Below are 115,343 nucleotides of genomic sequence, written 5' to 3'. Positions count from 1 at the left end.
GGCGCTGGTGGTGTTCGCCGCCGGCGCCGCGGTGTCCCAGGAATGGGCGCCGCGCGCGGTGGATGCCGGAGCCATGGTCCTGGACCTGTCACCGGCGTTCCGTTACGAGCCGGACGTGCCGTTGCTGGTGGCCGGGGTCAACGACGAGCAGATTCCCGCCGCCCGCGAGCGCAATCTGGCCGCCGCCGCCGATGCCGCCACCGTGCAACTGATGCTGGCCTTGAAGCCGCTGATGGCGATCTCCGAATTGCAGCGGGTCACCGTGACCCAGTTGCAGGCCGCCTCCTCCTCGGGGCGCAATGGCGTGGAACGTCTGGCCCGCCAGAGCGCGCGTTTGCTCAATGGCATGGACGCCAGCGAAGGCGCGGAACCGCAATACGCCTTCAACCTCGTGCCCACCGTCGGGCGTCTGCAGGACAACGGCTATACCAGCGAGGAATTGAAATTGATGCTGGAAGCCCGGCGGGTGCTCGGGCGTCCGGACCTGGCCGTGGATGTGAGCTGTGTGCAGGTGCCGGTGTTCCATGGCCTTTCCCAGGTGGTGGTGGTGCGTGGCGGTCTGCCCATCGGTCTGGCTCAGGCGCAGGCCTGCTGGGACGAGGCGCCGGGTCTGGCCCAGGACGAAGGCGGAGAGGGGGACGGCGCGTCCCCGGTACGGCAGGTGAAAGAGGAGCCGCTGGTGCGGCTGGCCCGTGCCCGGGAAGACGTGGACGGGCAGGGCGAACTGAGCTTCTGGACCGTGGCCGATAACATCAAGGCCGGCGCCGCCCGCAATGCCGTCCTGCTGGTGGAGCAACTGCTCGCCGGGGCGTGATCCTGCTCTCAACCGTCCGATTCCAATTCCCCCGGCCACGAAGCCGCTGTGGGAGCTTGTAGCGACGTGTATGCGGGCCAGGAGGCCAGCGCCCCGCCAGCCGCGTGCCCGCAAATCGTGGGCAAAGGAAGTGCTTACCCCCTCGACAACCCCCATCCCGCCAGAATAAAGTCGTAGCTCTCGGGCCGCCCTGGCGGCTCGGGACGGGGGCGTCTCAATCCACGGTTGCGCGCGCATTTTTTCGAAAAAACCATGAAAAATGCGCACTTACTAGCAATATGTGACGCAGTTTCTAGGTTTATACCCCGTCGTCGGGCACAATCGAATGCGGACTTTCTGACCAGAGCGTCTCAGAATAAGGTTTGTTTTCTCTGGATTGTTCCAGACCTTATTCCGAGACTCGCGGAAAGAAATCCGCAGCGTGCCTGCCGGCTCAGAGGGCGGGGAATACAGAATAAGTAACTGGGGTTCAACCACATGCTCCGAAAATTTGGCATAGGGTTTGTCGCGCTGGCGGCGATGACGCCGGGGCTTGCGGCTGCTCTGGGGGTGGGGGAATACGAGCTTAACTCCTATCTGAACCAGCCGCTGGAGATGGACGTCGTCCTGCACGAAACCGGACGGCTGTCGACAGAGGAAATCGTGGTCAATCTGGCCCCGCAAGCGGAATTCGACTCCGCCGGGGTGGAGCGCGGCTACTTCCTCAATGATTTGACGTTCGAGGTGACCTTCACCGGCGAGGGCGACGGGGTTCTGCACATCCGTTCCCGCCAGCCGGTGCGTGAGCCCTATCTCAACTTCCTGGTGGAGATTCTCTGGCCCACCGGCCGTCTGGTGCGCGAATACACCGTATTGCTGGATCCGCCCAGCTACGACGCCGGCGGTGAGGCGGTCAGTGCCGCCCAGGTTCAACCGGCGCCGGTGCCGGTCGTGCCGCAAGCGCAGCCGAAGACCGAACCGGCGCCGCCCGCGCCGGAGCCCGAACCACGGGCACCCGCCGTCAGCGACGCGGCGACGGAGGGCGAACCGCGAGAAGAACCCCAAGAGGAAACAGCAAACACCGTTGAGCCGGAGGACGATGCTGGAACGGTGGCCGAATCCGCGGAACCGAAGCCGGAACCGGAGCAAGCGGACTCGGACCAGGGTGGCACCGCCAGCAGCGCGACGCCGGGGCGTGGCACTCTGAACGAAAACAATGACCGCTACCGGGTGCGCTCGTCCGATACCCTGTGGCGCATCGCCGCCGAGCATCGCCCTGGCGGCGGGGTCTCCGTCCAACAAATGATGATGGCGATTCAGGAAATGAATCCGGAAGCCTTCATCGACGGCAACATCAATCTGGTGCGGGAAGGCGCGGTGCTGCGGCTGCCCAGCGAACGTCAGGCGGCGGCGATCGCCAGCAGCGAAGCAATGCGGCGAGTGGCCGATCAAACCAGCGAATGGCGCCAGCGGCGTGCGGCCAGCACCAATGCGGAGGAAACGCTGGCGGCGGCGCAACTGGATGCCACCGAGCAAAGCGAGGCCGCGCCAGTGGAACAGGAAGGCGATGGCGGCCGGGTTACGCTGGTGGCGCCGGATGCCTCCGACGCCGCCCGTGACGGTGATGGCACCGGTACCGGCGGTGGCGGTGAAGCGGCCACCGCCGCGCTGCAGAACGAACTGGCTATTCGCGATGAGAATCTGGACCGGCTGAGCCGGGAGAACGATGAGCTGCGCAGCCGTATCGATGAGCTCGGCGAGCAGTTGGATACCAGTGGCGAAATGCTGCGCTTGCAGAATGAGAAGATCGCGGCCCTTCAAGAGGCACTGCGGCAGCTGCGGGAGGGCGAGGGCGATGGCAAGGTGGATGAGGCCTTGCTTGCACCTGCTCGGATTACCCCAGCGGAGATGACCCCCGAGCAACAGGCCCCGGGGGAGCCGGTGCCCGCGGAGACGACGGATCCGGCGGCCAGCACCTCGCCGCCGGCCGACTCCGCCGCCATGGGGGGTTCCACCATTGACTCTTCGACCACGGATACGGAGAGGCCCGACGGCGCCGCCAAGGCCGCGCCGAAATCCCCGTCCCAACCGGCAAGCGGCGCTGACAGTGCCGCTTCCGTGCGTCCGCTGCCGCCGGCGGCCGAGCCGGCTGCCCCGGCGCCCGCTGGCTGGCTGGACTGGGTAATGCGCAACCTGCTGTATCTGGGAGCCGCCGTGGCGGCACTGTTGCTGCTTCTGCTGTTGGCGTTGCGCCGCCGTCAGAGCGGCAAGGATGACCCGGAGGAAGACGCTTTGCCGCCCTTGATGCCGCTGGCGGACGACGGTGACAACGAAGACGAAGGGCGGTCCGGGCAGGACCCGGCGGCGGCGCGGACCGGTGCCGGCGGCGCCGATGACGAGGATGGATCCCGTGCTGCCGCCGCCGCCAGTCAGGATCCGCTGGAAGAGGTGGAGGTCTATGTGGCCTATGGCCGCTACCCGCAGGCGGCGGATTTCCTCCGTAATGAAATCAACCAGGCGCCGGGCCGTAACGATTTGAAAGTGCGGCTGCTGGAAGTGCTGAACGAAATGGGCGATCAGGCGGCGTTCCGGCAACAGGCGGCGCTGTACGCCGGTACCGCGGAGGAACTGGACCGGGCCATCGAACGGCTGGGCGGAGGCGGGCAGGCCGGCACGGACGAGTCCGCTCCGCTATCCCTGGACGATCTGGAACTGGATCTGGCTGGTGATCCCGGCGGGCCGGTCCCGTCGGAGCACGATCAGCAAGGGGAAACGGGGGAGGACCCGCTCAACCTGGATGACTTCGAGTTCAGTCTGGACGATGACAAGGCGCCGCCGAGCGAGGCCGATGACGACGAACCGGTGCTGATCGACGACGATCCGGAAGAGGCCCTGGCTCTGGACGAGGAGCCGTTGACTCACGCCACGCTGACGGTCCGGGACGATACCCCGGTAAGTTCGGATGGCCTGGATCTGGATGATCTGGATTTTTCTTCCGACTTTTCTTCCGACACGGGCGACACCGATGACATTGACGGCCTGGAGCTGGACTCGACGCCGGTGGAAGCCCCGCGGGAGGAGCCTGTAACCGGGACGACGCCGCCGGGATCGGAGTCGCTGGAGTTCCAACTGGACGACCTGGAACTGGAGTGGGAGGGCGACAAGGCCGAGCCCGCTGCCGAGCCGGTCTCCGAACCGGAGAGCGACGACCACGGCGAAGAGGGGACGGAGGATCAGGGTGACGACACCTTCGAGTTTTCCCTGGACGGCCTGGATCTGGACGATGCCGGTGCCGATGAAACCCCGGAGGCGGCGATCGAACTGCCCGAGCCGGTGGCCGCCGATGCCGGTACGGAAGCTTTCGGGGACCCGGCCTTCGAGGCTCCGGCGCCCGCCGAGCCGCCGGCCAGCGAGGTTCAGGAACCGGCCGCGCCGGTACCGGTGTCCGCTGACGAGGATGATGAATTCGACTTCCTGGCGGAAACCGATGAGAACGCCACCAAACTGGACCTGGCTCGCGCCTACATCGAAATGGGGGATATGGAAGGCGCCCGGGATATCCTCAACGAGGTGATCAGCGAAGGCAGTGACAGCCAGCGGGACGATGCCCGCCAGTTGCTGGAGCGCGTCGAGTAAGGCGTATTACGTGTAAGCGAAAACGCCGTTCTGTAAAAAAAGGGGGCGATGCCGTAAGGTATCGCCCCTTCCTTTTGGCGTGAAAAAAACAGGCCCATCATGACCCGGATCGCGTTGGCGGTGGAATACGATGGCAGCCGCTTCCATGGGTGGCAGACCCAGGAGGATGGCGTTCGCACGGTGCAGTGGCACCTGGAGCAGGCCCTGTCGCGAGTGGCGGACCACCCGGTGACGCTGATCTGCGCCGGCCGCACCGATACCGGCGTGCATGCCACCGGCCAGGTGTGCCATTTCGATTCAAACGCCAATCGCGACATGAAAGCCTGGGTCATGGGCGGCAACCGTTTTTTACCCGACGACGTGGCGGTTCGCTGGGCGGTGCCGGTGAGCGACGACTTTCACGCCCGTTTCAGTGCTTTCCGGCGCTGCTATCGTTACGTGATCTACAATGCCGGCGCGCCGCCGGCGTTGTTCCGCCGCCAGGTCACCTGGAACCACCGGCCGCTGGATGTACAGCGGATGGCCGACGCCGCCCGGGCGCTGGTGGGCACCCATGACTTCACGTCCTACCGTTGTGTGCATTGCCAGGCCAAGTCGCCGGTGAAGACGCTGCACCGGCTGGACATTCGGCAGCGCGGCCGGATGATCATCCTGGAAGTGGAGGCCAATGCCTTCCTGATGCATATGGTGCGCAACATCGCCGGCGTGCTGATGGCCATTGGCGCCGGTCATCAACCGGTGGAATGGGCCGCCGAGGTGCTGGCTGCCCGTGACCGCCGCGAAGGCGGTGTCACCGCGCCGCCCTATGGACTGTATCTGGTGGATATCGGTTACCCGGATCAGTTTGAATTGCCGCGGGAGCCGTTGGGGCCGCTCTGGTTGGAGTAGGTTGAAAAGTGGCCGAAGCCACTGTGGGGGCTTGCCTGCAAGCGAATGCGCCGACGCCGGAGGGCCTGAATTCGCCAGCAGGCTGACTCCCACAGGTCGTGCTACGAAGCCGCTGTGGGAGCTTGCCTGCAAGCGAATGGGCAGACGCCGGAGGCCCGGAATTCGCCGGCAGGCCAACTCCTGCAGCGGCTTCGTGGTCTGGGAGTATTGAATGGCATGTTCGCGTGCCAGACCCTCGCCGCTTTGCTAACATGGACGGTCCCCGCGGGGCAGGTGGCGCCGCCTGTGGCGCTGTCCTTCGGCCCGCGTTTCCTGATAGGATTTCGATGAGCACACCCCGGGTTAAAATCTGCGGCATTACCCGTCCGGAAGACGCGGTACAGGCCGCCCGCGCCGGCGCCGATGCCATCGGCCTGGTGTTTTATCCATCCAGTCCCCGCTACGTGGATCCGCGACGTGCCGCGCGCATTCTCGCCGCGCTGCCGCCGTTCGTGACCACGGTGGGCTTGTTCGTCAACGCCGACGCGGGACTGGTGCGCGAGTACCTGCGTGAGCTGCCCCTGGACATGCTGCAGTTCCACGGTGACGAAACGCCGGAGTACGGCGCCGCTTTCCAGCGTCCCTGGATCAAGGCCCTGCGCATGCGTGACGGCGCCGACCCGGCCAGGGTGGCGCGCGAGTACGCCGCCGCCGGCGCCCGCGGGTTATTGGTGGACAGCTATGTGCCGGGCACCCCCGGCGGTACCGGCGAACGCTTCGACTGGGGCCTGCTGCCCCGGGAATCGGCGTTGCCGTTGATCCTGGCCGGTGGTTTGACGCCGGCCAACGTGGCCGAGGCCGTGCGCCAGGTGCGCCCCTGGGGGGTGGACGTGAGCGGCGGCGTGGAGGTGCGGGCGGTGACCGGCGCCACCCTCGGCGGTATCAAGGACCGCCACGCAGTGCGGGCCTTTTTGCGCGCGGCCAAGGCCTGACCCTAGGATCGGACCCTTCGGGCCCGGCGCGACAATCCTGACAGTACGCTATCCCAGACGAGGAGCATGAGGTGACTGAACGTCCTGATTACAAGGCATTCCCCGACCAGCGGGGCCACTTCGGGCAATTCGGCGGACGATTCGTCTCCGAAACCCTGATGGCCGCTTTGGACGAACTGGAAACCATGTACCGGCGTCTCAAGGATGACCCCCAATTCCAGGCCGATTTCGATTACGACCTGGCCCACTACGTGGGGCGTCCTTCGCCGTTGTATCTGGCGGAACGCTGGAGCGAACAGCTCGGCGGCGCCCGCGTCTGGCTCAAGCGTGAGGATCTCAACCATACCGGCGCGCACAAGGTGAACAACACCATCGGCCAGGCCTTGCTGGCCAAGCACATGGGCAAGAAGCGGGTGATCGCGGAAACCGGCGCCGGCCAGCACGGGGTTGCCTCCGCCACCGTGGCCGCCCGATTGGGGCTGGAGTGTCACGTGTTCATGGGCGAGGAAGACATTCGCCGGCAGCGGCTCAACGTCTACCGCATGAAACTGCTCGGCGCCGAGGTGATTCCGGTGACCTCCGGCTCACGCACCCTCAAGGACGCCATGAACGAAGCCATGCGTGACTGGGTCACCAACGTGGACGACACCTTCTACATCATCGGCACCGTGGCCGGGCCGCACCCGTACCCGATGCTGGTGCGGGACTTCCAGTCGGTGATCGGCCGCGAGGCCCGGGAGCAGAGTCTGAAGCAGGCCGGCAAACTGCCGGACGCGCTGGTCGCCTGTGTCGGTGGCGGTTCCAATGCCATTGGCCTGTTTCACCCGTTCCTGGAGGACGAGGGCGTGGCCATGTACGGCGTGGAAGCCGCCGGTGATGGCGTCGACACCGGCCGCCACGCGGCGCCGCTGACCGCCGGGCGTCCCGGTGTGCTGCACGGCAACCGCACCTATTTGATGGAAGACGAGAACGGCCAGATCATCGAGACCCACTCGGTGTCCGCCGGTCTGGATTATCCGGGGGTCGGTCCCGAGCACTCCTGGCTCAAGGACATCGGCCGGGTCAATTACGTGGCCGCCGATGACCAGGAAGCGCTGGCCGCGTTCCGGGAACTGACCCGGGTGGAGGGCATCATGCCGGCGCTGGAATCCGCCCACGCGCTGGCCTATGCGCGCAAGCTGGCGCCCACCATGAGCGCGGATCAGAATCTCATCGTCAATCTGTCCGGACGGGGTGACAAGGATATCCTGACCGTGGCCGATATCGACGGCATCGAGTTTTGAGGGGGAATGCCATGAGCCGTATTCAAGCCTGTTTCGAACAACTGAACACGAGCGGCCGCAAGGCGCTGATTCCCTATGTCACCGCCGGTGATCCCAACCGGGAAGTGACCGTGCCGGTGATGCACGCGATGGTGGAGGCGGGAGCCGACATCATCGAACTCGGGGTGCCGTTCTCCGATCCCATGGCCGATGGTCCGGTGATCCAGAAAGCCTGTGAGCGGGCTCTGGAATCCGGCACCAGCCTGCGCGACGTGCTCGCCATGGTCGCCGAGTTCCGGCGTCGGGATGATCGTACTCCGGTGGTACTGATGGGTTATCTGAACCCGGTGGAAGCCATGGGGTACGAAACCTTCGCCGATGCCTGCGTCAGTGCCGGCGTGGACGGGGTGCTGCTGGTGGATCTGCCGCCGGAGGAATGCGAGGACATCGTGCCGCGATTCCGCCAGCGCGGTGTCGATCTGATTTTCCTGGTGGCGCCGACCACCACCGATGAGCGTATTCGCCGCATCGGCGAGGCGGCCAGCGGTTATCTTTACTATGTCTCCCTGAAGGGCGTCACCGGCGCCGCCACCCTCAATGTGGAGGAAGTGGCGTCGCGGGTTGAAACAATTCGCAACCTTGCCCAATTGCCCATTGGGGTAGGCTTTGGTATCAAAGACGCGGCATCGGCCCGGGCCGTCAGCCGGGTCGCCGATGGCGTGGTGGTGGGCAGCGCGCTGGTCAACCAGATCGCCGCCAACGCGCAGCGCACCGAGGCCATCGCACCGGCGGTGGCCGCCGTGCTTGCCGACATGCGCTCCGCCATGGACGAATAAGCCGATGCCGTGCTCGCTTGGCGATAAGCGGGTCCCATAAAGCGGGTCAAATACAAGGGTCTAGGTAATGAGCAACAACTGGCTGGAAAAGATTTTGCCCGCGGTTCGCCGGCCGCAGGAAAACCGTCGCAACAGCGTACCGGAAGGTCTGTGGCGCAAGTGCCCACGCTGTGACAGTGCTTTGTACCGGCCGGAGCTGGAGCGCAACCTGGATGTGTGCCCCAAGTGCGAACACCATATGCGCATCGGGGCCCGCAAACGCCTGAAGCTGTTCCTGGATGAAGGCGTCACCTCCGAGATTGGTGCCGAGCTGGCGCCGGAGGATCGGCTCAAGTTCAAGGATTCCAAGAAGTACAAGGACCGCCTCACTGGCGCGCAGAAGGACACCGGCGAGAAAGACGCGCTGGTGGTGCTGAAAGGCAAACTGCATGGCCTGCCGCTGGTGGCCTGTGCCTTTGAGTTCCGTTTCATGGGCGGCTCCATGGGTTCGGTGGTTGGCGAGCGTTTCGTGCGCGCGGTGGAAGTGTGCCTGGAACAGCGACTGCCGCTGGTGTGTTTCTCCGCCAGTGGCGGCGCGCGCATGCAGGAAGGTCTGTTTTCCCTGATGCAGATGGCCAAGACCTCCGCTGCCCTGGAGCGCTTGCGCGAAGCCGGGCTGCCTTTCATCTCGGTACTCACCGATCCGGTCTATGGCGGCGTGTCCGCGTCGCTGGCCATGCTGGGCGACATTAACGTGGCTGAACCCAACGCCCTGATCGGCTTCGCCGGTCCGCGGGTGATCGAGCAGACCGTGCGGCAAAAGCTGCCGGAAGGTTTCCAGCGCAGTGAATTCCTGCTTGAGCACGGCGCCATCGACATGATCGTGCCGCGTCTGCAAATGCGTGACACTCTGCATCGTCTTCTCGCCAACATGACCCGGGCGCCGCTGTCCACTCAATGAGCGACCTCCAACACTGGCTCGAACGCATCGAGCGGCTCCACCCCAGCGAAATCGAGCTGGGGCTGGAGCGTTTGCGCCGCGTCGCCGGAGATCTGGGCGTGCGCACCCTGCCGATGCCGGTGATCACCGTGGCCGGCACCAACGGCAAGGGCTCGGTGGTGCGCCTGCTTACCGCCATGGCGGAGGCCGCCGGGCTGCGCTGCTGCGTTTATACCTCACCTCATTTGCTGCGTTTCAATGAGCGTATCCGGCTGCCCGATGGCCCCGCCTCGGACCAGGCGCTGTGCCAGGCTTTCGCGGCGGTGGAGCAGGGGCGCGGCGACACCGCGCTGACCTATTTCGAGTTCACCACTCTGGCCGGACTGTGGCTGTTCCAGCGCAGTGACGCGGACCTGTGCATCCTTGAAGTGGGCCTGGGCGGGCGGTTGGACGCGGTCAACCTGATCGACGCCGATGTGGCGGTGGTCACCTCGGTGGGGCTGGATCATCTGGACTGGCTCGGCGACAGCCGCGAAGCGATTCTGCGGGAAAAAATCGGCATCGGCAGGGCCGGCCGGCCGCTGGTCTACGGTGAGTTGGCGGCGCCGTCGAATCTGGACTCGGAACTGGCGGCGCTGGCGGCCTTGCCGCTAAGGGCAGGGCGGGAGTTCACGCTGGGCGACGGGGAAGTGACCGTGCGTGACGGCGATGAGGAACGTCGCTACCGGATACCGGAGCCGGCGCGTCTGGGCGATGACAATCTGGCCACCGCGGTCCAGGCCCTGGCCGCGGCGGGTTTGGCGCCGGCCCCTCATATTCCCGGCCAGGTGGTGGATACCGGCCTGACTGGCCGTTGCGACCGGCGCCGTTTCAAAGGCATCGATTGCATCCTTGACGTCGGTCATAACCTGGAAGCGTTGACCCGGCTGCGGCATCGCTTGCCGGCCTGTGCCGGCCGCCGCCGGCTGGTGCTGGGCATGATGGCGGACAAACCGGTGGAGCAGGTGGTGGCGCTGTTCGCCGGCGAGCCGCTGGAGTGGTATCCGTGCCGGCCGGATCTGCCCCGCGCCGCCACCGTGGAAAGGCTGGTGGCGGCGTTGCCGGAGACAGTCCGGAAGGCGGCGGTCCATCCTTGTGGCAGTGTTGCCGAAGCGTTGGAAGCGGCGGTGAACGACAGCGATACTGGCGATCAGGTGGTGATCGTGGGATCCTTCTACACTGTGGCCGAAGCCCTGACGGTGATTGAGGCGGTTCCGCCGCCGGCGCGCTAGAATCCCGCTAGCGCCAGGCCGAATCGTCTCGGAGATGATCGGCCTGGGTCCGTGCCCCTCCCGTTGTTGGACCTTTTATTCGCAAGGAGCCTTCGTTCGTGCAGTCCCGCACCCGTCACCGCTTGATTGGCCTGTTGCTGCTGCTTCTGCTGGCGGCGATTCTTGCCCCTCTGGTTTTGCGCTCTCCGGATCAGGTCCGGGTGGCGTTGGATATGACCTTGCCGGAAGCACCGGCGCTGGAAACCACCGAGGTGGAGCCGGTCATCGACGAACAGGAGCAGGAAAGCCTGGAACGGGAGATCGAAGCGGACCAGCAGGCGGTGGCCGAAGCCGGCCAGGCGGAACTGCAAGAGCCATTGCCCGAAGAGCAGGGGGGCAAGGACGAGGCGGCTCCGGCCCCGGAGGAGCAGACCGAGCCCGAGCCGGAATCCCAGGCGCAACCGGATCCCGAGCCGGAATCCGAGCCCGCCCCGGCACGGAACGGCACCCTGCCGACTTCGGGCTTCACCGTGCAAGTGGCCAGTTTCAGTGATCAGGCCAATGCCGAGGCCCTGGTGGAACGGCTGCGCGAGGCGGGCTACAACGCCTATTTCCGCGCCCAGGAACAGGACGGCAACCGATGGCAGCGGGTGTTCGTGGGGCCGGAAATCCAGCGTAAGGACGCCGAGGCGATGAAACAGCGCCTGCGCGATGACAAGCGCTTCGCTCTCGACGGCCTGGTGCGCACCTTCGTGCCTTAGTGATCTCTATGGGAGCTTGTGGGACCTTGCCTGCAAGCGAATGTGCCAACACCGCAGGCCCGATTCGCCAGCAGGCTGGCTCCCACAGTTCGTACCACAAAGCCGCTGTGGGAAGCTGGCTTGCCAGCGAATATGCCCCTATACACATAGGCTCCGACGATGACGTTCATTCAAGTTCATCCATGGGCAAGCGCGGGACGCTCTGGTAAACTTTGCCGCCTGTTCCGCCCACGCCCCATCTCATGACTCTGAATCTGGCAGACGGCATCATCCTGTTCATCATCGCTGTGTCGGCCCTGATCAGCCTCCGCCGCGGTTTCACCCGGGAAGCCTTTTCTCTGCTGACGTGGGTGGCCGCCTTCGTGGTGGCGCGGCTGTTCAGCCCAGCGCTGGATGCGCTGCTGGTGGATCAGATCGAGACCCCCAGTCTGCGTTTGGCCGTGGCGTTTGGTGTGCTGTTCGTCCTGACACTGGTGATCGGCGCGCTCATCAATCATTTGCTCGGCGAGTTGGTCCGGGTCACCGGCCTGAGCGGGACCGACCGGCTACTGGGCATGGTATTCGGCGCCATTCGCGGCGTCCTGCTGGTGGTGGTGCTGGTCGCACTGGGCCGCCAGCTTTTCATCGAGGATCCCTGGTGGCAGGCGTCGGTACTGGTACCGCATTTCGTCATGCTGGAGAACTGGACCCGCCAGGTGGCCGGGGATCTGCTCACTTATCTCATCAACATCAGCGCAAGCTCCAGCTAGCTCGAGGATAAGCAAATGTGCGGCATTGTTGGCATCGTGGGCCACTCCCATGTGAACCAGGCGATCTACGACGCCTTGACGGTCCTGCAACACCGTGGACAGGATGCCGCGGGCATCGTTACCTGTGACGGCGACCGGCTGTTTCTGCGCAAGGACAACGGCATGGTGCGGGACGTGTTCCGTAACCGCCATATGCGCCGGCTGGTCGGCAACATGGGCATCGGCCATGTGCGTTACCCCACCGCCGGCAGCTCCAGTTCCGCCGAGGCGCAGCCGTTTTATGTGAACTCGCCTTATGGCATCACGTTGGCGCATAACGGCAACCTGACCAACTCCGAGGCGCTGGCTGAACACATCTTCCGTGCTGATCTGCGCCACATTAACACCACCTCCGATTCCGAAGTGCTGCTCAACGTGTTCGCCCACGAGCTGCAACTGCGCGGCAAGCTGCAGCCGGAGCCGGACGACATCTTCGACGCGGTGGCGGCGGTGCATCGCCGGGTGGAGGGTGCCTACGCGGTGGTCGCCATGATTACCGGCTACGGCATTCTCGCGTTCCGCGACCCGCACGGTATCCGCCCGGTGTGCTTCGGCAAGAAGGACACCGAGCAAGGGCCGGAATACATGGTGGCTTCCGAGTCGGTGGCGCTGTCTTCCCTGGGCTTCCATCTGGAACGGGACCTGGAACCCGGTGAAGCGGTTTACATTACCGCCGACGGCCAGATGCACACCCGCCAGTGCGCCGACAATCCGCAGCTGAGCCCGTGTATTTTCGAACATGTTTATCTGGCCCGTCCGGATTCCATCATGGACGACATTTCCGTGTACAAGGCGCGCCTGCGCATGGGCGAAAAGCTGGCGGAGAAAGTCGAGCGGGAATGGCCGGATCATGACATCGACGTGGTCATTCCGATTCCCGACACCAGCCGCACTTCCGCCTTGCAAATGGCCAACCGGCTCAACGTGAAGTACCGGGAAGGCTTCATCAAGAACCGCTACATTGGCCGCACCTTCATCATGCCCGGCCAGCAGATGCGGCGAAAATCCGTGCGCCAGAAACTGAACGCCATCGAGCTGGAATTTTCCGGCAAGAACGTGCTGCTGGTGGACGATTCCATCGTGCGTGGCACCACCTGCCACGAGATTATCCAGATGGCGCGTGAAGCCGGTGCCCGCAAGGTCTACTTCGCCTCCGCCGCGCCGGCGGTGCAGTACCCGAATGTGTACGGCATCGACATGCCCGCCGCCGATGAACTGATCGCCCACGACCGCAGTGTCGAGGAAGTCTGCCGGATCATCGGCGCCGACCGCCTGATCTATCAGGATCTGGAGGACCTGGTGTCCGCCTGCAAGGAAGGCAATTCGCGGATCACGGAATTCGATTGTTCCGTGTTCAACGGCGTCTATTTAGCCGGTAACATCGATCAGGACTATCTCCAGAATCTGGAGCAGCGCCGCAACGACTTGGCCAAATCCGCTCGCGAGCAGGCCCGGGCCCTGGCGGAAAACGAAGTCATCGACCTGCACAACTCCAACTGAGGTGAACCGAGAACATCATGAGTGACTTTTCTGATCCGAACGAACTGCATACCGATACGCTGGCGATTCGCTGGGCGCAGTTGCGTACCGATCAGATGTCGCACTCCGAGCCGCTGTTCCTGACTTCCAGCTTTGTCTATGACAGTGCCGCCCAGGCGGCGGCGCGGTTCTCCGGCGAGGAACCGGGCAACGTCTATTCCCGTTTCACCAATCCCACGGTGGCGGCGTTCGAACAGCGTCTGGCCGCCATGGAAGGGGCGGAAAAGGGCGTGGCCCTGGCCTCCGGCATGGCCGCCATCAGCAGCACTTTCCTGGCGTTGCTGGCTCCCGGTGATCATATCGTCAGCTCCCGCAGTGTGTTCGGCACCACCAACGTGGTGTTCGATCGCTATCTGAAGAAATTCCAGGTCGAGACCACCATGGTGGACCTGGCGGACCTGGAGCAGTGGCGCGCCGCGATCCGGCCGGAAACCAAGGTGCTGTTCCTGGAAACGCCGTCCAATCCGCTCTCCGAAGTCGGCGACATTCCGGCCCTGGCGAAACTGGCCCATGACAACGGCGCCATTCTTATCGTCGACAACTGCTTCTGTACGCCCGCTTTGCAGAAGCCGCTGGCGCTCGGCGCGGATCTGGTGATCCACAGCGCCACCAAATACCTGGATGGACAGGGACGCTGCCTGGGCGGCGCCGTGGTGGGCCCGGCCATGCTGGTGGATGAAGTGCACGGTTTCGTCCGTTCCGCCGGTCCGAGCATGAGCCCGTTCAATGCCTGGGTATTTCTCAAGGGGTTGGAGACCCTCGGTATCCGCATGGAAGCCCATTCCCGCAACACACTGGCGCTGGCCGAATGGCTGGAACAGCAGCCGGGCATCGCGCGGGTGCATTACGCCGGACTCAAATCCCATCCGCAGCATGAACTGGCGGCGCGTCAGCAAAGCGGATTCGGCGCGGTACTGGCGATCGAAGTGGAAGACAGCGATGGTAACCGGGACCGCCAGGCCGCCTGGCGTTTCATCGATGGCACCCGGCTGATCTCGATCACCGCCAATCTTGGCGATACCAAATCCACCATCACCCATCCGGGCAGTACCACCCATGGCCGGGTGGCGGAAGAAGACAAACAACGGGCCGGCATCACGGAAAACCTGATCCGTATTGCGGTAGGCTTGGAAGACTTGGCGGACCTGAAAGCGGATCTGTCCCTGGGGCTGAAAACGCTGGGGTTTTGAGAGAAGAGATCCGACATCGGGTGTAGCCAGCCTCTTTTGGGCTCCTGAATTGGGGGGAGCGCCGTTTTAAAAAACGACGACAAGGCCGTACCCATGCAGGCACTGGAAAAAGCCCTGGCCCAGGTGGGCCGGGTGGTATTGGGGAAACCGGAACAAATCAAACTGGCCTTGGCCTGCATGCTCGCCGGCGGCCATTTGCTGATCGAAGACCTGCCCGGCATGGGCAAGACCACTCTGGCTCAGGCCCTGGCGCGGGTATTCCGGCTCGATTACCGGCGGGTTCAGTTCACCAGCGACATGTTGCCGGCGGACATTCTCGGGGTCTCCGTATTCGACCCGGACAGCCGTGAATTCACCCTCCGGGAAGGGCCGGTATTCACGCAATTGCTGCTGGCCGACGAGATCAACCGCGCCACGCCCAAAACCCAGGGGGCGTTACTGGAGGCCATGGAAGAGCAGCAAGTATCGCTGGATGGCCTGACCCGGCCGCTGCCCGAACCCTTCTTCGTGGTGGCCACGCAAAACCCGGTGACCCAGGCCGGCACCTTCGTCTTGCCGGAATCCCAACTGGACCGCTTTTTGATGCGCATTTCGCTCGGCTATCCGTCGCCGGAAGTGGAGCGGGATCTGCTTGCCGGCGGCGACCAGCGTGATCGGGTACGGCAACTGGAAGCGGCGATTGAGCCTTCGGGGCTGCGGAAACTTTGCCGCTTCGTCGATCAACTGCGTGCCACCCGGGAGCTGATCGACTACGTACAGCGTTTGCTGGACGCCACCCGTGCCGACAGCCGTTTCGTCGCCGGTCTTTCGCCCCGTGCCGGCCTGGGACTGCTGCGCGCCGCCCGTGCCTGGGCGTTGCTGCACGGTCGCGACTATGTGCTGCCGGAAGATGTGCAGTCGGTCTGGGCGGCGGTGGCGGAACACCGGCTGCAGCCCCGCGAAGGCGGCAACGTGGCGGCGATGACCCAATCCCTGTTGCAGACCGTGCCGGTGGTGCGCTGACCGGCGCGAGCGAAGGAGGGCGGCCATGGTAAAACGCGCCTGGCAAAACTGGTTGGCCCGACGTCTGCCGCGTGACCATCAGGTGCAGTTGAATCAGCGTCGTATCTTCATTCTGCCCAGCGGCTATGGTGTGCTGTATCTGGTGGTGGCGCTGCTGTTGTTTCTCGGTGGTGTCAATTACGAGAACAATCTGATTCTGGCACTGTGTTTCCTGATGGTGTCCTTGTTTGTGATGGGCATCCTGCACACTTTCCGCAATCTTTCCGCTCTGACCCTGCGCGCCGGCGCCGCTCGCAACGGTTTTGTCGGCGGGCACGGTGGTCTGGCGGTGGTGCTGGTGTCGCGGGGACAGCCGCACCGCAGTGTGTGGTTGAGCTGGCCGGGGCAGGATGCCCAGGAAGTCAGTTTGGAAACCGGAGAAGAAAAAACCGTGTGGCTGAATCTGGCGCTGCCTCGGCGCGGCCCGGTCCGGCCCCAGCGGTTACGGGTGGAAAGCCGCTATCCCTTGGGCCTGCTGCGGGCCTGGTCATTGGTGGCGCTGGAACATCATTGTCTGGCCTGGCCCCGGCCCCGGGAGGACGCCCCTTCGCCCTGGGAGGGCCGCGGCGGTTCCGGTGGCACCGGCCGCCACGGCAGTGAAGCTCTCCAGGGGCTGCGCGCTTACGTGCTGGGGGATTCCCTTCGCCAGGTGGACTGGAAAGGTTATGCGCGCGGTCGCGGCATGAACACCAAACTGTTCGACGCCGAGGAGGGCGAACGGCTCTGGCTTGGCTACGACCGTCTGGAAGGCCTGCCCGAGGAGCAACGCCTGGCGTTGCTATGCCATTGGGTGTTGCTGCTGAGCGAGGCCGGACAACCCTTTGGTTTGCGCTTGCCCGCCATGGAACTGGCGCCGGGCAGCGGTGATGAACATCGCCTGCGGGCTCTGGATCTGCTCGCGCTGCACGGCAACGAGGGAGGGCAGCGCTGATGGCCCGCCTTTATCAGGTACCCAGTCACGCCCGGCCCTGGCTGACCGCCGCCATTCTCGCCATTTCCCTGCCGCAACTGCTGCGTGGACCGTTCTGGCAGGTGCTGTTGTTGCTGGCGATCCTGTTGTGGCGGGCACTGATGGATCGTCAGCGGGCGCCGCTGCCGGGCCGATGGATACGGGTGTTGCTGTTACTCGGCACCGTCGGCGGCATTTATCTGAGCTTCGGCCGTCTGATCGGGCCGGAAGCGGGCACCGCTCTGATTACCAGCCTGTTCGCCCTGAAGTATCTGGAGCTGGTGGGGCGCCGCGACGCCTATGTGCTGATCATCATCGGCTATTTCGTCTGCGCCACCATCCTGCTGTTCCAGCAGGGATTCTTCGTTTTTCTTTATGTCTGCCTGTGTCTGTTGCTGCTTACCGCCAGTCTGGTGGGGATTCACTACAATGATTCCCAGGCGCGCTCGCGCCAGCATCTGGGCAAGGCGGCGGTGCTATTACTGCAGGCGGTGCCGTTGGCGGTGGTGTTGTTCGTACTGGTGCCGCGGCTGCCGCCATTGTGGAACGTGCATACTGATCAGGGCCAGGCGCGAACCGGCATGAGCGACACGATGGCGCCCGGGCAGGTCAGCAATCTGGCCGAGTCCAGCGCGATCGCCTTCCGCGTGCAGTTCGATGGCGAGGTGCCGCCTTACCGGCAGCGCTATTGGCGTGGCCTGACCTACAGCTGGTTCGATGGCCGTACCTGGAGCCAGGCGCGGCCGGACGATTGGGGTGATGAACTGACCTTCTACAGCGGCCGGGGGACGCCGCCACTGTGGTACCGGGACCTGCTGCGGCGGGCCGCGGACCGCCCTTACTGGGACTATCAGGTGATCATGGCGCCGAGCCAGAGGCGCTGGCTGTACGCGCTCAATACTCCGGTGCCGGAGTTCGATGGTCTGGTGCTGGCCCGTGACCGGCACCTGGTGGCCACCGAACCGGTCACCGGTAATTTCCGCTATCGGGTGCGCAGTTACACCGGGGTGCCAATGACCGAACCGCTGGCGCCGGATCAGCGTGCGTTGATGTTGAGTTTGCCGGAACAGGGTTTCCCGCGCGCCCGTGAGCTGGCCAGCCAATGGCGCCGGCAATATCGGGACGATAGCGCCCTGGTGAGCGCCGCCTTGCACTGGTTCCGCGACGAGCCGTTTCATTACACCCTCAGCCCGCCCGCCGTTGGCCCGGATGTGGTGGACGGTTTTTTGTTCAATACCCGCCGGGGATTTTGCGAGCATTACGCCAGCAGCTTCGTGGTGCTGATGCGCGCCGCCGGTATTCCTTCCCGGGTTGTGGGGGGCTATCAGGGCGGCGAAGCCAATCCCATGGGCCGGCACCTGTTGATCCGTCAGTACGATGCCCACGCCTGGGCCGAGGTGTGGCTGCCCGGGCGCGGCTGGGTGGAAGTGGACCCGACCGCGGCGGTGGCGCCGGAAAGGGTGGAACTGGGCTTGCGCGGCTCCCTCAGCCAGGCCGGCGAGGTCCGGCTTCCCGGCGATGGTATCGGGCGTTTGCCGGTGCTGTTTCAATTGCGGCAATGGGCGGACCTGCTCGAATTCCGCTGGCAGAGCTGGGTGCTGGGTTATGACCTGGAGCGCCAGAACCAGTGGCTGTCCCGCTGGCTTGGCGCGGCGACGCCCTGGCGGCTCGCGTTGCTGTTGCTGACCCTGGCGGCACTGTTGGTGCTGGCCACGGCGCTGATCATGTTCCGGGGGCGCGGTCCCCGCTCCGCCACGCCGCTGACCCGTGAATACCGGCGGCTGGCCCGGGGGCTGAGCAAACGCGGAGTACGGGGGGCGGAGCGCCTGTCCGCCGCCCAACTGTGCGAGCGGATCGCGCGCCGCTGGCCGGCGGCGGAACCGGCGGCGCTGAGCTGGCGGGAGACCTTCGAACGGCTGGCCTATCAACAGGACACGTCGCCGTCCATCGGCGCGTTGCGAGCTTTGCGCCGGCAACGACGGCGCTTGATGAAGGCGTGTCGTTGACTCTTATCGGGCATCCAAGGGCATTCGCTTGCAGCGGCCCGCCGCCCGGACAAAGCTCCCGCAGCGGCTTTGTAGGGTAATCTGTGGGAGCCAGCCTGCTGGCGAATGCGGTCTCTGGTGTGAGGTATTCGCCTGCAGCGGCCCGCCGCCCGGACAAAGCTCCCACAGCGACCTTGTAGCAACCTTCTGAATTCATCTCTCCGGGATCCCGGCATCCCCTGGCGCAAGCAACAAGAGCACAGTAGTCTTTATGCCTTGATGATCATGGGAAAGGATCAGACAAAAAGGGGAGACCATGTCCGTCGCGCGCTATAAGGAAGCTCTGCAACTCACCGATCACGACCCCTGGGCGCAACACTTTTGGCAGGCGCTGGTGCCGTACAAGGACCAGGTGGTTGAGCATCCGTTGTTCGTGGAAATGGGTGAGGGGACTTTGGCGCCAGAGCGGTTTCGCGACGCGTTGCTGCACTTCTATCCCTTGGTGGAAAATTTTCCCAAATACATGGGCCTGGCATTGGCCAAAACCCGGCCGGGCATTTTCCCCGGTCACGAGGAAAGCAAGAACTGGCTGATCGGTAACATCAAGGTGGAGCAGCGGCACGCCTATTGGTATCAGGACTGGGCCGCCGGCTTCGGTATCGATCAATCCATCCTGGAGAACACCGTGCCGCCCGCCGCCATGGACGCGGTGAACCATTACCTCTGGTCCATCGGCGAGCGCGGCACTCTGGAGGAAAGCATCGCCGCCACCAACCTGGCCATCGAATGGGCCACCGGCGAATGGAGCCAGCGCGTGGTGAAAGGCATGACCCATTACGCGGAGCAGGGAGTGGCGGAGATCAACCGGCATACCATGGCCTGGTTACGCGCCCATGCCAGTTACGACGACGCCCATCCCCATGAGGCCATGGAGCTGATCAAACGTGTGGCGATGGAACCGGAATCCCGCCGCCGCGCCTTTACCGCCGCCCGCCGCGGGCTGGAATACTACCTGCTGGCGCTGGACGATTGTTATCGGATGGGCGGGGAAAGAGAGGAAGAGCAGACACCGGAGTTCAATGAATAGTTAACAGCGAAAAAAGAGATGATCTTTAGCCGCTGTGGGAAGCTTGCTTGCAAGCGAATATTGCCAAACGCCTGAGCGATACCATTCGCTTGCAAGCAAGCTTCCCACAGCAATTCAAAGTCATCTGTTTTTATTTTTCCGCTGTCAGCTGTCCACTATCAACTGTCAACTATCTTTTCCATCCGCGCCATGAAAGTGCAGCACCAGTTCTTCCAGCAGGTCCGGCAGGCCGGCGGCCATTTGTCGGACCACGGCGGAGTTTTCCCACAGCTCGTCCAGGGACGGGTCCTCGTCCACGCCGGAGATCAACACCACCGGCAGCAGCCAGTTGGCCATGGTGTCTTCGTGATCCTGATACCAGTCTTCCTCGCGCAGGAACACGCCGGCGAGGAAGCCCGCGCACCAACTGGCCAGATCATTGCCGTCCTCTTCCCGATAGGGATCCAGCAGGCACGGCAGGGTGGTGCGTTCACCATTGTACAGGCCGGTCAGCAGACGGCCGCGCAGCGACACCAAGGCATCCAGCACCGGCTCGGGCAGCTCGCTTTCCAGAGCGGTGTTGAAATCCTCCGGGCCCCCGTAGGGCCCCACCGCCAGGGCGCAGGTCAGGCCATGAATTTCCACCCAGGTAGGGGCGTCCTCGCCCTCACTGGCGAAATGCCCTTCGATGGTTTGCTTGAGACTCGGGTTGCTGACATCGCTCATAGATTCCTCCACATGCGGGCAAGGATACCGGTTTGCGCGGAGGAAGGCAGTATTCCCGTCATGATGGCAGGACTGAGGTCTCGTTCTCGGTCAATATGTGAGGCAGTGCGGCTTTCCCTGGTATCGGAAGGGGGACGGGGAAACCGATGCCGATGCGCGCACTCGAAGCGGATAGGAGGCCAGGGATTCGAGTATGACGAGGAAGAGAAGAGAGCAAGCGGTGATCGCCGTCAATCGATTCGGCCTGGGTGCGCGGCCTGGAGAGCTGGAGGAGGTCGCCAGGGATCCGCGCGAGTGGGTGCTGGCGCAATTGGAGAAACCGGCGTCCGCCGGTAAGGCGCTGGATAGGCTGCCGGATAGTCAGGACTATCAGAAGAGGTTTACCGAATGGCGTCAGCGCTTTTATGCGGCACGCAGAGCCGCAGAAAAGAATAATGGGGAGGCGGACGAACCCGGCTTTGGCCAGACCTTTCGCCAGGAGCTGCTTGACGAGGTCAATCTGCGCGCCGCCTGGCAGTGCGAGACGCCGTCGCCGGTGATGGAACGGCTGGTGATGTTCTGGAGCAACCACTTCACGGTGTCGGCGGAAAAGCAGATGTTACGTTTGCTGGCCGGCTCAATGGAACGGGAAGTGATCCGTCCCGGAATGAGTGGCGATTTCGCCAGTATGCTGCTGGCGGTGGAGCAGCATCCGGCGATGCTGTTGTATCTTGACAATATACAATCCATTGGCCCGGATTCTCCGGCGGGCCGGCGGCAAAATCAGATGGCGGAGAAAAAGGGCAAGCCCAAACGCGGGCTCAATGAAAACCTGGGACGCGAGATCCTTGAGTTGCATACCCTCGGCGTCGATGGCGGGTATCAGCAGCAGGATGTGGAGGAACTGGCGCGCGGCATCACCGGCTGGCGGCCCTGGTTCGCATCACGCAAAGCGCCGAAGCTGGGCGAGCACGGCAGTGTCTTCGTGAACAGCCTGCATCAGCCGGGCGAACGGGTTTTGTTGGGGCGGAACTTCGAGCAAAAGGGAGCTGTTCAGGGGCGGTCCATGTTGCGGCATCTGGCTTCCCGGCCGGAGACCGCTGGTTTCGTTGCCCACAAACTGGCGCGGCACTTTGTCGCCGATGAGCCTCCCAAAGCATTGGTGAAAAAGCTCGCATCCATTTACCAGAGCCATCAGGGCAAGTTGCTGCCGGTGTACCGGGCGCTGTTTACCTCGGAAGAAGCCTGGCAACCCGGCGCGCCCAAGTTTCGCCGGCCGGATGAATACCTGATCGCCGTGCATCGGGCTCTGAATCATCAGCCCGACGTGAAACGAGGACGTTGGCGCGCGGAGATGAAGCTGCTGGGGCAACTGCCTTTCCAGCCTGGCGCACCCGCCGGTTGGGGTGACCGGGCCGGCGACTGGATCGGTGCCGACGGATTATGGAAACGGGTGTGGATGGCGCTGCGCTACGGGCGTTATCTGGACAAGGACATCGATCCCATGGAGCTGGCGCTGGCCAGCATCGGGCCCGCTCTCAGTGAGGAAACCTCCCTGGCCATCAGTACCGCCGCCAATCATCGTCAGGGCGCGGCCCTGGTGCTGGCCAGTCCGGAATTTCAATGGAGATGACATGGCAGTAACCCGGCGACAACTTCTTGGTGCCGCGCTGGCCGGCTCCGCCAGTCTGATGGTGTGGCCTTCCCTGACTCTGGCGGCCTCACCGGCGCCGCCGCAACGTCTGGTGGTGGTGCTGTTGCGAGGCGCGGTGGATGGGTTATCCGCAGTGCCGGCTCCCGGCGAGAAACGTTTCGCGGAATTGCGTGGCAGCCTGGACCTGGGGGCGCCGGGCGGCAAGGACGCACCTTTGCCAATGAGTGAAGGCTTTGCCTTGCATCCCAGCCTTGGTTTTGCTCACGGCCTGTTCAAGCAGCGCCAGTTCGCAGTGGTTCACGCCTGCGCTTTGCCCTATCGGGGGCGCTCCCATTTCGACGCTCAGGATTGTCTGGAAAACGGCAGTGACAAACCCCATGGCAGCCGCTCGGGTTGGCTCAATCGGGTAGTGGAGCAATGGCATCAAGGCCAGGGCCTGGCGATAGCCTCCGCGCAACCTCTGCTGGTGCGCGGCCCGGCGCCGTTCATGACCTGGTCGCCGACGCCGGGAAAACTGTCGCCCGCTAATCTGGCACAACGGCTGGCTGACAGCTATGGCCGTGACAAGCGGCTCAGCGGTGCCTTCGAGCAGGCCCTGGAAGCGCAAAACGTGGCGCCGGAGAAGCAGGGTGGCGCCGGTAATCTGGTCGCCATGATGAAGGCGGCCGGTAACTTTCTGGTGAAGCCGGACGGCCCCCGGGTGGCCATGGTGCAAGACACCGGTTGGGACACGCACGCCAATCAAAACGCCGTGCTGGCGCGTAAACTGCGGCTGCTGGATAACGGCCTGAAAGCGCTGCGGGACAGTCTTGGCAAGCAATGGAATCATACTGTGGTGCTGGTGGCCACGGAGTTTGGCCGTACCGTGGCGGTGAATGGCACAAGGGGTACCGACCACGGTACCGGTAGCACGGTAATGCTGGCCGGCGGCGGCCTTAAAAGCGCCGGCGTGGTGGGTGACTGGCCGGGACTGAACAAGCTGCGTGACGACCGTGACCTGATGCCCGCCAATGACACCCGGGCGGTGTTCAAGGGTGTACTACGTGATCACCTTGGATTGGACAAGAAAGCGCTGGATAACGATATCTTTCCGGGCAGCGCCCGGGTGGCGGCTTTGTCCGGGCTGGTTTAAGACCTTATCGCCGTCATCATCCCCATGACGATGTAGGAGCCAGCCTTGCAGGCGAATCTTTTGGTCCAGGCCCATTCGCCTGCAGGGCAGGCTCCTACAAGCGTTGGTATGCCTACCCGCTGACCCTGTTGCGGCCTTCGGACTTGGCCCGGTACAGGGCCTGGTCGGCCCGTTCCAGCAAGGTGCGGGCGGTGTCGCCGGGTTGGTAGGCGGCGAGGCCGCAGGAGAGGGTCACCCGCAGGTCCGGTGCGAAGGCGTAGCGCGCCTCGGCGAACCGTTCGCGTAATCGGGTGATGGCCGCCAGGCAGGCCTCATGGTGGCTGCGTGGAAACAGAATGGCGAATTCCTCGCCACCATAACGAGCCAGCACATCGGTGCGTCGCAGACAGTGGCTGGCGACGTTGGCGAAGCGCTGCAGCACCGCGTCGCCGGCCTGATGCCCGTAGGTATCGTTGACCGGCTTGAAATGGTCCAGATCCACCAGTGCCAGATACATCGGTGCTGGCTCCCGGCTGATCCGGCTCAGTTCTTCATCAAACCGTTCGAGAAAGTGGCGGCGGTTATACAGGCCGGTGAGCTCGTCGCGCACGGCGATGCGCGCGAGCCGGTCATGGGCTTGCAGCAGTGATTCGCGCTGGGCGCGGAAACGCTGTTGCAGGCTTTGAATGTGGCCGCCCATGGAAACGAACCAGGTCAGGGTGAGCGCCAGAATACCCCAGTGACTGAACATCAGAGTGAACTGCCGTTGAGCCGGCAGCAGCAGCCATTCGTAGATCAGCAGCAAGGTGAAGGCGCTTTGCGCCACCAACGCCATGGCGATCTGCCGGCGCCGGTGAATCGAGAACACACCGAAGGTCATCAGCATCAGGTACAGGCACAGCAGGGCGCCGCGCAGCTCCCGTGCATAGTGCAGAATCAGCGTGATCACGGCGATGCCCACCAGCATTTGCGCCACGGTCAGGCTGGGGTCCTTGAAACGCTCGCTGTAGCCGCTGCGGATCATCACGAAAAACACCGCGTTGATCGCCAGCAGTATCAGTAATAAAGGAAGATGGGGCAGATCCGGCGCCACCGCGCCCAGTCGGGTGCCGATCGCCAGCCCGCCCCACATCAGCAAATAGGAATACACCGCCATCAGCAGGCGGCGCAGGCGCAGGGCCCGATCCGGGTGATCCCGGGGCAGCAAACGAAAACCGGGTTCCAATGAATGTCGACTCAAAGACAGCGGCCAACGGTCACCCGGGGGCGGTGAGGCCGGGGTGCCTGGGCATGTTAGTAGTTATATAAGCGTCACCCTACACGGAGCGGGGCAGGCGGGGAAGCGGAAAAGGAGGGGGGAGGTATGTGCTATTCGCCGGCAAGCCGGCTTCCCACAGCGGCTTTGTTGCCCTTCTGTGGGAAGCTGGCTTGCCAGCGAATGATGTGTCGGTAAAGACTGCTTTAACCGTAGCGCTTGTCGCTCAGCGCCTGGATCCGATCATCCAGCGGCGGGTGCGAGCGGAACAGGGCGGAGAGTCCCCGGCGCACGCCGCTGTTGATACCGAACGCCACCAGGCTGTCGGGCATCTGGTTCGGCACTTCGGATTCCGCTTTCAGCCGTTGCAGCGCGGCGATCATGTCGCGGCGGTCCGCCAACTGGGCACCGGAGGCATCGGCGCGGTACTCACGGAAGCGGGAGAACCACATGACGATGACGCTGGCGGCGATACCGAAGATGATTTCCGCCACGAACACCACGATGTAGTAGCCGAAGCCCAGGCCGCCCTGGCCGTCGCGGCGCAGGAAGCTGTCGATCACGTAGCCCACCACCCGGGCGGCGAAGATGACGAAGGTGTTGACCACGCCCTGGATCAGGCTGAGGGTGATCATGTCGCCATTGGCCACGTGGCCGATTTCATGGGCCAGCACCGCGCGGGCTTCCTCGGGACGGAAGCGCTGCAGCAGCCCCTGAGACACCGCCACCAGAGCGGCGTTCTTGTTCCAGCCAGTGGCGAAGGCGTTGGATTGCTGGGCGGGAAAGATACCCACTTCCGGCATCTTGATGCCCGCTTTCCGGGACAGCTCATCGACGGTGGCCAGCAGCCAGCGCTCGGCTTCGTTGCTGGGCTGCTCAATCACTTGCACCTTGGCGGACCATTTCGCCATTGGCTTGGAAATGAGCAGGGAAATGAGTGAGCCGGCGAAGCCAAAGACAGCACTGAAAATCAGCAAATTGGTCAGATCCAACCCGGTGCCACTTTGTGCCAGGTAGGAATTCACCCCCAACAGGCTCAAAGTAATGCTGGCGACCACGATAACCGCCAGGTTAGTGAGCAGGAAAAGCGCAATGCGCATCATCGGTATGTTTCTCCACTGACTGATGTTGTTGGCCCTGATGGGTCCGATGTCCGGACACCAGCGTACCCGACGTGGAGGGCCCCCACATCGAGCAAACTTCAATGGAAAATGGGGGCAGGGCGGTTGCCTTCAAGGTCCGGCAGCGGAATACTCCCGCTTTTCCCGGCGTGACTGCGAATGCCCAGGCTATGACCCACTCCTTTTCCATTGACCAGCTCGATCCCTATTTGGTTCCCCCGAAGGACCACCGGCACCGCCTCTTTCATGGGCGGGGCAAAACCCTGCCTGGCTGGGAGGGACTGACTCTCGACCGCTTCCCGCCGGTGTTGATGGCGACCCTGTTCGACGATTACGACGCCGCCACTCTGGAGGCGCTGGAACAGCGGCTGCGGGCGGCCCTGCCGGAACTGGATTGTGACACCCTGGTGTTTCAGCATCGTCATCGCCGGCCGGCCCTGACCCGGGTGATCACCGGCGCTGTGCCGGAACCGCACTGGGCCCATGAAGGGGGCCTGCGTTACCGATTGGATTTCGAACGGGGCCAGAATCTGGGGTTCTTCGCCGATATGGCGCCCGGGCGGAGCTGGCTGTGGGAGCGGGCGGCGGGCAAGAAAGTGCTGAATCTGTTCAGTTTTACCTGCGCTTTCTCACTGGCGGCGCTGGCCGGCGGCGCCGAATCGGTGGTGAACATCGATCTGTCCGCGCCGGCGCTGGCCCTGGGGCGGGAGAATCAGGTCGCCAACGGCTTCGCCGACGCCCGGGTGCACTATCTGCCGCACAATATCTTCCGTAGTTGGAAAAAGCTGCATAGCCTGGGCCGCTATGACCTGATCGTGGTGGACCCGCCCAGCGCCCAGCGCGGCAGCTTCATGGTGGAGAAGGACTACCCCAAGGTGCTGGAGCGGCTGTCCAAGCTGCTGGCGCCGGAGGCGGAACTGCTGGTGTGTCTGAACGCGCCCTGGCTGGGGCGGGACTGGATCGAGGCGCGGGTGGCGGAGCGATTGCCGGGCGCCGTTCTGGAGGCGGTACTGCCGGGAGCGCCGGGCTTCGATGAAGCCGCGGAGCCGGCATTGAAAGTGCTGCATTATCGTTATCGGCGGCCGGCGGTGGAGTGAGCGGCTGGCGGGGCCGAATTCGCTGGCGAGCCAGCTTCCCACAGCGGGGGGCCACGAAGCCGCTGTGGGAAGCTGCCTTGGCAGCGAATGCGTTGTAAGAAAGAACCTACTTCTTGCGAATGCGATCCAGATAACGGGCGATGCGGCCGATGGAGTCTTCGAGGTCGTCCACCCGGGGCAGGAACACCACCCGGAAGTGGTCCGGGTCCGGCCAGTTGAAGGCCGTGCCTTGAACGATCAGGACGTGTTCCTCGCGCAGCAGATCCAGGGCAAAGGCCTCGTCATCCTGGAACGGGAACACTTTCGGATCCAGCCGCGGGAACAGATACAGGGCGGATTTGGGCTTGACGCAACTGACCCCGGGAATGGCACTGAGCATTTCCCAGGCAATATCCCGCTGCCGGCACAGCCGCCCGCCCGGCGCCACCAGATCATCGATGCTCTGGTATCCGCCCAGCGCCGCCTGGATCGCGTTCTGGCTGGGCACATTGGCGCACAGGCGCATGCTGGCCAGCATCTCCAGACCCTCGATGTAGCTCTCCGCCAGATGCTTGGCGCCGGAGATGATCATCCAGCCGGAGCGGAAGCCGGCGGCGCGGTAATTCTTGGACAGGCCGTTGAAGGTAATGAACAGCAGGTCGTCCGCCAGGGAAGCGATGGAAGTGTGTTTCTCTTCGTCGTAGAGGATCTTGTCGTAGATCTCGTCGGCGAACACGATCAGGTTGTGTTCGCGGGCGATCTGCAGCATGTCTTCCAGCAGGGCGCGGTCGTAGTTGGCACCGGTGGGATTGTTCGGATTGATGATCACCAGGGCACGGGTGCGGTCGGTGATTTTCGAGCGCAGATCGTCCAGGGCCGGGTGCCAGTCCTGCTTTTCGTCGCACAGGTAATGCACCGGGTTGCCGCCGGAGAGGCGCACCGCGGCGGTCCACAGCGGATAGTCCGGCGCCGGCAGCAGTACCTCGTCGCCGTTATTGAGCAGGGCCTGCATGGCCATCACGATCAGCTCGGAGACCCCATTACCGATAATGATGTCGTCCACCGAGACGTCCTGAATGCCTTTGGTCTGGCTGTACTGCATCACCGCCTTGCGGGCCGGGAACAGGCCCTTGGAGTGGCAATAGCCGGTGGCGTCGGGCAGATTATGGATCACATCCTGGAGCAGTTCTTCCGGTGCCTCGAAACTGAACGGCGCGGGGTTGCCGATATTCAGTTTGATCACCCGGTGGCCTTCATCCTCGAGCCGATGCGCCTCACGCAGCACCGGACCGCGAATGTCATAGCAAACACCTTTGAGTTTGTCCGACTTACCGATCCTGAAAGGATAACCGCTCATGGAGATCTCTCGCCCTGATCCGCGAAACAGAAGAATGGGAACCGATTCTACATGGGCGCGGAAATGCTGTATATGAAGGGGCGGCCCCAATAGAGGAGAAGCAATACCATGATCAAGTTCGAGGAACTGATGGCCCTGGCGGTCAACCGCAAGGGCGGCCTCAAAGCGGTGGAGGCGGCGCTGCCGGAAGTGAAAACGCCGGCGCAATTGCGTAAACCGGACGATGCCTTTTACTTCTCCGCCATGACCCGTCGTGTGTTCCGGGCCGGTCTTACGCACAGTCTGGTGGACGCCAAGTGGCCAGCGTTCGAACAGGCGTTCTTCGGTTTCGATCCGGAGAAACTGGTGCTGATGCCCGACACCATGCTGGAAGAGCGCATGCAGGACACCCGCCTGATCCGGCACTGGGGCAAGATGAAAGCGATTCGCCATAACGCGCAACTGGTGCTGGACCTGCGCAAGGAATACGGCGGAGTAGGGCGCTGGCTGGCCGGCTGGCCCGAGGAGGACACCGTCGGCATGTGGCAGTTGCTGAAGAAGCGCGGCAAACAGCTCGGTGGTAATTCCGGCGCCGCCTTTCTGCGCATGGTCGGCCGCGATACCTGGTACCCCACCAACGATGTCATCGCCGTGCTCAAGTCCCATCGCATCATCGACAAGCCGCCGGTCAGCCAGCGCGATCAGGCCGCCGCCCAGGCCGCGTTCAACCAATGGCAAAAGGAATCCGGCCGTCCCCAGGCGCACATCAGCAAGATTCTGGCCTTCACCGTGGGATAAGCCAAAGTAAAGATCGCAAAGCAGAGAAGAACACTTTGACTTTTGCGCATCGGAGCGCGACCATAAATGAGAATAATTCTGCTTTCTTTCGGGCTCCTTATCTCATGACCAGAACCCTTCAGCGCTGGCTGAGCGCTTTCGTTGTACTGTTTTTGCTGTCATCCCTGGCTCAGGCCGCCTCCCAGACCGCTTTGGTGCAATTGGTGGAGTACGTCGGCGCCGACTACATCAATGCGGTGCAGGACGGCACCATCGTCAGCGACGAAGAATACGCGGAGATGGAAGAGTTCTCCCGACTGCTGCATGAAGGGATCGGTCAACTGGACGACGTGGAAGGCCGGGACACCCTGCTGGAGCAGGCCGCCGCACTGCAACAGGCGGTGGCGGGCAAAGCGCCGGAAGCCGAGGTGAAAGCCCTGGCCCAGTCCATACGCGGTACCCTGGTGGACGTCTACGGCATCCCGGTGATGCCCAAGGCGGCGCCGGATATGGCGCGGGCCGCGGAGGTTTATCAAAGCACCTGTGCCCTGTGTCACGGCCCGGATGGGCGCGGTGATGGCCCCGCTGGTGCCGCGCTGGAGCCGGCGCCCACCGATTTCCATGAACTGGCCCGTTATGAAGGCCGTTCCCTGCTGGGTCTGTACACCACCATCACCGGCGGTGTGGAAGGCACCGGCATGGCCGCCTATGAAGAGACCCTGAGTGAAGCCGACCGCTGGGCGTTGGCCTTCTATGTCGGCAGCATGGCGGTGACCCCGGACATGGCCGCCAGCGGCAAGACCGCCATCAATAACGAGCAGGAGTTGAAAACCGCTCTGACCCTGGACGCGGTGATCGCCAAGGCGCCGGAAGACGTGCGCAATCAGCTGGGTGACCAGGCCTATGACGCCGCCGGTTACCTGCGCACCGAGCCCCAGGCGCTGTTCAGCCAGAACCGCTTCATCGAGATCAGTGACGGTAAATTGTCGGAAGCCGAGCAGGCCTACGCCGCCGGCGATACCGGTGCCGCCCGCGCCGCCGCGTTGTCCGCCTACCTGGACGGCTTCGAAATGATCGAGCAGCAGCTCTCCGCCGTGGATCCGGCCGTCATGCGGGGCATCGAACGCCGCTTCATGGCCGTGCGCGAAGGCATCGAGCGTGGCTTGCCGGAAGCGGAAGTCAGTGACCGGGTGGCCCAGGCCCGCGCTGGTCTGCAGGAAGCGGAGGGCATCCTCAGTGGTGATGGCCTGAGCGCCGCCGCTACTTTCTCCGCCAGCTTCTTCATCCTGTTCAGGGAAGGGCTGGAAGCGCTGCTGATCATCGCCGCTTTGCTGACCTTCACCCGCAAAGCCGACGCCAAGACCGCCACCCGTTACATTCATTACGGCTGGGTGCTGGCTCTGGCGGCCGGTATCGCCACCTGGTACGTGGCTTCCACTCTGATCAACCTGAGTGGCGCCACCCGGGAAATCACCGAGGGCGTGGCCGGTATCGCCGCCGCCGTGATTCTGTTCTACGTCGGTTTCTGGATGCACAACAACAGCCAGAGCCAGAAGTGGCTGGGTTACATCAAGAACAAAGTCGACAGTGCTCTGGATGGCGGCACGGTATGGGCCCTGGCGGTGGTGTCGTTCATCTCCGTGTACCGCGAGATGTTCGAAACCATCCTGTTCTACCAGGCGCTGTGGACCCAGGTGACCGCGGCGACCCAGTCCTACCTGTTCTATGGTTTCGGTGCCGCCGTGGTGGCCCTGGCCGTGGTCTGTGTGTTGATCTTCCGCATCGGCATGAAGCTGCCGCTGGGGCTGTTCTTCAAGGCCACCAGTGTGGTGCTGCTGGTATTGTCGGTGATTCTGCTCGGCAAGGGCGTGGCCGCGCTGCAGGAAGCCGGCATCCTGAACGCCCGCTATCTGCCGTTGCCCACCATTGAATGGCTGGGCTTCTTCCCCACTATTCAGGGGGCATTGGCTCAGGCCGCGGCGATCGTACTGGCGGTGCTGATGTGGCTGCGTAGCCGGGGGCAGGCGAAAAGCAGCTAGAAGAGCAGTTGATAGTTGACAGTGGACAGTTGACAGCGAAAAACAAAAAGACAAAAGGCCTGATCTTTAGCCGCTGTGGGAGCTTGCTTGCAAGCGAATGGGATTCTCTCAAGCGCTTGGCAATATTCGCTTGAAAGCAAGCTTCCCACAGAAGTCCGGTCCACACGGGCCGCGATTTGTTTGTGCGGCGGAACGGATCGAGCCGCTGTGGGAAGCTGGCTTGCCAGCGAATCGGCGTGCAAGCGGGTGGTTCAACAACTGAGGGGCGCGATTGTATTTTAGGCCCGGAACGGATCGGGTAACCTATGGCGGCGCTTTGGTCTGGGAATTCCCGCATGCCCCGTTTCGCCGCCAATCTGACCCTGCTATTCACTGAATACCCCTTTATGGAGCGCTACGGTGCCGCCGCCCGGGCCGGCTTCAAGGGCGTGGAGTGTCTGTTTCCCTATGAATGGGCGCCGACGGTGCTGGCGGAGTGTCTGCGCGAGCACGATCTGCGGCAGGTGCTGTTCAATTTGCCGGCGGGGGACTGGGGCGCTGGCGACCGTGGTCTGGCCGCCTTGCCCGGCCGGGAAGCGGAATTCCGCGATGGCGTGGAGCGGGCCCTGGCTTATACCGAAGCGTTGGACTGTCCACGGGTCAATTGTCTGGCCGGCATCCCTTCCCCGGACGCCGATCCGGAACACTGCTTCGAAACGCTGGTCCACAATCTGCGTTACGCCGCTGATCAACTGGCGGAGCAGGGCAGGGAAGTGACCGTGGAGCCGATCAACACCCGGGTGGACATGCCGGGTTTCTTTCTTGCCACCAGCGACCAGGCGCTGGCCGCGATCACGGCGGCGGACCGGCCCAATCTGCGTTTGCAGTACGATCTTTACCACGCCTGGGTGATGGGCGAGGCGGTGGCGGCTTCCCTTTCCCGCCTGCGGCCCCATATAGGGCATGTACAGTTCGCCGATGCCCCCGGCCGCCATCAGCCGGGCAGCGGCGAAATGCCGCTGGCGGAGTTGTTCGCGCGGTTGGACCAGATTGGTTATCAGGGTTGGGTCAGCGCCGAATACCGGCCCCTGGGGCACACCCGGGACAGCCTAGGCTGGCTGCAGGTTTAACCCGCGGGCACAACTAAGGACAGGAGCAAGCGAGTCTTTATGAGAAGTTGGGGTGGCAAGATCATTGTCGGTCTGCTCGGTATGCTGGTGGGCGGCCCCATCGGTCTGGCGGTGGGAGTGTTGATCGGACACTTCCTGGATCGCGGCGTGGAACGGGTGCAGTCGTTCAACCCATTCCGGCCGTACCGGCCCGGTGAGAAGGAAGAGGTGCAGGATGCGCTGATGTCGGCGGTGTTCTCGATCATGGGGCATCTGGCCAAGGCCGATGGCCAGGTCAGCCGCACCGAGATCCAGCACGCCGAGGCGGTGATGGCGCGCATGCAACTGAATCCGGAACAGCGCCGTCACGCCATCGACTGCTTCAACCGGGGCAAGGCGCCGGACTTTCCCCTGGACGCCACCGTGGCGGAGTTCCGGCAGCGCATTCGTCACCGCCGCCATCTGGTGCTGGTGTTCCTGGAAATCCTGCTCCAGACCTGTCTGGCGGACGGAGAACTGAAACCGGAGGAAGAACGGATTCTGATCCGGGTGGCCAACGGGCTCGGGGTGCCGCCGGACCAGTTCCGTCAGATCCTCAACATGCTGTTGGCCCAGGCCCGCTTCGCCGGAGCCGGCGGCGGCGCTGGTGGTGCCGGGAGCGGCCAGCCCGGCGCCAGCCGCCCCTCCATCAATGAGGCCTACGGCGTGCTGGGGGTGGAACCTTCCGCCTCCAATCAGGAAATCAAACGGGCCTACCGCAAGCTGATGAGCCAGCATCACCCGGATAAGCTGGCGGCTCGCGGCGTGCCGGAGGAAATGATCCGCATGGCCACGGAAAAAACCGCGGAAATCAGCAAGGCCTACGAAATGATCAAGACCGCCCGGGGGTTCTAGCGAGCCTCTGGAGAATACCGCGTCATCCCGGGCTTGACCCGGGATCTCCCTCCGGAGGGGGGCATTTAGTAACGGGGGATGCCGGATCAAGTCCGGCATGACGTTTCTCAGGGGCTTCTGGACCTCTCGACAGGCTCCGGGCCCTGGGTTAGCGTTGGAGAGACCCGCCCGTCCTTGCGACCGCCCGTTGATGAGGGACCGACATGCTTGGCGAGATACACAGCATTCACCACGAATTTCCTGAACACCACGCCCGGATCGACGACCTGGCCCGCGGCGATCCGGGGTTCCGCTCCCAAATCCAGGAACACGATAAACTCGATAAACAGATTCGTGGCCTGGAACTGCGCGAAAGCCCCATCGGCGACGACGAAATGGAAGCGCTGAAACGCCATCGGCTGCACCTCAAGGACCAGATCCTGAAACGCTTGCTTAACGGCGCCTGACGCCGGTCCGCGATCCGCCAGCGGGCTGACTTCCATGGATTGCGCTACGAAGCCGCCGTGGGAGCGGCCTTGGCCGCGAATGGCTTGCCCCGCTGTTGGCAATTCGCTGGCAAGCCAGCTTCCCACGGCCGCTCCGCCGTCTTTTCCGTGGCGAGGCGGCTTGCGGCTCCCCGCTCATTCGCTCCCGCGTTGGCTGTTCTCCCCAACGGCGCGGGTTCTGCGACCTGTTTCCGCTACTCCCGCATTCACTTTCCCGTGCCGAACTCCGTGGCTAAGTGAATGGACTTGACTTATTTTGTATTTTCTATAAAAAATAGAAAATGTTCTTTGATGTAAAAAAGACGGATAAGACAAACAACAACCGACACAACAACGAAGGAGCGGGCGATGCAGCCGGATCTTGCATTCTCACGTCTGTTGGCGGAAGGCGACATGGTGTTGGACAGGCTGGACGCCTGTGTCGAGAGGCATCCGGAGAAGACCTTTATTTATTACGGCGAGGACGATGTCTCGCTGTCGTTCAAGGCGTTCAAGGAAAAGAGCGATGCCCTGGCCGCGGGGCTGGCGGGCCTGGGTGTGACCGCCGACGACCGGGTGTCGGTATTGACGCGCAATTCCCTGATGGCGGCTCTGAGCATGTTCGCCATCTGGCGCGCCGGAGCGGTCTATGCTCCGGTGAACTTCAACTATAAAGGGCGGCTGCTCAGCTATCAGTTACGGGACACCGCCCCCAAGGTCCTCATCGTTGATGTCAATCTGGCCCCGGCGGTGGACGAGGTGCTCGCTGATATCACCATTCCCCATTATGTGGTCTATCACCCCGAAGCCGGTGATCACGATGATCAGGGCGCGAGCCTGCCGGCCGGGTTGTCGCGGGAAAGCGTGCGGGATTTTCATGCCTTGATATCGTCCCCCATGGAGCCGGTGGCCGTGTCGCGGGGTTATGACGACGTGGCCAACATCATCTATACCTCCGGCACAACCGGGCCGTCGAAAGGGGTGGTGCAAAGCTTCCGCTGGATGAATCAGTACAACTTCCTGCCGCGCGCCTTCAACAACGCCGACGACGTGCTGTACTGCGACCTGCCGCTTTATCATGTCGGCGGCGCCTTTTCCCAGTTCGTCCGGGCGGTTTGGCACGGCAACACCGTCGGGCTGTGGGATCGATTCAGTCCCTCCCAATTCTGGCAGCGGATCGAACGCTGCCAGGCCACCGCATGTGTCCTGCTGGATGTCATGGTGCCCTGGCTTATGAGCGCCCCCGAGCGGTCCGATGACCGCCACAACACGCTCAACAAAGTCCATATGCAACCGTTGCCCCCCTCCAACCGTGAGGTGGCGAGACGCTTTGGTTTCGATTTCGTCACCGCCGGCTTTGGCCAGACCGAAACCGGCGCCGGATTTCTGGTGGTGATCGATCAGTTTGGTGACCAGGCCGGTACGCCCGAGCCACTCTACAAAGGGCTATCCAAGCAAGACGTCAGAGCCGCCGCTGCTGAACTGGACGCGCTGATTGTCGATGGCACCAAGGATATCCCCAAAGGGCTAATGGGGCGCCCGTCTCCTTTGCTGGAAGCCTCCATCCTGGACGAAAACGACCAGCCTTGTGCGCCGGGCCAGGTTGGGCAGTTGTCATTTCGGCCGCGATTTCCCTCGCTGATCATCCGCGAGTACTTCAACAAACCGGAGAAAACCCTGGAGGCGTTCCGCAACCTTTGGTTTCACACCGGAGACGCCTGCTATCGGGATGAACAGGGTTGTTATTTCTTCGTGGATCGCATGGGAGGGTACCTGCGCGTGCGGGGAGAAAACGTCTCCTCCTATGAAGTGGAGGACCTGATCAACACCCACCCGGCAATTCAAGTATCCGCGGCCATTCCGGTGCCGGCCAGGGAGGGCCATGAGGAGGATATCGGTGTGTTCATAGAAGCGGTCGAAGGCCTGGCTCTGGAAGTCGATTCGATACGGGAACATTGCCACGAGGTCATGCCGAAATACATGGTCCCCCGGCATATCCGTATCGTGCCGAGCATGCCGTTGACGCCCACGGGCAAGATCGAGAAATACAAGTTGCGCCAGCAATTGTTGGAGGAACTGAACCGAAAAAATCACCCCCACTGATACGCACTTTCCGTATCGCGGGTACCCGATAAGGAGAACAGAAATGGGTATAAAAAGACGTCAGTTGTTAGCCGGCGCGACAGGCCTCGGCGCCTTGGCCGCGCTCCATCCTTCACTGGTATGGGCCAAGGACAGCAAACCAATACGTATTGGGGCCATCTTCCCGATGTCCGGCATCGGCGCGGAAGCCGGCGCCGCCTGGCTGCAGGGCTCCCGCCTGGCGGTGGAACACTGGAACCGTAATGGCGGTGTGCTTGGGCGACCGATTGAACTGGTGGTCCGGGATGACAAGTACTCCAGCAGTGGCGCTGTTACCGCGGGCAGGGAATTGGCCACCAGCGGCGTCAATCTCATCGTCGGTGCCTGTCAGTCGCCGATGGCGTTGGGGCTGGCGCCTTTGCTGGAAGAGTTGAACGCCTTGTGCGTGGCGCCCACGCCGGCGGCCATGTCGCTGACCCACGAGAACTACAGCCGCAATCTGTTTCGCCTTTGCCCCAACGCTTACATGCTCTACGCGGGACTGGGCCGCATGCTCGCGCAAAAACACCCGGACATTGATCACTGGGCCACCATTGTTTTTGACAGCGAATATGGCCATGACGCCATCCGCTACTTTGAGTATGGCGTGCGCAGTGTGTCTGGAGACAGGGAGGTAACGTTTGATCGGCCTATCTACACACCGGTTCAGAAAACGGATTTCCAGGTGGAGATCAACCAGTTGATGAACTCGCCGGCGAAAGGCCTGTTCTGTGGTTTGATCGCCGCGCCCATCATCAGTTTCCTGCAGCAGGGGCGGAGTATCGGGCTGGATAGGAAGTTCGAAGTGATGGGCGAGTCGGGTACCGACCTGTTGATCGCCAAAGCGTTGAAGACCGCCATGCCCGACAACCTCTGGTCGGTCAGCTATTGGCATCCGGAGAACTCTTTCTTTGCGAAAAACACCCTCAGCCAGCAACTATTCAAGGATTATGTCGAAGCCACTGATGATCGCTATCCGGTCGGGCTGTTAACCAGCAGTCATCGAGCCACCCAAGCTCTGCTCAGCGGCATCGAAAAGGCGGGTGACACCGACACCCAGACCGTGGTGGAGGCGATGGAAGGGCTCACCTTCGACACCATCACCGGCCCCTATCATATCCGCAAGGAAGACCACCAAGGCTATGGCACCAGTGTTTACGCCCGGGTCGGACCCAAAGAAGACGAGCCGTACTACGGACTGAATGACCTGGAAGTGGTGAACGACGAACAGACCATGGAGCCGCCGTCCCCGGGCGAGGCCTTCACATTGCCGGCATGAACGGCGCCATGCCCCGGCGGTTTGGCGCGCCGTTCCGTTCCGGGGCCGTGGACTAACGCATCTCTATGCAGGAGGTCGCAGTGGCTACGCAGATGATTTTGGCGGTATTGAATGCCCTTTCCATGGGTATGGCGATCTTTCTGGTCGCCGCGGGTATCACTCTGATTTTTGGTCTGCTCAAGATTCTCAACATGGCACAAGGCGCCTTCTTCATGATCGGCGCCTACCTGGCCTTCAGTATTATCGGACATCAACAGCTTTCGCTGCCGGCCTTCATCGGCGTGGCCCTGTTGGCGGGACTGGCGGTGGGGCTCTTGGGTCTGCTCACGGACCGGTTAATTTTGTCCAGACTGCGGCATGTGGATTACCACTACATGTTGATCGCCACTTTCGCGCTGATGATGGTCTGCCATGGTGTGGTCAAAGTAATCTGGGGCGTGAATTTCTTTTCGGTATTGCCGCCGAAAGGGTTGGATCAGCCCCTTCAGATAGGCACGATTTTTTTATCGCGCTATTCCGTTTTCGTGATTGCCGCGGGCCTGGTGACCTACGCGATTCTGGAAATCGCCATTCACCGGTTGTGGGTGGGCAAACTGATGCAGTCCCTGGCCAGCAAGCCGTGGATGTGCGCGCTATTGGGAATCAATGTGTCGCTGGGGTTAACGCTCAGCGTGATGTTCGCCTTTTTCCTGGCCGGCTTTGCCGGCGGCCTGATGCTGCCATTGCAGAGTCTCTCACCGCAGTTGGGTGATGCTTATCTGCTGTATGGTTTTTTCGCCATCATCATTGGCGGTCTGGGCAACATCCGGGGGGCCATGCTGGGAGCCATTCTGCTGGGGCTGGTCAACAGCCTGAACACCATACTGTTACCGCAGTGGCCGGGCATCGCCATTTACGTGGTGCTGGCGGTTTTCCTGTTCTTCCGCCCGGAAGGGTTGTTTCCCAGTCTCGCCGCCCAGCCGGAGGACAGCAGCGATCAGAACGAAGCCGCCATGTCCGGTCCGGTATCCCATCGCAAGAACTGGTTTCGGGTCGGCTCGCTGCTCTTCGTGGCGGCACTCAGCTTACCTTTCTGGGCCGATGGCGGGCTGCTGTACATCGCCGGCAGCGCGGTGATCTATGCGCTGTTCGCGTTGTCCTGGAACATTTTGTTCGGCTACACCGGGCTCGCGTCTTTCGGCCACGCGGCGTTCTTCGCCATCGGAGCTTATTTTACCGGCGTGATGTTGCGCGATTGGCCGCAGGTGCCATTCCTGCTGATCCTACTGGGCTGTGGTGTGGCCGGAGCGCTGGTCGCCGGCTTGCTGGGTGCTCTGGCGCTGCGTCGTTTGGCCGGCATTTTTCTGGCGGTGTTGACCATCGCTTTGGCCGAGGTAACCCGTTTGCTGATCAGCTACAGCGATTTCCTTGGCCGGGAAGATGGACTGGTGGGTATTCCGCGACCAGTACTGGACGGTCTGGGCATCGACCTGAGTCGATCCTCCTCCTACTACTGGTTCCTGCTGGTGGCCGTGGCCCTGCTTATCGGCATGTTGTGGTGGATCCTGCATGGCCGATTCGGCCGTTTGCTGCTGATTACTCGTCAGGATCCCGATCGCGCCGCTTTTCTGGGCGTGAATGTGATCCGGGTGCGCACTATGTCTTTCATGCTGTCCGGGGCGGTGGCCGCCATCGCCGGCGGCCTGTACGCGCCCTGGGCGCGCATCGTGACACTGGAGCAGGTGAGCTTCCTGGCCTCCACGCAACCGGTGCTGAACGCCATGCTCGGTGGTGTCCATTCGTTTTGGGGGCCGTTGATCGGTGCTGGCATTTTTGCCGCCCTGGAGTATGGGACCCGCACTTTTGTCGGCCTTTCCGAAATGATGATGGGCGCGCTGCTGCTGTTGATCATTCTTGCCGCGCCTAACGGCGTGATCGGACTGTGGCGTGCCTATACCACGGCCAAACGAGCCGGCACCACGGACAGGAAAGAGGGCAGTGTGACGCCGGAGGAAAAATCACCGAGGAGACTGGCGGATGGACATTCTCAAAGTTGATCAGGTTTGTAAAAGCTATGGGGCTTTGGAAGTACTCAAGCAGGTCTCCCTGGCGGTTTCTCAAGGCAGCATCTTCGCCATCATCGGTCCCAATGGTGCCGGTAAGACCACGTTGTTCAAGGTCATGACCGGCGAGAGTCCCGCTAATGGCGGTTCGGTCTGGTTTCATGGCGACGATGTGACGTCCGCGCCGGCCCACCGCCGCGCCCGCGCGGGTATTGGACGAACCTTCCAGGTGGCCAGGGTGTTCAACGACTTTTCCGTACGTGAGAACGTAATCGCGGCGGTGGAAGCCCGGCGCCGTAATCAGCGTCAATCCCTGGGTCGTTGGTGGGCGATCAAACCGGATTCGGCGGTGGTGTCGGAAGCGGAGGCGTTGATCGATGAAATTGGTCTGGACGGATCGGAGGATGTGGCCGCGCGTTTTCTATCCCATGGGGACCGAAAACGTCTCGAGTTCGTCATCGCCCTGGCTTTGCAGCCCAGGCTGTTGATGCTGGATGAACCCACCGCCGGCATGTCTCCCGCCGACCGGCTGGGAATCGCCGAGCTGATTGTACGGATTCGCGATCGCCTGGGCGTCACCGTGGTGATGACCGAGCACGACATGGACATTGTTTTCAAGTTGGCCGACCGCGTGCTGGTGCTCAATTACGGTGAAGTGGTGGTAACCGGCACGGTCGAGGAAATCCGGGGCAATCCCGCGGTTCAGGAAGTCTATCTCGGCAAGGAGGTGCTGCATGCTTGAAGTGCGAGATCTGAACGCTTTCTACGGCGATGCGCACATTCTTCACAATGTTGCTCTGCAAGTGGAAGCCGGGCAGCGCGTGGCGTTGTTGGGGCGTAACGGCGCGGGTAAGTCCACTTTCCTCAAGAGTGTCATGAACGCCGGGCCCGGCGTGAACGGTTCAGTCCGGTTTGAAGGAAAAAACCTGGGCAATCTGCCGTCGTATCAGCGCGCCCGGCTGGGTATTGCTCTGGTACCGGAGGATCGTCAGATCATTCCCCATCTCAGTGTGCTGGAAAACATCGCCATGGCCGGTCACGCCCGGTCCGGCCGCCCGGCGCTGACACCAGGCCAGATCGCCGAGCACTTTTCCATGCTGGAGCCCTTGGTGAAACGTTACGGAGGTCAGCTTAGCGGCGGCCAGCAGCAGCTGTTGGCCATCGCCCGTGCCTTTGCCGGGGCGCCGAAACTGTTGTTTCTGGACGAGCCCACGGAGGGCCTGGCGCCAATCATCGTGCAAGGCATGGTGGATGAGATCCTGGACATCTGCGCCAACAATGGCACGGCCTTGTTGTTGTGTGAGCAGAACATCTGGTTTTCCAGAGCCTGCACCGATTATGTCTACATCATTGATACCGGCAAACTGGTGTTTCACGGTGACTGGCGGGCTTTCGACGCCAATCCCGAGATTACCCAACGGTATCTTTCGGTATGACCGGCCAACGGTATCGGAGGAGAGTAGCACCATGAAAGGCGCTTTGAACGGTATACGAGTGCTTGATCTGTCCCGGTTCGTGGCCGGTCCCTATTGCGCGATGATGCTAGCGGACATGGGCGCGGAGGTGATCAAGATCGAACGGCCGGGCCCTGGCGAGGTGGCGAGGGGCATTGAGCCGGGAGTGGATGGTCAGAGTTATTACTCCTTTGTCGTCAATCGCAACAAACTCGGCCTCACTCTGGACTACCGGCAACCCGCCGGCCGTGATCTGTTGCGTGAGCTGGTGGCCGAAGCGGATGTATTGGTGGAGAACTTCCGCCCCGGTGTGATGGAAGCCATGGGGTGTGGCTGGGATGTGCTCAGTGCCATCAACCCGCGCCTGGTGATGGCGCGCATCTCCGGCTTTGGTCAAAGTGGACCGCTGGCCAACAAACAGTGTTTCGATGCCGTGGCTCAGGCAATGAGCGGGCTGATGGACATGACCGGCGATCCCGCCGGTCCACCCATGCTCACTGGAACCACGGTGATTGATTACACCACCGGCATGTACGCCGCCATGGGCGTCCTCGCCGCCATTAATGCCCGCCATCAAACCGGGCAGGGGCAGGTGGTGGACGTCGCCTTGCTCGACAGCGCCGTATCCCTGCTGCTCAGTGCCATACCCGAGCGCGCCCACGGTGATACAGCGATTACTCGTCGAGGGAATCGGGATCGCTTCTGCGCGCCTTCCAATACCTTCCAGACCCGGGACCGGCGCTGGGTGCTGATCAACTGCGCCGATGATCCCATGTTCGAGCGCCTTGCCGCCGCCATGGGGCGGCCGGAACTGATCTCGGATCCCTGCTTTGAAAGCCGCCCCCGCCGCGTGGAGAACCGCGACCGGATCGAGGCGATGACCGGAACATGGGTGGCCGGTCTGAGCGCCCGGGAAGTGGAGGCGCAATTGGAGCAGGCCAATGTGCCCTGTGCCGTGGTGGCCACCATCGATGATGTTCTGGACAACGAGCAGCTGCGGCACCGGGGACAGATCACCGAAGTCGCTCATCAGAGCGGCAAGAAAGTCATCACCCAGGGAGTGACGATGCAACTGTCGGACACGCCGTTGAGCATTCGCTCGGCATTGCCCTACGTGGGTGAACATTCCGGCCAGGTGCTGTCCTCCTGGCTGGGCTATTCGGAGCAGCGCATTGGCGCGCTGGCCGAACAAGGCATCATTTCCGTGACTCGTTCGGAGAAACATTATGCGTCTTAGATTACGACAACTGTGCCTGGTGGCGGACAAACTCGAGCCCGTGGTGGAGGATCTGAAAGCGGTATTCGGCCTTGATGTCTGTTTCAGGGATCCTGGTGTCGGCAAATTCGGGCTGCACAATGCCCTGCTGGCAGTGGGGCCGACTTTCATCGAGATCGTGGCGCCGGTTCAGGAAAACACCACCGCCGGTCGCTACCTGCAAAAGCGCGGCGGCGATGGCGGCTACATGGTGATCCATGACACCGATGATCTGGAGGGGTGGGCGGCGCATCTGTCCGAGTTAAATATCCGCATCGCCGCGGCCCTGGAACACGGCGATTACCGGGGCTTGCAACTGCACCCCGGCGACACCGGCGGCGCCTTGTTGGAGATCAACACCACCAAGGGCGGTGATCAACTCGATGACGCTTACGGTCCCGCCGGTCCGGATTGGCAGTCCCACGTCCGGCAGGAACGGGTTAAGGGCATTGCCGCCGCCGAATTACAGAGCGCGGACCCGGAACGACTGGCCCGCCGGTGGTCGGAAGTGCTGCGGCGGCCCTGTGAGGCGGTGCCGGCTGGGTTTGAGGTGACACTGGATCACGGCCGTCTCCGGTTCGTGCAAGCCCGCGACGGTCGGGGTGAAGGTCTGGGTGGTCTGGACATTCAGGTGCAGGACGCGAAGGCAGTGCAGGCACAGGCCCGCGCCCGTGATTTGCCGGTCAGCGACGACACCGTGGTGATTGGCGGCATGCGCTTTTATCTCGTTTCCCCCTGACCACGGACAGGCGCAATTGCCGGGAGGCTTTGTATGGATCTGAATTACAGTGAAGAACAAAACATGCTGCGGGAAAGCGTGGCCCGCTTCGTTCGTGACCGTTACGACTTCGCCCAGCGGCAGCAATGTCTGAGCGCGGGGGAGGGTGCCGCGTTCTGGTCACGGTTCGCTGAGCTGGGCTGGCTGGCGATACCATTCAGCGAGGATCAGGGCGGCATTGGCGGTGGCGCCGTGGAGGTGGGCATCGTCATGGAAGGCCTGGGACGGGCCCTGGCCCTGGAGCCCTATCTGGCGCATATGGTGGCCACCCAATTGCTCGCCAGGGTGGCGAAGGAGTCGGTGAACGCACGCCATTTACCGGCGGCGCTGGCCGGCGAAAGCCGTCTTGCGCTGGCCTTTTCCGAAGCGGGAGGCCGCTACCATCCCGCCTTTTGTACCACCAGCGCTTCCCCTCTGGGGGACCGCTATGTGATTCAAGGGGCCAAAAGCGTGGTCCCGGGCGGACAGCATGCGGACCTTTACCTGGTGGTGGCGCGCACCGCCGGCCAAGCCAGGGATGAACACGGCCTGACGTTCTTTTTGCTGGAGCGCGATCATCCCGCTCTGCGGGTGCGTGAGTATCAGACTAACGATGGCACCGGTGCCGCGGACCTGACTTTCGAACAGCTTGAGGTGAGCGGCGACGCTCGCATTGGTGAGCTCCATGGTGCCTATGCCGAACTGGAATGGGCGTTGGACCTGGGGGTGGCCTATCAGGGTTGGGAAGCCGTGGGTGCCATGTCGGCGCTGTCCGACGCCACTCTGGAATACCTCAACACCCGCAAGCAATTCGGTAAACCCCTGGGTGCCAATCAAGCGTTGACGCATCGCATGGTGGATCTGTTCATCGCCGTGGAGGAAAGCCGCTCCAGCGTGCTGCGCGCCGCCCTGGCGATGGACGCGGAATCGCCGACCCGGCGGCGGCGCGAGTTGTCGCTGAGCAAAATCGCCGTTGATCGTTGTGCCCGCTTCGTCGGCCAGACCGCGGTTCAGTTGCACGGTGCCATGGGGGTCACCAACGAATTGCCGGTGGGGCATTACTTCAAACGTCTCACCGCCATCACCGCCACCTTCGGTGACAGCGAATGGCACGCCCGGCGCATCCACCGGTTGGATAGTGCCTCCTCCCGTGAAGCAGGAGTGGAACATGGACATTAATCTTTCCCCGGAACAGCAGCGATTCGCTGAGCAGGTGCGGGAATTCATCAGTCGCAACCTGCCTCGGGATATTGCTGAAAAAGTCCGCCGCGACCAACATCTGGACCGGGAGGATCATATGCGTTGGCAGCGGATCCTCGGCAAACAGGGTTGGCATGCTTTTACCTGGCCGGAGCAATACGGCGGTCCGGGCTGGTCGGTGATACAGCGGTATTTGTTTGAGGTGATCAGCGCGGAAATGGACTGTCCGATTATCCAGCCCTTCGGTCCGCGCATGGCCGGTCCGGTGATCTATACCTTTGGCACGGAACAGCAAAAAGAGCGGTTTTTGCCAGGGATTCGCGATTCCAGTGTCTGGTGGTGCCAAGGGTATTCCGAACCCCAGGCCGGTTCCGACCTGGCCTCACTGTCCACCTGGGCGGAGGACAAAGGCGATCATTACCTGGTGAACGGTCAGAAAATCTGGACCTCCTATGCCCACCACGCGGACTGGATGTTCTGCCTGGTGCGCACCTCGAAAGGAGAACGACCGCAGCAGGGCATCTCCTTTGTGTTGATCGACATGCGCACCCCCGGCGTGGAGGTACAACCCATTCTGATGCTCGAAGGCACCCACTCGTTCAACACCGTGTTCCTGGAAAACGTCAGGGTGCCCAAGGAAAATCTCATCGGCGAGCAGGACAAGGGCTGGACCTACGCCAAATTCCTGCTCGAACACGAGCGGGTGGACAATGCCGCCATCGGTGTGACCAAAGCGGCGTTGCGCCGGCTCAAACGTATCGCCAGGGAAGAGGTTGCCGACGACGGCGGCCCGCTGATCCAGGATCCGTTGTTTCACCGGAAACTGGTGGAGGTGGAAGCGCAATTGCAGTCTCTCGAGGTCACCGCGTTGAGAGTTCTGTCCCAGGTAGCCAGTGGTGAGGCGCCGGGGCCGGTGGCGTCGCTGTTGAAGATTCGCGGTACGGAGATCGCCCAGCGTATCAGTGAGCTGGCTTCCGAGGCGGTGGGCGTATTCTGTCTGCCTTACCAACCGGACTATCTTCATGATGCCGGCGCGGAGCAGCCGGTGGGCCCGGAGCACGCCGCCACGGCCGCCAACAACTATCTGTGGCGTCGCTGCATGTCCATCTATGGCGGCACCAATGAGATTCAGAGAGAGATCATCGCCAAGCGGGTGCTGGAATTATAGGCAACGTGAGGGCCGGGTGACCTGGTGTGGCTCAGTCGCGCCCCTGTTCCTTGGAGAGACGTTCTTCCAGATAGCTCAGGATGAGGTTGGAACTGGCGAGAATATCTTCCTGGATACTGCTCCTGGCCTGTTCGCCGTCGCGTTTACGCAGGGCCTGGAGCACAGCAAGGTGAGGGTGAGTTTCGCGGGGTTCGCAGGGCGGATGGGCGGTGAAGGCATTGACGGTCGGACCACATTGCAACCAGAGATTGCGGACAATGCGGGAGAGAAACGGCATGTCCGCCAGGTCGCACAGGCTTTGATGAAAATGCACGTTTTCGCTCATCATCGCCAGATAATCCTTTGCTTCCTTGGCGTTGCACAACTGGTTATGAATTTGTTCCAACTGATCGATATCCGTGCCTCTGGCCAATTGGGCGGCACGCCAGGCCGCTTCGCCTTCCAGCATGACGCGCAGGTCGCGGATTTCCTTGTAGCGTTCCGGCGGCAGGATCGCCACCCGCACGGAACGTCTGTCTACTTGTGAGAGCACTCCCGAAGACACCAGCCGGGCCAGTGCTTCGCGCACCGGTGTCTGGCTGATACCCAGTTCCTCGGAAATTTCCTTCAACTTGATCTTCTCGCCGGGCTGAAAGCGCCCGCTCATCAGCGCCTGCCGAAGATATCGGTGTGCCTGGGCACTGAGACTGTCCTTGGTCAGGCCCACCGGGGCCTCGGGCGGGCGAGGCGTCTGTGAAGACATGAAGGCACTCACTTTTATATTTGACAGAAAATTAAAGGCGCGAATCTAGTATGGCGCCCCTGATCCGTCAAGGCGGAAACCGGAAAGAGCAGGGCTTGACGGTCAGAAATCGTTGGTTTTATATTTTGTATAAAATATACAAAATTATCCAGCAATACGCTTCACCCAACGCGGATACCAACAACAAACCCGGCTCCATAACCGAGCCGCTGGCAACAAGCGAGTACAACAATGAGTGATCCCCAACTTCTTGAACGGCTCGAGCAGGGCATCCTGTGGCTGACCCTGAATCGTCCGGAGAGCCGTAATGCCCTGACACCGGAGATGATCGGTCAGCTGCGCGAAACCCTGGAAAAGGCGGCGGTGGATCCGGCGGTGCGCGTGGTGGTTCTGGGCGGCGCGGGCAAGGGTTTTTGCGCCGGCGGTGACGTCAAGGCCATGGCGGACCGGGGCGACCCTGGGCCGATGGAACAGCGCGTGACCGAACTGCGCCAGTCCATGGAAAGCGCGCGGCTGCTCCACGAAATGCCCAAACCCACCATCGCCATGGCCCGCGGTGCGGTGGCTGGAGCCGGCCTGTCGCTGGCGTTGGCGTGTGACTTCCTGATCGTTTCCGACCGTCTCAAACTGACGTCCGCCTTTGTTAACGTCGGGCTTTCCGGTGACTTTGGCAGCACCTACTTCCTGACCCACCGGCTCGGGCATCGCGCTCGGGAATTGGCGCTGCTGTCTCCGCTGCTGGACGCCGCCGAAGCGGAACGCCTGGGTCTGGTGAACCGGGTCGTGGCCGATGCCGAGCTGGAAAACGTCACCGCCGATCTGGCCGCCCGCTTGGCTGCCGGACCGGGACTCACCCAGGGCCATATCAAAGCCAACCTCAACGCCGCCGAGCAGGGCGCCACTTTGGCACAGCTGCTGGACCAGGAAGCCTGGCGGCACATTCGCTGCAGCCTGACCGAGGATCATCAGGAGGCGGCCAGCGCCTTCGTGGAAAAACGCACGCCCCAATTCCGCAATCGCTGAAAACGCCGCATTGCAGCCCGCCCAAAGCGGGTACCCGCACTGAACAGGAGAGCACCATGTCTTATCAGGACATCGAATACAGCGTGAGCGGTCATATCGCCACCATTACCCTGAACCGCCCGGAGCGCTTGAACGCCTGGACCCATTTGATGGAAAACGAGATGCGTTCCGCCCTCGCGGTGGCCGAGGCGGACGATCAGGTGCGCGCGGTGGTCATCACTGGCGCCGGGCGGGGGTTTTGCGCGGGCGCTGACATGAGCCTGCTCAACAGCGCCGCCAGCGGTGAGCGTGACAGCAACGATAAAGAAGAGGGACAACAAAAGGCGGCCGACGATCCGGAGGGCAACTTCAGCCGTAAGTTCAGCTATCTGCTGCGGGTGTCGAAGCCGATCATCGCCGCCATCAATGGACCGGTGGCGGGCATCGGTCTGTGCATGACCCTGTTTTGTGATTTCCGCTTCATGGCCGACAACGCCAAGCTCACCACCGCTTTTTCCCGTCGTGGTCTGATCGCCGAGCACGGCGCCTCCTGGATGCTGCCCCGGCTGGTGGGCACCATGAACGCCCTGGACCTGCTTTATTCCGGGCGCCTGGTACAAGCGGACGAAGCACAGAGCATGGGGCTGGTGAAGACCTTTCCGGCGGAAGGCTTTCTGGCGACGGTGGAGAGCATCGTGGAGGAAATGGTGACACTGTCGTCGCCGCGTTCCATCGGGGTGATGAAACGCCAGGTCTTCGACGGTCTGTTCCAGTCCTTGTCGCAGGCCTGGGACGTGGCGGATCGGGAGATGGTGGCCTCCTTCGACAGTAACGATTTCAAGGAAGGCGTCGCTCATTTCATGGAAAAGCGCGCGCCGAACTTCACCGGCTCCTGAATCGCGCCCTTCGACCATGAGGACCCTGCATTATGGATACTCTCGATTCCACGGAGATGCGCGCTTTTCGCCGGGAAGTGCGTGATTTCGTCACTGCGAATCTGCCCAAGCCGCTGGAACAACGATGTCGGCAGGGCTTCCACCCCAGCAAGGAGGACATGCGCGAGTGGACCGCCATTCTCCATGGCAAGGGGTGGTCGGCGCCGCACTGGCCGACCCGCTACGGCGGCACTGGCTGGTCACCGCTCAAGCGGATGGTATTCGATATCGAGCTGGCGGAAGCCTGGGCGCCGGCGCCGAGCCCGTTCGGCTTGCATTTGATCGGGCCGGTGATCTACACCTTTGGCACCGATCAGCAAAAAGAGCGCTATTTGCCGCGCATCCTGGACGGCTCCGAATTCTGGTGTCAGGGCTATTCCGAACCCAACGCCGGCTCCGACCTGGCTTCGCTGCGCACCGCCGCGAAAAGAGAAGGGGATTACTATCGGGTCAACGGTCAGAAGATCTGGACCAGCCAAGCACAATTCGCCGACTGGATCTTCTGCCTGGTGCGTACCGATAACAGCGGCAAAAAGCAAAACGGCATCAGCATGCTGCTGATCGACATGCACAGCCCAGGCGTGACGGTGAAACCCATCATCACCCAGGACATGGATCATTACGTCAATGAAGTGTTCTTCGAGGATGTGCGGGTGCCGGCGGAAAACCTCATCGGCGAGGAAAACGCTGGCTGGCGTTACGCCAAATTCCTGCTGGAAAACGAACGCACCAGCAGTGCCTACCTGCCGCAGGCGAAACAGGATATGAAGCGGCTGCGCGAACTTATCGATCGCATGCGTGATGAGCACAGCGAGGGCATCGACGACGAGGCGCTGGATACGGAATGCGCGGCTCTGGAAATCGAAGTCGCCGCCCACGAGCTGGCCATTTATCGCATCCTCACCGACAACGCCAGCAGCCAGGCCGATACCGCCGCTTCCATGGTCAAGATCCAGGGGGCGCGGCTGCAACAACGTATCAGCGCCTTGTGGGTGGAGGTCCTGGGCATGCACGGACTCCCTCTTTTCCAGCCGCATCGGGAGCACGACTTCGGTGACCCGGCGGCGATGGGGGCCATGTCCCAGTTCCTGATTCGCCGGGCGGTGTCCATCTATGGCGGCACCAATGAAATCCAGCACGGCATCATCGCCAAACGGGGACTGCATCTATGAGGGACGCAACGTTACAACGGCGGCCGTTGGCCCTGGGGCTCAGCGAGGATGAACGCCAGCTCCAGGACAGTATCGAGCGTTTCATCGACCACGAATACGACCTGACGCGCCGTCGCGCGGCGCTCGCCGAAGGCGGTGACGATCCCGCCTTATGGCGGCAGATCGCCGAACTGGGGTGGCTGGGTGCCTGCCTGCCGGAAACCGACGGCGGCTACGCTCAGTCCCCCAAGGAGGCCCTGATCCTGCTGGAGCAATTTGGCCGAGGTCTGGTGCTGGCGCCCGTGTTGGATGCCATGCTGGTGCCATCGGCGATTATACGGGCGGCCGGGCAGGGCGAACGCGAGGCCGCGCTGTTGATGGCGATGATGGGCGGGGAGCGCCGCCTGGCTCTGGCCTGGGCGGAACCGGGGCGACGCTATGATTTGCGGCCGGTGACCACTCAGGCACGGCACGATGGCTACCAATGGCGGCTGCAGGGTACCAAGGCCACGGTGCTGGGGGCTCCACAGGCGGACACGCTGCTGGTATCCGCCGCCGCCGATCAGGGGCCGGTGCTGATGCGGGTGCCGGCGGACGCGCCCGGACTGGCTATGACATCCTGCCCCACAATCGGCGGGCAACCGGCGGCGGACTTGTTTTTCGCCGATGTGCGCGTCGCCGATGACGCCCTGGTGGCCAGCGAGGAAAGCGCCGCGGCGGCGTTGCAAGCAGGGTGGGATTGGGGCGCGGCGGGAGCCTGTGCGGAAGCGTTGGGCGCCATGCGCGCGGCTTTGACGTTGACCCTGGAATACGTCGACACCCGCGAGCAGTTCAGCCAGCGATTGTCGCGATTCCAGGTGATCCAGCATCGTCTGGCCGCCATGGCCCTGGAACTGGAATACAGCCAGGCGCTGTTACCTTTGCTGGCGGCGTACCTGGATCGGCCTGGCGAGCGCTCGTCAACGGTCATCGCCGGTGTCCGCTCGCGTATCAGCGCGGCGGCACGCAGGGTGACCGCCGACGCGGTCCAACTGCACGGCGGCATCGGTGTCACCGACGAGGCGGCGGTGAGTCATTATTTCCGCCGCGTGGTGGCATTGGACCAAGCCTGGGGAGGGCACCGTTTCCATCTGCAGCGCTACCGTCAGCAGCGTCACGGCCACGATTTGATTCACGCCTAGCGGTGGTGCCACAACCGCCCGGTGTGCATCAATCAGGGCCACGAAGCCGCCGTGGGAGCGGCCTTGGCCGCGAATGGCTTGCCCCGCTGTTGGCAATTCGCTGGCAAGCCAGCTTTCCACGGCCGCTCCGTCGTCTTATCCGTGGTGAGACGGCTTGCGACTTCATCGCCAATCCTTGCCCATTCCTATGCCTGGCGCCCGCCGTACCTGGCTTTCCTTTGACTTTTGCCGCCAACTGCCCCATCTCTTTGCCCATCGTTTGTTCGTTCGGGAGTTTATATGACGGCCTATTCCGTTCTGGATCTCTGTCCCATCCTGCGTGGCGGGGATCCCACCCAATCGTTTCGCCATTCCCTGGATCTGGCCCGCCACGCCGAGCAGTGGGGCTACACCCGCTATTGGGTGGCGGAGCATCACAACATGCCCGGCGTGGCCAGCTCCGCCACCGCCGTGGTGATCGCCCACATCGCCGCTGGCACCCAGCGTATCCGGGTCGGTTCCGGCGGTATCATGTTGCCCAACCACGCGCCGCTGGTGGTGGCGGAGCAGTTCGGCACCCTCGCGTCCCTGCACCCCGGCCGCATCGACCTGGGACTGGGGCGGGCACCGGGCACCGACATGGAAACCGCCCGAGCGCTGCGTCGCGACCTGCAATCCAGCGCCATGGAATTCCCCCAGGACGTGCAGGAACTGATGGCCTATCTGGATGACCCGGACCCGGAACAGCGGGTCAAGGCGATCCCCGGCGTGGGCACCAAGGTGCCGGTGTGGCTGCTGGGTTCCAGCCTGTTCAGCGCGCAACTGGCGGCTCGTCTCGGCCTGCCATTCGCGTTCGCCTCCCACTTCGCGCCGGAAGCCCTGCACGACGCCCTGGCGATCTACCGCGACCGCTTCGAGCCGTCACGCTACCTGGACAAGCCCTACGCCGCGGCGGGTATCGGCGTCTACGGCGCGGACGACAACCGTGAAGCTCAGCGGCTGTTTACCTCGGTGCAGCAGCAGTTCACCAACCTGCGCCGCGGCCGCCCGGGGCCGCTGCCGCCGCCGCTGGAAAACATGGATGAATTCTGGTCGCCGCTGGAACGGGCCGGCGTGGAGCAGGCCCTGCGTTATTCCATGGTCGGCGATAAAACCACGGTCACCGAAGGGCTGCGGGAGTTTCTCGACAAAACCCAAGTGGATGAAGTCATTATTACCTCAGGCATATTCGACCACGACGCCCGTTTGCGTTCATACAAAATGGCGTCGGAGATATTAAGCGAATTGCCATGATGGCGGATTGATATCGCCGATTTGAGCGGTGGCCGGCTTGGATGGCCTGTTACAAAAAATCGTCGGGAACGATTTTTGACGTTACTTTAGTAACGGCCCGCAGGGAATCGTCATGGACGGCGGTTACAAACAAATCGTCAGGAACGATTTTTGACGTTGCCTTGGCAACGGCCCGCAGGGTAACCGCCATGGACGGCGGTTACAAACAAATCGTCAGGAACGATTTTTGACGTTGCCTTGGCAACGGCCCGCAGGGTAACCGCCATGGACGGCGGTTACAAAAAAGGGGACAGAAACCCTGGACAAAATCAATCGGTCGTTTCAAAGTGAATGACTGCACCGGCGGATTAAAATCCGCCGGCATCGGAAAAAAATAACAGCGAAAAAAGGGGACGACCATGCCACGGAGCGGGCGGTTGATTCTTCCAGGGTATCCACATCACGTCATGCAGCAGGGATTCCGTGGGCAAACGGTATTCCACACCGATGGGGATTTCCGCAAATACCTGCGCGACATGCGCGAACTAAGAGAGGAACTGGGCGTGCGTATCTACGCCTGGTGTCTGCTCAGCAATCAGGTGCATCTGTTGCTGGACCCGGGCCCCGACCCCGAGGCCCTGCCGGAATTCATGAAGGCACTCTCCCTGCGCACCACACGCCACCGTAACCGGCGGCGCCAACAGAACGGCAGCCTGTGGGAAGGGCGTTACCGTTCCTCCCCGGTACAAACCGGCTATTGGTTTCTCGCCGCCCTGCGTGGCATTGAGCTGCAAGCCGTGGTGCACGGTGAAGCGGCCCACGTGGGCAGCTACCGCTGGTCCAGCTACCGCGAACGAATGGGCAGAGCGGAACCCTATTGCCTCGACCTCCATGCTGATTACCTGGCGCTTGGCCGCACCGATGAAGAACGGCAGGAGAGTTACCGCCTGCTGATACGGCAAGGGCAGAGTGAGCAGGAGTGGCGCCATATTGAGCTGGCGCTGCGTCGCAGCCAGCCCATTGGTGATGATATGTTCACCCAATCCGCCGCCATCAAGGCGTCCAGGACGGTTACATCACGTAACCGAACCCGCCCCCGAAGCCGGAAATCCTGAGCTTTTCAGCGCTTCCCCCGCTCGATGAGCGGGGGCTCTGCCTCTCCCTTCCCTTGTTCGTAAACTTCTGACGCCCTACGCGCCCTTTCCTTGGTCCGCGTTTCGGAACCTTGTTTCAGATTCCCATAAAAAACAGCAAGTTAAATAAATTAGAGTGTTTCGGGAATGAGTAAACCTTTACAGCATAAATGTATCTTTTTTGCCCGGACCTTGGGCCTTTTGAGCCTTTCAGGGAAGCAAAAGGGGGACAGGTAACTGATGCTAAGTGATTGATTTAAGAGCGCCTTTAAAATGTAACTGAACGATAAATGGCGAATTTCGAAAGATCAACTTAAGACACAACTGTGCACCGTTGTAACCTCATAGTCAGTCGGTACGGGGGGCAACACAGCGACCGGTACCGGCTACGGCAAGCCAAGGAAGCAGTAACGACTTGCCACCAACCCAAAATATGGACTAATGAGGAATTGATCATGAAGAATATGAAGAAAGCTTTGATCATGGCGATCGGCGGTGCGGCTCTGATGGGGGCTGCTGGTGCTCAGGCGGCCAGCGTTTCCCAAGTTGGCTCCAACCCCTTTACCTTTGTAGGTTCTACGGTTCTTAATCAAACTGGTTTGCCGTCAATTACCTGTACCCTGACCCTGACTGGTAACGTGACTGCTGGCGGGGGTGCTGTGACTGTTGACGTAACCAGTGGTTCTGTCAGCGGTGGCTTCGGCTGTAGCGCAGTGGACTTGGAATTCCCGTGGACTGCTACCACGACTACCGCGGCTGCGGCAGGTGAAGATACTCCGGTCACGTTCGACGGAGTGATTGTGAGCACTAACCTGCTCGGCTCCAAGACCTACTGTGGTAGCTCTAGCGGTAACTCCGTAGACGCAGTATTCAACAATGGTAGTGTGGCACTGAATGCTGCGGCTTCTCAGTTCTCCTTTAACACCAGCATCGGCTCTAACTGCACCGTAAACGGCACTCTGACTGGTCAGAACTTCCCGGCTCAGGACGTGGATCTGCTGCCGTAAAGCTAATGAAGAGAGTTCCTCTCTTCTTATGGTTTCGTGATGGCGCCATCGTAAATTAGGTGTTGTTGCGGATCCCATCAAAAACCCCGGCCATGCTTGGTCGGGGTTTTTTTGTTTCTAGTGTATATGTAATGACCTGTGGTCTTTTGGTGCTCATTAACCTATTTTATGAAGTCCCCTATATATGCGGACGACGAGAGGTGCATATGGCTTTGCGCCTCGGATCGATTAAATGGCACCGAGAAATTTGTATTAAAGTGGAAGCTCATCGCTGACGTATTATCGCCCGCATATTCTTTGATTCAAATCATGGTCGTTCGATTGGCGGCGACGATAAAACGGCACATGAACTTTCCTTGTATGGTCGGGTTTCCTGTATCTGATATGGAAATGGCCAGATTCTCTGGTCCTTCTGGTTTCCTGGACGATGCGGTGGCGGTAAATGATATCTTCTCTTGGCTGAAATATTTGCGGAGGGGTTGGTTAGAGTCGGGCTTCTTTCGAATGAAGAGAGGATGAAAAGTATTGTGGTTCAACGGGTTGGAAAATCTGGAAAGAAGCCCCGCAGAGATGCGGGGCCTGGGGAGAGAGTTTATTTGATAGGGGCGGATATATATTGGAGGTGACTGCCGTGTACTGGAATTCTTAGAGGAAGAATACCCGCGCTTACGCCATCATGTTGATGCATCTCGATATCAATGTTGACATCGTTTGTGTTGAACTGAGAAATCATCATTCGTCCATCATCTAGAAACTGTATCTCTCCGGAAAGATCCAGCGTAACGGGGTAGCTCATAAAACTGTGAGTTGGATCCTGGTAGGGAAGGTTCCGAGCCAGTTCGATGCCATCCATATATAGATCCACTGCGGTCGTCAATATCGGAGTACCGTCGCCTTCGTCCTTGATCCAGCCTTCAATAGGCCGAGAGCGTGCTTCGGATTGATCTTTCGCATAGCGCATCCTAAGCATTTGGGCGCCGCTCTTGCTGGAGCCAAAAAGCGGGCCACCAGAAAGATGGAAACGGACTGGAATAGAAGTGGACATGAACTGGCTGGGCCAGATCAAAGCTTTGATCCCGCGGCCTTCCACGTACTCACCTGTGACTTCGGCGGTTAGTGCTCCTGTAAGATAGGTGAACTTCTGTTTGGGGCACTCATACGGAATGCCGTACACAGCAAATGGGTTTGCGGGATCCCATGCAATGGCTTCTTTGTAACCACAGCCAACATTGGCGCCGTTTATGACTGGAGCCGGAGGTGTCTTGGTGGAATCCGGTTGAATCCCCTTTGTATCCAGGGAAAATACCTTCGCACTATTGGGCGGAGGAAAGACACCTTCGGGATCGAGTTGAGGATCTGCATTGGGGTCCAGGGGCTGATCATCTGCTCCTTCTTCTTCGGAGTAGTACTTGTACAGGTCGGTGGCAGGGCTAACAAAGAATGACCCAGATCCATCAGTAATTACCTCGTTCTTTTCGTGAACGAAGTTTGCGTTGACATCATAGGATGGCGCATTGGTCAAAATCTGAAGTACGTTGCTATTTGCCGTATCGCCCTTGAAGTACAGAACGATATCTGGACCTCCTGCGTCATATGGTTTTCTCTCGGTGAGAAAATTCCATTCTCTTTCTGAGTTATCCGGAAGAGGGCTTCCAGGGGGGCCGGCTGCATAGACCGGTTTAAATTCGATATCCGCGAAGTAATCCGTCTGTATCGGGTAGCCGTCCAGATCGCAAATTGCCTGGCTGCCATCACATGTCGCGGTGCTGGAATAGCTGTCGCCATTGGACTTAAGGGTATAGCTATATAACTTGCCCTCTACCCAGGGAGTCGTGGGCGTGAACTTCAAGACCTTGCCGCTGAGAGAATAACTCCCATCCACAGGCACGGGATTATTATTCGCATCAAGTTCGTTGACAAGGAAGGAGCCGCCGAGTTTGATGCTCATCGGGTCAATTTCTCTTGAAAACTGAACGACGATTGGTTTGTTTGCGGAGAGCTTCGGGACTGGCAGCAGGTCGTCTGCTTCTTTCTGGTCATATTGTGAGCCTTGATCCCACCCTGGGAATGCGCCTTCGCAACGGCCTTGTATGTCGTTGTCCAAGTCCCGGGTCGTTTCATCAATGGCACACGGAAAGCCGGGATACGTCGACAGGACGATTGGTGAGCGGTGCTCTACCGGGATAGGGCCGGTTGTAGGAGGGGGGGCTCCATTTTCTCCGGAGATGGCTTCTCTTTCCGTGACAACCAGAGGGAGGGTAATATCGTTTATTTGCGAGGGCTGTAGCGGATTGCCCGCAAGATCGGTGATTCCTGTGGGAATTGTAAGGCTATAGACATAGTCCTGCTCGGGTCTAGGATTCTTCAGGTTATTTTTGGGTTTAATGACGATAGAGGTCCCATCAGCGTAGTAGCTGATTTCTTGTTCTATGCCATTCTCATAGAATACAAATCTCTCCCCACCGATATTCTGAAGATCCAGTTTTTCGCTGAAGTTCAGAATGATAGGATCGCCAGGCATATAGAGCTGGGATTTATCATGAACGACGCCATTTTCATCAGTGTACTCACCCAAAGTCCAGCTCTGCAGAACCGGCGGCTCGTTATCTTCCATCTCAGCCACCGCATCCACCGGCGGATTCTGCTGGTCCTTATACGATTGCAGCTGGAAGCTGAGCAGGCCGTAGCCGTATTCCTGGCCGAGCACGTTGGGCTCCACCACGCTGACGGCGTCGATGTTGAGTACGCCTTCGGTGGTGTCCACGGCGGCGGTGCCGATCAGTTCGATGTGCAGAATGTCCTGGGTGAAGGCGCCGTTGGTGCGCGGGTCCTCGGTGGCGATGGCCACGTCCATGAACAGGTGCACGATGCGCAGGGCGTCGCTGCGGTTGCTGTTATAGGGGTTGGGCACCAGGTAGCCGGTGGCGTCGCTGAGCATGCGCATTTCCACCTGGCCGGAGGAGAAGCCCGCCGGTACGTGGCCGCCGATCAGTACGTCGATGCTGCTGCCGTCGAGCACGGTGTTGCGCGGCAGACGGATCGGGGTGACATCCGGGTACTGGGTGACGTCCGCCAGTTCCGCCATGACCGCGTTGTTGCTGGCCTGGGTGATGTTGGCGTCTTCGCCCAGCAGTACGCCGTTCACCGGCACCTCGTTGATTGGCTTGCCGGTCAGCGGTGACAGATTGGTGCGGTTGGCGGAGTCGGTGATGCGTTGCACCAGCACCGCCGGTTCACCACGCGGTGAGGAATCCTTCGGCGTAAAGGCGATTTCGTCGCCGCCGAAGGTCTCGCCATAGACGCTGGTAATGCCATCGCCCAGGCGCAGGGTGTAGGTTTCTCCCGGCGTCAGGTAGGAGAAATACTTGTCTTCGGGATCGTCGGATTGCGGGTTCGGGTCCACCGTCATGTAGCGGTCGTTGACCACCAGCACCGCGTCCACCAGGTTGCCCTGGCTGTCGTACAGGCCCACGTTGTCCGCCGGCGCGGTGCTGCTGGCCGGGGCATCGCCGTAGTGCACGGTGGCCGGGTCGATGGGCTGGCTGAACTGGAAGCGGAAGGTGGAGAAGTCCATCACCGGTTCGCTGCTACCGCCGTCGGGGATGCGCCGCTCGATGACGAAGCCGTCGCTGCTGACCACCAGGGAACGCGGGCCCTCATGCAGCGGCCGGGTGGTGAAGCCCAGCACCTGATTGGCGGCGGTGCCTTTTTCCAGTTTCAGGTTCTTGATCACCACGGTGTAGTCGGTGAGCGGTTTGAGTTTGTCGTCCGGGTTCAGTACCAGGCCGCGTGGCTCACCGTCCACGGTGGAGAAAGTGGCGGCCAGGGTTGGACCATTGGCGTCGCCTTCGTGCAGGGTAATGGCTGCCTCGGCGGCGTCCACGGTGACGGCGCTGGAGAAACGCAGTACCACCGGGGCCGGTGTCGGCACTTCGGTCTGGCCGTTGTCGGGGTAGGCGTAGAGCAGGCTCTGGCGTTTGCTTTCACCGGCGTCGGGGCCCGGCATGTCGCTGCCGCCACCACCGCCACAGGCGCTGAGAATCAATGCGGAGGAGATCAGCAGGGCCCCCCGCTTCAGGGTCAACGTAATCATGACTACTCCTTAGAACTGCATGCTGATGGAGGCGGCGAAGACGTTGACGTCGCCGTCGGTCTTGACCAGGTCGTCGTTACCGGTCTGATCGGAGTACAGGTGGAAGCTGCGCTCGCCGATATCGTGATACTGGTAGGCCAGATCGAAGCGCACCGGGTGCTTGAAGCCGTAGACACGATTGGCGGTGGCGTGGAAGCCGATGCCATAGATGGTGCGACGCGCATCCAGGTAGTTGATCTCCTTATTGACACCGGTTTCCAGCGGGGACTCCTGATAGGCGATACCGCCGGAGAAGCCGATACCGGGCTCAAACTCGTATTCGACGCCGACACGGGGGATAAAGGTGTCCCGGAACTGAAGGTCGCCGACATCCTTGATGTCATCGTGGCCCGAGGTCAGTTTCTCCTCCAGCTTGGACCACTCCTGGAATTCCAGGGCCACGCCGGTGCGCCATTTGCCTTTTTTCACCTGGGTGCCGAACACATAGGTGTTGGGCTGGTAGGAGTCGATGGTGCTCAGATTGATGAACAGGCCGGGTTCCGGAATGGTTTCCGGGATGACCATGTTGGCGTCAACGCTGACACGGGCATAGGAGTAGCCACGGAAGGCAAAGGCGGTTTCCACGCCGTTGTACCAGCACTCGGCGTCGGGGCAGAAAGTCTCCTTCCAGTCCAGGCTCATGCTGAGGATGGGCCGCAGTACCGGCTTGGCGGTGACGTCCAGTTGTTCGTACTGGGTGTCGCCGGAGAGGTTGCTCCAGGCATAGAGCTTGGCGTCGGAGTGCAGGGTGATGCGGGTGCCGAAGCCGATGGCGAGGCCGCGCCAGATGTTGGTGCCGACGCCCAGGGACAGAAACAGCGGCTCGCGGCCGTGGCTGAAGTATTGCCCATAGGGGGCGGTGCTGGAGTTGAACGCCATCAATTCCTGGGAGTACTTCTCGGAGCCGATCAGCAGACCAAGCACGATGGGTTGGCCCAGTTCGGTGATGTCGGACAGATCGGTGCGCAGGCCGAGCAGGATCTGCTGGGCGGGATCGTCCTGGACCTTGTAGGTACCGTGGTTCTGGCTGTCCGCCTTGAGATTGGGGTCGGCGTGGAGCAGGCCGGCGGTCATTTCACCGCGGGTGTCGCGGGCCAGATAAGCGGGATTGTAGAAGGCGGTGGAGACCTGGGTGTTGAACATGGAGAGGGCCTGGACGGTGGCGACATCGCTGGGCATGACGCCGTAGGTGGTGGCCAGGTTACCCATGTTCGCGGAAGCTATCGCGGGGGCAAGCAACAGTGCGCCGGCGCGAAGTCCGTTTCTCAGGCGGGAGCGTGATGACATTGGTGACAATCCTCCAATTTCTTATGTGATCTTCTTGGCGTTTTTTTTATGTAGTGCCGCCCTCGGATTCGGGAGAGTAAAGGGGTGGAGCGGCGTACAAGGGGTAGGGTAGGACAGAAGTCACTGTGTCCAGAATTTGTCATTGAAAAGAGGCTCTTCAAGACACTTGACGAAATGGAAAAAATTATAAAAAACAGATAGTTATAATTTTTATGTAAGCGTGGTGTAACGCTCTTTTGGTGCTAAGGTCCAAGGAAAAAAGAAACAAAAATGCCAAAAAAGTTTACCTTGGTGTGGCCAATATGGGGACACAAATCGTATACCCTGTTCGACGCTGTACTCCGAAAAAGGGGACATGAACGATAAGGCGAAGGGATTAGCGCCGGAATGCCCGTAAAGTAAGGGCTCGGCTCTTGTTCCTGTCCGCCATGCATCATTGATTTTTAAGTAAACATATGTTCACAACCGTGATGACGGCGATTTTTGTCCCGGCTGCCAACCGGGGCTGGAACGGACTGCTAAGCGTCTGTAGGAGCCAGCCCTGCTGGCGAATCGGCCTTGGCATGGTGATATTCGCTTGCAGGGTAAGCTCCTACAGAGATTTCGTGGGGTGGGGCTCTGAAAGGAGAGGTGGAAAAAATACGATAAAGCCCGTTTCCCGAAGCCCGGATCGGATCTCGGGCTTCAGGCATTGTTTGTCCCCGAGACGGGTCAGTGCTGACTGCCGGTGCCGCGAAGCCAGCTCAGGATCGATTCCCGTGTCAGGTAATGAGGTTTTGCGCGTGGCCGTTGGTCTTGGGCCGTTCGGGCTTTAAACGACCCAGTTTGACGTTTTTTGACGCGCGCACCTCACCGTTGGAAAAGGTATAGACGTCTCCGGTTTCGGAGAGAAACACGGTCCAGTAGAGCTCGTGTTCCGGCCCATAGTCGATCAGTACGTGGGCCAGTCCCTCGCCCCTGGGGGTATTCAGGGGAATCGCCGGATTCAACTGAATCATCATCATGGCCAGAACCTCCATGGTTAATGCCAACACCCCGATTGTGGCGTGAGGCGAAGCGGAAACACCATAAAAGGACTGTAAAAGTAGATGAACGGTTACCTGTTTTACCGTATTTGACCGCTTTTCAGCGTTTTTCGATGCAACCTTTGCGTGGATTGCCGATCACAGGGAAAACCGTCCAGGCCATCACGCAAATTCGCAAAGTTGGTTTGGAGCGGAAGTTCTAGAACGGGTAGTTTAAAGGGCGTGTCCAATGGCACGACCGCATAGTGAATGGAGGCTGAAGAATGAATTCAAGGATCAATGCCCTGCTGGGCGGAGTGCTGCTCACCGTTACCTTGCCCGCCCTGGCGGCCGAGTCGGAGCCGCGCCCGCTGGAGCCTCTCCCATTAGAGAAAGTCGCGCCTTATCCGCAAGCGGAGGAAGGCTACCAGCGCTGGGTGATCCGCCTGCCCGAAACGGAGAATCCGGCACGCATGCAAGTGGAGCTGATGCCCGGCAAAATTCAGTCGGTGGACTGCAACCACACCTGGTTCCACGGCAAGCTGGAACAACGGACTCTGGATGGCTGGGGCTATTCCTATTGGCGGCTGAGCGATGTCAGCGGGCCGGCGTCCACGCTGATGGGCTGTGGCGACGACACTCGCCGTGACGCCTTTGTCGGCGTCAACGGTGACGGCTTCGTGCTACCCTACAACAGCCGTCTGCCGGTGGTGGTGTACCTGCCGGAAGGGTTCGAGCTACGCTATCGCCTGTGGCGCGCGGATGAGGAGCAGTTGGAGGCGGAGCAGGAGTAGGCGCGTACACGGCCGTGGGATGCGCGCCCACGTCGTTCGCCGCCAGGGCGGCTCCCACAGCGGCTTGGTAGTATGATCCGGAGCCAGCCCAGACGCGTTGTGGGAGCTGCCCTGACGGCGAACTCAGTACCCTGGGAACCGATTCACAATTTCGGCGCTAAGCCACGACAACAACCGCTTGACTGGTGTTCAATGTCAGGCACGATGGAAGAAAAAAGTGCTCAGGAGGAGCCATGCCCCGGACCCAGCGTCCCGTTATAAACGGATATTTCAATTACTTCGAGCAATGCGGAGACGCCATGCGCAGCGTGTTCCGCGATAACCTCGATTGCCGCCGCTATCTCGCCAACCTGTACGAACTCAAATTGCGTTTTGAAGTGCCGATTTATGCCTGGTGCCTGTTGCCCGTGAGCGCCAGCATTCTCACCGGCCCGTTTCGCAGTAGCGACGACGCCACCGAATTCATGCAGTCACTAAGCTTGTTTCAGGTGGAGCCGCGCCGTATGCCGGCTCCGAGCACCGCCAGCCGCCGTTGGGAACAGCGTTTTCAGCTGTGCCAGGTGGCTCCGGGGTACTGGCCGCTGGCGTGCATGCGCTACATGGAGTTCCTGCCGGTACGGGCCGGTGAGTGTGACATGCCCTGGAATTACGCCTGGAGCAGCTTCCGGGCGCGCATGGGCATCGAACCCAGCGCCTTGCTGGATCCCTACCTGGGCTACCTGCGTATGGGGAACGACGAAGAAGATCGCCGGGAATGCTACCGGCTGTTCATGGGGCGCGGCGTGCCGGATGGCGAGGCCGCGACAATCCGTGAAGCTCTGCTCAGAGCATCGCCGTTAAAAGGATAACGACAAAGAGTAACGACGATTTCTGCCTTCCAAGCCAACATTGGCTCTTTCACGGCACCACAGGGTGCCGTTTTTTTTTGCTTATCAAACTTGCCTCTCAGGTTTTAACGGCATCTTCAAAGAGCGTTGTTATTATTATTTCAATAGTGTCTTCCGCTATTTTGAAATCGCGTTTTTATACGGAAAAACAAGGTTCGTCGCCTTTTTTTAGGTAGGTTGTCGCGGCACAACAAAAGGGGACAGATAAAATCCGTACTATGGTGCCGATTTCGGGTTGGTATTTTTAGTTTGAAGTGTAAAATTATCGAAACATAATTAAAGACTGTGCAGAGAGCATGGCTATGCCACGGAAGAGGCGTTTTATTCTTCCAGACTTCCCCTGTCATATCATGCAGCGAGCCCGAGCCGGTGAGCGGATATTCCGGGAGGTGGAAGAATTTCATAAATACTTGCTGGATGTTCAGGATCTGCGCACCAAACTGGGTGTGAGGATTTATGCATGGTGCCTGTTGAGCGATCAGGTCAATTTGTTGCTTGATCCCATGGGCGATCCCCAGCGCATTAGCGAATTCATGAAGTCGCTGTCGGTGAGAACGGTGCGCCGGCACAATCGCATCGCCAAGCGTAATGGCCGGCTCTGGGATGGGCGCTATCGTTCAAGTCCGGTGCAGTGGGGCCCGTGGTCGTTGTCCAGCATGCGCTATATCGAAACTCTGCCCTTGAGTATGGCGGGGGTGGAGCATATTGATCATTACGACTGGTCCAGCCATGTCATCCGTATGGGATTCATGGCCGGTTATCCATTGGATGATCATCCGGATTACCTGGCTCTGCACAGCGATGAAACAGAGCGGCAAAAGCTCTACCGCCGGCTTCTGACCCGGGAGATGGAGGACGCCGAATGGTGCCGTATCCATAACGCTATTCACCGCAGCCAGCTTACCGGCGATGACCGCTTTATCGACCAGGTGGAAAAGGCCACTGGTGTCCGCCTGGCCAGCCGCGGCCCCGGCCGCCCCAAGGGCTCGTTGTCCCGAACCCCCCGCCGCCGCAAGGCACGCCGCCGCCGCTGAACGGCCAGCTACAAGGCCAGCCCCATTCGCCAGCAGGCTGGTTCCCACAGACAGCGCTACGGAGCCGCTGTGGGAGCTTGCCTGCAAGCGAATACCCAACATCGGAAGCCCCATTCGCGTTGCAGGGCCACCATGGGAACCTCCTACAGGGAGCGACGGCAGTGATTGCGATAAAACGCGACCTTGGATAAGGTTTTATTCAATTGATTTATTGATTATTTGAGGTCCGTGCATGCCGGTATCCCGCCAGGAACTGTTTGATGTGCTCTCCCAGCTGGGCCGTGCTTTGGGCAACGGCCATCGGCTGGCGCTGCTGGAGCATCTGGCGCAGAAGGAGGCGCCGGTAGAGGAGTTGGCGGGGGCCAGCGGCCTGTCCATCGCCAATGCCTCGCAGCATCTCCAGCATCTGCGCCGCGCCGGGTTGGTCACCGCCCGCCGGGACGGGCGGCAAATGGTCTATCGGCTCACCGACGAGCGCATTCCGCGGCTGCTGACTCTGCTGCAGGAGGTGGCGGAAACCCATCTGGCTGAAATGGAACGCCTTATGGGGCGGCTGTTCGCCGACGATGATGCCGGCGAAGCCCTCGAGCCGATGACTCGCGCTGAATTACAGCGGGCCCTGGAGGAGGGGGCGGTGACCTTGCTGGACGTGCGCCCCAACGCGGAGTATCAGGCCGGACATCTGCCGGGCGCCCTGAACGCACCGATAGCGGAGTTGGAGAGCATGCTTTCGGCGCTGCCGCGGGACCGGGAAATCGTTGCCTATTGCCGTGGGGTCTACTGCGCGTTCTCCCATGACGCCGCGCGTCTGCTGCGTGAACGGGGCTTCCAGGTGCGCCGTTATCAAGCGGGCATCCTGGAGTGGCGCGCCGCGGGGCTGCCGTTGGTGGATTAGGGGCTAGCCGGGAGCCTGACATCTGTTAGACTCGAAGTCAGATCATGGAATGTCAAACGCCGTGAGGCGCGGACGAAACTGGCAAGAGGTAAACACCATGCTGGTGGAAACAATAAAAGAATCACAACAGCAATATCGACAAGCGGGCCTGTCCCAGGGCGTGGCACGGCAATGGCAACAGGGCGTCGAAAAGGGCGCCACCGATGTCGCCCGGTCCATCCTGCAACGGCAACTGCAGCGCCGTTTCGGTCACGTCCCTCCCCATATCGAAGCCCAACTGAACGCGGCGCGCCTGGACGAGCTGGATCAGTGGATCGATCGCTTGTTCGATAGTCTGACCATTGGCGAAGTATTCCGCTGATCCGGCGTGATGATGTGCCGCCAGATGGCGGTGCTCAAGGGCTCTGGCTCATTTTTCCGAGGTGCTTTGCTGCCGCCAGGCCCAAAGCGCGGCGAGGGCGGGAATGCCGAAAAGAAACAGGTGCACCAGCAATTCTTCACCGAGAGCGTATCCGGCGCGCAGCCCCTGGCTCAGGTTGACGGCACTGACCAGCAGCCACACCACGATGAACCCCAGGGCCGCGCGGCCACGCCAGTGGGGACGGCTGAATAACTGCAACATCCCCAGCAACAGCAGCCCCGCGGCGATGAAAAGAAGCGTACGCATAAGTGTTTCCCCAAATTAATACGCCCGTTCACATGCAATAGAGGGCGGGCTGTGGGAGCTTGCCTGCAAGCGAATATTGCAAACTCATTCGCTTGCAAGCAAGCTCCCACAGCGGCTTCGTGGCATTCTCTGTGGGAAGCTGGCTTGCCAGCGAATACAGCGCGAAATCATATCTCCTGGACCAATAGGCTGGCCACGGACCCTCAGCGCGTGGTGTAGCCGCCGTTGGCGAAAATGGTTTGGCCGGTGATCCACCAGCCTTCGGTGGCGAGGAAGCGGACGATGGGTTCGATGTCCTCGATTTTTGTCAGATCGCCATTCATCGCCTGGGATTTATGAAACTCCACCCGTTCCGGGGTCTCCTGGGGATAGAAGAAGGGCGTGTCCATGGGGCCCGGGGCGATGGCGGTGACGGAGATGCCACGGGAACCGAACTCCTTGGCGGCGGCCCTGGTGAAGTGGTCCACCGGCGCTTTACCGCCGGCATAGGTGGAATAGCCGTCGGTGAAGGCCCCCAGCAAGGCGGTGACGATGGTGATGATCTTGCCGTTGTCGTTGAGGGTCCGGCCCGCTTCCTTGATAAAGAAATAAGCCGCTTTGGAATTGATGTCGAACATCGAGTCGTACTCGTCTTCCGACGTTTCCAGGATCGGCTTGCGCAATACTTTGCCCACCGTGTTTACGGCGATGTCCACGCCGCCGAAGTGGGATATGGCCTGATCGAACAAGGCGGTGACCTGATCCGGTTTGCTCAGGTCGCCCTGTACCGCCAGAGCCTCACCGCCGGCATTCTTGATCGCCTGTACCGTGGCTTCGGCGTCCGCCTTGGAGCCGTCGCTGTGATAGTGCACCACCACCTTGGCTCCGCCTTCCGCCATCTTGCGGCTGATCAGGCCACCCAGGTTCTTGGCGCCGGCGCCGATCACGGCCACTTTGTTTTGCAGAGTCTGCGCGGTCATATCCGTTATCTCCTTTACTGGATTTAGCTGCGTATGCGATGCGGCGAATCCTCGAATCAAGGGAAGAGGAGGTCACCGTCCTCGTTGAGGTTAACCACCCGCCTTCCCGGGATAATGCCTCCTTTTTCGACAGCAGTGTTCGAACTCAACGAACAATAAGTCCACCCGTCTTGTTTGCCGCAACGCGGATTGCGCTTAACGCAATCGACCCGGGGAAATCGTGCCGCCTAGGATGAGCCTTCCAGAGGGAGAGCATGATTATGAACAATAGTGACCTGGCCGATTTTCTTGTGCGGCGCGACGATCCGCGTACCTTCCGCTGGCAATGGGGTAAGCAATTACCCCCTTTGCCAAAGGGCGAAATAGAGGTGGCGGCGGAGAAATTCGCGCTCACCGCCAACAACATCACCTACGCGCGTTTGGGAGACAGCGGCCGTTACTGGGACTTCTTCCCGCAGGCGGATGGTTGGGGTTCGGTGCCGGTGTGGGGCTACGGGCGTGTCATTGCCTCCCGGCATGAGGAGATCGCAGAGGGAGAGCGGATTTACGGCTACTTCCCAATGAGCAGCCACCTGCGCCTGGCACCGGAAAAAGTGACCGCCCGGCGTTTTTTGGACGGCGCCGGACATCGCCGCGAGCTGCCATCCACCTATAACGAATACACCCGCGTGACCGAGCCGGAAACGGATCGGGAAAACCCCCATTTGGTATTGCGGCCCTTGTTCAGTCTGTCGTTTTTTCTGGCTGACTGGCTACAGCAGCAGCGGGCTTTCGGTGCCGAACAGATCCTGATCTCCAGTGCCTCAAGCAAAACCGCCCTGGGATTGGGTTTCATGCTGACCGGAGCGGACCGCCCCGCCGGCGAGGTGATCGGGCTTACCGCGCCGGCCAATCGGTCCTTCGTGGAAAGCACCGGACTCTACGACACGGTGCTGTGTTATTCCGATCTGGATACGGTCCGGCGTCGGCCGTCGGTGTATGTGGACATCTCCGGCAACCAGAGCAGCAGGGCGGCGGTGCATCGCCATCTCGGTGATGCTCTTCGTCACAGTTGCCGGGTAGGCTTTACGCACTGGGACGCGGCCTCGCCGAACCTGCATGAGCAGGAGCCGGATTTGCCGGGGCCGCCGCCGACCTTGTTTTTCGCGCCGGATCACATTCTCGCCCGGCGGCGGGCCTGGGGCGCGGAACGTATGGCCGAGACGGTACGGGATCATTCCGCGCGCTTTTACCGGCACGCGGCACGATGGCTGGAAATCCAGTCGTCCCATGGGCCGGAAGCGGTGGAGCAGGTCTATCTTGAGGTACTGGAGGGCCGGGCACGCGTCGATCAGGCAAACGTGCTTTACTGGTGACCTCTGATCCGAGGAGATGCGAATGTGAACCGGCGCTCGCCACCCTGGGGGGCAATCGAAGCGTTTATCGTCGCCGCGCGCACCGGAGGGTTTCGCGACGCGGCGGAGAAGCTGGGGCTGAGCCCGTCGGCATTTTCACGCCGCATCCAGGCTCTGGAAGAACACATCGGCGTGCAATTGTTTGACCGCTCCGGGCCCTCTCCGCAACTCACCGCCGCCGGCCGCCGTTATCTTCTGCGCCTGGAGCCCGGCTATCAGGCCCTGCGCGCCGCCACCGAGTGGATGGCTCCGGATCCATCACACCGTCCATTGCGGGTGGGAATCTCCCAATCTCTTGCTATCAGCTGGCTGCTGCCCCGCCTGCATCGCTTCCAGACCCGTGAACCGGGCATCGAACTGATCCTGCAAACCCGTTCCGGTGACATTGATCTGCTGGGCGGTGCCGCGGATGTGGGGATTCTCTTCGGTGACGGGCAATGGCGCCATCTGGTCTCGGAGCCGTTGATGGCGGTCACCGCCGAGGTGGTCTGCGCCGAACGGCTGGCCTACGATCTGCCGCCGCCCGCACGGATTGAGGATTTGCCTCGTCACCGCCTGCTTGAAGCGGTGTATCCCGCCAACCAGTGGCGAGACTGGTTCCACTGGGCGGGACAACCGTCCTGGTCCGGCCAGGAACGGCTTCGTTTCGACAGCTTGCAGGTTTTGTATGAAGCCGCCGCCCGTGGCCTCGGTGTCGCCCTTGGTGTTCGTCCCCTGGTGACCCCGTTTCTGGAAAGCGGGCGACTCGCCGTGGCCTTTCCCGGCACCTGGGCGATTCCCGGCCATTATCACATCGCCACCGCGCCCGGGCGCCGGCATGACCGGGCCGTGCGAGTGTTCTGGCAGTGGCTGAAGGAGGAAGCCGGCTTGCCAGAGAATACCTGACCCGGGTGACGAAAAGTGTCAATATCATCTTGAGTTTTCCGCCGGTATCCGGTGTGCTGTGTTATTGGATGACATTCTCTTAAGAAGGTTAATAAAATGAATTCAGGTGAAGCGAACAGAGCTTCCAATATAGCTGTACAGCGCGCCGACTTCGGTCGTGTTTCCGTCCTGTTTGGTGAAAAAAGTGGCAAGTATCCTGATGGTAATCAAGTGCTCATACGGGGTACGGATACACGCGCGGCGTTCGACACGCCGATTGTCTCGAACTATATCGGCGCGGAGTTCGACGCCACCGAACTGGTGGTGATGGGGCATGTGCATGAAGACCATATGGCGGGGCTGCACCGTTTGCCCGAAGCCGAGGTTCATGTGCATGAGGCCGACTTACCATCGGCGCGCAGCTGGGAGGGCCTGGTGGCCGCCTTCGGCATGACATCGGAGGAGCGTATCGAGCAGACACTGAAGAAGTTCCAACGGGACTTTTTCTACGCGCCCCGGCCCGATGCACAGGGGTACCAGGACGGCGCGTGCTGGGAACTTGGCGGTTCCACGGTTCGGGCCTTCCACATGCCCGGGCATACCGCGGGCCACTGTGTGCTACTGGTGGAACCCGAGGGTGTGGCCTTTATCGGTGATATCGATCTGACCGGGTTCGGCCCTTACTACGGGGACGCTTGCTCGAACCTGGGTGACTTCCGCCGCACTCTGGCGCGGCTGCCGGATATTCCCGCCAAAGTTTGGGTTACCTCCCATCACCGGGGCGTCTACACCGACCGGGCGCATTTTCTCAATGACCTGGCTGCCTTCGCCGCCAAGATCGACCAGCGTGAGCAGCGGCTACTGGATCTGCTGAGCGAGTCTCCAAGGACACTGGAACAACTGGTGGAACAGCGACTTCTCTATCCTGCCGGGTTCAACGCCGCCTGGGTCACGGACGCCGAGACCCGCACCATTTCCCAGCACCTGGCCGAACTCACGGCCAATGGACGGGTGATCGTGGACGAATCGGGTATCTACCGGCTGGGGGGCTGAGGTTCTCTTATATCCATTTTAGGAAAGAGCTGACTTCGCTTTTATCCTTATGATCGGAAGGGGGCTTTGGCCCCCGAACTTATTCCATTTCCTGAGAAAAATATAAAAAGAAAGGCGGGAAATTGGCATTGCCGCAAAAACCGGCTCGAAGAGAATTGCGAAAAATCGAATCGAAGAGCGGGAGCCTTGAAAAGAAGCAGAGCGGCCCCGGAAGTGATCGACGCTAGGATAATTATTTGTTATAAATCGAATTGTATAAAAATAATACAAGAACGCAATTTCCTGTCAGCGCCATACCGGCATGAGGAAGTCAGCGCAGCCACCTGAAAACACAATGATTTCCGATAGGGCCAAAGGCGACTATGGAGCAGGGGCATGTCAAGGAAGAAACGAACTCTGGTGGTGGGGGAAGCTCATCACGTCTTTGAGGAAAGTCATAACCGGGAACCGGTATTCATCGAGGACCAGGATTACCAGGAGTACCTGCGTCTTCTGCAAGTGGCCAAGGCCCGCTTCCAGGTGCGGGTGCATGGTTGGTGCCTGTTGCCCGGTGCCGCCCATTTGCTGCTGCGCCCCATGCGCAGGGCGGATGACCTCAGCTGCTGCGTTCAGTATGTGCAGCGCCGCTACAGTCAGGACTTCAACCACCGCCATGGCCGGGATGGCGCGCTTTGGCATGGACGCTTCCGCAGCGCCTTGGTGGAGCCCGGGCAGTGGCTGTTGGCGGACCTGCGTTACATGGAGCTGTTGCCGGTGATGGAGGGACTGAGCAGGTCGGCGGGGCGTTACCGCTGGAGCAGTCATGGGGCGAGGATGCGTGGCGACCATCCTGGATTGATCGATTTCAACGAAGGTTTCCTGCATCTGGGACCGGACATCAACAGCCGCCGGGACGCCTTCAGGGAACTGTTGTCGATGGGCTGCGAGGAGCGCGAACGGGAGCGTATCGAAACCGCGGTGAAGCGCAATCAATACATCGGTAGCCGGGCCTACGCCGACAAGCTGGAAAAGCTTACCGGGGAGCGTCTTCACTTCCGTGGGCGTGGCCGGCCCAGGAAGAAATAACCGTGGCGGCGCCTTCAATTCGGGCCTTTAAAAAGAGCGTAAGTCGCTCTTTTTATTGAGGTTTTTCATCGAAAAAGGTTGTCTGGCCAGGCTGGATAAGCGATAGTGATCCGTATCGATCGGGAGCCTTGTGTTTCCAATCGTGGATGAACTTGTTGGTTTTTGCTGTTGTTTATGCACGCTCAGCCAGGGCGCCCTGCCTTCTTCAATATTGGCCCCAAACCAATAAGCCTCTGGCTTGAGCGTTTTTTTCCCCTTTGGAGTACATCTTCGAGGCTCATGGAGCCGGTGTTCGACTAGCACCCACCCGAGATTTATTTCCCCTGTAGGAGCCTGCCTGCAGGCGAATTCTAAAAACCTTCGCCAGCAAGGCTAGCTCCCACAGCAGCTTCGTAGCCCACTCCCCCCCTGTGGGAAGCTGCCTAGGCAGCGAATCGGCAGGCCAGGAAGACCTGATCCGAATCGCACGCACCTTTCCTACACTCACTGTCCTTTCCCGCTGACATACCTTTCCGTTTCGGCTGACAGACCAGTCCCTTATCCATCGTCATAGTGTCCTTCTGCTACTGGAGGGCACATGACGGATCATGACACCGGCTATAAATTATTGTTTTCCCATGCGGCCATGGTGCGGGATCTGCTGGAAGGATTTATGCCAGGGGATTGGATTCAGCGGCTGGACTGGCATTCCCTGGAAAAGATGAACGGCAGCTACGTCAGTGACGACTTGCGCACCCGTCACGACGATGCTATTTGGCGGATTCGCTGGGGGCGGGATTGGATTCATCTTTATCTGTTGTTGGAGTTCCAATCCAGTGTGGATCGGTTCATGCCGGTGCGGGTTCATACCTACACGGGCCTTTTATATCAAGACCTGATTCGCCGTAAGAGGCTTGAAGATAACCACCAGAAACTGCCCTTTATCTTGCCCGTCGTACTGTATAACGGAGAACCCCGATGGCGGGCTCCCATCCACGTCAGGAATCTGATCCTGCCTGGCCCCGCGGAGTTTGCCGGTCTTCAGTCAGAGCAGGCCTTTTTACTTCTGGACCAAGGCGCTTTTGATCTGGACCAACTGGCGTCCATGCGCAACCTGGTCGCCGCTCTGTTCCGGTTGGAACAACATCGCACCTTTGCCGAAGTACCCGAGGTTCTTAATGATTTGATAGACTGGTTACGTCCACCGGAACTGGCGGGTCTGCGGCACAGCTTCGTGGCATGGCTGCGCCGCCGGCTTCCCCAATGGATGCCGGGTGTAACGATCCCACAATTGCTCGACTTACAGGAGATCCAGGAAATGACGCGCAACAGTGCTCAGGAATGGAAGGATATGCACCATCAGGTGGGTCTGAGGGAAGGCCTGGAACAAGGTCTCGCACAAGGCATTGAACGAGGTGTGGAACAAGGCTCCACCGCCGAAGCCCGAAACATCCTGCTGCGCCAGCTACGGCGCCGCTTCGGCGAAGTGCCGGCGGAGATCGAAACCAGGCTGAACGGCGCCAGCCGAGAGCAGCTGGAAGACTGGATCGACCGCGTTTATGAAGTGGAGACGGTGGCGGCAGTTTTCGACTAGCACCACCCCGAGATTCACTCCCCCTGTAGGAGTCTGCCTGCAGGCGAATTCTTTTCTCCTCTCCAAGAGAACCCTTCGCCAGCAAGGCTAGCTCCCACAGCGGCTTCGTAGCCCCCTGTGAGAAGCTGCCTCGGCAGCGAATCAACACGCCGGGCAGGACCTGATACGAATGGTCCTTTATAGAACAGGCCTACAAATAAGAGCGGCATTCTCTTTTATAATTTTCCTTATTCGCTTCAATGGGTTGCTCTGTTTTTCCTGCTATATCATAGTCTACTTTTTCGGGGGTGGCGGCCCACTGCGGAAAACAGTTAGGAATAACGTCAATACTTACAATGCTTTGGCCAAAAGCTGACGTCTTCTTCCGCTGTGACTGACAGACCTGCCCGCCGTCCGTGGTCATACTCCTCTTTGTTTTTGGGAGAGGGATATGACGGATCACGATACCAGTTACAAGTTTCTGTTCGCGCACGCGGAAATGGTGCGGGATTTACTGCTGGGGTTCATGGATAGTGGCTGGGTGCGGAACCTGGATCTGGCCTCTCTGGAGAAGGTTAGCGATGGCTACGTCAGCGACGATCTGCGTGCCCGGCATAATGATGCTCTTTGGCGGGTACGTTGGAAGCGGGAGTGGGTATACCTCTATCTGATGCTGGAGTTTCAGTCCAAGGTGGATCACTACATGCCACTGCGCGTCCTGACGTACACCGGGTTGTTGTATCAGGATCTGCTTCGAAGCGAGGCTCTAGAGGAAACGGGGCGCTTGCCCCCGGTACTACCCATCGTGTTGTACAACGGCCGGAAGCCCTGGCGTGCTTCCACCGATCTGAGTGATTTGATCCAGCAGGTTCCTGAGGCACTGAAGCCCTATCAGGCCCGGCAAAAGTTCTTGCTATTGGATCTGGGAATACAGGCAGGCGAGGGGGCATTGCGTGAAAGGAATCTGGTCGCCGCGGTATTCGCAATGGAAACCAGCGTGACCGAGGAGGACATGTTGCGGGCTTCCTCCTGTCTCGTAAACTGGCTGGAAGGAGCAGGGCAAGCCCACCTGCAGCAAGGTGTTTTGGAATGGTTGCGTCGGCGGGGCCCGCGCCTGGACTCGCAGGTGCCCTGGCAGGAAATTCACACTTTAAGGGAGGCTCATAGCATGCTGGAAGACAGAGTGCGGGTGTGGAAAGCCCAGTTTCGGCGTGAAGGGCTGGCGGAAGGCCGGCGTGAAGGCCTCGAACAAGGCTCCACCACCGAAGCCCGAAACATCCTGCTGCGCCAGCTACGGCGCCGCTTCGGCGAAGTGCCGGCGGAGATCGAAACCAGGCTGAACGGTGCCAGCCGAGAGCAGCTGGAAGACTGGATCGACCGCGTTTACGAAGTGGAGACAGTGGAGGCGGTTTTCGACTAGCACCACCCTGTATTCACACCCCCTGTGGGAAGCTGCCTAGGCAGCGAATCGGTACGCCAGGAAAGACCTGATTCGAATGACGCGAACCTTTCTTACACTCACTGTCCTTTCCCACTGACAGGCCTTTCCGTCTCGGCTGACAGACCGCGCCTGTTTCTCACTGTCATAGTGTTGTCCTGCCAGGGGAGGGGATATGACAGATCACGATACCAGCTACAAGTTTTTATTCGCACACGCAGAGATGGTGCGGGACCTATTGCTGGGATTCATGGAGGGGAGCTGGGTGCGGGAGCTTGATTTTGTCTCTCTTGAGAAAGTCAGTGATGGCTATGTCAGCGACGACTTGCGTGCCCGGCATAACGACGCCTTATGGCGGGTGCGCTGGAAGCGGGAGTGGCTGTATATCTATCTGATGCTGGAATTTCAATCCAAGGAAGACCGTTACATGCCCGTCCGGATTCAGACATACCTTGGACTGTTGTATCAGGATCTGATTCGGCGAGGGGAACTGGAAGTGGATGGGCGCCTGCCCGCGGTTCTGCCCATTGTGTTGTACAACGGCCGGCGGCGCTGGCGTGCCGCCACGGATCTTAATGATCTGATCCAGGAGTCACCGGAAGCATTGCACCCCTATCTGCCCAGGCAGCGTTTTTTCCTGGTTGACCAGGGGCTTTATGCAGACAAGGGTAATCTGAGAGAAAGAAACCTGGTTGCCGCGGTGTTCGCGCTTGAAAACGGGGCAACATCAAGAGACATGCTGCGCGTCATTGCGCGTTTGGTGGACTGGTTGAAGGATCCAGAGCAACAATACCTGGAGCAAGGTATTCTGGAATGGTTACGTCGCCGTGGGCCAAGCCTGGACTCCCAGGTGCCCTGGCAAGCGGTCCATAATTTAAGGGAGGCACACAGTATGCTTGAGGACAGAGTACGGGAATGGAAGGCTCAGTTTTGGCGTGAAGGCCTCGAGGCCGGCATGAAGAAAGGCCGAAAGCAAGGGCTGCAAAAAGGTCGTCAGGAAGGTCGCCAGGAAGGTCGTCAGGAAGGCTCCACCGCCGAAGCCCGAAACATCCTGCTGCGCCAGCTACGGCGCCGCTTCGGTGAAGTGCCGGCGGAGATCGAAACCAGGCTGAACGGCGCCAGCCGAGAGCAGCTGGAAGACTGGATCGACCGCGTTTACGAAGTGGAGACAGTGGAGGCGGTTTTCGACTAGCACCACCCTGTATTCACACCCCCCTGTGGGAGCCTGCCTGCAGGCGAATTCTTTTCTCCTCCCCAAGAGAACCCTTCGCCAGCAAGGCTGGCTCCCACAGCGGCTTCGTAGCCCCTGTGGGAAGCTGCCTAGGCAGCGAATCGACGCACCCCATCAACCGCCCAGACAACGCGACCCCACCTCCGATTCCTTTTCCCAACACAGACAACCACCTTTCTCTCTGGTTTCGGTAAACGTTTCCTGAGAAGTGTTTCCTTTTCCCTCTTTTATTATTGTCCCCTTTTTATTTTCTGAATTTTTCTCTCAAAAAAAGCGTCATTTTTGCGTGAGCGACACCGTCTCTTATCCAAAAAAGGTTCCAGGTACATTTTCTGTAAGCCGCATGGTTGCTGGGTTTGTGTTTTTTAAAAAAGAAAAAGTGCTTAAGGGGACAGGTAATCTATTGTTTTGCGGTTGTGAATCTATTTATCTGGTCCGTGCCGAAGGGTGAACAACCCTCGGGGGCAGTCAACGGCATCCCGCCGTTGGCTGAAGGGGACAGGCCAGGGAGGCAGTCGACCTGTCCAGATAGGAAAAAACAAATGATACACGGCTAACCAAAAAATGGAGGACTTAGCCATGAGTACCAAAATCTTGAAAACGAGTATGCTGGCTTTGGCTGGCGCAGTGGCTTTGGCAGCAGCAGGTAGTGCGAGTGCTATGGTGCCGCCGTACGCGGTTTGTACGTTCAAGGGTGAAACTGAGCTGACGGTAGGTGGCGGGGCCCCCACCACCTGTTGGCTTACGTTGACCACCAAAGTTGATTGTGCCGGCAACATTGAGATAGTCGCCGCTGGTCCGGTGGCGGGCGATGCCTCCTGCCCTGGCTTGTTCCTGGGTAATTTCCCTTGGACGGGTGATGCGGCTGCTATCCTGGCTGGCGTGGGCACTATTGATACTGGGGCAACAGGTTCCGTTATTGTTCGTTCTGCCCCTCCGTCCGGCCAACCAGCAGTTATTGCCGGTGGCACCGTTACCGGAGTCTCTGGCGGTCCCGCTATCCCTGCCACATGTGATACCGGCACCACCGTTGATGTTCCAGCTGTAGTGCAGGTATCTGGCACTAACAACTTTGGAAGTACAGCCACCTTCAATACTGTGGCGCCTGATCACTTGCAGAACCTCGGTTGTGTTTTTTAAGGGCTAAATGGTTCAGTGATTCTTAGTAATTCACTCTCTTTATAGGCAGCCGTTGACGGCTGCCTTTTTTGCATGTCCGCCAGGCATGACGCGAAGCGACATGGACATGCGCTATCTTGGCCTCCGTGGTTTCCGTTCGGGACGATTTGGGGTCTCAGCTAGGCGCTTTAGGGGGAGGAATTACCAGATGAACGGCAAGGAGGGCCACCACGAGATGGAATCTAAAGGAAGCGGGAGGAAGGCACTGGCCCGATAAACTGAAATCGGATATGAGGCGGCCATACCGGATAAGGCGATGAATATTATCAAAACTCAGTACATACACGGAAGATTTGGACATATATGCGATGGGCATAGGTGTAAAGATCGCAAGTCTTCCTCTGGGAGGTTTGTCATCTTTCCAGAGTGCTACCAGCATCGCGGGGTTCCGGGAGGGGGTACATAATTCAGCGGAGGCCATAGTAGCTTCTCTAACCCGTAACTGAGAGACCGAACCCAATATGAATGGAGAGTCGGATCTTTTCTCTGATCAGAGCGTGCAGATGTCTCGAAAGAGGGCTCGCAACATCGATGGACGAGGCGGATCTCCCTACTCGAGCCGCCTAGTGTCGACCCGTATGCTAGGTGGATTGGGAGGGGTAGAGTCAAAAGAGCTCCTCTTATCCCGATTGGATGGATTTAGATGGCGGGGACAGTTCTGCTGCTGCTGTTTCTATTTAAGTAAGGAATGTGTCGAGTGATTTTCTATCAGCACCGTAGCAGATAGTGAATTTTGCCGACTAATAAAAAACACCCGACAAGAGCCGGGTGTTCAGTTGGAATAGACAAATGCCTGATGCGAAAATCAAGGAAATGAGAAATATTTTAACCCATCACTTGATTGGCTCTGAGATATACCTGAGGTAGGAGCCTTTTTCCGGGACCATCAGATCAACCTTCGTTACTGGAGTATTTCCGCGCTGCCCAATATGCAGGGCGTTATCGTTAAATTGCTCGACAAGCATACGGCCATCGGCGAGAAATTCCATGCTACCGGAGAGACTCATTTCCACCGGATAGCTGTAGAGGTTGTGGTGCATATCGGATAATAAGTTTTTGATATCCACCAAATCCGTGAAAAGGTAAGGAGCGTCCATGTATAGGTCCACTGTGGTGGATAAGGTCGGCTTGTTATCAGAGCCGGGATAGATCTCTCCCTCTATGGTTTTCTTTCCCTGGGGATACCTCATACGCATCACCTGATAGCCGCTATCCACTATTTCGCCGCCTCCAACTACACCGGCCTTCGTAAACACCCGGAAGGAAGATGTAACGATGTGCCCCGGGAAGATGTTCACTTTAAGCGCGCCGGCATCGGTCACCGTATCAGTGACTTCCGCGAAAAGCACCCCGTGGAGATAGGTGAATTTGTCATTGGGACACTCGGCGGGAACGGTGTAATAACATTGCTTAGGTACACCGAACCCACCTACACCATAGGTATCACAGCCATCTGATTGATCTTCAAATGGGATGCCCTCTACCCAACCACAGCCAATGTTAGCGCCTAAGGCGGAATCCTGGGTGGTGGCAAATACTGAAGTCGATGCCGTGGCCAGCTCGGCTTCATTCACGTCATTTCTGAGTTGTTGGAATTCCCGGTAGCCAAAAAATGTAGACAGGATCTTGGCGCTGTTGGGCGGAGGAAGCACGCCGTTCGGATCCACGGGCGTGCCGCCGTCATAAGGATCGTGAACGATATCACGAATTCCTTGCGTTGAACTGTCAGGCTGCCAATCAACATGTGCGCTTTCGTTGATGTCGTAATGGTAGAAGTCGCCAAAAAAGAATGAGAGTCCCCCACCCGTTCCATAAAAGTCAAAGAGTTGTGCAGTGCTATCGTTGACCAGATTGACGTTGCGGTCCACATGCTGAGGCAATCGCAAAAGCTGCAAGACGTTTTCGGTCTCTGGCGCACCCACGAAATACTGTACAATGTCGGGCCCACCCCCCGTCAGGCTGGGTGAGGACTCCTCCCAGATGAAGTGATCTGTGATGAGCGCAGGTAGAGTACCCCCGAATGCACGGGACACGTCGTGAGTCGAAATATCAGCCAACAGTTGGGTGTGTATTGGCAGTCCATCGATACCGCAGAGGTGAGAATCGGGCTGGCTTGCATCACACTGCGCAACCGAAGAAGTCATATCGCCGTTGGATACTAGTCTGTAAGTGTAAGTTTGACCTTCTTTCCACGGGGCGTCGGGAACAAACTTCAGTGTGTTGCCTTGCAAGGAAATTTGGCCGGCGACCGTGGGCCCCTCGACATCGGGGTTTTGCGGATCGAGCTCATGCACAGTGAAATTGACGGCGTTACCGTTCGCATCGAACAGGCTGGCCGGATCAATTGCCTCGGAAAATACCACGACAATTGGACGATTGGCGGGCATTTCGGGCACGGGAAGGATGTCGTCGGCGGGCAGTGGATCGAGACTGCCAAGGCCGTCTTCACCGGGGATACTTGCGTCCGCTGTATTGGGTTGCATACTGCCGCGACAACGCCCGGCCAGCATGGATTGCCCCGCACCTGGGTTGAGGTTCCGTGTTGCAGTATTGAGAGGGCAGGGATAGCCCGGATAAACACCCATGACAAAAGGGGATTTTTCTTTCACCGGCTCGTCCACCCCGGTATCAAAAATTCCTATGGGGGGAGGAAAAGTGCGTGCTTGCCATATTGAGACAGTCTCTACCAACGTATCTAATGTAAAGGTGCCATCAAAAGCCATGCCATCGGTGGTGGTGCCGTTCCAATTTCCCCCCCGCAAATCCATAATCCCCGGATCAAGACTGACCTGGTAAGACAAAGAAGGTCCGGTCTCGGTGGGATGCTCCAGCGGATCAACCGGTTTGATCACGATTGCCGCGCCGTCCACGGTGACTTTGCTGTCCACTTCGGTTTGTACACCGCCTTCATTCTTATACAGGTGCACTTTGCCGGTTACGGATTGGCGGTCCAGCGGGCGGGTGAAATTCAATACGATGGGGTCGGTGGGTTTGAACATGGCGGTCTTGTCCAAACCGGTCTGCCCATCCACGCCCAAGGTCCAGCTCTGAAACTCCAACGGCGTGGTGTCCGGCACCGGCGCGGGGGCGTTGAGCTGATCCTTATAGGACTCCAGTTGGAAGCTGAGCATGCCGTGGGCGAATTCCTGGCCGAGCACGTCCGGCTCCACCACGCTGACCGCGTCGATTTTCAGCACGCCTTCCTGCGGGTCCACTTCGCCGACGCCGATCAGTTCGATGTGCAGCATGTCCTGGGTAAAGCCGCCGTTGGCGCGGGCTTCATCGGTGGTGATGGCCACATCCATGAACAGCCGCACGATGCGCAGGGCGTCGGCGCGGTTGTGGGTGTCGTAGGGGTTGGGCACCAGGTAGCCGGTGGCGTCGCTGAGGAAGTGCATTTTCACTTCGCCGGATTCAAAGCCGGCGGGCACTTCGCCGCCGATCAGCACGTCCAGGCTGGTGCCGCTGAGGATGGTATCAGCGGGGATGCGCACCGGGGTGACATCCGTATAGACGGTGACGTCGCCCAGCTCCGCGCGCACGTCGCCGCTGGCCTGGGTGACGTTGTCCTGGCCGAGCAGGGTGGCGTTCACCGGCACTTCGTTCACCGGTTTGCCGGTGAGCGGGGAGGTGCGGGTGCGGTTTTCCGAGTCGGTGATGCGCTGTACCAGGATGGCCGGCTCGCCACGCGGTGATGAGTCTTGCGGGGTGACGGTGAGTTCGTGGCCACCAAATGTATTGCCGAAGGTGCTGGCCAGGCCGTCGCCCAGGGTGAGGGTGTAGGTCTCTCCCGGGGTGAGGTGCTCGGGCGCGGGGTCCAGGGTCATGTAGGGCCCTTCGGTGAGCAGGCGCGCTTCCACCAGCTCACCGCTGCCGTTCACCAGGGCCACGGTGTCCGCCGGCGTGGTGCCGTCGCCCGGGTTGAGGCCGTAGCGGGCGCTGGTGGGGTCGATGGGCTGAGTGAACTGGAAACGGAAAGTAGAAAAGTCCATCACCGGTTCTTCGACGTCACCGCTGGGGATGGCGCGGGTGAGAGTGAAGTCGTCGTCGGCCACCACCAGGGATTTCGGGCCCCGTTGCAGTGCGCGGGTGGTGAAGTGGATATCGCGGTTCGGTGCCTTGCCCACGCTAAGTTGCACACCGCGCAGGGTCACGGTGTAGTCGGTGAGCGGTTGCAGTTTTTCCGTGGGTGTCAGCAGAATGCTGCGGCCGTCGGCTTCCACTTTGCTGTAGGTGACGGGGACGATGTCCCCATCGGCGCCCCCAAGGCGCAGTTTGATATTGTTTTCGGCGGCGGCCAGCTCGATGTCGCTGGAGAACCGCAATACCACCGGAGCGGGGATTGCCACTTCACTTTGCCCGTCGTCCGGATAGGCGTAGAGCAGGCTTTGCCGCTGGGCGTCGTTGGCGTCATTGCCGGGCATGCTGGAGCCGTCACTGCCGCCACAGGCGGTGAGGACGGTGGCGCAGGCGGTTATTAATAAGGTCCCGTAGAGGGTCCGGTTAAAGGTTCCGCGAATCATAAGGTTCTCCCCCCTTAAAACTGCATGCTGATGGAGGCGGCGAAGACATTGACGTCACCGTCGGTCTTGACGCGGTCATTGTTGCCGGTCTGGTCGGAGATCAAACGGAAGTCCCGCTCGCCGATGGCGTGGTACTGGTAGGCCAGGTCGAAGCGCACCGGGTGGGCGAAGCCGTAGACGCGCTGGGCGGTGGCGTGGAAGCCCAGGCCGAAGATGGTGCGGCGGGCGTCCAGATAGTTGATCTCTTTGTTGACGCCGGTTTCCAGCGGCGACTCCTGATAGGCGATCCCCCCGGAGAAGCCGATGCCGGGCTCGAACTCGTACTCCACGCCAATGCGGGGAATAAAGGTGTCACGGAACTGCAGATCCCCCACGTCCTTGATGTCGTCGTGGCCGGCGGTGAGTTTGTCCTCGAGCTTGGACCACTCCTGGAACTCCAATGCCACACCAGTGCGCCACTTGCCTTTTTTCACCTGAGTGCCGAACACATAGGTGTTGGGCTGGTAGGAGTCGATGGTGCTCAGGTTAATAAACAGACCGGGCTCGGGGATGGTGCCGGGAATGATGGTGTTGGCGTCGACGCTGACGCGCGCGTAGGAGTAGCCGCGGAAGGCGAAGGCGGTCTCCACGCCGTTGTACCAGCAGTCGGCGTCGGGGCAGAAGGTCTCCTTCCAGTCCAGGCTCATGCTGAGGATGGGCCGCAGTACCGGTTTGGCGGTGACGTCGAGGGTCTCGTACTGGGTGTTGCCGGAGAGGTCGGTGTGGGCGACCAGCTTGGCGTCGGAGTGCAGGGTGACGCGGGTGGCGAAGCCGATGGCGAGACCGCGCCAGATGTTGGTGCCGATGCCGAGGGACAGGAACAGCGGCTCACGGCCGTGATTGAAGTACTGGCCGTAGGGGGCGGTTTGCGAGGTGAAGGCCATCAGTTCCTGGGAGTACTTCTCGGAGCCGAGCAAGAGGCCGAGGACCACGGACTGTCCGAGTTCGGTGATGCCGGAGAGATCGGTACGTAATCCGAGCAGGATTTGCTGGGTGGGATCGTCCTGGACCTTGTACTTACCGTGGTTTTGGCTGTCGGCCTTGAGGTTGGGATCGGCGTGCATGAGTCCGGCGGTCATTTCGCCACGGGTGTCGCGGGCGAGAAAGGCCGGATTGTAGTAGGTGGTGGAGACCTGGGTGTTGAACATGGAGAGGGCCTGGACGGTGGCGACGTCACTGGGCAGGACACCGTAGCTGGTGGCTATGTTACCCATGTTCGCGGAAGCGATCGCCGGGGCAAGCAACAGCGCCGCGGCCCCTAGGCGCCGCGGCCCAAAGAGGGGCTTCAGTCGGGAACGGGAGATCATTTCAGGAAATCCTCCAAAGATTATTGTGGTCGTTATTGCTCTTTTTCTTTTTTGCGCTTTTTTCGCGTTTTCCTTTTTTCTTTTAAAAAAAGAGGCCGTCTTTACGATTGGCAGCCAGAGCCTAGGAGCGGTCGGCCGGCGCCCATAACCGGCGATTGAGAATGGTCGGTCACGATTTTTCTTTTTGGTTAGAAAAGGTTTTTAAAACAAAGGGTTGGGGCTGTTTTTGGAGGGAGTGCAAAGCGCTGGACGAAGCGATGAAGAGGATAAGAACAAGGGATAAGTAAACAAAAAGATGTCGTTATTCTACCATTTTGCTGTCTTTTTCGGACAAAGGAACGACGCTCTGTCCTTTAATGAAGAGCGACGACGGGATTATTAATTAATCGGGGAAATGTATTTTAAAAAGGGGACAGGAAAAATCGCTGCCAAGCGGAGCGCCGCCCGGCCATCTTCCCTCAGCCGGGACTACGAAGCCGCTGTGGGAAGCGAGCTCGCTCGCGAATCAGCTGTGGCGTTTGGGGACTATTCGCTGGCTAGCCAGCTTCCCACAGCGGCTTTGTAGTTGGGTTTGCAGGAGCTAGCCTTGCTGGTGAACGGGCACTCAAACTTGGGGGGCCTCGCGGCGGCTTTTGGGAACGGGCTACTGAACGTCGCGCCAGCGTTGATAATCCTCGCGGGTGACACCGAGGCCGGCAAGGCGCTGTGGCGACAATTCCCGGATATCTTCCTCCAGGTCTTCGAAGTAGGCGTTGCGGTCGTTTTCGGGGACAGCCCGGGCGGCTTCCTTGAGACGGGTGGTCAGCGCAGCGCCGGAGAGACGTTCCAGAATGATCTGGCGTAGTACATCCCGGCGTTGTGCGCGGTAGCGTACCCGTATGGTGTCCACGCCCAGCGCTTCGGCGGTGGCGTCGTATTCCTGACAGCCGCGCAGATAGGAGGCGCGGTACAGTTCGATCAGGGGGCGGGGATCGTTCAGTTCATAGACGGCCAGCATGGCGGACGCGTAGTCGTCCTTTTCGATGGCATTGAACGACAGCGGTACCCGGTTGCGGGTAATCAGCGGAATGTTGGCGGCAAGACGCGAGGTGCGCTTGTTGACGTCGGTGAAGGCCTGCAGATAAGCCACGTGCAACAGCAGGAACAAACTCTGCTCATAGGGTTCCTGGATCGCCATGGCCTTTGCGGTGATGCCGCGCAGGCGGCGTTCCAGGGTGGTGGGGTTGTCCAGGGGGATATAACTGGACGCGCCGACTCGCACGCCATGATCCCTGATCTTGCCGGAATGGGGAGGGGGCACCAGCCCATCGGACAGAAGGTAATGTAACGTGCAGATCTCCTCGTAGCTGGGCTCCATATGGCCGGCTCGCTCCACCAGGTAACGGATCGCTTCTTTATGATTGAGGATCATCACGGCTTCCTCATCGAGCTTTCCGGTGGCGCCGGTACCTTCCAGAAGCAGGCGTTGTGTCTCGATCAGCGAGTAGGTGTTTCCCTCCAGCCGGGATGAATGGTAGGACAGGTCAATCAACAGCCGGTTATAGATGCGCCGCGCATAGGTGCCAGCGGGCTCGGGAGTGTCGGTACGCCGCCCCTTGTCGGTCAGAATGTCGATGTCGGCCTGGCTGAAGTAGCGGCTGTGGTTGGGTTTGTATTCTTCCAGCCAGTCGCCGTTATAGCTCACCGGACGGCGATCGAGCAGTGGCCGCCGCACCCGTTCAAGTGTCTGACGGGCACCGTCACTGAAAGAGAAGAACACAGGAGGCTCTGGCTCACGGATTTCCGCTGCCGTGCTTTCGGCCAGACGGTATCGAGTGCCGCGCTTTTGTCCGCTTTTGACAACAAGCCCTTGTTCGACCAGTTGGCTCAGCCAGCGCCGTGTTGAACGCTCGGCGAACCCTTCGGGCAAGTGTTCAAGAATCTCCGGCAGGCTGGCCGGCGCCGACAGCTTCCAAAGGACATCCAGTATCTGGTCTGCCTTGGTGTGATTGCGGATATATTGGGACATCGGATTTGGCCGTATAAGTATTTATACGGCCATTATGAGAGAGATACGGCCAAATTCAAGGCCAAAGTGGCGCTTTTTTGGCCGTATCTTGTTTGACGGCCGAACCCCATTCGCTGCCAAGGCAGCTTCCCACAGCGGCTTTGTAGCCCGGTCTGTAGAAGCGAGCCCTGCTGGCGAATCTTTTTGGCGCTGTGCCCCATTCGCCAGCAGGCTGGCTCCCACAGCGACCGTGTAGCCACCTCAAGCGTCATGGCCTCGTGCCGTGGAGACACGCCCGGCCATGGGCTATAATGCGCGCCCCTCGTTCCAGCCAGGAGTGCCCCCAATGACGGTGATTCGCCAGGACGATCTGATCCAAAGCGTGGCCGATGCCCTGCAGTACATCTCCTATTACCACCCGGTGGACTTCATCCGCGCGGTAAAGGAAGCCTACGAGAAGGAAGAGAGTAAGGCGGCCAAGGACGCCATGGCGCAGATTCTGGTGAACTCGCGCATGTCCGCCATGGGGCACCGCCCGATCTGCCAGGACACCGGTATCGTCACCGTGTTCGCCAAGGTCGGCATGAACGTCACCTTCGAAGGCGACATGTCTCTGGACGACATGATCAACGAAGGTGTGCGCCGGGCCTACAACCACCCGGACAACGTGCTGCGCGCCTCGGTGCTGGCCGATCCGGATGGCAAGCGCGCCAACACCAAGGACAACACCCCGGCGGTGATCAACTATTCCATCGTGCCCGGCGACACCCTGGAAATCGACGTGGCCGCCAAGGGCGGCGGTTCCGAGGCGAAGTCCAAGTTCGCCATGCTCAACCCGTCCGACTCCGTCGTCGACTGGGTGCTGGAACAGGTGCCGAAGATGGGCGCCGGCTGGTGCCCGCCGGGCATGCTCGGCATCGGTATCGGCGGTACCGCCGAGAAGGCCATGCTGATCGCCAAGGAATCCCTGATGGATCCCATCGACATTCACGAGCTGCAGGCCCGTGGCCCGCGAACCCGGGCCGAGGAACTGCGCCTGGAGCTGTTCGAGAAGGTCAACGCGCTGGGCATCGGTGCCCAGGGCCTGGGGGGTCTGACCACGGTGCTGGACGTGAAAGTGGCGGATTATCCGACCCACGCGGCCAACAAGCCGGTGGCGATCATTCCCAACTGCGCCGCCACCCGCCATGCCCACTTTATTCTCGACGGCAGCGGCCCGGCGGACCTCAAGGCGCCGGACCTGGAAGAGTGGCCGGATATTGCCTGGGGCAATGACGAGGGCGCCAAGCGCGTCAACCTGGACACCGTGACCCCGGAAGAGGTGCAGACCTGGCAGCCCGGCGACACGCTGCTGTTGTCCGGCAAGCTGCTGACCGGCCGTGACGCCGCCCACAAGCGCATGGTGGATATGATTTCCAAGGGCGAGAAGCTGCCGGTGGACTTCACCAACCGCTTCATCTACTACGTCGGCCCGGTGGACCCGGTGGGCGACGAAGTGGTGGGCCCGGCTGGTCCGACCACCGCTACCCGCATGGACAAGTTCACCCGTACCATGCTCGAGGAAACCGGGCTGATCGGCATGGTCGGCAAGGCCGAGCGTGGCGACACCGCGATCCAGGCGATCAAGGACAACAAGGCGGTTTACCTGATGGCCGTGGGCGGCGCCGCTTATCTGGTGTCCAAGGCGATCCGCAAGTCCCGCGTGGCGGCTTTCGAGGACCTGGGCATGGAAGCGATCTACGAATTCGAGGTGGAAGACATGCCGGTGACCGTGGCGGTGGATTCCAACGGCGAATCGGTACACAAGACCGGCCCGGTGATCTGGAAAGAGAAGATCGCCGCCAAGAAGTCGGCGTAATCCTGCCTCGCTTCCGCCCCGGGGGGAACCTCTCGGGGCGGAACGCGTCAGACAGACCACTATGAATACTCTTGCGTTGTCTCGATGGGGGGCACTGGCCTTGTGCGCCCTGCTGCTGGGTGGCTGCGCCGGTCTGCGGCAAACCGCCGGCGGCTGGCTCGGTCTGGCGCCGGCGCCGGCCACGGTGGCCGGTCTGGACTATGCCACCCAGAAACGATTGGGGGTAGCGGAGTTGGCCTGTGATGAGCTGGCCGCGGCCTGGCGGGAGGACCGCTGGCTGCCCGGCGACGAGCGGGCGCGGTTGATCGCCCGCTGCGGCGCCCGGGTGCGCCGGGTGCTGGATGCCCGTGAACAGGATCAGGAACTGGATCGTTTGGTGTCCGAGGCCTGGGATGCCACCATTCAGGCGCGGCTTGAACGCGAACGGCGGGAGCGCCGCCGCGAGCAGGTGCGCCGTGCCATTGCCCAGGCCCGGGAAGAGGCCGAGGCCCGCAACGATTCCGCCGCCGAGGATGCCCTGGCGCAGCTGCGCGAACGGATGGCGGACGCGCATATCCTGCAAGTGCTCAGAGAAGTGCCGGACCAGCCCCTGGCCTATGCCATCGGGCAGCCCTCGGAACGCTCCATGAAGGAATTCCTTTCCTGTCTCGAAGTGGCCTATCCCAATGAAGGCTATGAGATGCAATGGGAGGGCGACAGCCTGTCGGTGCGCGCGCTCAACGCCACCATGCCCCGGGGCGACGTGGATATCGATACCCAGTTCGTCAGTGTCTGGAACACCTGGATGCTGCAATCCCTGAGTGTGGCCGAACTGCGGGCCACCAACGCCCAGGACCGCTTCATGCTGGCCCAGAACCTGGTGGCGGGGCAGTGTTATGACGTGGATGGGCGGTTGTAGGTGGCCGTGCGTTCTGTGGGAGCCAGCCTTGCTGGCGAATTGGTTTTGTGGGGTTATTCGCTTGCAAGCAAGCTTCCCACAGCGGCTTCGTAGTCTTTTCTGTGGGAAGCTGCCTTGGCAGCGAATCGCCCGCGGAATTCAGGGCCGCGCCGTGGTCGCCCGGTCCACCAGATACACCAGCCCGTGATAATCAATGCCGCCATGATGGCTGAGACCGATCTCGCAGGTGCGGCTGGTGGAGATGCCCTCGTCACAATGCCGCACGGTGTCGCGCAGATCGCGCAGGGCGTGGGCGTTGAGTTCCGGGGTGGTGAAGCCTTTGTCCCCGGCGAAGCCGCAGCAGTGAATCCCTTCCGGTACCACCACTTCCCGGGCACAGCGACGCGCTATGTCGATCAGCCCCGCGCTTTCCCCAAGATGCTGCGTGCTGCAGGTGACGTGCACCGCCACCGACGTGTCCAGTGGTGAAAACGTGAGCCGGGAATACAGCTGCTCGCGGATGAACTTAACCGGGTCGTACAACTTCAATCTCGGATCCAGGCCGCCTTGGACCAGCCGCAAGGTACAGGGGCTGGTGTCGCAGTACACCGGATCCTCGCCATCGCGGCTGGCTTTCAGCAGCGCCGCCGCCAGTTGGTCCCGTTTACGGTCGCCTTGTTGCGGATAGCCTTTGGAGGCGAACGGCTGGCCGCAGCACAGGCTGTCCAGATCTTCCGGGAACACCACCTCGAAGCCTGCTTTTTCCAGCAGCGCCCGGGTTTTGTCGATCAGCGGCACCTGCTCCCGGTCGTTCAGCGACGGCCCCATGGTGCGGGAGACGCAGGCGGCCAGATAAACCACGCGTGGGCGTTGCCCGGCGGAGAGGTGTTGATGGCGGGGCAGGGAGGTGGCTTGCGGCATGGCCGGCGTCCACATCGGGATGCGGTCGCCGGACAGCCGCCGCAGGCCATTGGCAAGCGTTTGCAGCCGTTCTCCGCCGAGCAGTTTTTGCGCGGTGGTGGCGCCGCGCAAAGTGATCCGGGTGGCGCCGAGCGCGCCGCTGAAATGATCGGCCAGCCGGTCGGCGGTGCCGGTGTGCCGGGCCTGTCCGGCTCTCAATTCACGCACCAGATCGCCGGTGTTGATGCCCACCGGGCAGCGCTGGGCGCACAGGCCGGTGGCCGCGCAGGAATCGATGCCGCGATACAGATAGTCGTTCCAGAGCGCGGTGGCGCCGGCTCCGTCGCGGCGTTTGGCCTGAATGTCCCGCCATACCACGATGCGCTGGCGCGGTGTCAGGGTCAGGCCGCGGGAAGGGCACACCGGTTCGCAGAAGCCGCACTCGATGCACTTGTCGACGATCTCGTTGGCGGCGGGCAGCGGCTTGAGATGTTTCAGGTGAATGCGCGGGTCCTCGGACAACACCACATCCGGGTTGAGGATGCCGGCGGGGTCCAGCAGCCGTTTGATTTTCCACATCAGTTGATAAGCGTCGCGGCCCCATTCCAGCTCCACGAAGGGCGCCATGTTGCGGCCGGTGCCATGCTCGGCCTTGAGCGCGCCGCCGAAGTCTTCCGCCACCAGTTTGGCCACGTCGCCCATGAAGGCCTCATAGCGTTGTACCTGGGCCGGGTCGTCGAAGCCCTGGGTGAACACGAAATGCAGATTGCCTTCCAGGGCGTGGCCAAAGATGATCGCTTCGTCGTAGCGGTGTTTATCGAACAGGGTGAGCAGGCCGCGCACGCCATCGGCGAGTTGTTCCACCGGGAAGGTCACGTCCTCGATGATCACCGTGGTGCCGGTGGGCCGCACCGCGCCCACCGCCGGAAAGGTGCCTTTGCGGATGGCCCAGAGTTGTTCGTTCACCGCCGCATCGGTGCTGAAATCCACCTGCTTCTCCACCGCGAAGGCGGCGAGGGCCTGACGAATTCCTTGTAACTGTTCCAGCAGCAGGGTTTCGGCGGCGGCGCGGGATTCGATCAGCAAGGCGCAGGCGCCATCGGACAGGCCCGGCACCCAGTCGGGCATGCCCGGCTGGTCCTGTACCGAGCGCAGGCTGCGGCGGTCGAGCAATTCCACCGCCGACACCGGTTGCTGCTTCAGCACCGGCACCGCCCGGCAGCAGGTGTCCACGTCGGGGAACACGATCAGGGCGCTGGCCCGGTGCGGGTACTCCGGCACGGTGTCGTAGGTGACCGCGCTGATGAAGCCAAGGATTCCCTCCGAGCCCACCATTAGATGGGTGAGAATATCCAGCGGATCGTCGTAATCCACCAGCGCGTTCAGGGACAGGCCGGTGGTGTTCTTGAGACGGTATTTGTGACGGATGCGGCTGCTCAAGGCGTTGTCGGCGCGGGTCTCCCGGCCCAGTTCAGCCAGTTGTTCGAGCAGGGCGGCATGGCTTTGCCGGAAGCGCATGATGCTGTCCGCGTCCTCGGTGTCCAGCACCGTGCCGTCGGCCAGCACCAGGCGCATGCCGGCCAGGGTGTGATAGGTGTTCTGGGCGGTGCCGCAGCACATGCCGCTGGAATTGTTGGCGACGATGCCGCCGATCTTGGCGGCGTTGATGGAGGCCGGATCCGGGCCGATCTTGCGGCCCAGCGGCGCCAGCCAGGCGTTGGCCTGGGCGCCGATGACGCCGGGTTGCAGGCGGATCTGTTCGCCGTCGTTGCGAATTTCCCGGCCGTTCCACTGGTCGCCCAGCACGATCAGCACGGAATCACTGATCGCCTGGCCGGACAAACTGGTGCCGGCGGCGCGGAACGTCACCGGCACGGCATGCTCGCCGGCCAGCTGCAGCAGCGTCACCACTTCCGCTTCTGTTTCCACCCGGATCACCAGTTTCGGAATCAGACGGTAAAAGCTGGCGTCGGTGCCGAACGCCAGGGTGGACAACGGATCGTCGAAACGCCGTGAGGCGGGAATCAGGGTTTCCACCGCCCGTAGAAAAGGCGCGGGCAGCGGGCCATGGTCGGCAGCGGTCATGCGTCCTCCAGAATCAGTACCACCAGGTCCTTGGGGCCGTGGGCGCCGTAGGCCAGTACCTGCTCGATGTCGGCGGTCTTGGACGGGCCGGAAATCAACAGCGCGTTGGTGGGCATGCCGGCGCGCCAGTTCAAGGCGCGCTGGGCTTCATAGAGATTGTCATGGATGGTGCTGGCGCGCAGTAGCGCGAAATGCACCGGGGGCACCAGACTCATCAAGCGCGGTTCGTGGCGGTCCGGGCACAGAATCAGACTGCCGGTGGCGGCGATGGCGCCTACCGTGCCGGTGAGACTGGCCGGGGTGTCGTGGAACAGCTCGTGTTTCCACTCTTCCACGGGCCGGTCGTAGGCGTGTAACGCCGGCGCATCGGAACGGCGCTGCCAGTGTTCGCTCAATTGCCGGCCATGATCGGTCTCCGGTGCGATCAGCAGACGTGTCAGCTGCTTTTCGTCGAGCAGGGTGGCCAGCAGGTCCGGCCATTGCGTCTGGCTGGTGAGATGAATTTCCGTGCGCACCGCTTCCATCAATTCCCGCAAGCGGGCAATGCGCTGTTCCGGCGGATAGCGCCAGGGCTCGGTGACCAGCGTCTCGTCGAAATCGTCCGGCAGCGGTTCGGTGCCGGCCAGGCTGTGCCGGAGTTTGTCGAGAATGCGGGCTTTGGCGCTCATCGGGGCTGCTCCAGATGTTTGCGGGCCAGTTCATGCAAGGAACGGGCGGCGGGTTTGGGGGCGCCGCGGTGCTCGGTCCAGGGGCCGAGACGGGAGGGGGTCAGCGCGCGCAAGCGGGTGGCGAAGAAGCGGAACAGCCGGTACAGCAGCGGGCGCGTGTACAACGTGCGCCAGAGCTTCCAGACGGTGCTCTCCAGTGCCGAGTATTTGCTGCCCTGGCCGCGCATTACCGCGTGCCCGGGATCCGGACGGGACACGTTCTCTTCGCGCAAGCGCCGCAACAGCGATGGAATCGGAATCCGCACCGGGCAGACCTCGCCGCAGGCGCCGCACAGGGAAGACGCGCTGGGATGGTCCGGCACCTTGTCCAGGCCGACCAGGTGCGGGGTGATGATGGCGCCGATGGGGCCAGGGTAGACCTCGCCATAGGTGTGGCCGCCGACACGGGTGTACACCGGGCAGTGATTCATGCAGGCGCCGCAGCGGATGCAGTTCAGGGTCTGCCGCAGTTCACCGTCGGCGAAGGCCTGGCTGCGACCGTTGTCGAGGAGCACCAGATGCACTTCTTCCGGCCCGTCGCGCTCGCCGGCCTGGCGCGGACGGGAGATCATATTGATGTAAGTGGTGATCGGCTGCCCCAGGGCGGAGCGGGTCAGCAGTGACAGCAGTGGCACCACATCGCGCAGATGGGCCACCACTTTCTCGATGCCGGTGACGGCGATGTGCACCTTGGGCACGGTGGTGCTCATGCGACCGTTGCCTTCATTTTCCACCAGTACCAGGGTGCCGGTTTCGGCCACCGCGAAATTGACGCCGGAGACACCGATGTCGGCGTCGAAGAATTTTTGCCGCAGTATCCGGCGGCCAGTCTGAATCAATTCGTTGACGTCGCGGGTGTAGGGTTCGCCCAGTTCCCGTTCGAACAGCCGGGCCACCTGATCGGCGTTCTTGTGGATCGCCGGCATGATGATGTGCGAGGGCTTCTCGTGGTCGAGCTGAATGATGTACTCGCCCATGTCCGATTCCAGACACTCGATACCGTGGTCGGCGAGGACATGGTTCATATCCATCTCCTCGCTGACCATGGACTTGCCCTTGATCACCTGTCTGGCCTGACGGCGCTCGGCGATGTCGAGGACGATGCGATTGGCCTGCTCGGTGGTTTCCGCCCAGTGCACCTGGATGCCGTTGGCGGTGAGATTGCTTTCCAGTTGCTCCAACAGATCCGGCAGCCGGGACAGCGCGCGGGCGCGGATGTGATTGCCCAGGGTGCGCAACCGTTCGCGCTCGTCGGCGTCGCTGAAGGCGGCGGCGCGCTTCTCCATCAGCGAGTCCATGGCACCGCGAAAATTGCGTCTGAGTTGGGCGTCCCCCAGCGCATCACGGGCGCGGCTCTTGAATTCATCCCGTAGCGGGATGCGCGCGGGCTGGCTCATGGCTGGCCTCCGGTGCGTTGCCAAAGAAAGCTGGCCAGATGCTGACCTTGCAGGGGCGCCCGCTGTTTTTCCAGGGCGCCGTTGATGTTCATCAGGCAGCCGGCGTCCGCGCTCACCACGCGGGCGGCGCCGCTGTCGCGCAGGGAGCGGGTCTTGTCCGCCACCATGGCGCCGGAAATATCCGGCATGCGCACACAGAAAGTGCCGCCGAAACCGCAGCATTCGCTTTCATGATCATGATCCACCCGGCGTACCCCGGACAACTGATCGAGCAGGGCGCGGCCGTGATGATGAGTGTGCATTTCCCGGCGGGCGCTGCAGGAGGTGTGCAGGGCCACCTCGGTGGGCGGGCCCTGATCGTGCAACTCGACCCGGCAAACATACAGCAGGAACTCCGCCAGCTCGTAGGTGCGTTCCGCCACGGCCCTGGCCCGTGCCAGGGCATCGGGCTCGTTGGCGAACAGCTCCAGGTAATGATGGCGGAACATGCCGGCACAGGAACCGGAAGGCACCACCACCGGCCAGTCCTGGTCGAACAGCGCCAGCTGCGCGCGTGCCACTTCGCGTGCCTGATCGGTGTAGCCGCTGGTGTAGGCCGGCTGGCCGCAACAGCTCTGCGCCTGGGGGAAAACCACCTGAATCCCCTCCCGTTCCAGTAACCGTATGGCATCCATGCCGGCCTCCGGGAAAAACAGATCCACCACGCAGGTACCGAACAGATAAATCCGCTCGGGTTTGTGCTCGGGATAAGTCCGGGGCGCCGCGTCCGGCTCGGCAGTGCGGGTGGCCTGGGGAACGAAGGTGCGGGGAGCGTTCATGGCGGTGATTCCTTCATTGAACCAGCGGGTCGGTGACACCGAGGAGGTAGAGCGCCACCAGGGCGATCAGTCCTGTCATCATCACATAATAAAACGTCGGCCAGATGGTTTTGCGCAAAGTCGCCCCTTCCTGACCGAGCAGGCCGACGGTGGCGGAGGCGGCCACCACATTGTGGATCGCCACCATGTTACCGGCGGCGGCGCCGACCGCCTGGGCCGCCACCATCATGGCACCGGACAGCCCGAGGCCGTGGGCGACGCCATACTGAAACTGGCTGAACATCATGTTGCTGACCGTGTTGGAACCGGCCAAAAAAGCCCCCAGCGCGCCCACGGCGGGCGCGAACAGGGGGTAAATGCCGCCGACGCTATCCGCTACGTAGCGGGCCATGGCAATCGGCATGCTAGGCAGATCCGAGGCATTGACGCCGGAGTTGATCAGAATCCGCACCATCGGCACGGTGAACAACAACACGAACCCGGCGCTGAGCAGAACGCCGGAGGATTCCTTCACCGCCGCGCCCAGGGCGGCGGGTTTCATGCGGTGCAGGAAAAAGGTGATGGCCACCACCGTGACCAGGATGCCGCCGGGCAGATACAGCGGCTGGACGTTGGCGCTGATGCCGGTTTCCCCGAGCAGGTCGCTGCAGCCGATGGCCACGCTCTTCAACGCCGCGCCGATTTCCGGGAACACCCGGCTGATCACCAGCAATACCCCGACCAGCACGTAGGGCAGCCAGGCGCGCAGGGTGCCCATGGGGCGGCCGGTCAAATCCGCCACCTTGATTTCCAGGCTGCCCAGCCACTGCCGTGGCCAGTGCTCGCGGTCGGCGAAATCCCACTGCTGTTTGGGGACCAGGAAGTTCAAACGAATGGCGGTGGTGACGATGGCCAGGCCGATCAGGCCGCCGAGCAGGGACGGGAACTCCGGCCCGAGCAGCAGGCCTGTGGCCAGATAGGGCAGAGTGAAGGCAAGGCCGGCGAACAACGCGAACGGCAGCACTTCGAAGCCGGCTTTCCAGCTTTTGTCCTTGCCAAAAAACCGGGTCAGCATCAACACCATGATCATCGGCATGATGGTACCCACCAGGGCGTGGGTGATGGCCACGCTACTGGTGATCTGCTGCAGAAACTGCTCCCAGCTGGAACCGCGCTCGGTCAGCTCGAGGCTCAGGGCGGCGCTGTCCAGACCGCTGGTGACGCCGACCACAATGGGCGTGCCGACGGCGCCGAAGGAAACCGGGGTGCTTTGCACCAGCATGCCCATCAGTACCGCCGCCAGGGCCGGGAAACCGATCGCCACCAGCAAGGGCGCGGCGATGGCGGCGGTGGTGCCGAATCCGGAGGCGCCCTCGATGAAACTGCCGAACAACCAGGCGATGACGATGGCCTGAATGCGACGGTCCGGGCTGAGCGTGGTGAAGCCCTTATGAATCACGGCAATGGCGCCGGAATGCTTGAGCGTGTTGAGCAGCAGCAGCGCACCGAAGATGATCCACAACAACCCCAGCGTGATCACCAGCCCCTGAAGCGTGGAGGCGAGCAGGCGATTGAAACTCATGTCCCAGACCAACAGGGCCACCATGGCGGAGAACAGGTACACCACCGGCATGGCGCGACGGGCCGGCCAGCGCAAGCCGATCAAAAGTAATGCGGCAAGGACGATCGGGGAGAAAGCGAAAAGAGCAAGCAGGCCGGGTTGCATGGCGCGATAGTCTCCTGGGTATTGTTGTTTGCATCGTCGAAAAGGTTTGTGTAAATTGGTCTTACCAATTATCCAAAATGAAAAACTAGCCTAAAAGCTGATCCCTGGTGCGTCAAGACAGGGGTCGGTAAGACCTTTGTCTATTCATTGTGGATAGTGGGTGGTGTGGAGATGTGGAACGTCGTAGGATTTCTTAATTGGTAATACCAATTTGAGAGGTGGCATGAATACGGGACAAGTCCGTCATCGGCGACTTTCCGATGAAATCGTGGAGAAGTTGGAAACGATGATTCTGGAGGGCAGTTTCAAGGCCGGAGAACGCTTGCCGGCGGAACGTGCCCTGGCGGAGCAGTTTGGTGTATCGCGGCCCTCCCTGCGTGAAGCGATTCAGAAGCTGGTGGTGCGGGGGCTGCTGACCAGCCGCCAGGGCGGCGGTACTTTCGTGGCGGAGCAACTGGGCTCCACTTTCAGTGATCCGTTACTGCATCTGCTGGAAAAGCACAGCGACGCCCAGCAGGATCTGCTGGAATTCCGTCATACCCTGGAAGGGGCCTGCGCCTATTACGCCGCGCAGCGGGCCACGGAACTGGATCGCCAGCGTCTGCGCGATGCGTTCGAGGCCCTGCATCGTTGCTATAGAGACGCCAAGGTGGCTCGCGCCGAGGAAGGCGCCGCCGATGCCGCCTTTCACCTGGCCATTGCCGAGGCCAGTCACAATGCCGTGCTGCTGCACACCATTCGCGGCCTGTTCGAGCTGCTCAAACATAATGTGGTCACCAACATTGGCGGCATGTACGAACAGCGGGACGAAACCCGCGACATGTTGCTGGCCCAGCACCGTCAGCTTCTCGACGCCATCCTTGAACAGCGCGCGGAGGACGCCCGCGCGGTGGCGCAGAATCACATCAGCTACGTGCGCGAAGTGCTCGATGAAGCACGCCAGCAGGCGCAGCGGGTGGAGCGGGCGGAGCGCCGGCGGCGTTGAGGGCCCGGTAGTGGGAAGCATGCTTGCAAGCAAGCTCCCACAGCGGCTTCGTGGCGCAAGCTGTGGGAGCCAGCCTGCTGGCGAATGTGACCTCTGATGTGGGGTATTCGCTTGCAAGCAAGCTTCCCACAGCGGCTTCGTAGCGTAATCTGTGGGAGCCAGCCTGCTGGCGAATGCGGCCTCTGATTGGGGTATTCGCTTGCAGGTAAGCTTCCCACAGCGGCTTCGTAGGGCAAACTGTGGGAGCCAGCCTGCTGGCGAATGCGGCCTCTGATTGGGGTATTCGCTTGCAAGCAAGCTTCCCACAGCGGCTTCGTAGCGTAATCTGTGGGAGCCAGCCTGCTGGCGAATGTGGCCTCTGATGTGGGGTGTTCGCTTGCAGGCAAGCTCCCACAGCGGCTTCGTAGCGTAATCTGTGGGAGCCAGCCTGCTGGCGAATGCGGCCTCTGATTGGGGTATTCGCTTGCAGGTAAGCTTCCCACAGCGGCTTCGTAGGGCAAACTGTGGGAGCCAGCCTGCTGGCGAATGCGGCCTCTGATGTGGGGTATTCGCTTGCAGGCAAGCTCCCACAGCGGCTTTGTAGCGCAAACTGTGGGAGCCAGCCTGCTGGCGAATGTGGCCTCTGATGTGGGGTATTCGCTTGCAAGCAAGCTTCCCACAGCGGCTTCGTAGGGCAAACTGTGGGAGCCAGCCTGCTGGCGAATGTGGCCTCTGATGTGGGGTATTTGCTTGCAGGCAAGCTTCCCACAGCGGCTTCGTAGGGCAAACTGTGGGAGCCAGCCTGCTGGCGAATGTGGCCTCTGATTGGGGTATTCACTTGCAAGCAAGCTTCCCACAGCGGCTTCGTAGCGTAATCTGTGGGAGCCAGCCTGCTGGCGAATGTGGCCTCTGATTGGGGCATTCGCTTGCAGGCAAGCTTGTATGGTTTCCCGGCAAGTCTTAGAAGGAGAAGACTTGTCGGGGTGGAGGGACCAGGCAAGCTTCTGACCCTAGGGTACAGACTGTGGGAGATATGGCCCCACCCCGCACCTTCAAACGCCGATAAGGAATCCATCGGCTGAGCGCACACTCAGACCGACGATACTCTGCAAGCCAGCGTGACGGTGCGCCCCGACAAGCCCATTTAACCTAGCTGACAGGGGTGCCCCATGGCAATGCCGGCAAGCCGCCCGGAGATCGGGATCGACGTTGCGAAAGATGACCTGGTGATTCACCTCCAGGGCCTGAACCAAACCTTCACCATCGACAACACGCCCCAAGCCATTCGCCAATGGCTGGCCACCCTCCCCGAGGGCTGCGATATCGCCATTGAGGCGACCAGCACCTATCACATGGACATTACCGAGCGCGCACACGCCAAGGGGCATCGGGTCTATGTGGTGGACGGTTACCGCCTCAGCAACTACCGCAAAGGCGTTGGAGGGCGGGCCAAGACGGATCTGGCCGATGCCCAGTTGCTGGCCCGCCATCTGCACAAGGAGAAAGACGAGTTACGCCCGTGGAGCCCGCCCCCAAAGGCGTACCGGATGCTGCAGAGCCTGCTGCGTCGCCGGGCCGCCTTGGTTAAGGCCCGCACGGCATTACGTCAGAGCCTGAGCGGAGAACCGGAGCTCAAGGCCCCTCTGCGTGCCCTGATCGCCAAAATGGACCGGATTGACTCTCTGATCCAGAAACGGCTCAAGAGCGCGGTGAGCGCCGCCGGCTTACAGACTCAGGTCCAACGCTGCGACGCGATCGACGGGGTCGGCGAGATCACCGCCACCGCCTTGGTCATGGCCTTCCTGAGAGGGGACTTCAAGAACAGCGATGCTTTCGTTGCCTTCCTGGGGCTGGATGTCCGAGTCCGCGACTCCGGCAAACTCACAGGCAAGCGTAAGCTGACCAAGCAAGGGGATACGGAGGTCAGGCGACTGCTGCACTGTGCCGCCATGAGTGCGTCTCGACACCCGGTCTGGCGCGCCTTCTATCAGCGCTATCGGGACCGGGGACTGCACACCACGCAAGCCTTGGTGATCCTGGCCCGGAAGATCGCTCGCACCGCCTTCGCCCTGATGAAGCAGCAACAAGAATATTGCCCCGCAAAGCTCTTCTAAGCATTGCAGGGCACCATAGAATCTCCCACAGCGGCTTCGTAGGGCAAACTGTGGGAGCCCGCTTTGGTGAATGTGATGGCCATCACAAAAACAGGACGGCAAATTTCGCTTGTGCGACGAAGAATGGTCGCTTGACGTCTGTCGGGATTATGAAAATGTTTTATGCCGTACTGGCAAACTTCCTCATTCGGCGCCGAAGAACCGGCGTTAGCGCTTTGATACGATTCACTTTCCTTACTGTCATCGAGCTGTCTTCAACGGGTGGGATCATGACGCTTTATGGTCAGTTATAACCCCTTTATAAAGGCCTGTTCGTTGTGGTTATTTGGTTGACAAACCTGATGGTATAAAAGAAAAAGACGAGCTGAGATATTCCTATTACGGATATGGGAATGACACTATCAACAGGGAGCGTTCCTTCTGTGATCTTTCCGCGCACTTCTTCTGATTCCCTTCTGTCTCAACACCGTAGAGCGGCGCCATGAGCATGCTTGTGCAAGCTTTTCGTTCCTTGATCAGCGAGCAGCACAATCGCCTGCTGCGCCTGAAGTTTCCCCATAACGATGGGCCGGATGCGGTACTGCTGCCGGAGCAACTGGATGCGACGGAAGGCCTGTGCCGGGATTTCAGCTACACGGTGACATTGATATCCGATGATGCCCATCTTCATGCCAAGAGTTTCATCGGCCGCATGGTGACTCTGGAACTGGTGCGCAAGGACGGTTCGCTTCGTTATTTCAACGGTTATGTTTTCGAGTTTTCCCGGCGCGGTACCGATGGCGGCTACGCCACCTATGAAATGCAGCTGGGGCCGTGGCTCAGTTTCCTGAAGTTGCGTAAGGATAATTACCTGTTCCAGAACCAGACCGTGGCGGATCAGACCGCGGAGGTCTTCGCGGATTATCCGCTGCGGGACTACCGTACCCATTTTATCAAGCCGGAGGACGATGCCACGCTCACTTTCGCCATGCAGTGGGATGAGTCCGACTACAACTATCTGCATCGGCGCTGGGAGGAGCGAGGCTGGTATTACTGGTACGAGCATCGCGCCGACGGCCATACCCTGGTGCTCAGTGATGACTCCGCCACCTCGGAACCCGTCGATGGCTCACAGCGGGTGCGCTATCACAAGGAAGGGGGCAGCCGGGTCAGCGACGCCATCAGTGAGTGGTTCGCCCATCGCCGTCTGGCGTCCACCGCTTACAGCGCCTCTAGCTTCAACTTCAAGAATCCGCAACCGCAGATGGCCAGCGCCGCCACCGTCAATGATCAGGGCATGGTGCCGGACCTGGAGGTTTACGAGTACGCCGGCGCCTACGGTTTCAAGGCCCGGGAGAGCGGAGAAATGCAGAGCCGCCGCCGCATGGAGGAAATCGAGGCCCACGCCAAGGTGTTCCAGGGCGAGGGGGATTGCAGCCGGTTGCAGCCGGGCCGCTGGTTCGGACTGATGGATCATTTCGATCATGATGTGGAAGAGGAAAGCGACCACCAGTTCCTGGTAGTGGAGACGCACCATCAGGCGCGTAATAACTACCTTGGCAAGGAGTCGGCTTCCCATTACGAAAACCGCTTCCAGTGTCTGCGCAAGAAAGTGCCCTGGCGGCCCGGGCGCGGCTTCAACAGTCAGCAGCCCAAGCTGTACGGGCTGATGACCGCCACCGTGGTGGGCCCCAGCGGTGAGGAAATTTATTGCGACGAGTATGGGCGGGTGCGGCTGCAGTTTCATTTTGACCGAGAAGGCCAGAGTAACGAGGCCAGTTCCTGCTGGGTCAGGGTGGCATCGAACTGGGCCGGTGAGCGCTTCGGTTTCATGGCGGTGCCGCGCATTGGTCAGGAAGTTCTGGTCCAGTTTCTGGACGGTGACCCGGATAAGCCGATCATCACCGGCCGGGTCTATAACCAGGCCAATATGCCGCCCTGGGATTTGCCCGCCAACAAAACCCAGACCGGGATTCTGACCCGTTCCAGCCAGGGCGGTGGCTATGACAACGCCAACGCCATCCGCTTCGAGGACAAGAAGGGCGAGGAGCAGCTCTGGATCCACGCGGAAAAGAACCAGGATATCGAAGTCGAGAACGACGAGACCCACTGGGTCGGTCAGGATCGCAGCAAAACCATCGACCGCGATGAAACCAGCCACATCAAGCGCGACCGCACGGAAACCGTGGACCGTGATGAAACCATCACCGTGCACAACAACCGCGCTGAAAGGGTGGACCGGAACGAGACCATTTCCATTGGCGCCAATCGCACCGAGGACGTGGGCGGCAATGAGAATGTGGTGATCGGCGGCAACCAAACCGAATTGATTAAACAGGCCAAGGCGGAAACCGTGGCCCTGGCCAAGGCGCTGACCATCGGCGGCGCTTATCAGGTTTCCGTGGGCGCGGCCATGAACACCACGGTGGGGCTGTCCCAGTCGGAGCAGGTGGGCATCAATAAATCGGTTCTGGTGGGCAAGCGGTTCACCATCAATGCCCGGGATGAGTTGTCCATCACCGTTGGCAAATCCTCGCTGGTGATGAAGTCCGATGGCACCGTGCGCATCAACGGCGTGCAGTTTGAGTTCGGTGCCAGCGGGCCGGTTCACATCATCGGCAAGGACGTGGATATCAACTAGGGCATCCAGAAGACGCCATTCAAATAGTGTGTACAGGCCCTCGGACGATGGAATTCCTCAACCTCACGCCTTTCGATGCGCTTTGCTACGGTGGTCTGGATCCGGCCGGCGCCGAGCATCGCATCATCGCGATGAAAGTGGGCTACCGTCTTGTACCCGACGACAACGAGGCCGGCGTGTTTCATGCCCGGGTGATGGACGATGAACCGCTGCCGTTGTGTATGGAAGACCGTTACTACGGAGAGCCGGGGCACTCCAGCGCTTTCGAGGAAAGCGATCTGGCGCCATACAAACCCAAGTGCGATGTCCTGCTCAGAGGGCAGGCTCACGCGCCCGGGGGCAAGCCATCCCGATCATGGCGGGTGCGCTTCAAGCTGAGTCTGCCGATGGCTCCCGCGGAGATACAGACACCGCCGCCGCGGCCGCTGAACCCCCGTATGCCGTTGTCGGAAAAACAGCGGGATCAGTGGCAGCTTGAGCTTCAGCAGGCGGAGCGGACTCGATTACAGGCGCCCACCGCCCGCGTGCTGATGGACAAGGTGCTCCAAGTCACCGGGGAGCGTTATTTCAAACGCCGCTGGGGACGCTGGTGGCTGTCCCGCCCGGCCCGTGCGCGGACGGTGCCATTGCGCTGGGAATATGCCTTTGGTGGGCGTAGTGAAGTCGCCAATCCCGGCCATGCCGGCGATCCGTCCGCGCCTTCTCATTGGCTCAATGAAGTCTGTTTCAGCAACCCTTTGGGCCGTGGCTGGATCGAGCGCCGTCATCGCCGCCTGGCGAACAAGGCCGGTCAGTCGCTGACCCGGCTGCCGGCGCCGCGAATTGAAGACCCGCAACAGCCATGCCGTGAGCTGGTGAGGGGCCGTCATCCGGACGGTGAACAGGACGCCACGGCAATGGCGCGTCTGGCGGCCGGGTACGGCGCCGCGCCGGCGGGGTTTGGCATTGTCGGCCGTGCCTGGGCACCGAGGTTGGCTCATGCCGGGACTTACGATGATGACTGGCTGAAGCGGCGCTGGCCCGGCTTGCCGGAGGATTTCGATTTCGCTTATTGGAATGGCGCGCCGGCGGATCAACAGGTCGAGTATCCGTTACCGGGAACGCGTATTGAGTTGTGGCATCTGACCGACCCGTCGCAAACGCCGCGCGGCTATTTGCGAACCGAGCTGCCGCAACACAAGCCCTTTGTTTTGCTGCGGATGAGCAACGGGGCCATGGTGCCGATGCCGCTGTTGACCGACACCCTGATCGTCGATACCGAAACCATGGAACTGCATGTGACCCACCGGATTTCGATTCCCCAGGGGACGCCGGTACGCGTGATCGAAGCCCGGTTTGAGACCGATCCGGAAGCGCCGCTGGTGAAGGCCGGGATCGAAGTGGAGGAAACCACGGATGGCGGATGACTACATCGCCCGCAAGCAAGGTGGCTGGAAGGTAGTGAGCCTGGCCCCGGATGTTTGCAAGACGCCCATGGGCAGCAGCACGCCGCCGGTGCCGTACCCGGTTACCGCCGAGCTGGCGCAGAGCGGCAAGACCGCGGCCACGGTGCGTGCCAACGGCCATGAATTGGTGCTGTTCGATGCCAGTCTGGTGTCCAAAACCCTGGGGGATGCCGCCGGCAGTGCCAAGGGGGTGAAGAGTGGTACGGTGGGGGCGGCGAGCTGGCCCAAGGGGCGCAGCAGCAGTGTCTTCGTACAAGGCAAACCGGTTGTCCGCCACGACGACGAGTTTTGGATGAACGGCAGCCATGGTGGCAACTGGACCATTGCCGAGTTGTTGAAGGTGCTGTGTCCCAAGGATAAGGACGTGGTGGATGATCTGGCCGAGACCGATGTCTACATTGCCGATGATATCTACTATGACGACCTTATCTACGACGGCAGCCAATGGACTGTTGATCGCTTTCCTGGCGGCGGCTCCTGGGGTGGTGATTCGCTGTTGATGCTGGCGACCGGGTCCGCGCAAGCCGCCGCGACCACCGCTTATCACGAGCTGATACACAAACATCAGGACCCGTCCATGAGCTGGCAGGCGATGGAGGAAGATGCCTACTACAGAACCGAGGCATGGGCCATTGAACGAGGGATGCCAGCACCGGACATCGACGGGTTCGAGTTCCGGACCACCAAAGCGGATGGCGCGCTTGTGCCGAACCGTGATGACATCGAGCGGTTCGTACAAGAGACCTATCCTATTCCGGCGGATCCAAACGCGGCTTTTCCGGTGGGAGTGAACGCTTCCGGTGATGTGCAATTGAGCGATGGCACGACGCGGCCACCAGAGAGAGGAGACCGCATAGCGGGACAGGAGGAGACGGCCCGTAAAAGGAAAGTACCTCGCTCGGTATGGAAGTGCCCGGGTGAAAGCGACACCCCGCCCGAGGAGGAATGAATATGCTCAGGGCCATGGAGCGTTGCTCGTTTTTGTTGAGTCTCTTGTGCCTGACCGCCTTGACTCAGGCCTGTGTTGGAAACAACAACGGAAATAACAGCGGGCAGCCCCCGCCAATGGATACCACCATGACCAGTATCGAAGTGAACACCGCCGACGGCGTCCACCCGCTCACCATGGCGGATCTGGAAGCGCTTAAAGAAAACCTGATTGAAGTCCTGTCGGAAAAAAAGCCGGAGCAGGACTACGGTTTCCTGATTGGCGAACTGCGTGATCATTCCGCGCCCATGATCAGTGAAGACGGCGTGGCCAGAATAGGCGGCTGGCGCCTCACTGAGATTTCCGGGAGGCCGGTGTTCGAACGGCAACAGATGCCGCGGGCGCCGATGATGCGTTTTTTCCATGCGCCGATTGCCTTGGATGAAAATGGTCGCTGGCGAATCACGGATGTCATCATCGTCAAGGTGCGGGGCCGATAAGTACCGGACCGGAATGGCTATGGGAAGGGATGCCGGAGATGGATGACGTCATCGTATTACCCCCGATCACGATCTACGGGGGCAGGGAACTGCCGAATGGCGATTGGCTGCATGTGAACCCCAGAACCGAAGGGGTTCTTATGGAGGTGTTCCCGGCGGATGAAACCATTGCAACGCCGTTGTCCCGGGAGCTGCTCAGCTATGACGATTACGCCGCCTATCGAGAGGCGCATCCGGATTTGGATCTTCCCGAGTTCGAACCGCCGGACGAGGAAGAAGAGCAAGCGCCTATTGGCCGCCAGAACCGCTCCATTCAGAGCCACGGCGGTGGTAACACCATAGGGCGAGTGGTCGGCGAAACCGGCGCCACTCCGGGACCGGCCAGCGAGGCCAACCCTCCGCTGGAGCCGGAAACCGAACAGGAAGAAGGGTTCTGGTCCCGGAACGGTGAAGGCATTCTGGATGGCACCCAGTTGGTCCTTGATGGCGCGGGCCTGATTCCCGTGGTCGGAGAGGTGGCCGACGGTATAAATGCCCTGGTCAGTTTGGCGCGCGGCGATTATGCCGGTGCCGCTCTGTCCGCCGCCGCAATGATTCCCTTCGCCGGCTGGGGCGCCACCGCCGCCAAGGGCGTGCGTAAAGGAGCGGACGCCCTGGAAGGCGCGGGCAAGGGAGCCAGGGAAGCGACGGAGCAGGGGGCGAAAAGGGCGAATGAGCCTTCGACGAGCGGCGGCGGTAAAGATGGGAAAGGCGATGGCGCTAAAACCAAGGGGCGGGGGAAATGTGTTCTCAGGCCTTACCGGCCCGACACCTGTAAAGCAGAAGAAAAGATTGGGCATCATGTCGTCCCTGATCGGGCGTTCAGACTCGGAGGTCGTAAAGGTGCGGGAAGACGTCAGATTCCCGGTGGCTTATCCGAGCCGGAGGGTCTTGTGATCTGCCTGACGAGAAGCCAGCATACCCGAGTGCACCGGCTATACGACCAAAAGTATGAGCCTGGAATTGGTGCACTGGGTTCCCCTCCGGGAACGGCCAGCCTGCTTGCTTTGGAGATGGCGGGGGCTAAAGCTGCGGCTTCGGTCACCGGTTGCAAGACATCCAGCCTCGCGGCTCAATTACGCGCTTACCATCAAGCGAAAGGAATGGGGCCGGACTTCAAGGTCAGGGCTAATAAGAGCGGCAAACTGACGCGTGAGCTGTCGTTTGGCGACTTGGGTAGTGAAGGACCCGGGGAATTCTAGAAAAGGCAATACTATGTCAAACACGAAAGGTTCACCGATTACATTCGTAAATGGCTGCGCAATAAATCGGGATATGTACTACATCGCTTCTTCCCCGGACCTATGGACTGAGTCGGAGGATGCGCCTTATTCCGTGATGTTTATATACCAGGATCAGACGGAAGAGAAATGGTTCTATCATGAGCTGCCGAACTGGGAGGTGGTCTCAACGTGTTTCCCGGAACCGATGGCCAATGAAACGCGAAAAGCCTATGCGCTCAACATAGACGGCGAGGTCGAGTGCTACAGCCGGGATGGCACCATCATTGAGGTGATAGACGATGCGGGCGATAAGGAAGGCGGCCCGAATTACGGTCCGGTGAACAGAATTCGCAAGCTGGGAAAACATCTGTACGTTTGCGGCCATGGCGGCCAGGTCTACAGGAGGGTGGATACAGGTTGGGAGCATTGTGATGCTGGTTTGCTGCAGGCTCCGCTCTCCGCTCAGCCGTCTTCGGGAATCACGGAAGAAGAGCGGCAACAAATGATCCAGAGCATGATTGATACAATGGATCATGAGATCGCGCTTTATGATATCAACGGCCCGAATGAGGATGACCTGTATGTCGTCGGTAGTGATGGCTTTATTGCTCACTACGATGGCCAGGACTGGAGCCGGCTGAATCGTGTTACCGGTTCTCACCTGAATTGTATTCATGTTGTGTCGCCATCGGAGCTGTGGATCGCGGGGAGTGTGGGGACGGTGCTGCGGGGCAATGCGCGACAGGGTTTCAAAGTTGTTGCCCGAAAAACATCGGAATGGGACTTCTTGTCCATTACTTCCTATGAAGGTTCTATTTATATTGCCGCTGACGACGGCATTTATTCCATGCGAAATGAGAAGCCAGAACGTCTGGATATCAGTGACAAACTGAATTTGAGAGACGTCTCTGATATTGAAGCCAGGGATGGGGTTCTTTGGGCTCTTTCGCCGAAGAAACTGCTTCGCTTCGACGGCAACGAATGGGAGTGCTTTGAACATCCGAATAATCGATAAGTTTGGTTTTGATAAAGCACATCAACTTGGAAATGGTCATGGCTGAATTCGAGGAAGAAAGTTGAATTTGCTACTGGACCTGATTATTCATACCCCTTGGCCGGTTGACTTTTAATCCTGCGTGGTCGGATTTTTATGAGTGTGAATATCAAAAGGGCTATTGATTTTATAGGGCATGCCTCGAGCTATCCGGAACTCGATGATTTCCTGATCGGATCAGGGGTCGAACAAAGGCTGACGGCCGAGGATCTGCCCTCCGCGGAGCTGTTGGCCGACAACGGTACGGTCGTTTTGCAGTTCACCTCTTCCTATGCCGAAATTTATGGCAAGCCACGTAGTGACGGTCTGCTGTTTCTGGAGGATGTCACCGCACAGAATCCGAAGTACGAGGACGATATCGGGCCTTTTACCAGTGATTTGCCGCTGGGCTTAAGAATGGATATGACGGGGAGTGACATTGTGTCGCTGCTGGGAGAGCCTGGCTATAGCGGGGAGTTCTTCGGTGGCCACTTTTTGACCTACGATGGCCTTATCCCGAACATCACCGTTAATATCAAGCTGGATATCAAAAGCAGGGAGATCATCTTCGTCAGGTTCATGCCTGTTGAAGTCTGATAATCCCCGCCTCTGTTCCTCTCTTGAGCGCTAATCGCTATGAACTCAGAGTGGGCTGGCTCCTACAGCTGGGGTGTAGCGACACTGTTACTCAGATCGAGAGTGGCCCGGGTTCCGCCGTTCGGTATCGAATCGAAACTCAGTCTCCAACCAAAATGTTCGCAGATCCGCTGGCTCAGAAACAAGCCGAGCCCGGGGCCTGTTCCCGGGGCGGGCAGCGCGCGCAGACTTTGGGTGTAGTCGCGGGCAACCTGTTCCGGGTCGAAGCCCACGCCGGTGTCGGTGATCCGCAATAGCACGCCGTCATCGGTATTGACATCGATTCCGATGGACCCCTGATGAGTATTTTCGGCGGCATTGCGGAGCAGGTTGCTCACGGCGATACGAAGCATGGCGGCGGGCGTGTTCAAAACGGTGGCGGGCAAGGGGGTGAGCTCGAATGCCACCGGTTTGTTCGACACCAGATGTTGATGATCGTGGACCAGCGCGGGCAGAAGCTCACGCAGATCGCACCACTCCCGCGTGCCGTTATCCGCAGGTTGCTCCCGTGACAGGAACAGCAGAGCGGCCATGATTTCGTGCAGGTTATCCACCGTCTCCCGAATACGGTGAAGTGGCCGGTGAGCCGTCGCCGGTAACGCCGGCAGGGTATCGAGCACATCCACCGCGCTGGCGATCACGGCGATGGGGGTGCGGAATTCATGGCTGGCCTGATCGAGCAGTTGCCGCTCCCGGTCGATGAATTTGTCCACCCGGTCCAGATAGCCGTTGGCGGCCTGGGCGATGTGGTGAATCTCCACTTCCTTGTAGTCGACCGGCAGACGGGCGCCGGCCTCTCGTGGATCCAGGGACGCCATGCGTTTGGCGATGTCCTTGACCGGCGCGGAGAGGCGCCGGGCCAGCGAACGTACCAGCAGAATCGCCAACATCAAGCTGATGACGGCGATTACCGCGCCGAGCACGGCACCCTGATTTTGTTGTGTTTCCAGTTCCGTGATGTCCAGCGCCAGCACCACTCGCTCGGTGTCATTGGGATGGACCAGAGCCACATAGGTCCGCCCTTGCCATTCAATTTGCCGGCCCTGGAATCCCAGAGGCAAATCACGAAAGGGCGGAGGGGCGGACTCTTCCCCTTGCCTGGCGGGAACGTACCAGCCACGCAAAGGGCCGACCTGCGGCAGCTTCCTGGTTTTCAGGGGTTTGTCGGCATCCAGGTCCGCCAGGGTGGATTCCAGAATGATGCGCCAGTACTGACTTTCCAGCAGGGACTGGGACAGGTAGCTATGGAAGGCGATGACGGCGGTCAGAAGAATGATCACCAGCAGGAAGCGGCTGTTGATCCGCCGGCGAAGACTGGTATGCCGGCAGCTATTCATGGTCAAGCTGGCACAACCGGTAACCCACCCGGGGCGCGGTGTGAATCAGCTTTCTGCTGAACGGACGATCCACCACCTTGCGCAGGTGGTACATGTGCGAGCGCAGGATATCCTGATCCGGCGGGCCGTCGCCCCAGAGAGTGGACTCCAGTTTTTCCCGGGGCACGACCTTGGGGGATGCCCGCATCAAAACTTCCAGCAGCCGCCGACCGGCCGGCGGCAGGGAAAGCATGCGGCCGCCGCGTTTGATTTCCAGTGTCTGAGGGTCAAATCGCAAGTCGCCCACGCAGAGGTCGGCGGAGCCGGCGTCCCAGCCCCGGCTGACCAGGGCCCGCAGGCGGATTTCCAGTTCCGCCAGAGCGAAAGGTTTGATCAGATAGTCGTCGGCGCCGGCCTCGAAGCCGGCGATTTTGTCCGGCAGCTGGTCCTTGGCGGTAAGCATCAGCACCGGTGTGGCGAGGCCGGCTTCGTCGCGCAGGCGCTGCAGGAAATCGAGCCCGTTCAGGCGTGGCAACATCCAATCCAGGACGATGACATCGTAGTGGTTATGGGTGGCCAGATGCAGTCCCGAAAGACCGTCCGGTGCCGCATCCGGATAATGACCACGGGCTTCCAGGTAATCGAACAAGTTGCCCGCGAGGGCACTGTTGTCCTCGATGATCAAAACTTGCAGGTGGTTACAGCCCGCCAACCGGATCATGGTGCCCTCCCGTGAAGCCTTAAAAGCGGTAGCCGATGGACAGAGCCGCCCGTGGCTGGGTGGCGGAGCCGTGGTCTTCCACCAGCGGGCTGTCGGCGGCGTCGCCGAGCAAGCGCGCCACGCCCACCTGCGCGCGCACCAGCCAATGCCGGCCCGGGGAATAGTTCAGTCCCAGGCTCAGTCCTACATCTTTCATGCCAGCTTCGGCTTCATGCACAGGCAGACCGGTTGTCATCGCCTGATCCGGCGTGATTCCGAAATAGGCATCGGTGAAATCGGCGTCGGCCCAGGTGGCGCTGGCTTCCAGTTCCAGTTGTAGACGCGGATTAAGGGTGAAAGTTCGGCCCGCTTCCAGATCAATGTGCAGGCCGTCGTGGCTGCTGGAGATATCCTGATACACGGCCAGTTGCGCTTTCCAGGGGCCTCGCCCCACGTTCAGGGCAAGCCCTCCGTCGACACCGGCATCGATATCCTCCAGCCCCTCAAGGATCGAATTGTCGTCGCTGTCGCGGCCGGAATGATAACGGGCCACCGCATCCAGCCCCCACACGCCATTGCCCCATAATCGCGCGCCGGCGGTGGTACCACGCAGATACAAGCGCTCCCCATAGTCAGCGAAGATCAGCGGTACCGCGCGTGTCTCGAGGTCATCGGAGCCCGGGTAGTCGGGACGGTAAAGGGCGCCGGCGCCAAGAATAAGACGCCAGTCCGGTTTACCGTGGGGCTCTTTGCCGGAAGGCGTGGGGGAAGCGAAGGCGATGGGGGGAAAGGCCAATAACAGGATCAGCCGGAGCGCTCGCGCGTTCCGCCAGCCCGGGCGAAGCGCCAATGTGGACGATGGGAACATGTTTTCCTCCAGTCGGCCGGTGGGGCCAGGAGACTCACCCTAGCGTCGCGGGTGTGGAGAAAATGTCGTCGGCTCGCGGGGAAAGCACCGGGCGGCGATTTTTCGTACCGGCGCGAATGCGGTAGCATACGCGCCACTTTTATCAAGGAGGATAAGGCCTTGGAATTATTAGGGCTGCTCAAATTGCTGTTCATCGTGGTAGTGCTGGGGCTCACCGCCAGCAGCCTGATCGGCTATTCATCCCGTCGCCGCCGGAGCAAGAAGGCGTTGGCCGAAGTGCGTGAGCAGGGCGGAGTGATCCGCCGGTTGAGCGAGGCGGAACAGCAGGCCTTGCCGCCGGTCCACGATCCGGCCAAACCGAAGCGTCCGCTGGCGCTGGAAAGCGATGACGTTTTTCTGCTGGAAGGCGCCTATTCCCGTCATGGTATTGAATCCAACGGAACCAGCACCTGGCACGACATCATTGGTGGCGTGGAGGTGTTCCTGCCATATGACGCCGATCTGTTCCTGGCCGAGCACAACCGCGCCGAAGTGGTGTTCGCTGGCAAGATGGCCGTGGTGGTCGGGTTGAACCAGGAGTTCGATTTGCTCAGCGCGGTGGAGCGGGATCAGCGCCGTAACACCGCTGATCAGCAATGGCAGGACGGTGCTCGCGGTGCTCTGCAGGATGTGTTTGTCGACAGCGATGACGATCCGGATCGGGACAAGGAAAAGGACGAAGAGGAAGCGGCACGTAAACGCCGGGTGGACATTTACTCTCAGCGGGACGAGACCGTGGCGGAGATCGAGGCCCGTCGTGGCCGGGGCGTGGGGCTTTTGCCGGGGCTGTTGCTGACATTCGCTTTCATTGGCCTGGGAATCGCCACGGCCCGGACCAGTGTGTTGGCAATGTCCCTGTGGAGTGGTGCCGCCGTGCTGTTGACGGTCTGGGCGTTGTGGCTGTTCTGGCGCCGCTGGCGCCCCGGCCCGCCACGGAAGGTGAATACGGTTGCCGGCACTCTGAATCTGACGCCGCTGCTGTTCGATGAAGCCAACAGCCGTGTGACCGTGGCCGCCTCCCTGGGCGACAAGCTGGTCTTCAGCCTGCCGGAACACTGGCGCCCCCATGTGAGCTATGAGGACGGTCAGCGCCTGGAGATGGACCTGCGCGTGGACGACTACTCGGTGGTCAATTACAACCGCCAGCTGTCCCTGGACGAGGAAATCCGACGCTTTCCGCTGGCCTACTGGGGGCGCCACTTCACCATGGCGCTGGTGGCGGGTGTGGCGCTGGTGGTGGCGTTGTTGTTGTCTCGGGCGCCCTGGGCTGATCTGATGCTGGCCTGGAACGCGGTGTCCGGGAGCAGCTATGTGGAAGCGCGGGAGGCGTCGGATCTGCTGGCGGCGCCGCCGGGTCCCGGCAGCATGGTGGATCTGGCCGGTTCGGGGCGGTGCCAGGTGCGTGCATCGATGGGGGATTGGCAGTATCCCAGAGTGCACTGTGACTGGATCCGCTGGGGAGGCGATACTTCCGAGCTGCCCCGGGTGGAGATCGACGAGCTCACCGCCGGGCTGTTCTCCGATGAGGTGGTGAAAACGCGCCGGGATCCGTATGTGGAGATGATGGTGAAGCTGTACGGCCGGGATCCGGGTCAGGCGCCGCTGGTGGTAAGCAACCCCGAGGAGTTGATCGAACTGGTGGAGAATGCTTGCGGGTCGCGGCAACAGCACGCCTGTGCCTACCTGCGCGATACCATCGTCGAACATCTCCGTGTCGCCTTGCCGGAACGGCCCAGCGATTGGCGGACACTGCGCGAGGAGGTGGCCGGCTATGACGGTGAGAAACCGCTGCAAGCGGTAATAGGGCGCTCTCAGCTTAGCCTGGTAAAGCGCCGTCTGCGCGCGGTGGGGCGGGAACGGGCGGAACAGGTGGTGCCGGATCTTGGCCGCCAGATCCATGAAAAGGAAAAAGGCGGTGTGCTGGTGCACATGATTGGCGACCCGGGGCTGACACCGGCATCGATGACCGATATTCAATTGTGGCGGCGTTTCGTCGAACTGACCACGCCAGGTAGCGCGGAGCCGTTCTCGGCCAAGGGGATGGTGGTCCATCGCGGCGAGGACGAATCGGGTGCGCCGATATTGGTGGTGGATGTCACTCGCCAACTGGACTGGCCCTGGCGCTCGCTGCTGCTCAGCTTCTGGATACTGTTGTGCGCCGTGCTACTGCCGGTTCACATCTGGTTGGCGGTACAACAGTACCGCGCCCGGCGGCGCCGTGAAGCGGATCTGGCCCGGCTGCATGGCTGGGCGTGACCGTCCCACGGAGGTTTTTCGTAGTCGGGTCTGTAGGGGCCAGCCTTGCTAGCGAACTGGTTTTGGCGTTGGGGATATTCGCTTGCAGGCAAGCTCCCACAGGGGCTTCGTAGCATGGTCTGTGGGAGCCAGCCTGCTGGCGAATTGGCATCCGACGCGGGATATTCGCTTGCAGCGGCCCGCCGCCCGGAAAAAGCTCCTACAGCGGCTTCGTCGTGTCTGGGGTGACTGATCACGCCGTCAGCCGGGGCGTGATGCGTGGCGCCAGCCAGTCGATCACATAGCGTACCCGCCGTGGCAGCAGTTGCGAGTGCGGGTAGGTCAACAGTACCGGAATGGGATCCGGCTCGAAGGCTTCCAACACTTTTACCAGAGTACCGTCCGTCAGGGCATCGCGTACCTGATAGTGATAGAAACGTCCGAAGCCGAGGCCGGCGATGCAGGCCTGCCGGGCGCTTTCGATCTGGTTGGTGACGAGGGTGGGATTGATCCGTACCGTCTGGTCGTGAAAGCTCCATAGCGGCCCCTGCGGTGCGAACAGCACACAGGGGCGATGTCCCAGTTCTTGCGGCGTCACTGGTTCTCCCTGGCTCTCCAGATAGTCCGGACTGGCGCACACCACCATCGACATCTGTCCAAGGGGACGGACAACCAGGGAGGAATCCCGTGGATGCCCGATTCGGATCGCCAGATCCAGGCCCGCTTCGACCAGATTCACCACCTTGTCATCCAGCACCAGATTGACGCGCATGGCGGGGTGGTCACTGAGAAAGCGGTTCACCAGGGGCGCCACGTGATAGCGGCCAAAGGTCTCCGGAGCGGTGATTCCCACGATGCCGGAAGGCCCTTTCTGACGTTCCTGCAACGCGCTTTCCGCCTCGCTCACTTCGGTCAGAATGCGCCGGCAGCGCGCCAGATAATCCCGGCCTTCATCAGTGAGCGACAATTGGCGGGTGGTGCGATTGAGGAGACGGACGTTCAGGGAACGTTCCAGCGCCGCCAGGCTGCGCACCACTGAAGCCGGGGATTGTCCTTGCGCGTCCGCCGCCGCGCTGAGACTGCCGCTGTCGACGATACGCACGAAGGTGGCCATCGCTTTCAATTTATCCATGCTTCGCTCTCCAGGCTCCCGCACCGGGCTGATTTGTGCGCCGCGCGTAATACTGTTCTGCGCTCGGGGCCATTTTTCACCTATCCAAACTAGGTCAGCATCGGTGGCCAATCAATAGGCCGAAAGTGGAGGTTTTGGGCTATGCAGGTGGACGATCCGACGACATCGCATGACTGCCCGGTGACGGCGACTGGCTATGACCACGTGGGCATCCGGGTAACCGATCGGCGCCGGTCGCTGCGTTTCTATGAACGCCTGGGGTTCCGGCAAACCCACCATTTTCCCGACGCCGAAGCCAATGAAATGGTCACCACGGCCGGGGTGCGGATCAATCTGATTTTCAATGGCGCTCATCGGCCAGGCGGTCGCAATGTGTTGCTGGATGAACCGGTGAAACTGCCCGGTATGACGCACCCGGCGTTTCTGGTGGAGGACCTGGCCGCGCTGCGAGCCTGGCTGGAACGGGAGGCCATCGTCATTACCGAAGGCCCCAAACGGATCGGTCCGCGCCGGGTGGCGCTGTTTATCCGTGATCCCGACGGCAACGTTCTCGAATTCAATCAACTGATTCCCGAGCGGGACTGATTTCTCGATAGGAGAGCAATGATGAAGCTGTATGACCTGGAGCCTTCGGGCAATTGCTATAAAGTGCGTTTGTTCGCCGCGCTGGCGGGGCTGCCACTGGAGATCGAAGCGGTGGACTTTCTCGCCGGCGAACATAAAGGGGAGCGCCTTTCCGCGCTGAATCCCTGGGGGGAATTGCCCATCCTCGAGGACGGTAAACTGGTGTTGCGGGATTCCCAGGCGATATTGGTGTATCTGGCCGGGCGCTATGGTGGCGAGGCGTGGTGGCCGGGGGAGGCGCACCTTCAGGGGGAGGTGATGCAATGGCTATCGGTGGCCGCCAATGAAATTCAGCATGGTCCCAACGCCGCGCGTCTGGTCGACAAATTCGGTTATGCCCTGGACAAGGCGCTGGCGCTGGAACGCAGCGAGCGGATTTTAAGGTTGCTGGATGATCATTTGGCCACTCACCAATGGCTCGCCGCGGGCCGGCCCACCATTGCCGAATGCGCGGTGTTTCCCTATCTGGCGGTGGCTTGGGAGGGCGGCGTGGATCCGCGCCCCTATCGTCATGTGAATGCCTGGATGGAACGGATCAAGGCGTTGCCCGGCTTTCAGCCCATGCCCGGGATTTAGTCAGAGGTCGCTACAGGGCCGTTGTGGGAGCTTGCCTGCAAGCGAATCTTTCCCCGAAATACAATTCGCTTGCAAGCAAGCTTCCCACAGTGGCTTCGTAGGCCGGTATTCTTGTTGGCGCAAATCACCCGGCGATGGAATAGAGGGTAAATGGCCGGGCCAGGGCGTACCGTTCCAGAACCTCGTCGCGCCAGTTCTTTGCTGTCAGACGGTCCAGCAGAGGAAGTTCCGCGTCGGCTTCTCCGGAGCGCTGATAAAACGCCTGATTCCAGCGTTGCTCAAAGGGGTATCCGGAGGCGCTGTGTTCCCGCTCCACTTCCGCCCGCAGTGACCGTATCGTCCTTTGCCAGTCGTCGAGGGACGCCGCCGTCAAAAGCGCGCCAGCGTTTTCAAGAAAGCCAGACAGGGCCGCTTGCAGCACCCTCTGTCCGTGATCCGGTGACTGCACCAGTAGAAGCAGTCCGCAGCGGCCGTCCGCTTCCTCCTGATAGCGGCAGTCCACCCAATAGCCCAGCTGCTGCCGTAATCGCAGCTGCTGATAGAAGGGGGCGGCCAGATGGCGTTGCAGCAATCGCCAGCACAGGCGGTCCAGTGCGTGGCGATGCGGCGCCGGCAGATAAAGCAGACGGGCGTGATCGGGGTAGGCGCAGGGAACCGCCTGCTGCCCGGTGGGAATCGGCGTGGCGCGGGTGGTGTCCGTGGCGGTATCGGGGAAAAAGCGGGCGGTTATGGGAGACAGCCCCGTGGCCAGCCGTGTCTCCGGCCAGGTTCGTGGGTAAGCGCAGTACAACGACGCGGGAGAGGAAAGGAGCCCCTGGTTTTCCCGCGTCACGCCATCAAGGCGATCCCGCAAAACCTGAAGCAGGCGGTGCGCCGGCGCTGCCGCGTCCCGTTGCCGGCACCAGATCCGATGCCGGTGTTCCGTCAGACGTTCCCAAGGGGCGTCCATAGGCGCGAACAGGGTTGCCAGTGTTGTCCGGATAGCGGTGTCATCGGCGGCAAGGTCCAGTATCAGCTTGGCGCCGCTTTGATGGACACGTGCTCTGGGGCTAGTGAAAGAGGCGTGCTCCAGCAACAGGCGCCAACGCAGGCTCAGCCGTTCCACCGCTATTGTCTGATCACCGGGCCAGCGCCAACCGAGCCTGAGGGTGTCCTCGGTATCAACCGGGACGCGAGTGAGCGTCTTCAAGGACGGCGGGGCCGCGGTGGCCGTTGCCGATGGCGCCAGCAATGTCTGGAACGGATCGGTTGCCGCCGGCCGTTGCCGTGGAATGGCGCGGTAGGGCGTGCCGGTCCAGGGGGTGAAGCGAGTGAAGTCCCGGCCGTTGTCGTGGTCGATGACCATGGCGCCGGTGTCGCTCAGCCCCCGCAGAGTGTTATGCCAGGTGTGGTCATCGGGCGGGGCTGGGGGCGCAAGCAGGGTATCGGCGTCCGTCTCTGGCTCTCCGGCAACGCGGCGTGCCAGATAGCACAGGCGCGCCAGCCGGGCGTCCGGGGGCGCGGGAAAACCTTCCGGGTCCGGGGTGGCCAGCCGCGCCGTTGACGGCCATCGGGAGGGGACATAAGCCGCCATTCGTGACAGCCAATGCTCCAGCAGGGCGGCGGCCTCCTGGCCGCGCCCGGGTGCGTCCAGCTCAATCAGGCACTCTCCTTGGTTCAACCCTTGGTTCAGCCCCTGGTTCCGGCTGCGGCGCTGCCCGGTCACGGTGATCGTCGAGGCCATGCCGGTGGCGCGCAGGCCGCCCAGCGCGCCGTGCTGGCCGGGTTCCCGCAACCAGTGGCGCAACCAGGGCCAGACCCGCTCGTCCTCGGGTAGCGGAAACAGCAGTGTGCAGCTGGTATCGGACCGCGGGGCCCGCCAGAGCCAGTCCTGTTGCTGGATGTCGCTGGGGAATGCCGTGGGCAGAGGTGGCCGGGATGGGATCGGGCCGCTGGGCAGCCGTGAAAGCGTTTCCGCCAGTACGCCATCCACGTTGTCCGGTAGCGCGCCCCGCAGAACCAGTGTCATGTTGCCGGCGCGGAACCAGCAAGCGTGAAAGGCCCGGACCTCCCCGGTCAGGGAAGCCAGGGGGGCGCTCAGGCTGTGGGCGTTGCCGGCGGTGAAGCGGGCCAGCGGATGTGACGGCCGCGCCAGCCGAGCCAACAGCGCCTGACGATGCAGGCGCGGATCCGCCAGCCGGGTTCGGAACTCGGCATCCAGAATCCGTCGCTCCCGCGCCACCGATTCCTCGGTCAGCAAGGGCCGGCTCAGCATGTCGATCAGATGGGCCAGGCAGGGGGCCAGTCCTTCCGCGTCCACGGTGAAGAAGAACGCCATGGTGTCGTCCAGGGTGCTGGCGTTGTAGTTGCCATTCCAGCCCTGGATGCGGCGGGCGAAGTGATGGGCGTCGGGATAACGCTCACTGCCGGTGAACAGAATATGCTCGAGCAAATGTGCCAGCCCGGGGCGGGTTTCGGGTTCATCGTGACTGCCCACGCCGATTTGCAGCACGGCTGTCACCCGCGACCCTGGCTCCGGCAGCAGCAGGGTGCGCAGGCCGCTCTCGTGATGATAGAGGCGCGCCCGGGAGTGAGACTGTGGCAACCGTCGCGGGTCGTGGACAGTGAATGCGGTCATTGGCCGGACTCCTGGCCAATGGGGGCATGGCGTCGGTAGAAGGCCAGTTCCCGTTCCAGCACCAGTGCCCGGTTGCGCGGCAAGCGAAAGCCATGCTGCTCTTCGGCGAAGCGCACGCACTCCACCGGCACGCCGTTGGCGTGCAACGCCGCCACCATGGCTTCGGTTTGTTCGGGTAGCACGACGGCGTCGCGCAGGCCCTGGAAAAACAGGGTCGGAGTGCGCAGGCGCGCGGCGTTGGCCAACGGTGAGCGGGCCTGATAACGGTCCGCGTCCCGCTCGGGATCACCGATCAGCCAGTCGATGTAGTCCGCTTCGAATTTGTGCGTTTGCCGGCGCAACCGGAGCGGATCGCTGACGCCGTACAAGCTGGCGGCGGCGCGGAATGTGGCCGGCGCGCGGGCCAGGGTGTTGAGCACGGTGAAGCCGCCGGCGCTTTGTCCTCGCAGGAACAGCCGGCGCGGATCCGCCAGCCGTTCCCTTATCAGTGTCTGCACCGCGTACAGCACATCGTCCACGTCGCTGACGCCCCACTGTCCCGCCAGGGACTGACGATACGCACGGCCGAAGCCGACGCTGCCCCGGTAATTCAGGTCCAGCACGGCGAATCCGCGCTGAGTCCAGAACTGTATTGCCGGATTGAACAGCGGAAAACTGGCCGAAGTCGGGCCACCGTGAACCGTCACCAACAAGGGCGGTGGCGTGCAGTCGCCGGGGCAGGGCGGGTAGTAAAAGCCGTGGCGGTGAGTGTCGTCGGCGCTGGTGAACGTCAGCGGTTGCGGTTCTGATACCGTGCCCGCTTCCAGAGGCAGGGGCGCGGCATCGAGTATGGAGAGATCGCCGCCTTCTTTTGCGCTCAGATGCAATAACGTGGTGCCCCGGCGTGGCCCGGCGGCGAGACAGAACACGCCCAGGGGGCCGGCGCTGATGGCAAGAAAATGCCGATAGTCCGAAGGCATCGCCGCCGGCGGGACGGTGTCTCCCGCAACGCTCAAATGGCCCCGGCCGTCCCGCCACCAGGCCA

93 protein-coding genes (2 of these 93 cut by a window edge) are annotated in these 115,343 nt (G+C 61.1%); 69 read left to right on the top strand and 24 right to left on the bottom strand.

Annotation, left to right across the window (positions count from 1 at the left end; translation table 11 throughout):
- From RYH70_RS12110 to RYH70_RS12035, 16 genes are all read left to right on the top strand, one after another.
- On the top strand, positions 1-814 hold the 3' portion of the coding sequence (locus tag RYH70_RS12110) for an aspartate-semialdehyde dehydrogenase (protein ID WP_022995978.1). Its footprint begins 200 nt before the window's first position; the window shows 814 of its 1,014 coding nt (coding positions 201-1,014); its start codon lies off the left edge, out of view; its stop codon occupies positions 812-814.
- Between the two features lie 477 nt (positions 815-1,291).
- A complete protein-coding gene (locus tag RYH70_RS12105) occupies positions 1,292-4,429 on the top strand; it encodes a FimV/HubP family polar landmark protein (RefSeq protein ID WP_317009194.1) in 3,138 nt (1,045 codons plus the stop codon).
- A 99-nt stretch (positions 4,430-4,528) separates the two neighbouring features.
- Positions 4,529-5,317, top strand: a complete 789-nt coding sequence (gene truA / locus RYH70_RS12100; RefSeq protein WP_022995976.1) for a tRNA pseudouridine(38-40) synthase TruA — start codon at positions 4,529-4,531, stop codon at positions 5,315-5,317.
- A 326-nt stretch (positions 5,318-5,643) separates the two neighbouring features.
- A complete protein-coding gene (locus tag RYH70_RS12095; protein WP_022995975.1) occupies positions 5,644-6,288 on the top strand; it encodes a phosphoribosylanthranilate isomerase in 645 nt (214 codons plus the stop codon).
- Positions 6,289-6,359: 71 nt separating this feature from the next.
- A complete protein-coding gene (gene trpB / locus RYH70_RS12090; RefSeq protein ID WP_022995974.1) occupies positions 6,360-7,571 on the top strand; it encodes a tryptophan synthase subunit beta in 1,212 nt (403 codons plus the stop codon).
- Between the two features lie 11 nt (positions 7,572-7,582).
- On the top strand, positions 7,583-8,386 hold the full coding sequence (gene trpA / locus RYH70_RS12085; protein ID WP_022995973.1) for a tryptophan synthase subunit alpha: 804 nt from the start codon (positions 7,583-7,585) through the stop codon (positions 8,384-8,386).
- Positions 8,387-8,453: 67 nt separating this feature from the next.
- Positions 8,454-9,326, top strand: coding sequence for an acetyl-CoA carboxylase, carboxyltransferase subunit beta (gene accD / locus RYH70_RS12080; RefSeq protein WP_022995972.1), 873 nt, complete (start codon positions 8,454-8,456; stop codon positions 9,324-9,326).
- Entirely contained in the window at positions 9,323-10,576 is a 1,254-nt protein-coding gene (locus RYH70_RS12075; protein WP_055099584.1) for a bifunctional folylpolyglutamate synthase/dihydrofolate synthase, read from the top strand. The genes accD and RYH70_RS12075 overlap by 4 nt, the downstream gene beginning before the upstream one ends.
- 98 nt (positions 10,577-10,674) lie before the next feature.
- Complete coding sequence (locus tag RYH70_RS12070; RefSeq protein WP_022995970.1) at positions 10,675-11,316, top strand: SPOR domain-containing protein; 642 nt, start codon at positions 10,675-10,677, stop codon at positions 11,314-11,316.
- A gap of 248 nt (positions 11,317-11,564) precedes the next feature.
- A complete protein-coding gene (locus RYH70_RS12065; protein ID WP_026949739.1) occupies positions 11,565-12,065 on the top strand; it encodes a CvpA family protein in 501 nt (166 codons plus the stop codon).
- A 15-nt stretch (positions 12,066-12,080) separates the two neighbouring features.
- Positions 12,081-13,604 carry an amidophosphoribosyltransferase gene (purF, locus tag RYH70_RS12060; protein WP_022995969.1) on the top strand — a complete coding sequence of 508 codons (1,524 nt, stop codon included), beginning with the start codon at positions 12,081-12,083 and terminating at the stop codon, positions 13,602-13,604.
- 17 nt (positions 13,605-13,621) lie between these two features.
- Positions 13,622-14,833: an O-succinylhomoserine sulfhydrylase gene (locus RYH70_RS12055; protein WP_317009193.1), complete on the top strand. Its 1,212-nt coding sequence runs from the start codon at positions 13,622-13,624 to the stop codon at positions 14,831-14,833.
- 93 nt (positions 14,834-14,926) lie between these two features.
- Positions 14,927-15,835, top strand: a complete 909-nt coding sequence (locus RYH70_RS12050) for an AAA family ATPase (protein WP_014994963.1) — start codon at positions 14,927-14,929, stop codon at positions 15,833-15,835.
- 25 nt (positions 15,836-15,860) lie between these two features.
- The gene (locus RYH70_RS12045; RefSeq protein ID WP_317009192.1) at positions 15,861-16,805 is read left to right on the top strand and encodes a DUF58 domain-containing protein; all 945 of its coding nucleotides are present in this window, start codon (positions 15,861-15,863) and stop codon (positions 16,803-16,805) included.
- Positions 16,805-18,829 (top strand): transglutaminase family protein, encoded by a 2,025-nt coding sequence (locus RYH70_RS12040; RefSeq protein ID WP_317009191.1) that lies wholly within the window; start codon positions 16,805-16,807, stop codon positions 18,827-18,829. Before RYH70_RS12045 ends, RYH70_RS12040 begins: the two co-directional genes overlap by 1 nt.
- Positions 18,830-19,124: 295 nt before the next feature.
- Positions 19,125-19,895, top strand: a complete 771-nt coding sequence (locus tag RYH70_RS12035) for a TenA family transcriptional regulator (RefSeq protein WP_026949743.1) — start codon at positions 19,125-19,127, stop codon at positions 19,893-19,895.
- A 165-nt stretch (positions 19,896-20,060) separates the two neighbouring features.
- Here RYH70_RS12035 and RYH70_RS12030 read toward each other — a convergent pair whose 3' ends face one another.
- Positions 20,061-20,600, bottom strand: coding sequence for a YecA/YgfB family protein (locus RYH70_RS12030; protein ID WP_317009190.1), 540 nt, complete (start codon positions 20,598-20,600; stop codon positions 20,061-20,063).
- 193 nt (positions 20,601-20,793) lie between these two features.
- On the opposite strand from RYH70_RS12030, the gene RYH70_RS12025 reads away from it, so the two are divergent.
- Both RYH70_RS12025 and RYH70_RS12020 read left to right on the top strand, forming a co-directional pair.
- Positions 20,794-22,212, top strand: coding sequence for a DUF1800 domain-containing protein (locus RYH70_RS12025; RefSeq protein WP_284455062.1), 1,419 nt, complete (start codon positions 20,794-20,796; stop codon positions 22,210-22,212).
- Position 22,213: 1 nt separating this feature from the next.
- Positions 22,214-23,365: a DUF1501 domain-containing protein gene (locus RYH70_RS12020; RefSeq protein WP_317009189.1), complete on the top strand. Its 1,152-nt coding sequence runs from the start codon at positions 22,214-22,216 to the stop codon at positions 23,363-23,365.
- Between the two features lie 112 nt (positions 23,366-23,477).
- Here the strand turns inward: RYH70_RS12020 and RYH70_RS12015 are convergent, their stop codons facing one another.
- Together RYH70_RS12015 and htpX are read right to left on the bottom strand one after the other, a co-directional pair.
- A complete protein-coding gene (locus RYH70_RS12015; RefSeq protein WP_284455060.1) occupies positions 23,478-24,569 on the bottom strand; it encodes a GGDEF domain-containing protein in 1,092 nt (363 codons plus the stop codon).
- A 236-nt stretch (positions 24,570-24,805) separates the two neighbouring features.
- Entirely contained in the window at positions 24,806-25,702 is an 897-nt protein-coding gene (gene htpX / locus RYH70_RS12010) for a protease HtpX (protein WP_022995962.1), read from the bottom strand.
- 188 nt (positions 25,703-25,890) lie between these two features.
- Here htpX and RYH70_RS12005 point away from each other — a divergent pair, with 188 nt between their 5' ends.
- Positions 25,891-26,817, top strand: a complete 927-nt coding sequence (locus RYH70_RS12005; RefSeq protein WP_317009188.1) for a class I SAM-dependent methyltransferase — start codon at positions 25,891-25,893, stop codon at positions 26,815-26,817.
- Positions 26,818-26,923: 106 nt separating this feature from the next.
- On the opposite strand, the gene RYH70_RS12000 is transcribed toward RYH70_RS12005, so the two are convergent.
- Positions 26,924-28,153 (bottom strand): pyridoxal phosphate-dependent aminotransferase, encoded by a 1,230-nt coding sequence (locus RYH70_RS12000; RefSeq protein WP_026949747.1) that lies wholly within the window; start codon positions 28,151-28,153, stop codon positions 26,924-26,926.
- 108 nt (positions 28,154-28,261) lie between these two features.
- Between RYH70_RS12000 and RYH70_RS11995 the strand changes: the two genes are divergently transcribed.
- The 14 genes from RYH70_RS11995 (at position 28,262) to RYH70_RS11930 (ending at position 44,670) form a co-directional block, all read left to right on the top strand.
- On the top strand, positions 28,262-28,930 hold the full coding sequence (locus RYH70_RS11995) for a DNA-3-methyladenine glycosylase I (protein ID WP_022995959.1): 669 nt from the start codon (positions 28,262-28,264) through the stop codon (positions 28,928-28,930).
- Between the two features lie 104 nt (positions 28,931-29,034).
- Positions 29,035-30,948 (top strand): cytochrome c/FTR1 family iron permease, encoded by a 1,914-nt coding sequence (locus RYH70_RS11990; RefSeq protein ID WP_317009187.1) that lies wholly within the window; start codon positions 29,035-29,037, stop codon positions 30,946-30,948.
- Between the two features lie 335 nt (positions 30,949-31,283).
- Positions 31,284-32,057: a 2-oxo-tetronate isomerase gene (otnI, locus tag RYH70_RS11985; RefSeq protein WP_317009186.1), complete on the top strand. Its 774-nt coding sequence runs from the start codon at positions 31,284-31,286 to the stop codon at positions 32,055-32,057.
- Between the two features lie 39 nt (positions 32,058-32,096).
- Positions 32,097-32,930, top strand: coding sequence for a co-chaperone DjlA (djlA, locus tag RYH70_RS11980; protein ID WP_022995956.1), 834 nt, complete (start codon positions 32,097-32,099; stop codon positions 32,928-32,930).
- Between the two features lie 203 nt (positions 32,931-33,133).
- A complete protein-coding gene (locus RYH70_RS11975; RefSeq protein ID WP_080531123.1) occupies positions 33,134-33,376 on the top strand; it encodes a YdcH family protein in 243 nt (80 codons plus the stop codon).
- Positions 33,377-33,763: 387 nt separating this feature from the next.
- A complete protein-coding gene (locus tag RYH70_RS11970; protein ID WP_080531122.1) occupies positions 33,764-35,497 on the top strand; it encodes an AMP-binding protein in 1,734 nt (577 codons plus the stop codon).
- Between the two features lie 43 nt (positions 35,498-35,540).
- The gene (locus RYH70_RS11965; protein ID WP_080531121.1) at positions 35,541-36,794 is read left to right on the top strand and encodes an ABC transporter substrate-binding protein; all 1,254 of its coding nucleotides are present in this window, start codon (positions 35,541-35,543) and stop codon (positions 36,792-36,794) included.
- Between the two features lie 80 nt (positions 36,795-36,874).
- Positions 36,875-38,830, top strand: a complete 1,956-nt coding sequence (locus RYH70_RS11960; RefSeq protein ID WP_233916710.1) for an ABC transporter permease — start codon at positions 36,875-36,877, stop codon at positions 38,828-38,830.
- Positions 38,811-39,578, top strand: a complete 768-nt coding sequence (locus RYH70_RS11955) for an ABC transporter ATP-binding protein (protein WP_284455057.1) — start codon at positions 38,811-38,813, stop codon at positions 39,576-39,578. The genes RYH70_RS11960 and RYH70_RS11955 overlap by 20 nt, the downstream gene beginning before the upstream one ends.
- On the top strand, positions 39,571-40,272 hold the full coding sequence (locus RYH70_RS11950) for an ABC transporter ATP-binding protein (protein WP_080531119.1): 702 nt from the start codon (positions 39,571-39,573) through the stop codon (positions 40,270-40,272). Before RYH70_RS11955 ends, RYH70_RS11950 begins: the two co-directional genes overlap by 8 nt.
- Positions 40,273-40,303: 31 nt before the next feature.
- Positions 40,304-41,527, top strand: a complete 1,224-nt coding sequence (locus tag RYH70_RS11945; RefSeq protein WP_167374849.1) for a CaiB/BaiF CoA transferase family protein — start codon at positions 40,304-40,306, stop codon at positions 41,525-41,527.
- Entirely contained in the window at positions 41,517-42,284 is a 768-nt protein-coding gene (locus RYH70_RS11940) for a VOC family protein (protein WP_080531117.1), read from the top strand. Before RYH70_RS11945 ends, RYH70_RS11940 begins: the two co-directional genes overlap by 11 nt.
- 33 nt (positions 42,285-42,317) lie before the next feature.
- Positions 42,318-43,481 carry an acyl-CoA dehydrogenase family protein gene (locus RYH70_RS11935; protein ID WP_080531116.1) on the top strand — a complete coding sequence of 388 codons (1,164 nt, stop codon included), beginning with the start codon at positions 42,318-42,320 and terminating at the stop codon, positions 43,479-43,481.
- Positions 43,471-44,670 (top strand): acyl-CoA dehydrogenase family protein, encoded by a 1,200-nt coding sequence (locus RYH70_RS11930; RefSeq protein WP_233925692.1) that lies wholly within the window; start codon positions 43,471-43,473, stop codon positions 44,668-44,670. The genes RYH70_RS11935 and RYH70_RS11930 overlap by 11 nt, the downstream gene beginning before the upstream one ends.
- Before the next feature lie 31 nt (positions 44,671-44,701).
- Here RYH70_RS11930 and RYH70_RS11925 read toward each other — a convergent pair whose 3' ends face one another.
- Entirely contained in the window at positions 44,702-45,412 is a 711-nt protein-coding gene (locus tag RYH70_RS11925; protein ID WP_233925691.1) for a GntR family transcriptional regulator, read from the bottom strand.
- A 50-nt stretch (positions 45,413-45,462) separates the two neighbouring features.
- Between RYH70_RS11925 and RYH70_RS11920 the strand changes: the two genes are divergently transcribed.
- The 8 genes from RYH70_RS11920 (at position 45,463) to RYH70_RS11885 (ending at position 53,072) form a co-directional block, all read left to right on the top strand.
- Positions 45,463-45,651 carry a hypothetical protein gene (locus RYH70_RS11920; RefSeq protein WP_284455055.1) on the top strand — a complete coding sequence of 63 codons (189 nt, stop codon included), beginning with the start codon at positions 45,463-45,465 and terminating at the stop codon, positions 45,649-45,651.
- Positions 45,644-46,435, top strand: a complete 792-nt coding sequence (locus RYH70_RS11915) for an enoyl-CoA hydratase (RefSeq protein ID WP_284455054.1) — start codon at positions 45,644-45,646, stop codon at positions 46,433-46,435. Before RYH70_RS11920 ends, RYH70_RS11915 begins: the two co-directional genes overlap by 8 nt.
- A gap of 56 nt (positions 46,436-46,491) precedes the next feature.
- On the top strand, positions 46,492-47,310 hold the full coding sequence (locus RYH70_RS11910; protein ID WP_233925689.1) for an enoyl-CoA hydratase: 819 nt from the start codon (positions 46,492-46,494) through the stop codon (positions 47,308-47,310).
- 32 nt (positions 47,311-47,342) lie between these two features.
- Positions 47,343-48,521: an acyl-CoA dehydrogenase family protein gene (locus tag RYH70_RS11905; RefSeq protein ID WP_284455053.1), complete on the top strand. Its 1,179-nt coding sequence runs from the start codon at positions 47,343-47,345 to the stop codon at positions 48,519-48,521.
- Positions 48,518-49,681 (top strand): acyl-CoA dehydrogenase family protein, encoded by a 1,164-nt coding sequence (locus tag RYH70_RS11900; RefSeq protein WP_233925687.1) that lies wholly within the window; start codon positions 48,518-48,520, stop codon positions 49,679-49,681. The genes RYH70_RS11905 and RYH70_RS11900 overlap by 4 nt, the downstream gene beginning before the upstream one ends.
- Before the next feature lie 279 nt (positions 49,682-49,960).
- A complete protein-coding gene (locus RYH70_RS11895; protein WP_022996355.1) occupies positions 49,961-50,953 on the top strand; it encodes an LLM class flavin-dependent oxidoreductase in 993 nt (330 codons plus the stop codon).
- A gap of 398 nt (positions 50,954-51,351) precedes the next feature.
- The gene (locus RYH70_RS11890; RefSeq protein WP_284455052.1) at positions 51,352-52,047 is read left to right on the top strand and encodes a transposase; all 696 of its coding nucleotides are present in this window, start codon (positions 51,352-51,354) and stop codon (positions 52,045-52,047) included.
- Positions 52,048-52,520: 473 nt separating this feature from the next.
- Positions 52,521-53,072, top strand: coding sequence for a hypothetical protein (locus RYH70_RS11885; protein ID WP_317009185.1), 552 nt, complete (start codon positions 52,521-52,523; stop codon positions 53,070-53,072).
- Between the two features lie 592 nt (positions 53,073-53,664).
- Here the strand turns inward: RYH70_RS11885 and RYH70_RS11880 are convergent.
- The 3 genes from RYH70_RS11880 to RYH70_RS11870 form a co-directional block, all read right to left on the bottom strand.
- Positions 53,665-57,165, bottom strand: a complete 3,501-nt coding sequence (locus RYH70_RS11880) for an Ig-like domain-containing protein (protein ID WP_317009184.1) — start codon at positions 57,163-57,165, stop codon at positions 53,665-53,667.
- Positions 57,166-57,174: 9 nt separating this feature from the next.
- A complete protein-coding gene (locus RYH70_RS11875; protein ID WP_055099607.1) occupies positions 57,175-58,491 on the bottom strand; it encodes an outer membrane protein transport protein in 1,317 nt (438 codons plus the stop codon).
- Between the two features lie 761 nt (positions 58,492-59,252).
- Entirely contained in the window at positions 59,253-59,495 is a 243-nt protein-coding gene (locus tag RYH70_RS11870; RefSeq protein ID WP_014994944.1) for a hypothetical protein, read from the bottom strand.
- A 284-nt stretch (positions 59,496-59,779) separates the two neighbouring features.
- Between RYH70_RS11870 and eco the strand changes: the two genes are divergently transcribed.
- The 5 genes from eco to RYH70_RS11845 all read left to right on the top strand — a co-directional run bounded on the left by eco (position 59,780) and on the right by RYH70_RS11845 (position 63,466).
- Complete coding sequence (gene eco / locus RYH70_RS11865) at positions 59,780-60,289, top strand: serine protease inhibitor ecotin (RefSeq protein WP_317009183.1); 510 nt, start codon at positions 59,780-59,782, stop codon at positions 60,287-60,289.
- 233 nt (positions 60,290-60,522) lie between these two features.
- On the top strand, positions 60,523-61,137 hold the full coding sequence (locus tag RYH70_RS11860) for a hypothetical protein (protein WP_145953591.1): 615 nt from the start codon (positions 60,523-60,525) through the stop codon (positions 61,135-61,137).
- A 389-nt stretch (positions 61,138-61,526) separates the two neighbouring features.
- Entirely contained in the window at positions 61,527-62,210 is a 684-nt protein-coding gene (locus RYH70_RS11855) for a transposase (RefSeq protein ID WP_167374848.1), read from the top strand.
- A 232-nt stretch (positions 62,211-62,442) separates the two neighbouring features.
- The gene (locus tag RYH70_RS11850) at positions 62,443-63,105 is read left to right on the top strand and encodes an ArsR/SmtB family transcription factor (protein WP_317009182.1); all 663 of its coding nucleotides are present in this window, start codon (positions 62,443-62,445) and stop codon (positions 63,103-63,105) included.
- Between the two features lie 97 nt (positions 63,106-63,202).
- Positions 63,203-63,466, top strand: a complete 264-nt coding sequence (locus RYH70_RS11845; RefSeq protein WP_158548996.1) for a DUF4351 domain-containing protein — start codon at positions 63,203-63,205, stop codon at positions 63,464-63,466.
- Between the two features lie 48 nt (positions 63,467-63,514).
- Here RYH70_RS11845 and RYH70_RS11840 read toward each other — a convergent pair whose 3' ends face one another.
- A complete protein-coding gene (locus RYH70_RS11840; protein ID WP_233925679.1) occupies positions 63,515-63,772 on the bottom strand; it encodes a hypothetical protein in 258 nt (85 codons plus the stop codon).
- Positions 63,773-63,975: 203 nt separating this feature from the next.
- Complete coding sequence (locus tag RYH70_RS11835; RefSeq protein ID WP_022996368.1) at positions 63,976-64,731, bottom strand: SDR family oxidoreductase; 756 nt, start codon at positions 64,729-64,731, stop codon at positions 63,976-63,978.
- Between the two features lie 260 nt (positions 64,732-64,991).
- Here RYH70_RS11835 and RYH70_RS11830 point away from each other — a divergent pair, with 260 nt between their 5' ends.
- The 9 genes from RYH70_RS11830 (at position 64,992) to RYH70_RS11790 (ending at position 74,468) form a co-directional block, all read left to right on the top strand.
- On the top strand, positions 64,992-66,086 hold the full coding sequence (locus RYH70_RS11830; protein ID WP_317009181.1) for a DUF2855 family protein: 1,095 nt from the start codon (positions 64,992-64,994) through the stop codon (positions 66,084-66,086).
- A gap of 24 nt (positions 66,087-66,110) precedes the next feature.
- Positions 66,111-67,010: a LysR substrate-binding domain-containing protein gene (locus tag RYH70_RS11825; protein WP_317009180.1), complete on the top strand. Its 900-nt coding sequence runs from the start codon at positions 66,111-66,113 to the stop codon at positions 67,008-67,010.
- Positions 67,011-67,220: 210 nt separating this feature from the next.
- On the top strand, positions 67,221-68,042 hold the full coding sequence (locus tag RYH70_RS11820) for an MBL fold metallo-hydrolase (RefSeq protein WP_317009179.1): 822 nt from the start codon (positions 67,221-67,223) through the stop codon (positions 68,040-68,042).
- Between the two features lie 375 nt (positions 68,043-68,417).
- On the top strand, positions 68,418-69,107 hold the full coding sequence (locus RYH70_RS11815; protein WP_022996372.1) for a transposase: 690 nt from the start codon (positions 68,418-68,420) through the stop codon (positions 69,105-69,107).
- A gap of 577 nt (positions 69,108-69,684) precedes the next feature.
- Positions 69,685-70,680, top strand: a complete 996-nt coding sequence (locus tag RYH70_RS11810; protein ID WP_317009178.1) for an Rpn family recombination-promoting nuclease/putative transposase — start codon at positions 69,685-69,687, stop codon at positions 70,678-70,680.
- A gap of 430 nt (positions 70,681-71,110) precedes the next feature.
- A complete protein-coding gene (locus tag RYH70_RS11805; protein ID WP_317009177.1) occupies positions 71,111-72,079 on the top strand; it encodes an Rpn family recombination-promoting nuclease/putative transposase in 969 nt (322 codons plus the stop codon).
- Positions 72,080-72,272: 193 nt separating this feature from the next.
- Positions 72,273-73,289 (top strand): Rpn family recombination-promoting nuclease/putative transposase, encoded by a 1,017-nt coding sequence (locus RYH70_RS11800; protein ID WP_317009176.1) that lies wholly within the window; start codon positions 72,273-72,275, stop codon positions 73,287-73,289.
- 325 nt (positions 73,290-73,614) lie between these two features.
- A complete protein-coding gene (locus RYH70_RS11795; protein WP_317009175.1) occupies positions 73,615-73,779 on the top strand; it encodes a hypothetical protein in 165 nt (54 codons plus the stop codon).
- A gap of 128 nt (positions 73,780-73,907) precedes the next feature.
- The gene (locus RYH70_RS11790; protein WP_317009174.1) at positions 73,908-74,468 is read left to right on the top strand and encodes a hypothetical protein; all 561 of its coding nucleotides are present in this window, start codon (positions 73,908-73,910) and stop codon (positions 74,466-74,468) included.
- A gap of 872 nt (positions 74,469-75,340) precedes the next feature.
- On the opposite strand, the gene RYH70_RS11785 is transcribed toward RYH70_RS11790, so the two are convergent.
- The 3 genes from RYH70_RS11785 to RYH70_RS11775 form a co-directional block, all read right to left on the bottom strand.
- Positions 75,341-79,030: an Ig-like domain-containing protein gene (locus tag RYH70_RS11785; protein ID WP_317009173.1), complete on the bottom strand. Its 3,690-nt coding sequence runs from the start codon at positions 79,028-79,030 to the stop codon at positions 75,341-75,343.
- A gap of 14 nt (positions 79,031-79,044) precedes the next feature.
- The gene (locus RYH70_RS11780; protein WP_317009172.1) at positions 79,045-80,376 is read right to left on the bottom strand and encodes an outer membrane protein transport protein; all 1,332 of its coding nucleotides are present in this window, start codon (positions 80,374-80,376) and stop codon (positions 79,045-79,047) included.
- 643 nt (positions 80,377-81,019) lie between these two features.
- On the bottom strand, positions 81,020-82,384 hold the full coding sequence (locus RYH70_RS11775; RefSeq protein WP_063141722.1) for a Fic family protein: 1,365 nt from the start codon (positions 82,382-82,384) through the stop codon (positions 81,020-81,022).
- 325 nt (positions 82,385-82,709) lie between these two features.
- On the opposite strand from RYH70_RS11775, the gene RYH70_RS11770 reads away from it, so the two are divergent.
- Positions 82,710-84,221: a fumarate hydratase gene (locus tag RYH70_RS11770; protein ID WP_022995851.1), complete on the top strand. Its 1,512-nt coding sequence runs from the start codon at positions 82,710-82,712 to the stop codon at positions 84,219-84,221.
- 61 nt (positions 84,222-84,282) lie between these two features.
- Positions 84,283-85,119 (top strand): hypothetical protein, encoded by an 837-nt coding sequence (locus RYH70_RS11765; protein WP_143247782.1) that lies wholly within the window; start codon positions 84,283-84,285, stop codon positions 85,117-85,119.
- Between the two features lie 138 nt (positions 85,120-85,257).
- Here the strand turns inward: RYH70_RS11765 and RYH70_RS11760 are convergent, their stop codons facing one another.
- From RYH70_RS11760 to RYH70_RS11740, 5 genes are read right to left on the bottom strand one after another with little or no spacing between them, the layout of a single operon-like run.
- Positions 85,258-88,083, bottom strand: a complete 2,826-nt coding sequence (locus RYH70_RS11760) for an FAD-binding and (Fe-S)-binding domain-containing protein (RefSeq protein ID WP_317009171.1) — start codon at positions 88,081-88,083, stop codon at positions 85,258-85,260.
- Positions 88,080-88,751 (bottom strand): LutC/YkgG family protein, encoded by a 672-nt coding sequence (locus RYH70_RS11755; protein ID WP_317009170.1) that lies wholly within the window; start codon positions 88,749-88,751, stop codon positions 88,080-88,082. Before RYH70_RS11755 ends, RYH70_RS11760 begins: the two co-directional genes overlap by 4 nt.
- On the bottom strand, positions 88,748-90,187 hold the full coding sequence (locus RYH70_RS11750; RefSeq protein WP_317009169.1) for a LutB/LldF family L-lactate oxidation iron-sulfur protein: 1,440 nt from the start codon (positions 90,185-90,187) through the stop codon (positions 88,748-88,750). Before RYH70_RS11750 ends, RYH70_RS11755 begins: the two co-directional genes overlap by 4 nt.
- Entirely contained in the window at positions 90,184-91,005 is an 822-nt protein-coding gene (locus tag RYH70_RS11745; protein WP_317009168.1) for a (Fe-S)-binding protein, read from the bottom strand. The genes RYH70_RS11750 and RYH70_RS11745 overlap by 4 nt, the downstream gene beginning before the upstream one ends.
- Positions 91,006-91,018: 13 nt before the next feature.
- Positions 91,019-92,710: an L-lactate permease gene (locus RYH70_RS11740; RefSeq protein WP_317009167.1), complete on the bottom strand. Its 1,692-nt coding sequence runs from the start codon at positions 92,708-92,710 to the stop codon at positions 91,019-91,021.
- A gap of 223 nt (positions 92,711-92,933) precedes the next feature.
- Between RYH70_RS11740 and RYH70_RS11735 the strand changes: the two genes are divergently transcribed.
- The 9 genes from RYH70_RS11735 (at position 92,934) to RYH70_RS11695 (ending at position 104,173) form a co-directional block, all read left to right on the top strand.
- Entirely contained in the window at positions 92,934-93,695 is a 762-nt protein-coding gene (locus tag RYH70_RS11735) for a GntR family transcriptional regulator (protein WP_080531086.1), read from the top strand.
- A 1,148-nt stretch (positions 93,696-94,843) separates the two neighbouring features.
- Positions 94,844-95,788, top strand: a complete 945-nt coding sequence (locus RYH70_RS11730) for an IS110 family transposase (protein WP_233917054.1) — start codon at positions 94,844-94,846, stop codon at positions 95,786-95,788.
- A gap of 481 nt (positions 95,789-96,269) precedes the next feature.
- The gene (locus RYH70_RS11725; protein WP_317009166.1) at positions 96,270-98,408 is read left to right on the top strand and encodes a type VI secretion system Vgr family protein; all 2,139 of its coding nucleotides are present in this window, start codon (positions 96,270-96,272) and stop codon (positions 98,406-98,408) included.
- A 47-nt stretch (positions 98,409-98,455) separates the two neighbouring features.
- Complete coding sequence (locus RYH70_RS11720) at positions 98,456-99,814, top strand: DUF2169 family type VI secretion system accessory protein (RefSeq protein WP_317009165.1); 1,359 nt, start codon at positions 98,456-98,458, stop codon at positions 99,812-99,814.
- The gene (locus RYH70_RS11715; protein ID WP_082439224.1) at positions 99,804-100,802 is read left to right on the top strand and encodes a DUF4150 domain-containing protein; all 999 of its coding nucleotides are present in this window, start codon (positions 99,804-99,806) and stop codon (positions 100,800-100,802) included. The genes RYH70_RS11720 and RYH70_RS11715 overlap by 11 nt, the downstream gene beginning before the upstream one ends.
- A gap of 128 nt (positions 100,803-100,930) precedes the next feature.
- Positions 100,931-101,281 carry a hypothetical protein gene (locus RYH70_RS11710; protein ID WP_143247775.1) on the top strand — a complete coding sequence of 117 codons (351 nt, stop codon included), beginning with the start codon at positions 100,931-100,933 and terminating at the stop codon, positions 101,279-101,281.
- Between the two features lie 38 nt (positions 101,282-101,319).
- Positions 101,320-102,522 (top strand): hypothetical protein, encoded by a 1,203-nt coding sequence (locus RYH70_RS11705; protein ID WP_051414532.1) that lies wholly within the window; start codon positions 101,320-101,322, stop codon positions 102,520-102,522.
- Positions 102,523-102,595: 73 nt separating this feature from the next.
- Positions 102,596-103,558 (top strand): beta propeller repeat protein, encoded by a 963-nt coding sequence (locus RYH70_RS11700; protein WP_317009164.1) that lies wholly within the window; start codon positions 102,596-102,598, stop codon positions 103,556-103,558.
- A 135-nt stretch (positions 103,559-103,693) separates the two neighbouring features.
- Entirely contained in the window at positions 103,694-104,173 is a 480-nt protein-coding gene (locus RYH70_RS11695; protein ID WP_080531079.1) for a hypothetical protein, read from the top strand.
- A 62-nt stretch (positions 104,174-104,235) separates the two neighbouring features.
- On the opposite strand, the gene RYH70_RS11690 is transcribed toward RYH70_RS11695, so the two are convergent.
- The 3 genes from RYH70_RS11690 to RYH70_RS11680 are packed head-to-tail and all read right to left on the bottom strand — an operon-like array spanning position 104,236 to position 107,096.
- Positions 104,236-105,549, bottom strand: coding sequence for a sensor histidine kinase (locus RYH70_RS11690; protein ID WP_317010170.1), 1,314 nt, complete (start codon positions 105,547-105,549; stop codon positions 104,236-104,238).
- On the bottom strand, positions 105,542-106,249 hold the full coding sequence (locus tag RYH70_RS11685) for a response regulator transcription factor (protein WP_022996203.1): 708 nt from the start codon (positions 106,247-106,249) through the stop codon (positions 105,542-105,544). Before RYH70_RS11685 ends, RYH70_RS11690 begins: the two co-directional genes overlap by 8 nt.
- Before the next feature lie 19 nt (positions 106,250-106,268).
- Positions 106,269-107,096 (bottom strand): MipA/OmpV family protein, encoded by an 828-nt coding sequence (locus RYH70_RS11680; RefSeq protein WP_055099653.1) that lies wholly within the window; start codon positions 107,094-107,096, stop codon positions 106,269-106,271.
- Positions 107,097-107,255: 159 nt separating this feature from the next.
- Here RYH70_RS11680 and RYH70_RS11675 point away from each other — a divergent pair, with 159 nt between their 5' ends.
- A complete protein-coding gene (locus tag RYH70_RS11675; RefSeq protein WP_317009163.1) occupies positions 107,256-109,391 on the top strand; it encodes an IgaA/UmoB family intracellular growth attenuator in 2,136 nt (711 codons plus the stop codon).
- Positions 109,392-109,623: 232 nt separating this feature from the next.
- Here the strand turns inward: RYH70_RS11675 and RYH70_RS11670 are convergent, their stop codons facing one another.
- Positions 109,624-110,502, bottom strand: a complete 879-nt coding sequence (locus RYH70_RS11670; protein ID WP_317009162.1) for a LysR family transcriptional regulator — start codon at positions 110,500-110,502, stop codon at positions 109,624-109,626.
- A 141-nt stretch (positions 110,503-110,643) separates the two neighbouring features.
- Here RYH70_RS11670 and RYH70_RS11665 point away from each other — a divergent pair, with 141 nt between their 5' ends.
- Both RYH70_RS11665 and RYH70_RS11660 read left to right on the top strand, forming a co-directional pair.
- Positions 110,644-111,087 carry a VOC family protein gene (locus RYH70_RS11665; RefSeq protein ID WP_022996207.1) on the top strand — a complete coding sequence of 148 codons (444 nt, stop codon included), beginning with the start codon at positions 110,644-110,646 and terminating at the stop codon, positions 111,085-111,087.
- Between the two features lie 18 nt (positions 111,088-111,105).
- Entirely contained in the window at positions 111,106-111,702 is a 597-nt protein-coding gene (locus tag RYH70_RS11660; protein ID WP_022996208.1) for a glutathione S-transferase family protein, read from the top strand.
- A 124-nt stretch (positions 111,703-111,826) separates the two neighbouring features.
- Here the strand turns inward: RYH70_RS11660 and RYH70_RS11655 are convergent, their stop codons facing one another.
- The gene (locus tag RYH70_RS11655) at positions 111,827-114,319 is read right to left on the bottom strand and encodes an insulinase family protein (protein WP_317009161.1); all 2,493 of its coding nucleotides are present in this window, start codon (positions 114,317-114,319) and stop codon (positions 111,827-111,829) included.
- Positions 114,316-115,343 carry the 3' portion of an alpha/beta hydrolase family protein gene (locus RYH70_RS11650; RefSeq protein ID WP_317009160.1) on the bottom strand. It continues 850 nt past the right edge of the window, so only the last 1,028 of its 1,878 coding nucleotides appear in the window; its start codon lies off the right edge, out of view — the gene reads right to left on this strand; it ends in the stop codon at positions 114,316-114,318. The genes RYH70_RS11655 and RYH70_RS11650 overlap by 4 nt, the downstream gene beginning before the upstream one ends.

This window comes from Alloalcanivorax xenomutans (genome assembly GCF_032810065.1).
Lineage (GTDB): Bacteria > Pseudomonadota > Gammaproteobacteria > Pseudomonadales > Alcanivoracaceae > Alloalcanivorax > Alloalcanivorax xenomutans.
This window is presented reverse-complemented; position numbering and strand designations above follow the sequence as displayed.

Bases quoted from the DNA above. Each gene is read 5' to 3' on its own strand.
- RYH70_RS12105 (WP_317009194.1), top strand. From the start codon at position 1,292: ATGCTCCGAAAATTTGGCATAGGGTTTGTCGCGCTGGCGGCGATGACG.
- truA (WP_022995976.1), top strand. From the start codon at position 4,529: ATGACCCGGATCGCGTTGGCGGTGGAATACGATGGCAGCCGCTTCCAT.
- RYH70_RS12095 (WP_022995975.1), top strand. From the start codon at position 5,644: ATGAGCACACCCCGGGTTAAAATCTGCGGCATTACCCGTCCGGAAGAC.
- trpA (WP_022995973.1), top strand. From the start codon at position 7,583: ATGAGCCGTATTCAAGCCTGTTTCGAACAACTGAACACGAGCGGCCGC.
- accD (WP_022995972.1), top strand. From the start codon at position 8,454: ATGAGCAACAACTGGCTGGAAAAGATTTTGCCCGCGGTTCGCCGGCCG.
- RYH70_RS12075 (WP_055099584.1), top strand. From the start codon at position 9,323: ATGAGCGACCTCCAACACTGGCTCGAACGCATCGAGCGGCTCCACCCC.
- purF (WP_022995969.1), top strand. From the start codon at position 12,081: ATGTGCGGCATTGTTGGCATCGTGGGCCACTCCCATGTGAACCAGGCG.
- RYH70_RS12055 (WP_317009193.1), top strand. From the start codon at position 13,622: ATGAGTGACTTTTCTGATCCGAACGAACTGCATACCGATACGCTGGCG.
- RYH70_RS12050 (WP_014994963.1), top strand. From the start codon at position 14,927: ATGCAGGCACTGGAAAAAGCCCTGGCCCAGGTGGGCCGGGTGGTATTG.
- RYH70_RS12045 (WP_317009192.1), top strand. From the start codon at position 15,861: ATGGTAAAACGCGCCTGGCAAAACTGGTTGGCCCGACGTCTGCCGCGT.
- RYH70_RS12040 (WP_317009191.1), top strand. From the start codon at position 16,805: ATGGCCCGCCTTTATCAGGTACCCAGTCACGCCCGGCCCTGGCTGACC.
- RYH70_RS12035 (WP_026949743.1), top strand. From the start codon at position 19,125: ATGTCCGTCGCGCGCTATAAGGAAGCTCTGCAACTCACCGATCACGAC.
- RYH70_RS12030 (WP_317009190.1), bottom strand. From the start codon at position 20,600: ATGAGCGATGTCAGCAACCCGAGTCTCAAGCAAACCATCGAAGGGCAT.
- RYH70_RS12025 (WP_284455062.1), top strand. From the start codon at position 20,794: ATGACGAGGAAGAGAAGAGAGCAAGCGGTGATCGCCGTCAATCGATTC.
- RYH70_RS12020 (WP_317009189.1), top strand. From the start codon at position 22,214: ATGGCAGTAACCCGGCGACAACTTCTTGGTGCCGCGCTGGCCGGCTCC.
- htpX (WP_022995962.1), bottom strand. From the start codon at position 25,702: ATGATGCGCATTGCGCTTTTCCTGCTCACTAACCTGGCGGTTATCGTG.
- RYH70_RS12005 (WP_317009188.1), top strand. From the start codon at position 25,891: ATGACCCACTCCTTTTCCATTGACCAGCTCGATCCCTATTTGGTTCCC.
- RYH70_RS12000 (WP_026949747.1), bottom strand. From the start codon at position 28,153: ATGAGCGGTTATCCTTTCAGGATCGGTAAGTCGGACAAACTCAAAGGT.
- RYH70_RS11995 (WP_022995959.1), top strand. From the start codon at position 28,262: ATGATCAAGTTCGAGGAACTGATGGCCCTGGCGGTCAACCGCAAGGGC.
- RYH70_RS11990 (WP_317009187.1), top strand. From the start codon at position 29,035: ATGACCAGAACCCTTCAGCGCTGGCTGAGCGCTTTCGTTGTACTGTTT.
- otnI (WP_317009186.1), top strand. From the start codon at position 31,284: ATGCCCCGTTTCGCCGCCAATCTGACCCTGCTATTCACTGAATACCCC.
- djlA (WP_022995956.1), top strand. From the start codon at position 32,097: ATGAGAAGTTGGGGTGGCAAGATCATTGTCGGTCTGCTCGGTATGCTG.
- RYH70_RS11975 (WP_080531123.1), top strand. From the start codon at position 33,134: ATGCTTGGCGAGATACACAGCATTCACCACGAATTTCCTGAACACCAC.
- RYH70_RS11970 (WP_080531122.1), top strand. From the start codon at position 33,764: ATGCAGCCGGATCTTGCATTCTCACGTCTGTTGGCGGAAGGCGACATG.
- RYH70_RS11965 (WP_080531121.1), top strand. From the start codon at position 35,541: ATGGGTATAAAAAGACGTCAGTTGTTAGCCGGCGCGACAGGCCTCGGC.
- RYH70_RS11955 (WP_284455057.1), top strand. From the start codon at position 38,811: ATGGACATTCTCAAAGTTGATCAGGTTTGTAAAAGCTATGGGGCTTTG.
- RYH70_RS11950 (WP_080531119.1), top strand. From the start codon at position 39,571: ATGCTTGAAGTGCGAGATCTGAACGCTTTCTACGGCGATGCGCACATT.
- RYH70_RS11945 (WP_167374849.1), top strand. From the start codon at position 40,304: ATGAAAGGCGCTTTGAACGGTATACGAGTGCTTGATCTGTCCCGGTTC.
- RYH70_RS11940 (WP_080531117.1), top strand. From the start codon at position 41,517: ATGCGTCTTAGATTACGACAACTGTGCCTGGTGGCGGACAAACTCGAG.
- RYH70_RS11935 (WP_080531116.1), top strand. From the start codon at position 42,318: ATGGATCTGAATTACAGTGAAGAACAAAACATGCTGCGGGAAAGCGTG.
- RYH70_RS11930 (WP_233925692.1), top strand. From the start codon at position 43,471: ATGGACATTAATCTTTCCCCGGAACAGCAGCGATTCGCTGAGCAGGTG.
- RYH70_RS11925 (WP_233925691.1), bottom strand. From the start codon at position 45,412: ATGTCTTCACAGACGCCTCGCCCGCCCGAGGCCCCGGTGGGCCTGACC.
- RYH70_RS11920 (WP_284455055.1), top strand. From the start codon at position 45,463: ATGGCGCCCCTGATCCGTCAAGGCGGAAACCGGAAAGAGCAGGGCTTG.
- RYH70_RS11915 (WP_284455054.1), top strand. From the start codon at position 45,644: ATGAGTGATCCCCAACTTCTTGAACGGCTCGAGCAGGGCATCCTGTGG.
- RYH70_RS11910 (WP_233925689.1), top strand. From the start codon at position 46,492: ATGTCTTATCAGGACATCGAATACAGCGTGAGCGGTCATATCGCCACC.
- RYH70_RS11905 (WP_284455053.1), top strand. From the start codon at position 47,343: ATGGATACTCTCGATTCCACGGAGATGCGCGCTTTTCGCCGGGAAGTG.
- RYH70_RS11900 (WP_233925687.1), top strand. From the start codon at position 48,518: ATGAGGGACGCAACGTTACAACGGCGGCCGTTGGCCCTGGGGCTCAGC.
- RYH70_RS11895 (WP_022996355.1), top strand. From the start codon at position 49,961: ATGACGGCCTATTCCGTTCTGGATCTCTGTCCCATCCTGCGTGGCGGG.
- RYH70_RS11890 (WP_284455052.1), top strand. From the start codon at position 51,352: ATGCCACGGAGCGGGCGGTTGATTCTTCCAGGGTATCCACATCACGTC.
- RYH70_RS11885 (WP_317009185.1), top strand. From the start codon at position 52,521: ATGAAGAATATGAAGAAAGCTTTGATCATGGCGATCGGCGGTGCGGCT.
- RYH70_RS11880 (WP_317009184.1), bottom strand. From the start codon at position 57,165: ATGATTACGTTGACCCTGAAGCGGGGGGCCCTGCTGATCTCCTCCGCA.
- RYH70_RS11875 (WP_055099607.1), bottom strand. From the start codon at position 58,491: ATGTCATCACGCTCCCGCCTGAGAAACGGACTTCGCGCCGGCGCACTG.
- RYH70_RS11870 (WP_014994944.1), bottom strand. From the start codon at position 59,495: ATGATGATGATTCAGTTGAATCCGGCGATTCCCCTGAATACCCCCAGG.
- eco (WP_317009183.1), top strand. From the start codon at position 59,780: ATGAATTCAAGGATCAATGCCCTGCTGGGCGGAGTGCTGCTCACCGTT.
- RYH70_RS11860 (WP_145953591.1), top strand. From the start codon at position 60,523: ATGCCCCGGACCCAGCGTCCCGTTATAAACGGATATTTCAATTACTTC.
- RYH70_RS11855 (WP_167374848.1), top strand. From the start codon at position 61,527: ATGCAGCGAGCCCGAGCCGGTGAGCGGATATTCCGGGAGGTGGAAGAA.
- RYH70_RS11850 (WP_317009182.1), top strand. From the start codon at position 62,443: ATGCCGGTATCCCGCCAGGAACTGTTTGATGTGCTCTCCCAGCTGGGC.
- RYH70_RS11845 (WP_158548996.1), top strand. From the start codon at position 63,203: ATGCTGGTGGAAACAATAAAAGAATCACAACAGCAATATCGACAAGCG.
- RYH70_RS11840 (WP_233925679.1), bottom strand. From the start codon at position 63,772: ATGCGTACGCTTCTTTTCATCGCCGCGGGGCTGCTGTTGCTGGGGATG.
- RYH70_RS11835 (WP_022996368.1), bottom strand. From the start codon at position 64,731: ATGACCGCGCAGACTCTGCAAAACAAAGTGGCCGTGATCGGCGCCGGC.
- RYH70_RS11830 (WP_317009181.1), top strand. From the start codon at position 64,992: ATGAACAATAGTGACCTGGCCGATTTTCTTGTGCGGCGCGACGATCCG.
- RYH70_RS11815 (WP_022996372.1), top strand. From the start codon at position 68,418: ATGTCAAGGAAGAAACGAACTCTGGTGGTGGGGGAAGCTCATCACGTC.
- RYH70_RS11810 (WP_317009178.1), top strand. From the start codon at position 69,685: ATGACGGATCATGACACCGGCTATAAATTATTGTTTTCCCATGCGGCC.
- RYH70_RS11805 (WP_317009177.1), top strand. From the start codon at position 71,111: ATGACGGATCACGATACCAGTTACAAGTTTCTGTTCGCGCACGCGGAA.
- RYH70_RS11800 (WP_317009176.1), top strand. From the start codon at position 72,273: ATGACAGATCACGATACCAGCTACAAGTTTTTATTCGCACACGCAGAG.
- RYH70_RS11790 (WP_317009174.1), top strand. From the start codon at position 73,908: ATGAGTACCAAAATCTTGAAAACGAGTATGCTGGCTTTGGCTGGCGCA.
- RYH70_RS11785 (WP_317009173.1), bottom strand. From the start codon at position 79,030: ATGATTCGCGGAACCTTTAACCGGACCCTCTACGGGACCTTATTAATA.
- RYH70_RS11780 (WP_317009172.1), bottom strand. From the start codon at position 80,376: ATGATCTCCCGTTCCCGACTGAAGCCCCTCTTTGGGCCGCGGCGCCTA.
- RYH70_RS11775 (WP_063141722.1), bottom strand. From the start codon at position 82,384: ATGTCCCAATATATCCGCAATCACACCAAGGCAGACCAGATACTGGAT.
- RYH70_RS11770 (WP_022995851.1), top strand. From the start codon at position 82,710: ATGACGGTGATTCGCCAGGACGATCTGATCCAAAGCGTGGCCGATGCC.
- RYH70_RS11765 (WP_143247782.1), top strand. From the start codon at position 84,283: ATGAATACTCTTGCGTTGTCTCGATGGGGGGCACTGGCCTTGTGCGCC.
- RYH70_RS11760 (WP_317009171.1), bottom strand. From the start codon at position 88,083: ATGACCGCTGCCGACCATGGCCCGCTGCCCGCGCCTTTTCTACGGGCG.
- RYH70_RS11755 (WP_317009170.1), bottom strand. From the start codon at position 88,751: ATGAGCGCCAAAGCCCGCATTCTCGACAAACTCCGGCACAGCCTGGCC.
- RYH70_RS11750 (WP_317009169.1), bottom strand. From the start codon at position 90,187: ATGAGCCAGCCCGCGCGCATCCCGCTACGGGATGAATTCAAGAGCCGC.
- RYH70_RS11745 (WP_317009168.1), bottom strand. From the start codon at position 91,005: ATGAACGCTCCCCGCACCTTCGTTCCCCAGGCCACCCGCACTGCCGAG.
- RYH70_RS11740 (WP_317009167.1), bottom strand. From the start codon at position 92,710: ATGCAACCCGGCCTGCTTGCTCTTTTCGCTTTCTCCCCGATCGTCCTT.
- RYH70_RS11735 (WP_080531086.1), top strand. From the start codon at position 92,934: ATGAATACGGGACAAGTCCGTCATCGGCGACTTTCCGATGAAATCGTG.
- RYH70_RS11730 (WP_233917054.1), top strand. From the start codon at position 94,844: ATGGCAATGCCGGCAAGCCGCCCGGAGATCGGGATCGACGTTGCGAAA.
- RYH70_RS11725 (WP_317009166.1), top strand. From the start codon at position 96,270: ATGAGCATGCTTGTGCAAGCTTTTCGTTCCTTGATCAGCGAGCAGCAC.
- RYH70_RS11720 (WP_317009165.1), top strand. From the start codon at position 98,456: ATGGAATTCCTCAACCTCACGCCTTTCGATGCGCTTTGCTACGGTGGT.
- RYH70_RS11715 (WP_082439224.1), top strand. From the start codon at position 99,804: ATGGCGGATGACTACATCGCCCGCAAGCAAGGTGGCTGGAAGGTAGTG.
- RYH70_RS11710 (WP_143247775.1), top strand. From the start codon at position 100,931: ATGACCAGTATCGAAGTGAACACCGCCGACGGCGTCCACCCGCTCACC.
- RYH70_RS11705 (WP_051414532.1), top strand. From the start codon at position 101,320: ATGGATGACGTCATCGTATTACCCCCGATCACGATCTACGGGGGCAGG.
- RYH70_RS11700 (WP_317009164.1), top strand. From the start codon at position 102,596: ATGTACTACATCGCTTCTTCCCCGGACCTATGGACTGAGTCGGAGGAT.
- RYH70_RS11695 (WP_080531079.1), top strand. From the start codon at position 103,694: ATGAGTGTGAATATCAAAAGGGCTATTGATTTTATAGGGCATGCCTCG.
- RYH70_RS11690 (WP_317010170.1), bottom strand. From the start codon at position 105,549: ATGAATAGCTGCCGGCATACCAGTCTTCGCCGGCGGATCAACAGCCGC.
- RYH70_RS11685 (WP_022996203.1), bottom strand. From the start codon at position 106,249: ATGATCCGGTTGGCGGGCTGTAACCACCTGCAAGTTTTGATCATCGAG.
- RYH70_RS11680 (WP_055099653.1), bottom strand. From the start codon at position 107,096: ATGTTCCCATCGTCCACATTGGCGCTTCGCCCGGGCTGGCGGAACGCG.
- RYH70_RS11670 (WP_317009162.1), bottom strand. From the start codon at position 110,502: ATGGATAAATTGAAAGCGATGGCCACCTTCGTGCGTATCGTCGACAGC.
- RYH70_RS11665 (WP_022996207.1), top strand. From the start codon at position 110,644: ATGCAGGTGGACGATCCGACGACATCGCATGACTGCCCGGTGACGGCG.
- RYH70_RS11660 (WP_022996208.1), top strand. From the start codon at position 111,106: ATGATGAAGCTGTATGACCTGGAGCCTTCGGGCAATTGCTATAAAGTG.
- RYH70_RS11655 (WP_317009161.1), bottom strand. From the start codon at position 114,319: ATGACCGCATTCACTGTCCACGACCCGCGACGGTTGCCACAGTCTCAC.